This window comes from Chitinimonas prasina, from assembly GCF_030160395.1.
GTDB classification, from domain to species: domain Bacteria; phylum Pseudomonadota; class Gammaproteobacteria; order Burkholderiales; family Chitinimonadaceae; genus Chitinimonas; species Chitinimonas prasina.
Genome location: NZ_BSOG01000002.1, coordinates 502,623 through 617,965 on the forward strand (window position 1 = coordinate 502,623; position 115,343 = coordinate 617,965).

General features: G+C 59.7%; 93 protein-coding genes (1 of these 93 only partly in view). 24 read left to right on the forward strand and 69 right to left on the reverse strand.

What is annotated here, in order from left to right:
• Positions 1 to 91: the beginning of an iron-sulfur cluster carrier protein ApbC gene (gene apbC, locus QQK16_RS09385; protein WP_284196194.1), read on the reverse strand. It extends 998 nt beyond the left edge of the window; only the first 91 of its 1,089 coding nucleotides appear in the window; its start codon is at positions 89 to 91; its stop codon lies beyond the left edge, outside the window.
• An 85-nt stretch (positions 92 to 176) separates the two neighbouring features.
• Positions 177 to 1,022 (reverse strand): 2OG-Fe(II) oxygenase family protein, encoded by an 846-nt coding sequence (locus tag QQK16_RS09390; protein ID WP_284196195.1) that lies wholly within the window; start codon positions 1,020 to 1,022, stop codon positions 177 to 179.
• A gap of 101 nt (positions 1,023 to 1,123) precedes the next feature.
• Between QQK16_RS09390 and metG the strand changes: the two genes are divergently transcribed.
• From metG to dnaE, 5 genes are all read left to right on the forward strand, one after another.
• Positions 1,124 to 3,157, forward strand: coding sequence for a methionine--tRNA ligase (gene metG / locus QQK16_RS09395; protein ID WP_308447024.1), 2,034 nt, complete (start codon positions 1,124 to 1,126; stop codon positions 3,155 to 3,157).
• 104 nt (positions 3,158 to 3,261) lie between these two features.
• A complete protein-coding gene (locus QQK16_RS09400; RefSeq protein ID WP_284196197.1) occupies positions 3,262 to 3,828 on the forward strand; it encodes a GNAT family N-acetyltransferase in 567 nt (188 codons plus the stop codon).
• Positions 3,825 to 4,511 (forward strand): HAD family hydrolase, encoded by a 687-nt coding sequence (locus QQK16_RS09405; protein WP_284196198.1) that lies wholly within the window; start codon positions 3,825 to 3,827, stop codon positions 4,509 to 4,511. The genes QQK16_RS09400 and QQK16_RS09405 overlap by 4 nt, the downstream gene beginning before the upstream one ends.
• Positions 4,508 to 4,783: an acylphosphatase gene (locus QQK16_RS09410; protein WP_284196199.1), complete on the forward strand. Its 276-nt coding sequence runs from the start codon at positions 4,508 to 4,510 to the stop codon at positions 4,781 to 4,783. Before QQK16_RS09405 ends, QQK16_RS09410 begins: the two co-directional genes overlap by 4 nt.
• A gap of 74 nt (positions 4,784 to 4,857) precedes the next feature.
• Complete coding sequence (dnaE, locus tag QQK16_RS09415) at positions 4,858 to 8,286, forward strand: DNA polymerase III subunit alpha (protein ID WP_284196200.1); 3,429 nt, start codon at positions 4,858 to 4,860, stop codon at positions 8,284 to 8,286.
• 80 nt (positions 8,287 to 8,366) lie between these two features.
• Here dnaE and flgL read toward each other — a convergent pair whose 3' ends face one another.
• From flgL to cysD, 13 genes are all read right to left on the reverse strand, one after another.
• Entirely contained in the window at positions 8,367 to 10,028 is a 1,662-nt protein-coding gene (gene flgL / locus QQK16_RS09420; protein ID WP_284196201.1) for a flagellar hook-associated protein FlgL, read from the reverse strand.
• A 29-nt stretch (positions 10,029 to 10,057) separates the two neighbouring features.
• Positions 10,058 to 12,709 carry a flagellar hook-associated protein FlgK gene (gene flgK, locus QQK16_RS09425; RefSeq protein WP_284196202.1) on the reverse strand — a complete coding sequence of 884 codons (2,652 nt, stop codon included), beginning with the start codon at positions 12,707 to 12,709 and terminating at the stop codon, positions 10,058 to 10,060.
• 48 nt (positions 12,710 to 12,757) lie between these two features.
• The gene (gene flgJ, locus QQK16_RS09430; protein WP_284196203.1) at positions 12,758 to 13,663 is read right to left on the reverse strand and encodes a flagellar assembly peptidoglycan hydrolase FlgJ; all 906 of its coding nucleotides are present in this window, start codon (positions 13,661 to 13,663) and stop codon (positions 12,758 to 12,760) included.
• A 204-nt stretch (positions 13,664 to 13,867) separates the two neighbouring features.
• On the reverse strand, positions 13,868 to 14,980 hold the full coding sequence (locus tag QQK16_RS09435; RefSeq protein WP_284196204.1) for a flagellar basal body P-ring protein FlgI: 1,113 nt from the start codon (positions 14,978 to 14,980) through the stop codon (positions 13,868 to 13,870).
• Positions 14,981 to 14,984: 4 nt separating this feature from the next.
• The gene (locus tag QQK16_RS09440; RefSeq protein WP_284196205.1) at positions 14,985 to 15,656 is read right to left on the reverse strand and encodes a flagellar basal body L-ring protein FlgH; all 672 of its coding nucleotides are present in this window, start codon (positions 15,654 to 15,656) and stop codon (positions 14,985 to 14,987) included.
• 51 nt (positions 15,657 to 15,707) lie between these two features.
• Positions 15,708 to 16,490: a flagellar basal-body rod protein FlgG gene (gene flgG, locus QQK16_RS09445; protein WP_284196206.1), complete on the reverse strand. Its 783-nt coding sequence runs from the start codon at positions 16,488 to 16,490 to the stop codon at positions 15,708 to 15,710.
• Positions 16,491 to 16,552: 62 nt separating this feature from the next.
• Positions 16,553 to 17,290, reverse strand: a complete 738-nt coding sequence (gene flgF / locus QQK16_RS09450; protein WP_284196207.1) for a flagellar basal-body rod protein FlgF — start codon at positions 17,288 to 17,290, stop codon at positions 16,553 to 16,555.
• Between the two features lie 97 nt (positions 17,291 to 17,387).
• Positions 17,388 to 19,406: a flagellar hook protein FlgE gene (locus tag QQK16_RS09455; RefSeq protein ID WP_284196208.1), complete on the reverse strand. Its 2,019-nt coding sequence runs from the start codon at positions 19,404 to 19,406 to the stop codon at positions 17,388 to 17,390.
• A gap of 68 nt (positions 19,407 to 19,474) precedes the next feature.
• Positions 19,475 to 20,149, reverse strand: a complete 675-nt coding sequence (locus tag QQK16_RS09460) for a flagellar hook assembly protein FlgD (RefSeq protein ID WP_284196209.1) — start codon at positions 20,147 to 20,149, stop codon at positions 19,475 to 19,477.
• Positions 20,150 to 20,164: 15 nt separating this feature from the next.
• Positions 20,165 to 20,578, reverse strand: a complete 414-nt coding sequence (gene flgC / locus QQK16_RS09465) for a flagellar basal body rod protein FlgC (protein ID WP_284196210.1) — start codon at positions 20,576 to 20,578, stop codon at positions 20,165 to 20,167.
• A 66-nt stretch (positions 20,579 to 20,644) separates the two neighbouring features.
• Entirely contained in the window at positions 20,645 to 21,058 is a 414-nt protein-coding gene (flgB, locus tag QQK16_RS09470; RefSeq protein WP_284196211.1) for a flagellar basal body rod protein FlgB, read from the reverse strand.
• Positions 21,059 to 21,312: 254 nt separating this feature from the next.
• Positions 21,313 to 22,752, reverse strand: coding sequence for a sulfate adenylyltransferase subunit CysN (gene cysN / locus QQK16_RS09475; protein WP_284196212.1), 1,440 nt, complete (start codon positions 22,750 to 22,752; stop codon positions 21,313 to 21,315).
• The gene (cysD, locus tag QQK16_RS09480) at positions 22,752 to 23,675 is read right to left on the reverse strand and encodes a sulfate adenylyltransferase subunit CysD (RefSeq protein WP_284196213.1); all 924 of its coding nucleotides are present in this window, start codon (positions 23,673 to 23,675) and stop codon (positions 22,752 to 22,754) included. The genes cysN and cysD overlap by 1 nt, the downstream gene beginning before the upstream one ends.
• 163 nt (positions 23,676 to 23,838) lie before the next feature.
• Here cysD and QQK16_RS09485 point away from each other — a divergent pair, with 163 nt between their 5' ends.
• The gene (locus QQK16_RS09485) at positions 23,839 to 24,684 is read left to right on the forward strand and encodes a 23S rRNA (adenine(2030)-N(6))-methyltransferase RlmJ (RefSeq protein ID WP_284196214.1); all 846 of its coding nucleotides are present in this window, start codon (positions 23,839 to 23,841) and stop codon (positions 24,682 to 24,684) included.
• A gap of 93 nt (positions 24,685 to 24,777) precedes the next feature.
• Here the strand turns inward: QQK16_RS09485 and QQK16_RS09490 are convergent, their stop codons facing one another.
• The 9 genes from QQK16_RS09490 to QQK16_RS09530 form a co-directional block, all read right to left on the reverse strand.
• Positions 24,778 to 26,370, reverse strand: coding sequence for a flagellin N-terminal helical domain-containing protein (locus QQK16_RS09490; RefSeq protein ID WP_308447004.1), 1,593 nt, complete (start codon positions 26,368 to 26,370; stop codon positions 24,778 to 24,780).
• A gap of 766 nt (positions 26,371 to 27,136) precedes the next feature.
• The gene (locus QQK16_RS09495; RefSeq protein WP_284196215.1) at positions 27,137 to 27,469 is read right to left on the reverse strand and encodes an EscU/YscU/HrcU family type III secretion system export apparatus switch protein; all 333 of its coding nucleotides are present in this window, start codon (positions 27,467 to 27,469) and stop codon (positions 27,137 to 27,139) included.
• On the reverse strand, positions 27,459 to 28,625 hold the full coding sequence (fliK, locus tag QQK16_RS09500) for a flagellar hook-length control protein FliK (RefSeq protein ID WP_284196216.1): 1,167 nt from the start codon (positions 28,623 to 28,625) through the stop codon (positions 27,459 to 27,461). The genes QQK16_RS09495 and fliK overlap by 11 nt, the downstream gene beginning before the upstream one ends.
• Before the next feature lie 54 nt (positions 28,626 to 28,679).
• Positions 28,680 to 29,054 carry a DUF2802 domain-containing protein gene (locus QQK16_RS09505; RefSeq protein WP_284196217.1) on the reverse strand — a complete coding sequence of 125 codons (375 nt, stop codon included), beginning with the start codon at positions 29,052 to 29,054 and terminating at the stop codon, positions 28,680 to 28,682.
• Positions 29,055 to 29,091: 37 nt separating this feature from the next.
• On the reverse strand, positions 29,092 to 29,424 hold the full coding sequence (fliT, locus tag QQK16_RS09510) for a flagellar protein FliT (protein ID WP_284196218.1): 333 nt from the start codon (positions 29,422 to 29,424) through the stop codon (positions 29,092 to 29,094).
• Positions 29,417 to 29,893, reverse strand: coding sequence for a flagellar export chaperone FliS (gene fliS, locus QQK16_RS09515; protein WP_284196219.1), 477 nt, complete (start codon positions 29,891 to 29,893; stop codon positions 29,417 to 29,419). Before fliS ends, fliT begins: the two co-directional genes overlap by 8 nt.
• Before the next feature lie 29 nt (positions 29,894 to 29,922).
• A complete protein-coding gene (gene fliD / locus QQK16_RS09520) occupies positions 29,923 to 32,325 on the reverse strand; it encodes a flagellar filament capping protein FliD (protein WP_284196220.1) in 2,403 nt (800 codons plus the stop codon).
• 88 nt (positions 32,326 to 32,413) lie between these two features.
• Positions 32,414 to 32,797 carry a flagellar protein FlaG gene (locus QQK16_RS09525; RefSeq protein WP_284196221.1) on the reverse strand — a complete coding sequence of 128 codons (384 nt, stop codon included), beginning with the start codon at positions 32,795 to 32,797 and terminating at the stop codon, positions 32,414 to 32,416.
• 80 nt (positions 32,798 to 32,877) lie between these two features.
• Positions 32,878 to 34,443: a flagellin N-terminal helical domain-containing protein gene (locus tag QQK16_RS09530; RefSeq protein ID WP_284196222.1), complete on the reverse strand. Its 1,566-nt coding sequence runs from the start codon at positions 34,441 to 34,443 to the stop codon at positions 32,878 to 32,880.
• Between the two features lie 401 nt (positions 34,444 to 34,844).
• On the opposite strand from QQK16_RS09530, the gene QQK16_RS09535 reads away from it, so the two are divergent.
• Positions 34,845 to 36,836 carry an NADPH oxidase family protein gene (locus QQK16_RS09535; protein WP_284196223.1) on the forward strand — a complete coding sequence of 664 codons (1,992 nt, stop codon included), beginning with the start codon at positions 34,845 to 34,847 and terminating at the stop codon, positions 36,834 to 36,836.
• 118 nt (positions 36,837 to 36,954) lie between these two features.
• On the opposite strand, the gene ppsA is transcribed toward QQK16_RS09535, so the two are convergent.
• Positions 36,955 to 39,351, reverse strand: coding sequence for a phosphoenolpyruvate synthase (ppsA, locus tag QQK16_RS09540; RefSeq protein WP_284196224.1), 2,397 nt, complete (start codon positions 39,349 to 39,351; stop codon positions 36,955 to 36,957).
• Between the two features lie 328 nt (positions 39,352 to 39,679).
• Between ppsA and ppsR the strand changes: the two genes are divergently transcribed.
• Positions 39,680 to 40,504, forward strand: a complete 825-nt coding sequence (gene ppsR / locus QQK16_RS09545) for a posphoenolpyruvate synthetase regulatory kinase/phosphorylase PpsR (protein ID WP_284196225.1) — start codon at positions 39,680 to 39,682, stop codon at positions 40,502 to 40,504.
• On the opposite strand, the gene QQK16_RS09550 is transcribed toward ppsR, so the two are convergent.
• Positions 40,505 to 42,187 carry an ABC1 kinase family protein gene (locus QQK16_RS09550; protein WP_284196226.1) on the reverse strand — a complete coding sequence of 561 codons (1,683 nt, stop codon included), beginning with the start codon at positions 42,185 to 42,187 and terminating at the stop codon, positions 40,505 to 40,507.
• Positions 42,188 to 42,595: 408 nt separating this feature from the next.
• On the opposite strand from QQK16_RS09550, the gene QQK16_RS09555 reads away from it, so the two are divergent.
• The 3 genes from QQK16_RS09555 to QQK16_RS09565 all read left to right on the forward strand — a co-directional run bounded on the left by QQK16_RS09555 (position 42,596) and on the right by QQK16_RS09565 (position 46,419).
• Positions 42,596 to 43,234, forward strand: coding sequence for a C40 family peptidase (locus QQK16_RS09555; protein ID WP_284196227.1), 639 nt, complete (start codon positions 42,596 to 42,598; stop codon positions 43,232 to 43,234).
• A gap of 186 nt (positions 43,235 to 43,420) precedes the next feature.
• Complete coding sequence (locus QQK16_RS09560; protein ID WP_284196228.1) at positions 43,421 to 45,298, forward strand: LodA/GoxA family CTQ-dependent oxidase; 1,878 nt, start codon at positions 43,421 to 43,423, stop codon at positions 45,296 to 45,298.
• 2 nt (positions 45,299 to 45,300) lie between these two features.
• On the forward strand, positions 45,301 to 46,419 hold the full coding sequence (locus QQK16_RS09565) for a tryptophan 7-halogenase (RefSeq protein ID WP_284196229.1): 1,119 nt from the start codon (positions 45,301 to 45,303) through the stop codon (positions 46,417 to 46,419).
• A gap of 133 nt (positions 46,420 to 46,552) precedes the next feature.
• Here the strand turns inward: QQK16_RS09565 and QQK16_RS09570 are convergent, their stop codons facing one another.
• The 3 genes from QQK16_RS09570 to QQK16_RS09580 all read right to left on the reverse strand — a co-directional run bounded on the left by QQK16_RS09570 (position 46,553) and on the right by QQK16_RS09580 (position 50,812).
• Positions 46,553 to 46,972 (reverse strand): hypothetical protein, encoded by a 420-nt coding sequence (locus QQK16_RS09570; protein WP_284196230.1) that lies wholly within the window; start codon positions 46,970 to 46,972, stop codon positions 46,553 to 46,555.
• A gap of 292 nt (positions 46,973 to 47,264) precedes the next feature.
• Entirely contained in the window at positions 47,265 to 49,835 is a 2,571-nt protein-coding gene (mutS, locus tag QQK16_RS09575; RefSeq protein WP_284196231.1) for a DNA mismatch repair protein MutS, read from the reverse strand.
• Positions 49,836 to 50,038: 203 nt separating this feature from the next.
• On the reverse strand, positions 50,039 to 50,812 hold the full coding sequence (locus tag QQK16_RS09580; RefSeq protein ID WP_284196232.1) for an inositol monophosphatase family protein: 774 nt from the start codon (positions 50,810 to 50,812) through the stop codon (positions 50,039 to 50,041).
• Between the two features lie 170 nt (positions 50,813 to 50,982).
• Between QQK16_RS09580 and QQK16_RS09585 the strand changes: the two genes are divergently transcribed.
• Entirely contained in the window at positions 50,983 to 51,723 is a 741-nt protein-coding gene (locus QQK16_RS09585) for an RNA methyltransferase (protein ID WP_284196233.1), read from the forward strand.
• Between the two features lie 39 nt (positions 51,724 to 51,762).
• Here the strand turns inward: QQK16_RS09585 and astE are convergent, their stop codons facing one another.
• From astE to QQK16_RS09655, 14 genes are all read right to left on the reverse strand, one after another.
• Entirely contained in the window at positions 51,763 to 52,740 is a 978-nt protein-coding gene (gene astE, locus QQK16_RS09590) for a succinylglutamate desuccinylase (RefSeq protein ID WP_284196234.1), read from the reverse strand.
• A 10-nt stretch (positions 52,741 to 52,750) separates the two neighbouring features.
• The gene (gene astB, locus QQK16_RS09595; RefSeq protein ID WP_284196235.1) at positions 52,751 to 54,097 is read right to left on the reverse strand and encodes an N-succinylarginine dihydrolase; all 1,347 of its coding nucleotides are present in this window, start codon (positions 54,095 to 54,097) and stop codon (positions 52,751 to 52,753) included.
• Positions 54,098 to 54,117: 20 nt separating this feature from the next.
• The gene (locus QQK16_RS09600; RefSeq protein WP_284196236.1) at positions 54,118 to 54,714 is read right to left on the reverse strand and encodes a GNAT family N-acetyltransferase; all 597 of its coding nucleotides are present in this window, start codon (positions 54,712 to 54,714) and stop codon (positions 54,118 to 54,120) included.
• Positions 54,715 to 54,729: 15 nt separating this feature from the next.
• Positions 54,730 to 56,193 (reverse strand): succinylglutamate-semialdehyde dehydrogenase, encoded by a 1,464-nt coding sequence (gene astD / locus QQK16_RS09605; RefSeq protein WP_284196237.1) that lies wholly within the window; start codon positions 56,191 to 56,193, stop codon positions 54,730 to 54,732.
• Positions 56,174 to 56,707, reverse strand: a complete 534-nt coding sequence (locus QQK16_RS09610; RefSeq protein WP_284196238.1) for a GNAT family N-acetyltransferase — start codon at positions 56,705 to 56,707, stop codon at positions 56,174 to 56,176. The genes astD and QQK16_RS09610 overlap by 20 nt, the downstream gene beginning before the upstream one ends.
• Positions 56,708 to 56,724: 17 nt before the next feature.
• Positions 56,725 to 57,744 carry an arginine N-succinyltransferase gene (astA, locus tag QQK16_RS09615; RefSeq protein WP_284196239.1) on the reverse strand — a complete coding sequence of 340 codons (1,020 nt, stop codon included), beginning with the start codon at positions 57,742 to 57,744 and terminating at the stop codon, positions 56,725 to 56,727.
• An 11-nt stretch (positions 57,745 to 57,755) separates the two neighbouring features.
• Positions 57,756 to 58,763: an arginine N-succinyltransferase gene (locus tag QQK16_RS09620; protein WP_284196240.1), complete on the reverse strand. Its 1,008-nt coding sequence runs from the start codon at positions 58,761 to 58,763 to the stop codon at positions 57,756 to 57,758.
• 195 nt (positions 58,764 to 58,958) lie between these two features.
• Entirely contained in the window at positions 58,959 to 60,170 is a 1,212-nt protein-coding gene (locus tag QQK16_RS09625) for an aspartate aminotransferase family protein (protein ID WP_284196241.1), read from the reverse strand.
• Between the two features lie 103 nt (positions 60,171 to 60,273).
• Positions 60,274 to 61,281, reverse strand: a complete 1,008-nt coding sequence (locus tag QQK16_RS09630; RefSeq protein ID WP_284196242.1) for a GlxA family transcriptional regulator — start codon at positions 61,279 to 61,281, stop codon at positions 60,274 to 60,276.
• A gap of 6 nt (positions 61,282 to 61,287) precedes the next feature.
• Complete coding sequence (locus QQK16_RS09635) at positions 61,288 to 62,055, reverse strand: ABC transporter ATP-binding protein (protein ID WP_284196243.1); 768 nt, start codon at positions 62,053 to 62,055, stop codon at positions 61,288 to 61,290.
• A gap of 64 nt (positions 62,056 to 62,119) precedes the next feature.
• Positions 62,120 to 63,238 (reverse strand): succinylglutamate desuccinylase/aspartoacylase family protein, encoded by a 1,119-nt coding sequence (locus QQK16_RS09640; protein WP_284196244.1) that lies wholly within the window; start codon positions 63,236 to 63,238, stop codon positions 62,120 to 62,122.
• A 3-nt stretch (positions 63,239 to 63,241) separates the two neighbouring features.
• The gene (locus QQK16_RS09645; protein ID WP_284196245.1) at positions 63,242 to 63,955 is read right to left on the reverse strand and encodes an ABC transporter permease; all 714 of its coding nucleotides are present in this window, start codon (positions 63,953 to 63,955) and stop codon (positions 63,242 to 63,244) included.
• The gene (locus QQK16_RS09650) at positions 63,955 to 64,656 is read right to left on the reverse strand and encodes an ABC transporter permease (RefSeq protein ID WP_284196246.1); all 702 of its coding nucleotides are present in this window, start codon (positions 64,654 to 64,656) and stop codon (positions 63,955 to 63,957) included. The genes QQK16_RS09645 and QQK16_RS09650 overlap by 1 nt, the downstream gene beginning before the upstream one ends.
• A 229-nt stretch (positions 64,657 to 64,885) precedes the next feature.
• Entirely contained in the window at positions 64,886 to 65,659 is a 774-nt protein-coding gene (locus QQK16_RS09655) for an ABC transporter substrate-binding protein (RefSeq protein WP_284196247.1), read from the reverse strand.
• Between the two features lie 378 nt (positions 65,660 to 66,037).
• Between QQK16_RS09655 and QQK16_RS09660 the strand changes: the two genes are divergently transcribed.
• Positions 66,038 to 70,801 carry an NAD-glutamate dehydrogenase gene (locus tag QQK16_RS09660; protein ID WP_284196248.1) on the forward strand — a complete coding sequence of 1,588 codons (4,764 nt, stop codon included), beginning with the start codon at positions 66,038 to 66,040 and terminating at the stop codon, positions 70,799 to 70,801.
• 54 nt (positions 70,802 to 70,855) lie between these two features.
• Here the strand turns inward: QQK16_RS09660 and QQK16_RS09665 are convergent, their stop codons facing one another.
• The 3 genes from QQK16_RS09665 to QQK16_RS09675 all read right to left on the reverse strand — a co-directional run bounded on the left by QQK16_RS09665 (position 70,856) and on the right by QQK16_RS09675 (position 74,470).
• The gene (locus tag QQK16_RS09665) at positions 70,856 to 72,028 is read right to left on the reverse strand and encodes an O-succinylhomoserine sulfhydrylase (RefSeq protein ID WP_284196249.1); all 1,173 of its coding nucleotides are present in this window, start codon (positions 72,026 to 72,028) and stop codon (positions 70,856 to 70,858) included.
• A 103-nt stretch (positions 72,029 to 72,131) separates the two neighbouring features.
• Positions 72,132 to 72,734 (reverse strand): LysE family translocator, encoded by a 603-nt coding sequence (locus QQK16_RS09670; protein ID WP_284196250.1) that lies wholly within the window; start codon positions 72,732 to 72,734, stop codon positions 72,132 to 72,134.
• A 107-nt stretch (positions 72,735 to 72,841) separates the two neighbouring features.
• Complete coding sequence (locus QQK16_RS09675) at positions 72,842 to 74,470, reverse strand: DUF342 domain-containing protein (protein WP_284196251.1); 1,629 nt, start codon at positions 74,468 to 74,470, stop codon at positions 72,842 to 72,844.
• 212 nt (positions 74,471 to 74,682) lie between these two features.
• Here QQK16_RS09675 and QQK16_RS09680 point away from each other — a divergent pair, with 212 nt between their 5' ends.
• Positions 74,683 to 76,605 (forward strand): ATP-binding cassette domain-containing protein, encoded by a 1,923-nt coding sequence (locus QQK16_RS09680; RefSeq protein WP_284196252.1) that lies wholly within the window; start codon positions 74,683 to 74,685, stop codon positions 76,603 to 76,605.
• Positions 76,606 to 76,645: 40 nt separating this feature from the next.
• Here QQK16_RS09680 and QQK16_RS09685 read toward each other — a convergent pair whose 3' ends face one another.
• Positions 76,646 to 77,395, reverse strand: coding sequence for a substrate-binding periplasmic protein (locus QQK16_RS09685; RefSeq protein ID WP_284196253.1), 750 nt, complete (start codon positions 77,393 to 77,395; stop codon positions 76,646 to 76,648).
• Between the two features lie 180 nt (positions 77,396 to 77,575).
• On the opposite strand from QQK16_RS09685, the gene QQK16_RS09690 reads away from it, so the two are divergent.
• The 5 genes from QQK16_RS09690 to QQK16_RS09710 all read left to right on the forward strand — a co-directional run bounded on the left by QQK16_RS09690 (position 77,576) and on the right by QQK16_RS09710 (position 82,712).
• Entirely contained in the window at positions 77,576 to 78,808 is a 1,233-nt protein-coding gene (locus QQK16_RS09690; RefSeq protein ID WP_284196254.1) for a SpoIIE family protein phosphatase, read from the forward strand.
• A 27-nt stretch (positions 78,809 to 78,835) separates the two neighbouring features.
• Positions 78,836 to 79,225 (forward strand): DUF1987 domain-containing protein, encoded by a 390-nt coding sequence (locus QQK16_RS09695; protein WP_284196255.1) that lies wholly within the window; start codon positions 78,836 to 78,838, stop codon positions 79,223 to 79,225.
• A gap of 57 nt (positions 79,226 to 79,282) precedes the next feature.
• Complete coding sequence (locus QQK16_RS09700; RefSeq protein ID WP_284196256.1) at positions 79,283 to 79,840, forward strand: SiaB family protein kinase; 558 nt, start codon at positions 79,283 to 79,285, stop codon at positions 79,838 to 79,840.
• Positions 79,841 to 79,863: 23 nt separating this feature from the next.
• On the forward strand, positions 79,864 to 80,997 hold the full coding sequence (locus tag QQK16_RS09705) for an HD-GYP domain-containing protein (protein WP_284196257.1): 1,134 nt from the start codon (positions 79,864 to 79,866) through the stop codon (positions 80,995 to 80,997).
• Between the two features lie 122 nt (positions 80,998 to 81,119).
• Positions 81,120 to 82,712 (forward strand): peptide chain release factor 3, encoded by a 1,593-nt coding sequence (locus tag QQK16_RS09710; protein WP_284196258.1) that lies wholly within the window; start codon positions 81,120 to 81,122, stop codon positions 82,710 to 82,712.
• Positions 82,713 to 82,806: 94 nt separating this feature from the next.
• Here the strand turns inward: QQK16_RS09710 and QQK16_RS09715 are convergent, their stop codons facing one another.
• On the reverse strand, positions 82,807 to 83,964 hold the full coding sequence (locus tag QQK16_RS09715; RefSeq protein ID WP_284196259.1) for an MFS transporter: 1,158 nt from the start codon (positions 83,962 to 83,964) through the stop codon (positions 82,807 to 82,809).
• 138 nt (positions 83,965 to 84,102) lie between these two features.
• Positions 84,103 to 86,007, reverse strand: a complete 1,905-nt coding sequence (locus QQK16_RS09720) for an ATP-binding cassette domain-containing protein (protein ID WP_284196260.1) — start codon at positions 86,005 to 86,007, stop codon at positions 84,103 to 84,105.
• 85 nt (positions 86,008 to 86,092) lie between these two features.
• Between QQK16_RS09720 and QQK16_RS09725 the strand changes: the two genes are divergently transcribed.
• The gene (locus QQK16_RS09725) at positions 86,093 to 86,770 is read left to right on the forward strand and encodes a hypothetical protein (RefSeq protein ID WP_284196261.1); all 678 of its coding nucleotides are present in this window, start codon (positions 86,093 to 86,095) and stop codon (positions 86,768 to 86,770) included.
• A gap of 18 nt (positions 86,771 to 86,788) precedes the next feature.
• A complete protein-coding gene (locus tag QQK16_RS09730; RefSeq protein ID WP_284196262.1) occupies positions 86,789 to 87,514 on the forward strand; it encodes a hypothetical protein in 726 nt (241 codons plus the stop codon).
• 71 nt (positions 87,515 to 87,585) lie between these two features.
• Here the strand turns inward: QQK16_RS09730 and QQK16_RS09735 are convergent, their stop codons facing one another.
• From QQK16_RS09735 to QQK16_RS09750, 4 genes are read right to left on the reverse strand one after another with little or no spacing between them, the layout of a single operon-like run.
• Positions 87,586 to 88,083: a disulfide bond formation protein B gene (locus QQK16_RS09735; RefSeq protein ID WP_284196263.1), complete on the reverse strand. Its 498-nt coding sequence runs from the start codon at positions 88,081 to 88,083 to the stop codon at positions 87,586 to 87,588.
• A 21-nt stretch (positions 88,084 to 88,104) separates the two neighbouring features.
• Positions 88,105 to 88,626 (reverse strand): FlgO family outer membrane protein, encoded by a 522-nt coding sequence (locus tag QQK16_RS09740; protein ID WP_284196264.1) that lies wholly within the window; start codon positions 88,624 to 88,626, stop codon positions 88,105 to 88,107.
• A 2-nt stretch (positions 88,627 to 88,628) separates the two neighbouring features.
• A complete protein-coding gene (locus tag QQK16_RS09745) occupies positions 88,629 to 89,237 on the reverse strand; it encodes a hypothetical protein (protein WP_284196265.1) in 609 nt (202 codons plus the stop codon).
• 22 nt (positions 89,238 to 89,259) lie between these two features.
• Entirely contained in the window at positions 89,260 to 90,435 is a 1,176-nt protein-coding gene (locus QQK16_RS09750) for a patatin-like phospholipase family protein (RefSeq protein ID WP_284196266.1), read from the reverse strand.
• Positions 90,436 to 90,631: 196 nt separating this feature from the next.
• Here QQK16_RS09750 and guaB point away from each other — a divergent pair, with 196 nt between their 5' ends.
• Together guaB and QQK16_RS09760 are read left to right on the forward strand one after the other, a co-directional pair.
• On the forward strand, positions 90,632 to 92,095 hold the full coding sequence (gene guaB, locus QQK16_RS09755; RefSeq protein WP_284196267.1) for an IMP dehydrogenase: 1,464 nt from the start codon (positions 90,632 to 90,634) through the stop codon (positions 92,093 to 92,095).
• Positions 92,096 to 92,220: 125 nt separating this feature from the next.
• Positions 92,221 to 94,200, forward strand: coding sequence for an O-linked N-acetylglucosamine transferase, SPINDLY family protein (locus QQK16_RS09760; protein ID WP_284196268.1), 1,980 nt, complete (start codon positions 92,221 to 92,223; stop codon positions 94,198 to 94,200).
• A 23-nt stretch (positions 94,201 to 94,223) separates the two neighbouring features.
• Here QQK16_RS09760 and QQK16_RS09765 read toward each other — a convergent pair whose 3' ends face one another.
• Both QQK16_RS09765 and QQK16_RS09770 read right to left on the reverse strand, forming a co-directional pair.
• On the reverse strand, positions 94,224 to 94,517 hold the full coding sequence (locus tag QQK16_RS09765) for a hypothetical protein (RefSeq protein WP_284196269.1): 294 nt from the start codon (positions 94,515 to 94,517) through the stop codon (positions 94,224 to 94,226).
• A 128-nt stretch (positions 94,518 to 94,645) separates the two neighbouring features.
• Positions 94,646 to 95,113, reverse strand: a complete 468-nt coding sequence (locus QQK16_RS09770; RefSeq protein WP_284196270.1) for a thioredoxin family protein — start codon at positions 95,111 to 95,113, stop codon at positions 94,646 to 94,648.
• A 251-nt stretch (positions 95,114 to 95,364) separates the two neighbouring features.
• On the opposite strand from QQK16_RS09770, the gene QQK16_RS09775 reads away from it, so the two are divergent.
• Positions 95,365 to 97,536 carry a putative bifunctional diguanylate cyclase/phosphodiesterase gene (locus QQK16_RS09775; protein ID WP_284196271.1) on the forward strand — a complete coding sequence of 724 codons (2,172 nt, stop codon included), beginning with the start codon at positions 95,365 to 95,367 and terminating at the stop codon, positions 97,534 to 97,536.
• A gap of 4 nt (positions 97,537 to 97,540) precedes the next feature.
• Here QQK16_RS09775 and QQK16_RS09780 read toward each other — a convergent pair whose 3' ends face one another.
• The 14 genes from QQK16_RS09780 to QQK16_RS09845 form a co-directional block, all read right to left on the reverse strand.
• Positions 97,541 to 98,728 carry an HD-GYP domain-containing protein gene (locus QQK16_RS09780; protein ID WP_284196272.1) on the reverse strand — a complete coding sequence of 396 codons (1,188 nt, stop codon included), beginning with the start codon at positions 98,726 to 98,728 and terminating at the stop codon, positions 97,541 to 97,543.
• 544 nt (positions 98,729 to 99,272) lie between these two features.
• Complete coding sequence (locus tag QQK16_RS09785; protein ID WP_284196273.1) at positions 99,273 to 101,246, reverse strand: metallophosphoesterase; 1,974 nt, start codon at positions 101,244 to 101,246, stop codon at positions 99,273 to 99,275.
• Between the two features lie 141 nt (positions 101,247 to 101,387).
• Complete coding sequence (gene sucD, locus QQK16_RS09790) at positions 101,388 to 102,275, reverse strand: succinate--CoA ligase subunit alpha (RefSeq protein WP_284196274.1); 888 nt, start codon at positions 102,273 to 102,275, stop codon at positions 101,388 to 101,390.
• 27 nt (positions 102,276 to 102,302) lie between these two features.
• Entirely contained in the window at positions 102,303 to 103,475 is a 1,173-nt protein-coding gene (gene sucC / locus QQK16_RS09795; RefSeq protein ID WP_284196275.1) for an ADP-forming succinate--CoA ligase subunit beta, read from the reverse strand.
• Between the two features lie 96 nt (positions 103,476 to 103,571).
• Positions 103,572 to 105,008, reverse strand: coding sequence for a dihydrolipoyl dehydrogenase (gene lpdA / locus QQK16_RS09800; RefSeq protein ID WP_284196276.1), 1,437 nt, complete (start codon positions 105,006 to 105,008; stop codon positions 103,572 to 103,574).
• Positions 105,009 to 105,133: 125 nt separating this feature from the next.
• On the reverse strand, positions 105,134 to 106,360 hold the full coding sequence (odhB, locus tag QQK16_RS09805; RefSeq protein WP_284196277.1) for a 2-oxoglutarate dehydrogenase complex dihydrolipoyllysine-residue succinyltransferase: 1,227 nt from the start codon (positions 106,358 to 106,360) through the stop codon (positions 105,134 to 105,136).
• An 87-nt stretch (positions 106,361 to 106,447) separates the two neighbouring features.
• A complete protein-coding gene (locus tag QQK16_RS09810) occupies positions 106,448 to 109,270 on the reverse strand; it encodes a 2-oxoglutarate dehydrogenase E1 component (protein ID WP_284196278.1) in 2,823 nt (940 codons plus the stop codon).
• Between the two features lie 123 nt (positions 109,271 to 109,393).
• The gene (gltA, locus tag QQK16_RS09815; RefSeq protein ID WP_284196279.1) at positions 109,394 to 110,686 is read right to left on the reverse strand and encodes a citrate synthase; all 1,293 of its coding nucleotides are present in this window, start codon (positions 110,684 to 110,686) and stop codon (positions 109,394 to 109,396) included.
• An 83-nt stretch (positions 110,687 to 110,769) separates the two neighbouring features.
• Positions 110,770 to 111,033 (reverse strand): FAD assembly factor SdhE, encoded by a 264-nt coding sequence (locus QQK16_RS09820; protein WP_284196280.1) that lies wholly within the window; start codon positions 111,031 to 111,033, stop codon positions 110,770 to 110,772.
• Complete coding sequence (locus QQK16_RS09825) at positions 111,034 to 111,729, reverse strand: succinate dehydrogenase iron-sulfur subunit (protein WP_308447025.1); 696 nt, start codon at positions 111,727 to 111,729, stop codon at positions 111,034 to 111,036.
• A 26-nt stretch (positions 111,730 to 111,755) separates the two neighbouring features.
• Positions 111,756 to 113,525, reverse strand: coding sequence for a succinate dehydrogenase flavoprotein subunit (gene sdhA, locus QQK16_RS09830; RefSeq protein WP_284196282.1), 1,770 nt, complete (start codon positions 113,523 to 113,525; stop codon positions 111,756 to 111,758).
• Positions 113,525 to 113,872 (reverse strand): succinate dehydrogenase, hydrophobic membrane anchor protein, encoded by a 348-nt coding sequence (sdhD, locus tag QQK16_RS09835; protein ID WP_284196283.1) that lies wholly within the window; start codon positions 113,870 to 113,872, stop codon positions 113,525 to 113,527. Before sdhD ends, sdhA begins: the two co-directional genes overlap by 1 nt.
• The gene (gene sdhC / locus QQK16_RS09840) at positions 113,866 to 114,240 is read right to left on the reverse strand and encodes a succinate dehydrogenase, cytochrome b556 subunit (protein ID WP_284196284.1); all 375 of its coding nucleotides are present in this window, start codon (positions 114,238 to 114,240) and stop codon (positions 113,866 to 113,868) included. The genes sdhD and sdhC overlap by 7 nt, the downstream gene beginning before the upstream one ends.
• A gap of 208 nt (positions 114,241 to 114,448) precedes the next feature.
• A complete protein-coding gene (locus QQK16_RS09845; protein WP_284196285.1) occupies positions 114,449 to 115,177 on the reverse strand; it encodes a GntR family transcriptional regulator in 729 nt (242 codons plus the stop codon).
• Positions 115,178 to 115,343 lie beyond the last annotated feature (166 nt).

Genomic DNA, 115,343 nt, shown 5'->3' on the forward strand with positions numbered 1-115,343 from the left:
CGCGCACCGCCTTCATGGCGACATAGTCGCGGCCCGTGTCGCTATCGACGCAGGTTTTCAGCTTGTCGAGCAGGTCGGTTTCGGTCGTCATTGCTTGCCTTCTTCCATTCAAATATCGGGACCGGGCATCCATGCCCGCGTCCCCTCAAACTTCGCGCTACGTATCCAGCCAGCCCTTATGCGCGCTTGATACCCAGCTCACGCAACCGCTCATCCAGATAGGTGCGGGCGGTATGACGCTCAGACAAGACCACTTCGTCGCGCGGGTGCAAGAACAATGGCAGCGAAATACGCGATTCGGCCGCATCCGCGCCCGTCGGGTTCACCACCCGATGCGGAGTGGAAGGCAACCAGCCCTGCGTCGCCTCTTGCAGCATATCGCCCACGTTCACTACCAGTGCGCCCGTCTCATACGGCACGGCATGCCAGTTGCCCTGGCGATCGCGCACTTCCAGGCCCGGTCCGGTGGCGGATGGCAGCAGCGTGATCAGGTTGATGTCTTCATGCTCTGCCGCACGCAACGCACCAGCCGGCTCGTCGCCGCTGAGCGGTGGATAGCGCAGCACCCGCAGCAAGGTATTGGGGCTGCGATCTATCATGGTCGACAAGGGCTCACTCAGCTTGCCAGACACCTCGGTCGGCAAGGCTGCCTCTATCCACCCCAGCAGTTCGGCAGCCAGGGCGTTGGCAGTGCCGTGATAGGACAAGGCATCGGTGCGCAGCTCTGGCGGTATGCGGCCCCATGTGTAGACGTGGTAGAACTCTTTCAGGTCGCGCTGGCTGCGGCCCTTGGCCGTCTCAGAGACATCGGGCGGAAACCATCCGTCCTGCGTGTCACGGCTGAAGCGCCAGGGTTCTTTTTCACCCGATTCGAAGAATTGCAGCCAGTCACGATAGATGCCGCTGATCAGCCAAGGCGGCAGCGGATGACGCACCAGCACGGCAAAACCGGTCTCGCGCAGGGATTGTACAAAGCGGCCCGGAGCATCATGGGCACAATAATCAACGGTTTGAACATTCATGGAGCAGGTTTAACGCTTTTATGTGATGTAGCAGGCCGGGTATTTTAAGCCGTTCAGCTATAATCGCCAGCTTCCGTGTACGTTTTGATAGACAGGATTGAATCGTGTCCGCCCGCAAGATACTCGTCACCAATGCTTTGCCCTACGCCAATGGCGCCATCCACCTCGGCCACCTGGTCGGCTATATTCAGGCCGACATCTGGGTGCGGTTCCAGAAGATGCGAGGCAATACAGTGCATTACGTCTGCGGCGACGACACCCACGGCACGCCCATCATGATCAATGCGGAGAAGCAGGGCATGACGCCCGAAGACTTCATCGCCAAGATGTATGACGAGCACGTGGCCGACTTTGCCGGTTTCCATATTGGCTTCGACGAGTTCTACACCACCAATTCGCCGGAGAACAAGGAACTGGCTGGCAGCATCTACCGCCGACTCAAAACCGACGGCAAGATCGCGGTCAAGACCATCAGCCAGTTGTACGATCCGCAAAAGCAGATGTTTCTGCCGGACCGCTTCGTCAAAGGCGAGTGTCCCAAGTGCAGCGCACGCGACCAGTACGGTGACAACTGCGAGGTCTGCGGCGCCACCTATGCCCCTACCGAACTGAAGAACCCCTACTCGGCCGTCTCTGGCGCCACACCTGAGCTGCGTGAGTCCGAGCATTATTTCTTCAAGCTGTCCGATTGCCGCGATTTCCTGGCTGACTGGACACGCCAACCGGGCCGCTTGCAAAAGGAGGCCGCCAACAAGATGGGCGAATGGTTCGAGGCTGGCCTGCAGGACTGGGACATCAGCCGTGACGCGCCCTACTTCGGCTTCGAGATTCCCGATGCGCCAGGCAAGTACTTCTATGTCTGGCTGGATGCGCCTATTGGCTACATGGCTGCCACCAAGCACCTGTTCGATCGCATCGGCGAGGATTTTGGCGCCTACTGGGGCAAGGATTCGAGCGCCGAGCTGTACCACTTCATCGGCAAGGACATACTCTACTTCCACGCCCTGTTCTGGCCCGCCATCCTCGAATACTCGGGTCATCGCACGCCCACTGCCATCAATGTCAACGGCTTCCTGACGGTGGACGGACAAAAGATGTCCAAGTCGCGCGGCACCTTCATTACCGCCAAGAGCTACCTGGATGTTGGCCTCAACCCCGAATGGCTGCGCTACTACTACGCCGCCAAGCTGGGCAGTGGCATCGAGGATGCCGATCTGTCGCTGAGCGACTTCGTTGCCCGCGTCAACAGCGACCTCGTTGGCAAATACATCAATATCGCCAGCCGTGCAGCCGGTTTCATCAGCAAGCGCTTTGGCGGCAAGCTGGCCAGCAGCCTGCCAGACAGCCCGCTGGTTAGCCGCCTGCAGGCTGCCGCCACCGACTTGGCAGAGGGGCTGGAGGCGCGCGAATACAGCCGTGTGCTGCGCGAAGTCATGGCGCTGACTGACGAGGTCAACCAGTACGTCGATCAGGTCAAGCCGTGGGAGCTGGCCAAGCAGGAAGGCAAGGATGCCGAACTGCATGCTGCCTGTTCGCTACTGATCAACCTGTTCCGCCTGCTGACCATCTACCTCAAGCCTGTCCTGCCCAAGCTGGCGGCTGACGTTGAGGCCTTCCTCAATGTGGCCCCCTTGCAATGGCATGATGCCCAGACCCTGTTGCTGGGCCACGAGATCAAGCCTTACAGCCACCTGATGACCCGTATCGATCCCAAGCAGGTCGAGGCCCTGGTAGAAGCAAACAAGCAAAGCCTGGCACCTGCCACCGAAGCGGCCGCACCCGCCAAATCCGCCATAGAGCCGATTGCCCCCACCATCAACATCGACGACTTTGGCAAGATAGACTTGCGCATCGCCAAGATCATCGACTGCAAGCATGTTGAAGGTGCCGAGAAGCTGTTGCAGCTGACCCTGGATCTGGGCGACCACACCCGCAATGTGTTCTCCGGTATCAAGTCGGCCTATAAGCCTGAAGACTTGGTGGGCCGCCTGACGGTGATGGTGGCCAACCTGGCGCCGCGCAAGATGAAGTTTGGCCTGTCTGAAGGCATGGTACTGGCTGCCAGCGGTGAAAACCCCGGCATTTACCTGCTGAGCCCGGATAGTGGTGCACAGCCGGGCATGCGAGTCAGCTAGTACAGCCAAACCGCAGCCTGCCACCGCCCACCAAGGCGATGGCAGGCTGGCTGTGAAGCCTCAACAGCAACACCATGGAGCCGGCCTGTCGGGCAGGCAAGCCTATGCAATTCCCTCTTCTTGGCAGCACGCGCCTGTTGTTGCGGGAAATCACCGTCCGCGACGCCGATGCCCTCTTCGCCATCCAGAGTGACCCCGAGGTCATGCGCTGGTTTGGTGCCGACCCCATGCAGGATCGCCAGCAGGCGCTGCAGCTGATCGAGATGTTCGCCAACTGGCGCACTCAGCCCAATCCCGGCACCCGCTGGGGCATAGTCCACCGTCAAAGCGGTGTGTTCATGGGTACGGCGGGCTTGTTCCGCTGGAACCGTGGTTGGCGCAATTGTGTGTTGGGCTATGAACTTGGCCGCCCCTACTGGGGTCATGGCTATATGCAGGAAGCGCTGCAAACCTTGCTCGACTACGGTGTGGACCAGATGGCACTCAATCGCATCCAGGCCGAGATACACCCAGACAACCATGCCTCGGTCAGGCTGGTGCGGGGACTGGGCTTTCAATACGAAGGCCGGCATCGGCAGCAAGGCTATTGGGGCGGCAAGTTCCACGACCTTGATAGCTACTCTCTGCTGGCCCATGAGTGGCCGGCTGTCAAACAGGCATCGCAACCATGATGAAATTGGACTTCACTCCAGCCGCCGTGCTGTTCGATATGGACGGCCTGATGATAGACAGCGAAAAGGCGGTCATGGCTTGTTGGCTGGAAGCGGCCGATATCCATGGTGTCACGCTGGAGGAGGATCTGCTGCATGCCATGGTGGGTCTACATGAAAAGCTCTGCATAGCCCTCTTGCGCGAGCGCCGGCCTGATCTGGATATCCGCACCCTGGGCGAGACCACCGATCGCCTCTACCACGACAAGGTCGAACAAGGCCTGCCGCTCAAGCCTGGCATCATCGAACTACTGCAATGGCTGACGGATCTGGGCGTCCCCCGCGCCGTGGCCACCTCCACCCGGCGTGAGCGGGCCGACCAGAAGCTGCACCGCAGCGGCTTGATCCGGTTTTTCCCGATCGTCGTCACTGGCAGCGATATCGAGCACCCCAAGCCTGCGCCCGATATCTACCTCAAGGCAGCCAACCTGCTGGGCGTTGCGCCGCAGCATTGCTTGGTGCTGGAAGACTCCGAACCCGGCGTGCGTGCCGCCCTCGCGGCAGGCATGACCCCCATACAGGTACCCGACCTCAAGCCCCCCAGCCCTGAGGTCATCGCACTGGGACACCGCATCGTCGGCTCCCTGACCGATGCCCACACGTTGCTACGTGCGCGCTATACCCCTTGCGAGCAAGGCGCATGATCGCCCGGTTGCTGCGCGTCCATGGCCGGGTACAAGGCGTGGGCTATCGCTATGCCATGGAAGACCAGGCCCAACTACTGGGCCTGGCAGGCTGGGTGCGCAATCGCCTGGACGGCACGGTGGAAGCCCATGCGCAAGGCCCGGCCGATGCCGTGCAGGCCTTGGTAGATTGGGCACATCGTGGCCCAGCCCATGCCCAGGTCAGCAAGGTAGAGGTCACCGACACCTCCCCCACTCACGAAACCCGCTTTCTGCGCCTGCCCACGGCCTGATGCCACTTGCGTCAACCGCTATTTTTTCCGGCCCAGACCATCACTGACCTCCCCCCGGCAGGTAAAATTGGGGGATGACGTCTCCTGCATTTATTCATCTCCGCCTGCATTCCGAGTATTCCGTCACCGATGGCATTGTCCGTATTGATGACGCGGTAAAGCGGGCCAAGCAACACAATATGCCAGCCCTGGGCATCAGCGATCTGATGAACCTGTTCGGCATGATCAAGCACTACAAGACAACCCGTGGCAGTGGCCTCAAGCCCATAGCCGGCGTGGATGTATTCATCGAGAACGAGGAAGATCGCGACAAGCCCTTCCGCGCCCTGCTGATCGCCAAGAACCGTGATGGCTATGGCCGCCTGTGCGAGCTGATTACCGAGGCCTATCGCCACAACCAGTACCGGGGCCGCGCCGAACTCAAGCGTGCCTGGCTAGAGGGTGGCGACAATAGCCAGTTGATCGCATTGTCAGGCGCCCACCTAGGTGATGTCGGCCAGGCCCTGCTGAACGGCAACCTCGATAGCGCCAAGGCGTTGGTGGCCTGGTGGGCCAGGCATTTCCCCGATAGCTACTACCTGGAACTGCAGCGCACAGGCGACCCCAAGTGGGAAACCGCCGTACAGGGCGCCCTGCTGCTGGCAAGCGAGCTGGATCTGCCGGTGGTGGCCACCCATCCCATACAGTTTCTGGACAAGGACGACTTCAAGGCACACGAAGCCCGTACCTGTATTGCCGAAGGCTACGTCCTGGCCGACAAGCGTCGGCCCAAACTCTATACCGAAGAGCAGTACTTCAAGACCCCGGACGAAATGGCCGCCCTGTTTGCCGATGTGCCGGAAGCCTTGGCCAACACGGTAGAAATAGGTCGACGCTGTAACCTTACCGTTGTGCTGGGCAAGAACTACCTGCCGCTGTTCCCGGTGCCCGAGGGTATGACTCTCGATGACTTCCTGGTGCAAGAGGCCAAACAGGGGCTGGAGGCGCGGCTGTTGCATCTGTATCCCGACGAGGCGGAGCGCCTTGCCCGCCGCCCGGAATACGATGCCCGCCTCAAGTTCGAGTGCGACACCATCATCAAGATGGGCTTCCCTGGCTACTTCCTGATCGTGGCCGACTTTATCAACTGGGGTAAGCAGAATGGCTGTCCCGTGGGGCCAGGCCGGGGTTCGGGCGCCGGCTCGCTGGTGGCCTATGTACTCAACATCACCGATCTCGATCCACTCAAGTACGCCCTGCTGTTCGAACGTTTCCTGAATCCGGAGCGGGTATCCATGCCCGACTTCGATGTGGACTTCTGCCAGGAAAATCGCTGGCGCGTGATCGAATACACTCGCCGCAAGTACGGGGTGGAGGCCGTCAGCCAGATTGCCACCTTCGGCACCATGTCGTCCAAGGCCGTGGTACGCGACGTTGGCCGGGTACTGGATCTGCCCTTTGGCCTGTGCGACCGCCTGTCCAAGCTTATTCCGCTGGAAGCCAACAAGCCCGTCTCGCTCTCCAAGGCCATGGAGATGGAACCGCAGATCAAGGAATTGATCGATGCCGAAGACGCTGGCGAGCTGCTGGAACTGGCCGAAAAGCTGGAAGACCTGACACGCGGTATCGGGATGCACGCCGGCGGTGTGCTGATTGCCCCTGGCAAGCTGACCGACTTCTGCCCACTCTATATAGCCAGCGGCGAGGATGCCTCGCCCGTGTCGCAATACGACAAGGACGATGTGGAACAGGTCGGCCTGGTGAAGTTCGACTTTCTGGGTCTGCGTAACCTGACCATCATCGAACTGGCGCAACGCTACATCAAGCAGTTGACCGGCGAGGACGTGGACGTTGCCAAGTTGCCATTGGATGACGCGCCCGCCTACAAGATCTTTGCCAGCGGCAATACCACGGCCGTGTTCCAGTTTGAATCCAGCGGCATGAAGAAAATGCTGGTGGACGCCCGCCCCAAGCAGTTTGAAGAAATTATCGCCTTCGTCGCCTTGTACCGCCCAGGCCCGATGGACCTGATTCCGGACTTTACCCGCCGTATGCACGGCGAACGCTTTGAATATCTGCACCCCCTGCTGGAACCTGTGCTGGCCCCCACCTACGGCATCATGGTGTACCAGGAGCAGGTGATGCAGGCGGCCCAGGTCTGTGGCGGTTACTCATTGGGCGGCGCCGACTTGCTGCGCCGTGCCATGGGTAAGAAGAAGGTCGAGGAGATGGTGGCGCAGCGCGCCATGTTCGTCGAGGGCGCTGGCAAGAACAACATAGACGAGGCCAAGGCCAACGAAATCTTCGACTACATGGAGAAGTTCGCCGGCTATGGTTTCAACAAGTCGCACGCTGCCGCCTATGCCTTGGTGGCCTATCACACGGCCTGGCTCAAGGCCCACCACTGTGCAGCCTATATGGCTGCCACCATGTCCACCGAACTGGACAACACCGACCAGTTGCAGTTCTTCTATGACGACTGCCTGGCCAACAAGCTGATATTCCTGCCACCCGATGTCAATCACAGTGTTTACCGCTTCCTGCCCGTCTCTCGTAGCGAGATTCGCTACGCCTTGGGCGCCATCAAGGGTACGGGCGAAGCTGCAGTGGAATACATTGTGGCCGAGCGCGAAAAAAACGGCCCGTTCAAGGACCTGTTCGATTTCTGTCACCGTACCGACAAGCGTATCGTCAATCGCCGTGTCATTGAATCCCTGATACGGGGTGGCGCGTTCGACAGCCTCAGCGATCACCGCGCAAGCCTGCTGGCCACCGTGGGCCTGGCATTGGAAGCTGCCGAGCAGGCCGCGGCCAACGCCAATCAAGGCGGCCTGTTCGATGCGTTCGAGCCCGAGCCGGAACACCTGATGCAACTGGTGGAGGTGCCGCGCTGGGATGAGACGGTCAAGCTGACCGAAGAGAAGACTGCCATCGGCTTCTATCTCTCCGGGCATCCGTTTACGGCCCAGGCCAGGTTCGTGCGTCCCTTCGCCAAGAACGAGCTGGCGAGGCTGGTGCCCAGCAAAAGCCCGCAATGGATTACCGGCGTCGTGCTGGAAGTGCGCACCAAGATAGGCCAGCGAGGCAAGATGGCCTTTATCACGCTGGACGACGCCACCATGAAGCGTGATGTCATGGTCTATTCCGAGGTATTCGACGATGCCCGTCACAAGCTCAGTGTGGACAGCCTGCTGGTAATCGAGGCCAAGGTCAGTGAAGACAGCTACGGTGGTGGCAGCGGCGTTCGTATCATTGCCGAACGCATACTCGATCTGGCCGAAGCACGTAGCCGTTTTGCCCAAGCCTTGAGGCTGGGCGTCAATGGCAATGCCGACCCGGCACGCCTGCGCAGACTGGTGGAGCCTTTTGCCGGTGGTGACTGCCCCATCCGTATCGACTACCGCAACAATGCCGCCGCCTGCGCCTTGCAGTTGGGCGAGGAATGGCGGGTAACGCTGCGAGACGAGCTGCTGGCTGAACTGCGTGGCTGGCTGGGGGATGAATCCGTGAAAGTACAGTTCTAGACCAAAGACCACGACAGCACGATGTACAAAAGCAAAAGCCGCAGCACGATGCTGCGGCTTTTGCCTGTCTTGGCCATCAGTTAGCTGATGTACTGGAACAGCGACAGATTCTGTATCGATGAGAACGATTTGCGTGCTGCATCCAGATAGGTCTGGGTCTGGGTAAAGTCACTGATAGCCTGGGCGTAGTCCAGGTCGGTCAGCTTGGAGATAGTGGTCTTGTACTGCACATTGAGGTCTTCGTTGGTGCTCTGCACCGACTCGCCCTCTTTCTGCCTTGAGCCTATGCCCGCCTGTATGGTCAGGATACGGGTAAGGGCGTTATCCAGATTGGACAAGGTCGTATTGAGCTTGTTCTGGAAAGTGGCGCCGCCCAGATTGGTCTCCTCGTAGCGCTCCAGCGCGGCCGAGAAATCGCCTATGGTGCTGAACAGGTCATAGTCGCGGCTGGCTTCCAGGCTGAAGCTGTCACCATCCTTGGGTACGCCATCCACCGACATCTTGCCGCCAAAATCCCATCCAGGGTACAGCGCACCAGTTTCACCGGTCTGCTGGGAAAAAATGATGTCCGAACCTGCCGCGTACTTGCGCGGAAAGCTATTGGGGTTGCCGGCGCTGTCGGTGCGGGTTGCCGTCGGATTGGCGGCACTGGCGGTGCTGGTGGTGTAATTCCAGCCGTCAATCAAGGAGGTGTTGTAGTTGGCCGAGGCCGTATCGTTGTCGATGATGTCGTAGCTGGTCAGCATCTTGGCCGGATTGTTCGGGTCCGGCACCGAGTGGAACTGCACCCGGTAGTTCTGGTTGTTGAGCGGATTGGCCCACTTTACCGGGTCGGTCACCACGCCGGGGCTGACAACCCCAGTGCCGCCGTTGGCCTGCAGCTTGGCATCGAAGGTTGCCGTACCGTTCACGGCGGTAGGCTGGTTGCCTTGCGCCGTAATCACCATGCCCAGGGCAGACACACCGCCCACCAGCGCAGCATGCGACGCTACCGTGGTAGCGCCATCCGCCCGGGTGATAGTGTAGTTGCCACTGACACTGTCCCAGTCCACCCGGTAGTCTGATGCCACGAAGCCCCCCGCCGGATCACGCGAAAACTGGATGGAACCGCCATCGCCCACCCTGATCGTACGCGGCAATTCAGGCTGGGTCTGCGCAGTCGTAAAGGTGCCGTTGCCATTTTTGATCTTGACGAAGATATCCGATCCGGAATCCGATACCGGTATCTGCCGCGATGGCGACACCTGAACTGCGCGCTGGCCCTGGTCGCCGTCATAGCGCACATTGCCGTAGCCTTGCTCATTGAATGGCTTGGTATCGCCCTTGAAGCCGGCAAACAGGTACAGCCCGTTGCCATCCGTCGTATTCGCCAGCCCCAGCAACTCCTGGTACTTGCCACGGATGTCGGCCTCCACCATACGCTTCTCGGCATTGGTCAGCGTGGTAGCACCCGACTGCACCGCCAGTTGCTGGATATCCTGTATGACGCCGATAGCATGCTGCAGATTGGCCTCGGTCAGTGCCATGGTGTCATTGGCGTACTTCACATTGGTGACGTACTGCTCGTTCTGCCGTGTCGCCTGGGTCAGATCCAGCGAACGGGCCGAGGACACCGGGTCATCCGAAGGCGTCAATATCTTGCGGCCAGTCGATAGTTGATTCTGCAGCTTGAACAGATCAACCTGGCGATTGTTCATATTGAACACGCCCAGGTTGTAGATGGAACTGGTGGCGACACGCATGCTATTTACTCCTGCAGATCAATCGCTGCTTAACGGCCTATGTTCAGGACTTCCTCGAATGCCTTCTGGGCAATCTGGATTACCCGGCTCGATGCCAGATAGGCCTGCTGGTAGATAAGCAGATTTGATGCCTCCTCATCGAGATTGACCCCTGACGCTTCTGCCAGCTTGGTTTGCGACTGCATCAACAGCTGGGATTGAGCCGCCTCGTTGATATTGACCTGGTTGGCGCGCACGCCCACATCGGCTACCAGCTTGCTGTATGCACCCTGGTAGCTGGCCGTGCCTCCGCTAAGGATATTGGTAGTCTGCAGCTTGCCCAGCGCCAGCATATTGCGGGAATCGGCCTTGCCGCCGGTGTTGGGTTCGACCAGGAAGGTATCCCGGGCTGCGGGCACGCCGGTGATCTGCACGGTCCAGCCGTTGTAGGAGATATTGCCGTTCGAGGTATAGGCCTGTGAGCTGAACTGCACGGTCATACCGCCATCCACCACATTGCCGGTAGCCGGGTCCAGGCTGTTGCCACCCGACACGATATTGCCGCTGCGATCGACAATATTGCCGGTATTAGGCTGGAAGCGGTTGCCGGTTGCCGGGTCGATCACCTCGCCAGTGCTTGGGTTCACCAGGTTGAAGCGGGTCGCCGTTTCGAACCGTATCGCCACCGGCGTCTTCATATCGGTGTTGATGGGCATGGTGGTGACCACGCCAGCCGATATATTGGCCGTCCCGGTGTTCTTGCGCGGGTCTATCACGAAGCGGTCACCGGCGACAGGTGGGCCGCCACCGTCGGTAATCTGCACGGTCCAACCGTTGTAGCTGATGTTGTTACCGGAGGTGTAAGTCTGGTTGGCTGCCAGCACGGTACCCGTGTTGGCATCGCGGATATCAAAGGTGCCCGCAGCCGTAAACAGTATCTCGATCTTCTTGGCCGCCACCCCACCCTGTGCCGCCACTGAAGCCGATACGCTGTTGATCAGCGCGCCACCGGTGTTGGCGGCATTGGCCGACGAGGCGATGCTGAAGGTATCTGATGAGGTACGGATGGGGGCCGCTGCCGCCACCTTGGCCGTATCCTTGATCATCACCGTCATCTCATCGGCAAAGCCACGGGTAGGCAGTACCGTAAAGCGATCCCCCGCCACCATATTGCCGGCATTGATGCGGAAGGACAGGCCATCAATCTCGATAGGCGGGTTGGCCCAGGCCGAAGCATTGATATTGAACTGGGCGCCATCCTCCCTGCGCACTACCCGGTAATCTGGGCCGTCAAAGATGAATTCGTAATCGCTGGTGGTCAGCTTGCTGATATCGGATATCGAGACCTGCAGATCGGCATTGCCTTGGTTCCGTCCATTGGCGATCACTTCGGAGGCGGCGGGCCTGAAGCTGATGCCTACATTCTCGCCAGCCAGCAGATCAGGGCCGGTAGGTGGGTTCACATTGGGGTTGATCTCCAGCTTGAAGCGGACACCAAAGGCGGTGAAGCCAGTGGCGCTGGTCAGCTCGCCCGATGCCAGGCTGACAGTGGCGGTTTGCCCATCAGTCAGCCGGGTGATGGTGTAGTTGGTGCCGGTATTGTCCAGCGCGATATTGTAATCACTCTCGACGAAGGGACGTACCGATGTCAGCTCAGCCGTCAGGCTCACCTGGTTGCCACCTACGCGTGGCTGGGCGCTAATGCGTTCGGTGGGGAACTGGAAGAAATTGCCGCCATATTGGCCGTTCAGATCCTGCCCCTTGCGGTGCTGCTCGTTGAAGGTCTGCGCCAGCGCTAGCGCCACCCGGCCAAGGGAATTCTGCGAGACATCCAGCACTTCCTTGCGGAATTCCAGCACGCCGCCCAAGGAGCCGCCGGTAATCATCTCGGAAGGAATGACAGCAGTCACGCCAAACTGCTGGTAGGCCACATCCAGGCGGGATGGATCATCCACCGCCTGCACGGCGCCCAAGGTGAACGAGCGGTTGCCCACCACCAGGTTCTGGCCATTGCCGATAAAGATGTTGTAGCTGCCATCGGTCTGCTTGATGACCGTGGATTTGACGTACTGGTTCAGCTGGGTGACCAGATGATCACGCTTGTCCAGCAAGTCATTGGGCAGGTTGTTACCCACCGTGGTGGACAGGATGATCTGGTCGTTCAGGTGGGCAATCTGGCCGGTGATGGAGTTGATATTGCCTACCGTGGCCTGAATCTCGGTATTCACATCGCTGCGCAGCGTCTGCATGCGCGAATCCACCGTCTGCAGCTTGGTGATCATGGATTCAGCCAAGCCCAATAAGGATTGCCGTGCGGTCACATCCTGCGGGTTATTGGCCACCGTCTGCACACCGGTGAAGAAGTCCTGCAACGAGGGCGAAAAACCGGCAGAAGGGTCGGCCAGCAGATTGTCTAGATCAGCCAGGTGGGATTTGAGGTTGGTCAGGTACCCGGCCTGCGCCTGTGCTGTCTGCACCTGACGGCCAACAAACTCGTTGTAGATACGCGTAATGGTATCGACCTGTGCGCCACGGCCCAGGAAGCCACCGCCGGTGGGCGTGGGCTCTACCGCGCTCTGGCTGATCACCTGCCTGTTGTAGCCGGGTGTGCTGGCATTGGCGATATTGTGGCTGGTGGTGGTCAGCCCAATTTGAGCCGCCTTCAGACCCGATACTGCGATGCCGTAAATACCGTTACCCATGATTTCCTACCTCTGCCGCCCATGTGTCGGCACGTCTATCGTTATTGCTCAGGCAGCCTTATAGGCCTTCAGCGCCGGGTGCTCAGCCACGCGGGCCAGCTTGTCGGCATAAGCCGGGTCGGTGGCATAGCCACCTGCTTGCAGTTCCTTGCCGAAGACCTTGGCATCTGCACCGGCCTGCGCCGCATCGCCATAGCGCGAAGACAGCAGGCGTGCGTAATCGGCAAAGGCTTCGGCATAGCTGTCGTAGACACGGAAACGTTCCACCCGCTTCTGCGCTACGCCATCTACGTATTCGGTGGTGGTAATGTCCGTGGTCTTGCCTGCCCAACCCCGGCCAGCCTTGATGCCGAACAGGTTGTGGCTGTTGTTGCCATGGGCATCGACTATGGGTTTCTTGCCCCAGCCGCTTTCCAATGCGGCATGTGCCAGCATCAAATGGGGCGACAAACCCAGCGATTGCGCAGCGGCAAGGGCAGACTGGCCGATGTCGCCTATGAACTCGCCGGCATCGCCAGCCACTGCCGCAACCGGAGCGGCAAGCTTTGCCGCCACGTTAGCCGCCGCATTGCCCCCCCAACTACCGCGCGCGGGGCTGCGCTGCATGATCTGCAAGCTTTCGGGGTTGTTCATCCGCTCTATCTGGGCGGCGATCAAATCTGCCAGCCCCAGGCCACGACCAGCACCGCTGGTCATGTTCTGCGATAGCTGCTGGTCATACATGGACTGGAACATGCCCACCGTGCTGCTTTCCAGCTCATCAAACTTGGGTGTCGCGTCACGCATGGATTTCATCACCATGTCGAGAAACATCTTCTCGAACTGACCCGCCACCTCGCGTGCAGCCCCTTTGGGGTCCTTGGCTAGCCGGGCGCGCAGATCACCCACAGCCTGCGCATCTATCGCGAGCTTGGCGTTGAGGCTGGCATCAGTGGGGTTGGCAGTGAGTTGCATGGCGCTTGTCGGTTTCGAGTAGGCTCGAACCAGACAAAGCAAAGATGATGCCTGACTATATTACCTATACAATTCAATAGCTTGAACTGAAAATAATGGGCAATTCCAATCATCAGACCAGGTGGGCGGCAAGAACTGCCACCTGCAGCAAATGGCAACAAAAAAGGGCGCCAAGGCGCCCTCCTCTACTACGCGGTTTGGGGGTCAGATCACTTCCAGATCCGCCTTCAGCGCACCAGCAGATTTCATGGCCTGCAGTATGGCCAGCAGATCCTGCGGCGTGGCACCTATCTGGTTAAGCGCGCGCACCACTTCGTTGAGCGAAGCACTACGCGGCACTGCCGTCACGCCGCCTTTTTCCGCCTTCACTTCCACATCGGCATTCTGTACCGGCTGGGTATCGCCGCCGGATAGCGGCTTGGGTTGGCTGACTTCATTCTTGGCCGAGATGGTCACCGTCAGGTTACCGTGCGATATCGCACACGGCTCCAGCGTTACTGCCTTGTTCATGACCACCGACCCAGTACGGGCATTGATGATTACGCGGGCCACCGCATCTGCCGGAATCACGTTCAGGTTCTCGAGCTTGGCCATGAAGCTGACACGTGCGTCGGGGTCCTGTGGTGCGCGAACTTGTATGGTGCGGGCATCCAGCGCACGGGCGGTAGACGCCCCCATACCGGTATTGATGACCTGCGCAACCTTGCTGGCGGTGCTGAAATCCGCATCATGCAGCGCCAGCGTGATGTAGTCGCCCTCGCCTACGCCACCAGGCACTTCGCGCTCCACCGTAGCACCATTGGGTATGCGCCCTACCGCCAGTTGGTTGACCTGGGTGCTGGAGCCCCCGGCCGATGCGCCCGCACCCGCCACGATCACATTGCCCTGAGCAATGGCGTAAACCTGGCCATCCGCCCCCTTGAGCGGGCTCATCAGCAGCATGCCACCGCGCAAGCTCTTGGCATTGCCTATCGATGACACGGTGACATCAATGGCCTGACCTGAACGTGAATAGGGCGGCAAGGTACCGGTTACGGTCACTGCCGCCACATTCTTGAGCTGGAGACTGGTCCCTGGGGGCAATTGCACCCCCAGCTGGGTGAGCATATTGATGACGCTCTGCACGGTAAACGGTGTCTGTGTGGTCTGGTCACCGCTACCATCGAGGCCCACCACGATGCCGTAGCCTATCAACTGGTTGGGCCTGACCCCGCCTATGCTGGCCAGCTCCTTGATTTTCTGGGCGTAAACCGTACTGCAGCCAAGGGCCAGGAGTAGACAGGCTATCAGGCGGACTGCGGTACGGTTTAGAAGCATCGGGTCAGAATGGCAGGAAGCTGAAGAAGAATCGCTGCAGCCAGCCGGCACGGTCGGCGGATGCAATCGTACCGCTGCCCATTTCTTCTATGCGGGCCTCGGCAATCTTGTTTGAGGATACCATATTGCCCGCTTTCACATCGGCCGGGTTGACGATGCCCGATACTCGCAAATAACTGATTTCGCCACGGATATTGACCTGCTTCTCGCCGGCTATCACCAAGTTGCCATTGGCCAGCACATCCACCACCTGTGCTGTGATCTGCCCACGGAAGCTGTTGCTGGAACTGGCTGTGCCCTTGCCATCATGCTTGTTGGTTGACTGCGTATCGAGCGCCAGTCCGCCCAATATGCCTCGGAAGAAGTTCGAGCTGGCATTGACATCCACCTCGGTACTGTTCTCGCTGGTCCGCTCGGCCTTATTGGCAGAATTGCTGCTGGCGTTGATCTGTTCTTCAATCAGCACCGTCAGGTTGTCACCCATATGCCGGGCCAGCCTGTCCTCAAACAGCGAGCGGGCCGTTGCCGCCTGGTAGATGCTGCCCCGCCCTGCCGCAACCTGCGGCTGCGCCATGGGCCGTACACTGGTCGGTTGGGTGACGATGGTCGGTGGGATGCTGCTGGCGCAAGCGCTGAGCAACAACACGGCAATCAGGCTGAAGGTGTTACGTATCATGGCCAGGCTCCTGTCAGTATTTTGCTTATGCCATTGGTTCACGTACGTGGTTTACAGCTGTGTCAGCTTCTGCAACATCTGATCCGAAGTCTGGATGGAGCGCGAATTGATCTCAAAGGCCCGCTGCGCCTGGATCATATTGATCAGCTCTTCGGTGATGTTGACGTTGGAGGTTTCAACATACTGCTGGTTGAGCACACCCAGGCCTGTCTGTCCCGGCGTACCGGCCTGCGGCGCACCAGATGCCGCGGTCTCCAGATAGAGGTTCTCGCCCACGCTCTGTAAACCGGCCGGGTTGATGAAGGTCGCCAGTTGTATCGTGCCTATCTGGGTAGCCTGGGTCTGCCCAGCCTGCAAGGCGGTCACTATGCCGTCACGGCTGACACCAAACTGCAAAGCACCTTCCGGTACGGTGATGTTGCCTTGCAAGGGGTAGCCTTCAGCCGTAACGATTACCCCCTGATTATTCAACTGAAAGGCACCATCCCGGGTATAGCCTATGGTGCCGTCCGGCATCTCGATCTGGAAGAAGCCGCGGCCATTGATGGCAATATCGTAGGGATTGTCGGTCAGCTGCAGATTGCCCTGGGTGTGGATGCGCTCTGTAGCAACCGGCTTGACCCCGGTACCCAGCTGCAGTCCCGTGGGCAGTTGTGTCTGCTGGCTGGTCGCGCCGCCTGGCTGGCGCAGCGTCTGGTACAGCAGATCTTCAAAAATCGGCCGGCTACGCTTGAAGCCGTTGGTATTGACGTTGGCCAGGTTATTGGAGATGACGTCGATGTTCATCTGCATCGCGTCCATGCCTGTCTTGGCAACCCACAGAGAGCGCATCATGGCGGCTATCCTTTCGTCTTTCCTGTCGTTTTTTTCGTATCTTGCTGGTACTGGCTGGCGGCTTAGCTTACGGCCATGATCTGTGCGGCAGCCTTGGCGTTCTGATCAGCTGTTTGCAACATTCGTACCTGAAGATCGTAGTTGCGCTGGTAATCAATCATTTTCACCAGTTGATCCACCGCATTGACGTTGCTGGCCTCCAGCGCGCCATTGGTCATCTGTACGCTGGCGTCGACCTGGGCTGGCTGACCATCGCGCAGCCTGAACAACCCATCGCTGCCACGTTCCAGCTGCAGCTCGTCTGGCCTCACCAGCTTGATGCGGCCTATCTCATTGCTCTGCGCAGGGTCATTGGCCGGTGCAGCAGTGATCGTGCCGTCCTTGCCAAAGGTCACGATGCTGTTTTCGGGAATGATGATGGGGCCGCCATCGCCCTGCACGGGATAGCCCTCGCGGGTCTTGAGCAGGCCCGTCGCGTCGATTTCCAGGCTACCGTTGCGGGTATAGGCCTCGCCATTGCCAGTCTGGACTGCGAACAAACCCTCGGTCGTGATGGCGATATCCAGCTCACGTCCGGTGGTCTGCAGGGAGCCAGGGCTGAAATCCGAACCTATTGTCTGTTCCAGCGTATAGCTGCGGGTCTGGTATCCGGTGCCGCCGACGGCTTGCACGGCGCGAGACGCCGCCAACTCCTGCTTGAAGCCAGGCGTGGTGGCGTTGGCCAGGTTGTTGGCGACGGTGGCCTGCTGCAGACTGGCGTGCTTCGCCCCTGTCATGGCCGTGTAGATAAGCCGATCCATGCAACTCTCCCAGAGCGGCAAAGCTCGCCGGTTGCCCGGTAAACCTTGCCGGTCGTTTAACGATCCGCGCGGAGAGCGCTAGGTCGGCTCTGAGGCGTTAACGCAGGTTGACCATGGTCTGGAGCAACTGGTCCTGCGTCTTGATCGTTTGCGCATTGGCCTGGTAGGACCGTTGCGCGGTAATCATGTCCACGAGTTCCTTGGTCAGGTCGATATTGGAATCCTCGACCGCGCCCGACTGCAAGGCGCCAAAGTCACTCGTACCCGGCGTACCAATCCGCGCCTGGTTGGACGCGTAGCTTTCTGCCCAACGGTTATCGCCCAAAGGCTGCAAACCCTGCGGGTTGGCAAAGTTGAACAGCGTTATCTGGCCTATCGTGCGGTTCTGGCCGTTGGAGTAACGGCCCAGTATCAGACCATCCTTGCCTATCGACAGACCCGTGATATTGCCGTCTGCATAACCATCCTGGCTCAGTTCATTCACACCGAACTGGTTGCCGAACTGTGTTGTTCCCGTCAGGAAGGTGGTAAACGCCAAGGGCGTCTGCGCACCGCTCGGTGACGGTATAGGAGAGGTATATGCAAAGCTCGTGCCACCATTCATCTTGCCGGCGGAATCAAAGGTCACATAGCCCGGTTGCAGTACTGGTGTTGCCCCATCAAAGCTCGTCTGCACCTCCCAGGCATTCACCCCTACCTTGGTCATATAGAAGGTCAAGGTATGCCTTACCCCTTGCGAGTCATACACATCCGCCGAGGTCGAGTGGGTAAAGGTATTGGGGTCCGTCGGGTTCACCGCCGGTGAGCTGCGGGTCTCCACCGAACCGGCTGTGAACACCCCCGCACGCTGGGTCACACCCTGCAAGCTGAGATTGAAGTTCATCGGGCCGCCGGGCTCGCCAAAGGGCCCAGGCGGGTAGGTATAGGTTGCCGGGATGATGGGAGCGGAAATGATCTGGCCGTTGGTATTGAACACCACGGCCGGAATAGGGGTGACGCCGTCAGGCAAGGTGGAGACCGGCCCGGCACCATCGATATCATAGGTCGCCGTCCAGGTATTGGTGGCCGCCTTGGTCAGGGTAATGGCCAACGTATGGGTGACACCATTGGGGTCGCGGAATGTCGTGTTGTAGACATGGGGCGTGGTGACCGGGTCATTGGCGTCCAGATTGGAGTTGTAGACCGACACCGTGGTGCTCGATCCCACATCGCTGACACTGATGGTGCCGTTGACAGGCGCAGCTGTCTCCTGGATGCCGGAAAAATTCAGATTGAAGTTGAACGGTGTCGAGCCATATGCCGGAGCAGGCGAACCTATGGGGTAGGACACCGACTGGGTAGCGCCCGATTGCAGCTGCCCCCCGGGAGTGAAGACCAGTGGTGTAGACGTGCTGGTGAACGAGCCAGCCCCATCCAGCTGGGTCTGCACACTCCAGGTGGCTGGACCCACATTGATCAGCCGCACATTCAGCAAATGGAACTGCCCCATGGGATCCGCCACCCGGGTCTGGTAGTCGATCTGGGTTCCTACGCCAGCCCCCTGCTGCAACTGGGCTCCAGTTACGGATACCGTCTGGGTGCCGCGTGATATCAGGTCTTCCCGTGCGTCCAGGTTCATCCCCACCGTCAGGCCGGCATTGGCCAGGGTAGAGCCGCCTGTGGCGCGGGCACCAATATTCGAGGTGCGTACCTGTATGGCCTCGGGTGAGCTGCCGGTCAGCAACTGGTTATTCTCGTTGGCGATGTAACCAGCCAGCTTCTGGCCGTTGTTGACGATGTAGCCGTCACGATCCAGCTGGAACTGACCATTGCGGCTGTAGCTATAGCTACCGGAAGGGTCTATCAGGCGGAAGAAGCCATTGCCCTGTATGGCGATATCCAGGGGGTTGTTGGTGCTGCTGATATTGCCCTGGGCAAATTGCTGGGCCACATTCGACGTGCGGCCACCAATGCCCACCTGCACACTGGTACTAGCCAGGGTGTTGGCATAGATATCGGCAAACTCGGCGCGCGATCCCTTATAGCCGACGGTGTTGGCATTGGCCACATTGTTGCCGACCACGTCGAGGAATTTGGAGGCGGAATTCAGACCGCTCAAACCTTGCTGGAAGCCCATGGTGTTACTCCTGGATATCGCTTGCGGATTACGCTGTTTGATTCTTTACCGGCTGCAGCCGGCGGGCATTACATGATGCTGGTGACATCGCCAAACGGCAGTACACGGCCATCGGTCAGCCGCAGATTGACCGTGCCGCCAGTCATTGCCACGCTGTCGACCTTGACGTAGGTGTAACTTGGAATCTGCTTGTTGCCGCCATTGGCTTGCGCCACCGAGGCAGAAATGTAGTACTTGCCGGCAGGCAGGCTATTACCATTGGCTCCCTTGCCATCCCACTCCACCGCCTGGCGGCCACCGGGCTGCTTACCCAGCTGTATCTCATCCACCTTGTTGTTGCTGGCATCGTAGATGGCAACGGTTACCACACCGCCCTCGGCAGGCACATCGATCTCATTAGTGACGGGCTTGCTGCCGTCGAACTGCATCGTGTCGCCTTCCACCATCACCGTCTTGCCAATCAGCGCCGCTGCCTGGTAACTCTGGGCGGCATTGAAGGTCGCCATCATGCTGGTGATGCTGGCGTTCATGTTCTCTATCCCACTAACAGTGCTCATTTGCGCCATCTGGCTGGTGCTTTCCGCACTATCCATGGGGTTCATCGGATCCTGGTTCTGCAACTGGGTAATCAGCAGCTTAAGGAAGCGATCCTGGGTTTCCTGCGATTTGCTTTTATTGTCGCGAGCCTTGTTGATGCTCTCGAACAGGTCTGCACTATTGGTCACGCCAGTGGTGGTGGTCATGGCGGCGGTCCCCTATCAGGCCTGGCCCAGTTGCAGCGTCCGCTGCAGCAAGGTCTTGGCGGTATTCATCATGTCGGCATTGGTCTGGTAGGAGCGCGAGGCGGAGATCATATTGGTCATCTCCTCCACCACGTTCACATTGGGCATGGCGATATAGCCATTGCCATCTGCCAGCGGATTCTTGGGGTCGTACACCAATCTGGGCGGCGCCTGATCTTCCGACACGGCCGCAACCGTCACCCCCACTGCCTGGGGCTGCCCGGCATTGAGCTGGGTGGCAGCAAACACCACTTGCTTGGCACGGTAGGGTTGCCCCGTGGAGCTGGTGGCGCTCTCTGCATTGGCCAAGTTGCTGGCAGTCGCATTCAGTCGTATTGACTGTGCGGTCATGGCCGACCCAGCAATATCAAACACGCGGAATAAAGACATGTTGTACTACTCCTGTTTTCCTGCCTGGCCAATTAGCGGCGCTAGACTAGATTCTGCTCGCTGCGCTTACTGCGACTGCAATGCAGACTTGTAGCCTTCGATGCGGCGCTGCAGAAAAGTCAGCCCAGCCTGATAGCGGATGGCATTGTCGGTGAAATTGCTCATTTCCACGTTCATGTCCACCGTGTTGCCATCGATCGACGGCTGTATATCGTTGCGGTACATCAGTTCAGCCTCCAGCGTGCTGCTGGTCTTACCCGCCAGATGCCGGCTATCGGTCCTTGCCAGCCCCACGCCCTGCCCAGCGCCACGCTGAGCCGATACCGCATTGCCCAGTGCCTGGGCAAAATCAAAATCACGGGCTTTGTAGCCCGGGGTATCGGCATTGGCGATATTGCTGGCGATCACTTCCTGCCGCGTTGCCCTGAGCTTGAGCGCGGCTTCGTTGAAAGCAAGGTGGTTACTCAGCCTGGATATCATGGCGGCCTCACGAAGTGAATTGCTGTTTTATGGTCCTGTCGGATAACAGCAAAGCACGCAGCATGCCAAGCCATGATTCACCATAAAATCAATCCCTTCCCTATCGTACCTGGGTACGGCAAGCGGCCAGGCGGCAAGCCTTGCCGCCTGCCGCCAAGGGTTAGCGGCAAATGCCGCCCGGGCTGCCAAATGCAAACAGGCCAGCGCAAAGGCTGGCCTGTTCTGACTGAAAAGCGTAGGAGGATAGGTACTGCCTATTTACCTAGCAGACCGCTAATGTCCTTGGCTTCCCAGTTTGGGAAATACTTGCGCACTAGGCCATTGAGCTCCACCTCGAAGGCCCTCAATCGCTCCAGTTCGTTCAGGTCGGCCTGCCCGCTCTCTGCCACCGCCGCGGCCACCACCATGCCGGCACCGGCCGTCGCATTGCTCAGGCGGTCTATCACGATCAGGCTGCCCGTGCCACGGCACTCGCGGTAGGCATCGAACGCCACTGGCGCATTGAGGGTAATCCGGCACAGGCCGATTTCGTTCAGGCCCAGTTGGTGGGTCTCCATCTCTGCCAACGTATTGACATCCACCCTATGCAGAACGCGCTCAACTCGGCCAAACACCTGCTTGCCCGACAGCTTGAAGGCATACTCCTTGCCCGGCACCAACGCTTGCTCGCTCATCCAGACGATATGACTGTCCAGCGTGGTGGAGACATTGGGGCGTGTTTCGCTGGCCTTGACGATCATGTCGCCGCGGGAGATATCGATCTCATCCTCCAGGGTCAGGGTGATCGCCTGGCCACTGAATGCACGCGGCTGCTCGCCCTCGTAGGTCACTATGGCTTTGACCCGGCTTTGCTTGCCCGACGGCAGTGCCACAACGGCATCGCCCGGATGGATTTCGCCCGCAGCGACGGTACCGCAGAAGCCCCGAAAATCCAGGTTGGGACGATTGACGTACTGTACCGGCAAGCGGAAGGCATCAAGATGCACATCCTTATCTATTTCCACCGTCTCCAGCAGCTTCATCAGCGTCGGCCCGGTATACCAGGGTGCCTGGGTCGATTCGCTCACCACATTGTCGCCACGCAAGGCTGAAATCGGCACGAAGCGGATATCCGGTATACCCAGTTGCTCGGCAAAGGCCAGGTATTCCGACTGTATGCGTTCGTAAACGGACTGGTCAAAATCCACCAGATCCATTTTGTTCACCGCCACGATCACATGCCGTATACCCAGCAGGCTCACGATAAAGCTGTGCCGGCGTGTCTGCGTCTGCACACCGCGACGGGCATCGATCAGGATGATGGCCAGATTGCTGGTCGAGGCCCCCGTCGCCATATTACGGGTGTACTGCTCATGACCCGGACAGTCGGCAATGATGAACTTGCGCTTGTCCGTGCTGAAGTAGCGATACGCCACATCAATGGTAATGCCCTGTTCGCGTTCGGCCTGCAGGCCATCCACCAGCAAGGCAAGATCAATCTCTTCATCAGTGGTGTTGTACTTCTTGGAATCTCGCTGGATAGCCGCCAGTTGATCCTCGAAGATCAGCTTGGAGTCGTGCAGTAGGCGTCCAATCAGGGTGGACTTGCCGTCGTCCACATTCCCACAGGTGATGAAGCGCAACAGGTCCTTGTTCTCGTGCTGCTTGAGATAGGCCAGGATGTCGCTGGCAATGAGGTCAGATTGGTGCGACATCAGAAATACCCTTCCATTTTCTTCTTTTCCATTGAGCCGGCCGAATCATGGTCTATCACCCTGCCCTGCCGCTCGCTGGTCGTGGTCAACAGCATTTCCTGGATGATCTCCGGCAGCGTAGCCGCAGTGGATTCCACTGCCCCGGTCAACGGGTAGCAACCCAGTGTACGAAAACGTACCGACCGTGTCGTGATGCTGGCCTTCTGTTCAGGCGTCAGGTACTCGAGGATGCGGTCGTCGTCCAACATCACCAGCGTGCCGTTGTAGTTCACCACCGGCCGCTCAGCAGAGAAGTAGAGTGGCACGATCTCGATGCTTTCGAGATAGATGTACTGCCAGATATCCAGCTCGGTCCAGTTCGACAGCGGGAACACCCGTATGCTCTCGCCCTTGTCTATCTTGGAGTTGTAGATATTCCAGAGCTCTGGCCGCTGGTTCTTGGGGTCCCAACGATGGTGCTTGTCCCGGAATGAATAGACCCGCTCCTTGGCGCGGCTCTTTTCCTCATCGCGCCGGGCGCCGCCGAAAGCAGCGTCGAAACCATGCTTATTCAGCGCCTGCTTCAGACCCTCGGTCTTCATCACATCGGTATGCTTGGCCGAACCAGCGGTAAACGGATTGATGCCTGCCTTAACCCCGTCCTCATTCACGTGCACCAACAGATCCCAGCCTTCCTTGGCCTGCTTATCGCGTAGCGCGTACATGTCCCTGAACTTCCAGGTGGTATCCACATGCATAAGCGGAAAAGGTGGCTTGCCAGGGGCAAAGGCTTTTTTTGCAAGATGCAGCATCACGGCTGAATCCTTGCCGATGGAATAGAGCATCACCGGGTTGTCGAATTCGGCGGCAACCTCGCGGATGATATGGATGGACTCGGCCTCAAGCTGCTTGAGGTGGGTCAGGCGAAGTTCGGGAAGCGTCATACGGTATTCTGCAATCTCGATATGTGGAGGCCCGTCAATCCGGCCATCGAAGCAGCTGTTTTACCAGAAGCCAGGCTGGTACAGAAAAACCGAATAGTCATATCGTTATCCAGAGCTGGTAGGGAAGGGTAAAATCCGGCATTGACCACTTTGCGGCGCCGCCATGCTCAGTTACCGCCACGCCTTTCATGCCGGCAATCATGCCGACGTGCTCAAGCACTACCTGCTTACCCGCCTGCTGACCTATTTCAACCAGAAGGACAAACCCTACTGGTATATTGATACCCACGCTGGCGCCGGTTGCTACCAGCTGGATACAGGTTTTGCCGCCCGTAATGCAGAATTCGCCGCCGGCATCGCCCGGCTGTGGAACCGGCAAGACCTGCCGGAAGGGCTTGCTGCCTATGTTGACCTGATCAAGTCCTTCAATCCCGACGGGCAATTGCGCTACTACCCAGGCTCGCCACTGGTCGCAAAGCGTTGCCTGCGGCCAGAGGACAAACTCCGGCTGTTTGAACTGCATCCCACCGACTTCCCCCTGCTGGAAGAAAACATGGCCGGCAGCGGGCGCCAGGCCTTGCTGCAAAAAGGCGATGGATTTGCTGGGCTCAAGGCCCTGCTCCCCCCGCCTACTCGCCGGGCACTGACTTTGATCGACCCCCCCTACGAAATGAAGGATGACTACGGCCGGGTGGTGGAGGCCATGGAAGAGGCACTCAAGCGCTTTGCCACGGGTGTCTACGCCATCTGGTACCCGATGCTGCAGCGTAGCGACTCGCAGCTACTCCCCGAAAAGCTCAAACAACTACCGGTCAAGAGTTGGCTGCATGCCAGCCTGACGGTACATCGCCCGCGTGCCGACGGCTTCGGCATGCATGGCAGCGGCTTGTTTATCCTCAACCCGCCCTGGCTGCTGCATGATGAATTGCAGGCCACCTTGCCCATACTGGCCAAAGCCCTGGCGCAAGACATCGGGGCAAGCTTCCAGCTGGAACAACTGGCAGGCTGAGTTCAAGCCCCGCAGCGTGAGCCGGATAGCAAGCAAAAAAAGCCAGCGGGGTTAGCCGCTGGCTCGAAGATCTGCTGCTTGGTGTCCGGGGGCTTAACCTTGCAGCAGTGACAGGACTTGATTGGGTAGCGAATTGGCCTGGGCCAGCATCGCAGTACCCGCTTGTTGCAGAATCTGGGCTCGGGTCAGGTTGGCCGTTTCCGATGCAAAGTCCGCATCGCGTATCCGGGACCGGGAGGCCGACAGGTTTTCCGAGGTGATTTGCAGGTTGGAAATCGTGGATTCGAACCGGCTTTGTAGTGCGCCAAACTTCGAACGTTGGTCGTTGATGGCTGAGAGTGCACCATCCACCGTACGCAGCGCCTGGGTTGCCGTCTCCACCGTAGACACATCCAGCGTAGCTACCGTCTCCAGATCCGATGCAACTGTTGGCGTCAGCGTGGCGTCGGCCGCCGTGCCACCCAGTACCCCTTCGCGGAAGTGGATTGTGGTACCCGGTGTCAGCGCGAAACTGGACGAAGAGTTCAGCGTCAGTTGACCGCCAAAGGTGAACTTGCCTTGAGGGGGCGTACCCAGCGTGGCCTGCGACAGCACGTTGGCTGCTGCTGCGCCTGTCTGCGATACAAAGGTGCCGCCGCTTGATACATAACCGCCGCTGACGTTTGCACCGGCAGGCATCACTGAGGCGCCGATGGAGATATTGCCGCCATCCGGGTTGCGCAGTATCAGCGCCTGACCATCATCCGAGATACGCGCCGTTACACCTGTGGACGACGACTTGTCGTTGAACGCCGTCACCGCCTGCTGCAGATTGAGTGACCCATTTCCGTTGCGGGTAATGGCAAACGAGATATTGGCGAGGTTGGTCGTGGAGTTGTTACTCAGCAAATCCAGCGTATAGGTACCGGAGCCCTGGGTCGCACCGCCACTAAAGCGGAACGCTACTTCGGTCTGCGCTGCCGCTGTCACACCCGTTTGCGAGGTCACGGCGTTGATCTTGTCCGCCAGGCTGCGAGCAGAATCACCAGTCACGCCGGAGATGGTCACAGTGCCAGCGAAACCCCGTACTTCGAAGGTGCCGCTAGGGGTGATCAAGGCACCCGGTACATGACCACCCGTCAGGGTACCCGCCGAGACAGCCGTGCCCGAGATATGCGAGCTATTGCCAATCTGGTAAGTACCATACTGATCAGTGCGGAAATTGCGGGTGGTCGCCGTAATCGTCTGATTGGCATTGGCGCCCACCTGGAAGATAGAGGAGGTGGTCGAGCCATCGAACAGTTTGAGACCGTTGAATTCGGTCGCGCTGGCAAAGCGATCCAGCTCCGCCACCAGCTCGTTGACTTCGGAATTCAGCGCAGCGCGATCGGACGCCGAATTGGTGGCATTGGCCGACTGCACGGCCAGCTCACGTATCCGCTGCAGGATGTTACCCATCTGCTGCATGGCGCCTTCGGCGGTCTGCACCAGCGACACGCCATCATTGGCATTGCGTCGTGCCTGGTCGCTACCGCGAATCTGCGAGGTCATGCGCTCGGAAATCGCTAGGCCAGCCGCATCATCCTTGGCGGAGTTGATACGCAAACCTGAAGACAGCCGCTGCAACGAGGTGTTGAGGCTGTTTAACGAAGTATCCAGATTCCGCTGCGCGTTTAGCGAGGGAATGTTGGTATTGATAACTTGCATGATTGCTCTCCTTAGCCTTCTGTCCTGGGTAGCAGGACGTAGTCGCTAGACCACCGATTGGAAACGTCGCTTTTTTTGATCGCTTTCATTTCCCCACGATTGCTACCCATGCCCCCGGGCAACAAACCGACTGTCAAGACGCAACAGCTGAATAACTCAAAACAAGACAAGCTCATTCACCCGTGCGCGGGGAGTACATACGCTAATCAGCATGCATACCCCACCCCGCTTTCACGTCCCGCCCAATCCCCATCGCTGCCGACATTGCGGCAAGAATGGCGAACTACCTGTTGATTCGGTCTCGGTCTGCTCATCGCGGACACCAATGACGGTTTGGACGTAGTAGTAACAGCAAAGGGTGTGCCAGCTTTGTTGGCAACCTTGCAAAAGCCCGAATCGAAAGGCCTTCACTCACAGCAATGCAAGATGGGGGCCAGTACGACCTGCTCCAGCAAACCCAGCAAGCACGCCACTTGTAGCGATGCCTCTGCTCGGCCGTAGCCGCGCAGCACGCTTTTTCTGCGGCCCCGCCATATAGCGGCAGACCCTCTGCTTAGCCAGCAGGGCTGAGGGTGCCAGGAGGCCACGCATGCCCACCACATCGCCCCCCAGGGCCTTGAGCAGCTGGAAAAGCAAACATGCTTGCCGCTCAGATGGTGCAAGCCAGTCGCTTCAAAGCAAAACCGGCAAGTGCCTGGAAGCACTTGCCGGTTTCATATGTCCTGGCGGCAAGAATTTGCCGCTTTGATTTCAAGGGTTTGCCGCGCTACAGCCCGCCAGGCGGCAAGAGAGCCTCAGCTGATTCTGGCGCCAATCCGGTCTGCACCTGCTGCTCCAGCATATGGATGAAAGCCAGCAACTCCGCCACCGCACGATATAGTTCTGCAGGAATGTGCTGATCGAGGTCCACCTGCATCAGCAGCGTTACCAGCTCAGGCGACTCATGGATATAAACACCGGCTTCCCTGGCTTTTTCGATGATGGTTTCTGCCAGCAGGCCACGGCCCTTGGCGACCACCCTAGGCGCTTGGCTGCCCTCCCGATAGGCCAAGGCAACCGCTTCCTGCTGAGGCGCACGGCGGAACCGACTAACTTCCATCGTCAGTCTCCAACGCCACCTGATTCGCAGTCAGTTCAAGCCCCGCTGCATCAAGCTGGGCCTGCAACTGCGACTGCGCTCCCCTGATGCGTTCTGCCGTCGCCACCTCTGCCACCCTGAAGCCCACCTCGACCCGGGTCTTGTCCGACAGGCTGATGAGGATATCCACATGGCCCAGATGCGGCAGCACCATTTCCAGCCGGGTATGCCAGATCTTGCCCTGGGCGCCCTCCTCCTGGCTGCGGTTGCCGCCGTCTTCTTCCACTTCCCAGCGCAGCGGCTGGCCCGGCCATGCCTGCCCCATCCAGACCACCTGGCGCTGATCCAGCGCCTGCAACTGTTGCTGCACCAATTGGCGTGCTGCTGCAGGCATATTGTCGAGCTCGCCATTGCCGGACTCTGCAGCCTCCTGCGCCAACAGCTCAGCCCCTGTTCTATTGAGCTCCTGCTCTTGCTCGGGTAGCGCCAGAGTATTGGCACGGCCTTCCAGTACGGGCCTGGCCAAGCGCTCGGCCTCTGCCTTAGCCTCGGGCCTGGAAGCGCCTGCTTCAAGCCATTTGGCTGGCGGCTCCTGCTGCAACTGGCTTAATGGTCTTTTTCCACCGGCCCACTCTGCCACATGCGACTCATAGAACAAGCCACTGGCCGACAGCACCTGCTTGAGGGTCTCGGCCAGCTTCACTGTTTCTGGCTTGGCTTCCGTAAACAAGGGATTGGCGCGGGCAAGCGCCTGGGCATCCTGGGTGGCATCGTCCTGATTGCCTGTACCGGTAATCAGATTGCCGATAAACCGGGCGGTCGGGCTCAGTTCCACATCGACCGACTGGTTGTTAGCAACAGGCTGCGGCAGCGGCGCCGACTCGGCATTACCACGCTGCAGTAGAAAACTCAGGCGAGGCGAGTTGCTCACCACCCGCATATCCAACTCTTCGCCCGCTTCCGTATTGCGCGGCAGATTCAAATCCAGCAACTGGTCCTTCACCAGCACTGCAAATCGGCCAGTAGGCAGTTGGCTGGTTACCAACGCACGCACCTGCTCACCCACGGTGAATAGCTGCTGTATCTCCTGTATGGCATCGACCACCTGCACCAGAGATTGCTCTGGCGCGCGGATATAGGCTTGCAGCTGGCTGGCGACAGCATTGGCGGGAATCATGTTGGCTCCCGATGCGGATTGGGGTGCCTGGAGAAAGCCGGCATCACGATGTCATCAAGGTCGCTGAGAGGCGCGATACAAGGCAACAATCAACTCTGCCTCCCCGCGCGATATGCCGCAACTGGCGGCTACGGCGGCAGAATCCAGCCCTTTCTGGGCCAGCTTCAGCGCCTGACCATAGGCCGATTCGCTTTCCGGTGGCGCGGTCACCGGCTCATCTTCCTCCAGCCTGGCACGCAATCCGGCCACCTCACGCTTGAGCGCCACCATTTCGTCACGAAGCCATTCCTGCTCGGCTTCCAGTGCATGGGTCAAATGAGGTTTATGCTGCTCACGGCGCAGCCGCAACAACACGACGGCCAAACCCGCCGCCAACAGCAGCAGGCCCGCGATCAGCAGCGATTGCCAGCTAAGAAAGATGCCATTCATGAGCCTGCTCCGTCAGAACGGCCACAACATAAACTCACTAACCGCCGTAAGCCCTCAGCAAGCGGTTGGATTTTTGTTTGGCGCCATCTATGTCCTGCAATATCCGACCTAGCTCGTCCCGCCACGCATCGATACGGCTGTAGGCTTCCTCGTGTGCTTCACGCACGGCACTCAAGCGAGCGGCAAGTTCTGCCGCCACCGTTGCCGGCAGCTGCGCAGCCGGTGGATTCACCTGGGCAAAAGCTTCCGTTGCCGCTGTTTGCACCTGTATGGCATCCACAACCTCATCCCACTGCTCGGCACGGGCTAGCGCCAGCAGTTGCTGGGTGGTTGCCGCCAGCGCTTCCAGGCGCGACAGTAGCTCAGACACGACCATAACTCAGTGGCACCCGTTGCTCCGGTTTGCCCTCACTCACCTGCGGCGCAGCTGCCGCCAGCGTCGCCACACGGTTTTGTTCGATTTCTTCCCAGGCTGATTTCAACTGGTTCAACAAACCGTGTACTTCATCCAGCGCAGCCACATCGTTACGCAGATTTGCTTCCAGCAAGCGGGCAGACATGTACTCGTACAAACCGTCCAGGTTTTCTGCCAGCTCGCCACCAGCCGTCTTGTCCAGGCTGACACGCAGTCCTTCTTCAATGATAGCGATGGCTTTGGAGATTGCTGACCCTTTGGCAGCAATCATTTCGCCGCCAATGAATGCCTTGGCTTGCAATATGGCCTTGATCGCACCGTCGTACAGCATGCAGATCAACTTGTGTGGGCTGGCGGTATCAATTTCATACTCCAGGCCACCCTTGCCATAGGCATCAAGCGCGTTACGTATCGGGGTTGCCATCTATTGTTTCCTCAGTGCCAATGCCGATTCTACCTGCGATTGTTCGCAGTCAAGGCCGCGAGCTGCTGATTGAGATAGCTGCTGGTGTTCTGCAGGCTTGCAATCTGTACATCCAGCGCAGTGAACTGGGCACGATAACGCGCCTCGGTGGTGACCATGCGCCGCTCAAACCGCTCCTTCTGGTCGTCCACACCCTTGATCGCCTTACTGATGCTATCGCTACGGCCTGCCAAGGTGCCAGTCTTCGATTGTATGGAGGTCAACAACTGATCCAGCTGGTAGGCAAAGCCACGGTTATAGGTAGCCATGCCCCGACTTGCGCCATTGGGCGATGCCAAACCGCCGCCAACCTCCAACGCCAGGCCTGTCGCCTCACCCTGCCCGGTCAACACCTGGCCCGCCCCCTGCGCCTGCACCCCGCCTATGCTACCCGCCACATCCAGGCCAGTTGTCACCCCGGCACGTACCGACAAGCCCAAGGTTTCGCGCACCGAGGGATTGGCCGAGGTAATCTCGATCGCCGAGTTGGTACCGGTATTAGCCGAGAAGAACTCCAAGCGGTTATTGGCACTATTGTAAACCACCTTGGCACCGGCCAAGGCTGGCTCGGCATCCAGCTTGGACTGGATATGCAAAGCGAGGTCATTGCCATTGGCGTATGCCGCTGCATCAAGGGTGATGGCCGTTGCTGCACCGCCGTTGACCTTTAGCGTCAGGCTGTCATTGACGCCTGCGGTAATGGTCGACGACATCAAGGTACCGCCAAACAGGGTTGCCTGCTTGCCGGTAGTCATGCCCAGCATCGTTTGGGCATCGGCGCTGGCGGTACCAATCTCGACCTTCGACTCCTTGCCAAAACGGGTGGACGAGAATTCGAAGCGCTCAGTGACGCTATTCCACACCACCGAAGCGGTAATACCAGATGCCTTGATGCCGGTATCGCCATTGATCTTGGTCTGCATTTCAGCGGCCAAAGCACTCATGGAGCCATAGTTCTTGGCCTCCAGCGTGATATTGCCGCTGCTTTTGCCATTGATGGAAATAGTGAAGCTGCTGCTGAGCCCCGTCAGGTCGAAGTTGGTGTTGCTGACGGTGTTAGCCCGCACTATGCCCTGGGTTGCCAGATCGGTAATGATGACCGGGTAGTTGCCAGCCTGCGTGGCTGCCTTGCTGCTGATGTACTTCACCTGCTGGTCGGTAGTGGAACCATAAGCGCCAAACAGGGAGGCCACGGCGTCGGGGTTGCTGGCCAGTGCCTTGCCGAACTTGTCGGTATCAAAGGTCATGACGCCAGCTTTATCGAAACTGATACCCACGTCCGTGAGCCGGCGCAAGTCGCCCGATCCTGCCATTACACCATTCAATATGCCTTTCAGCTGGGTTTGTACCGACCGTATGGCCTGATCACCCTGCAAAACAGCCGCTTCCTTGCTTTTGTCATTGTAGGCAGTCAGCTCCTTGAGCTGCGCCATTAGTTCGTTGTAACCCTTAACGAACTCGCCTACCTTGTCTACTACCCCGGACGTATCGCGGCTGACGCTCAGCGAAGTCGTCTTGCCCTCGGTAGCCTTTTGCAACGTCAGGGTCACGCCAGACAGCACATCACTCACCACATTGCTAGCCTTGGTGATCTTGATGCCATCCAGGTAAAAAACCGCACTCTGGGCTTGCTGGGTCTGCGTCATGTTCTGGCCAGAACCCACAGCCAGGGTGGCGTCATAGGCCAGTTGCGACAGGCCGGCGGCATCGGTCGCATTGCCGTCATCATCGGTCACGCTGATCTTCATTGACGCATCGGCGCCACTTTCGGTGGCCGACAGAACCAACCTGAAGCCGCCGCCATCGTTAATGATGGAGGCGGTCACCCCTGCTTTTTTTGCATTGATGGCGTCGCGTATGCCGGAGAGTGTATTGCTGCCAGGGCCGATATCGACCTGGATGGCTGCCTGCTTGGCATTCAGCGTGAACTTGGTATCGGTAGGCTCGTAAGTGCCATCCGGATTCAGATTTGAGGGGTCAGCCGGGTCAATCTGCTCCAGCGTGCCGAACTGTATGGTCAGCTTGCCGCTACCCACCACCGAATCGATGCTCGAATAGCTGCCTGACTTGACCTTATGGCTCTGGGCGATCTGGTCGACCTTGAGCGAATAGGAGGAAGCCGTGGCGATGCTCGATACCGTCACGGTCCCTATTGTGGTGTCAGCCAGCGTTGCACTCATCTTGCGGAACTGGCTGGTTGAAGTAAGCCCGGCCACCGTCCCCTGAAAGGTGGATAGCGCACTCTTGACCGAACCCAGGGCCGTCAGCTTGGCCTCGAACTCTGCCTTCTTGAGCGCCATCTGCTTTTCAGGCATACGCTCGGCGGTCATCAGTTGGGTGATCAGACCGTTGATATCAAGACCAGATCCTACGCCCGACGTGGTGATGGCCATGGCAAACTCCTTACACGACTGATTGCTGAACCTGGCTTCAAGCAATATTCACGCCTGACCCAGCAATACCCTGAGGGTGAAATCACCCTCAGGCTTTTTCCTTGATCAGCAAGCCCTGCAGCTTGTCGATGGCTTTGGCGATCGCCAGGACTTCCTCGGTAGGAATCTGACGGACCACCTCTTCCGACTCCTTGTCGATCAACTTGACCACGGTCAGCTTGGTCGAATCATCGATGGAGAACTGCAAGGAGTTATTGAACACAGCAGAGGTCTTGTTCAGGTTCTCTACCGCATTCTTAACGTCTTCCGGGTCTATGCTGGCGCGCACAGCCTGGACTGCATCTGCGCTGACGCGTACCGCCTCTACCGCTTGCCCCGCAGAGGCAGCGTACTGGTTGCGGGCCACAGGGGCATCGGTGGTGCTGGCGCCACCCACCAAGGTGGTGGCAGAACTCAGTGTCTGGATTTGCATGATGAATCGCTCCTTGGGCAAACGCCCCGCTAGGCATAAAGCCTGGCGGGGCACTCACAGGCTAAGCACTAAAGCTTAGTTTAGCCGTTCAAGAGGCTCAACACCTGCTGCGGCAGCGCGTTGGCCTGTGCCAGCATCGCAGTACCAGCCTGTTGCAGAATCTGCGCCTTGGTCAGGTTGGCAGTTTCCGAGGCGAAGTCTGCATCGCGAATCCGGCTACGGGCGGCGGAGAGGTTCTCCGACGACGTTTGCAGGTTCGAGATGGTCGCTTCGAAGCGGGACTGCAGTGCACCGAACTTGGCACGCTGAGCCGTGATCGCAGCAATCGCACCGTCTACCGTACGCAGGGCCTGGGTGGCACCTTCAACGGTGGAGATGTTGATCTCCGACACTTCCTCCAGCTCCGAGGCTAGTACCGTACTGGCTTGCAAGCCCTGCGTATCGTCGTCGTCGAGGGCGCCGAGGTTCAGTTCCAGCGTAGCATCCGATTCGACCGAGAAGGACGAAGTGGAGTTCAAGGTAAGTTGACCACCGTAGGTACGGGCGTCCTCTGCCGTATCGATCACCTCACCATCGGCCACGAAGGTGCCGCCGCTGGAGATGTAACCACCGCTGATGACCTGTGCCGCAGACAGCGAAGTCAGCTTCACGGTGATGTTGCCACCAGTTGCATTTTCCAGCACCAATTCTTCACGGCTATCCGACAGCTTGGCAGTAATACCGGTCAGCGAGGACTTGTCGTTGAAGGCAGTGACAGCTTCTTGCAGGTTCAGCGTGCCGTTCTCGTTCTTGGAGATGGTGAAGCTGACCGAAGCGACCTGTTCCTTCGCCTGGTTACCCAGCACTTCCAGGGAGTAAGCACCCGAACCAGCGGTATCGCCACTGAACTTGAAGCTGGCTGTCGTCCTGGCAGTAGCAGTCACGCCCGTACTGTCGGTCACCGCGTTGATCTTGGTGGCCAGCGAGGCAGCGGTATCACCCGTCACACCCGAGATGGTGGCCGCACCAGCGAAGCCGCGCAATTCGAAAGTACCAGCAGTCAACACCACACCACCGGAGATATGGCCAGTACCGGAAAGATCGTAAGCCGCCACCTTATCCGAGCCCGAAGCACGGATGCTATTACCGACCTGGTAGGTACCGTATTGGTCGGTACGCAAGTTACGGGTGGTCGCCGTGATGTTCTGGTTGGCGTTAGCGCCGACCTGGAAGATGGAGGACGAGAAGGAACCGTCGAACATCTTTAGACCGTTGAACTCGGTCGTGGTGGCGAAGCGGTCCAATTCGGCAACCAGCTCGTTCACTTCGGAATTCAGTGCCTGACGGTCGGACGAGCTGTTGGTAGCGTTTGCCGACTGCACTGCCAGTTCACGGATACGCTGCAGGATATCGCCCATCTGCTGCAGGGCGCCTTCACCGGTCTGTGCCAGCGACACACCGTCGTTGGCATTGCGGCGTGCCTGATCCATACCGCGGATCTGCGAGCTGAAGCGCTCGGAAATCGCGAGACCGGCAGCATCATCCTTGGCGCTGTTGATGCGCAAACCTGAAGACAGGCGCTGCAAGGAGGTGTTGAGCGTATTCGCCGTATTGCCCAGATTGCGCTGCGCATTCAGCGAGGGAATGTTGGTGTTGATCGTTTGCATGGTCGTCTATCTCCATGGGAGGTTGCGTTTTCTTCAGGCCCGCGGAACCCTCGCAGCGCTGAATCCTGACTCACTTATCGGCCTGCGCTGAGAAAACTTTAGCGAAAGTCGATTTAGCTCATTGCTGCTGGGCTGAAGCGGAACATCCCTTGCCGCCCGGCCACTGCCTGCACTTGCGAACTGGATATCGTCAGCCCAGCACGATACTTGAGGCGTAAATGCAGAAAATCTAATTTACCTCTCACTTCCCAATCAAAGCCAGACGGTTACAAAGCCCTTGCCGGCAGCGGCATGCAGCCGTGTTTAAGCCCGACAAGAACTTGCTTGTCGGTACGCTTAACGCTCTATGCGCATTGCATATGTAAGAATAAGTCATTGAGTTTTATTGGTATTTACCTGGCATGAGCAGCATCAGCATCCCCGTACTAGAGGCACTGAACGACGACCCGGACAACCAGGCGGCCTATGGCCCACGCACCTATCGGCTGGCACAGGCAGCACTGCGGCGGCGCAGGCATATCAACTACCAGCAGTTCAAAGAGATCAGCGGTATACGTTCCAGCTATATAGGCCGTGTGTTGTTCGAAGGCCTGGCCGGCGCAGGTGCCACCGTGCTGCCGCCAGAGCGCCTGGCGCATTTCATTACCTTGCTTGATAGCGAGTTGCTGGACGACAAGGAGGCCGCAGCGTTCCTGGCCTTGAGAGGCAGCACAGCAGAGTTGACCCAGCGCCAGTTCAGCAAGCTGCTGTTCAGCACGCTAAGCATGCTGGAACCCGAACGGCGGAAACTGGTGTGCCGACGACTGACCTATAGCTTCTACCAACCCGATACCGGCACCGTGGCCCAAGCTACACTGGATGCAAAGGATTTCAGCCAGCGCTTCCGTGCCCTACATACCCTGCCTAGACAATTGAACAGCAAGCAGGTGAACTGGCTGGGCAAGCTGCGCCGCCGCACCGAAGCCGGCACAGTGCAGCAATGGCTGGGTGCCCCGCAGCAGCGCCAGCTGTTGTTCTGGTCGGCCAGCTATTTGCTGCTATGCCTGATGGTCTTTTACTTGCAGGCACAAAGCTACCGCGCCGCCGGTGCTGACATTGCCATACAGCTGGCGCGCGGGGCAGCAGGGTGTGTCAATCTAGGCACAGCACTGATCTGCCTGCCCATGCTACGCAGCCTGACCACCACCCTGCACCGGCGCCTACCGCATATCCTGATGCCCTATGGCGCCCTGCGCAGCCTGCACAAGCTGGTAGGTGTTTCGCTGGTTGTCTTCAGTTTGATCCATATTGCAGGGCAACTGGCCCATCAGGCAGCGCTGGGCAATTCCATGTCCGCCTTTCTTTGGCAGACCGCGCTGGGCATCACGGGCGTCATCCTGCTGGTGGTCATCGCCATCATGGCCGGCCTGGGTAGGCAGCGCTTCTATCGCAAGCCAGGCCGTTACGCCTGGTTCAAATTCAGCCACAAGCTGTATTGGGTCTGGTTCGGCCTTATGCTGTGGCATAGCCCGCAGTTCTGGCTTTGGTTTCTGCTGCCCGGCCTGCTATTCGTCATCAATCTTCTATTCCAGGCAAGGCGCAAGTCTAAGCTCTCGTGCGTAGTCGCCATGGAAGCAGCCGCCGAACAGATCACCATCCTGGAACTGCAACGCCCTAGCGGCTTTCAGTTTCGTGCCGGCGATTATGTCTATCTGCGCCTGCCCGAGATCGACCGCCAGCAGTGGCATCCCTTTACCCTGTCCTCTGCTCCAGGCCAGGACAAGCTGACCCTGCACATCCGCAATGCCGGCTTGTGGACTGGACAGCTACATGCTCTGGCACGCCAGACGGGTGGCGCCAACCTGCCCATGCCTGCAGAGCTGGATGGCCCCTATTCCGCCCCCAGCGCCATCGTCATGCGTCACGATGTCACCATACTGGTAGCAGGCGGCATAGGCATCACACCGTTTGCATCACTGCTGCGCCATATCACCCTGCAGTCGCAAGCAGGCTTGCGGCCGGTGAAGCAGCATGTCTATGTCTACTGGATATGCCGTACGCCCGACGCCATAGCCTGGATCAGGCCATTGCTGGATGAATTGGCAGACAGCCCCGCTGCCAGCTGGGTCAGCATCAAGCTGTTCTGCAGCGCCGTACAGCGGGACCTGGGCGATCTGGCCTTGCAGCTGGCCAGCGAGCACTATCACCTGCGGCATGGGCGCGACGCACTGACGGATTGCCGATATCCGCTCCACTGGGGCCGTCCTGATTGGGATCAAGAGCTGGATGGCATACTGCTGGCCCATCCCAGCCACCCACCAAGGATGTTCTTTTGCGGTCCCACGCCCTTTGCCACCGAACTCAAGGCAAAGTGCCTGCCACGGCGCATTCCGTTCTCGCAGGAGATATTCTGAGCAGTTAGCAGCTAAGTGCCGCTGCGCTGGGTCTGTCCCATGTGCTCATAAAAGAACAAGGCGCCATAGGCGCCTTGTTCTACTTGCTGAGTGCTGATTGCATACCGCTGGCGCGATTTCAGGCAGCAGCCCCGCTACCCAGCTCCTTGGCCAGGTACAACCAGGTTTCCACCACGGTATCGGGGTTGAGCGATACCGTTTCGATACCCTGCTCCACCAGCCACTTGGCGAAATCGGGGTGATCGGATGGGCCCTGACCACAGATACCAATGTACTTGCCCTTGGCACGGCAGGCCTTGATGGCCATCGACAGCATGGCCTTCACTGCATCGTTACGCTCGTCGAACAGGCTGGCAATGGGGCCGCCAGAATCTCGATCCAGCGCCAGGGTCAGCTGCGTCATATCGTTGGAACCGATAGAGAAGCCATCGAAGTATTCCAGGAACTGATCCGCCAGGATGGCATTGGAAGGAATCTCGCACATCATGATCAGGCGCAGGCCATCGCGACCGCGTTCCAGGCCGTTTTCCTTCAGCAACTCCACCACCTTGCTGGCTTCATCCAGGGTACGGACAAAGGGAATCATCACCTCGACATTGGTCAGACCCATTTCATTGCGCACCTTCTTCAAGGCACGGGTCTCCAGTTCGAAGCAGTCGCGGAAGGATTCGCTGATGTAGCGCGACGCCCCGCGGAAGCCAATCATGGGGTTTTCTTCGTGAGGCTCGTAGTTCTGCCCACCGATCAGGTTCGAATACTCGTTCGACTTGAAGTCGGACATGCGAACAATGACCTTCTTCGGGTAGAAGGCGGCCGCCAGGGTAGCAATACCCTCAACCAGCTTCTCCACGTAGAAATCCACTGCGCTGGCGTAACCGCCAATGCGCTCATCCACCTGCTGCTTCAGATCCCATGGCAGATTGGGGTAAGCCAGCAGCGCCTTGGGATGGATGCCTATCATTCGGTTGATGATGAATTCCAGGCGTGCCAGACCAACACCTTCATTGGGCAGGTGGCTGAAATCGAATGCCAGCTCTGGGTTGCCAACGTTCATCATCAGCTTGACCGGGCTATTGGGCATGGAGTCCAGCTTGAGGTCGATGATCTCGATGGCCAGCTGACCATCATAGATATTGCCGGTATCACCCTCAGCACAAGAAACCGTCACATACTGGCCATCGCTCAAGGAGCGGGTCGCATCGCCGCAGCCCACCACGGCTGGGATGCCAAGTTCACGAGCAATGATGGCAGCGTGGCAGGTACGGCCGCCACGATTGGTCACGATAGCCGAAGCACGCTTCATTACCGGCTCCCAGTCGGGGTCGGTCATATCGGTCACCAGCACATCGCCCGGCTTGACCGAGTCCATCTCGCTGGCGTCCTTGATCAGGCGTACCACGCCCTGGCCTATCTTCTGGCCGATGGCACGACCGGAGGCCAATACGGCAGACTTGCTGTTCAACCGATAACGGCGCAGCGTATCCACACGAGCTTCCTGCGACTTCACCGTTTCAGGACGGGCCTGCAGGATGTACAGCTTGCCATCCACACCATCGCGTCCCCATTCGATATCCATCGGACGCTGGTAGTGCTTTTCGATGATCAGCGCGTAGCGCGACAGCTCCTCGACTTCGGCATCAGTGATGGAGAAATGATTGCGGTCGACATCGGATACATCCACCGTGCGTACCGACTTACCGGCAGCCGCCTCGGTGGTGAATTCCATCTTGATCTGCTTGGAGCCACGGTTGCGGCGCAATATGGCCGGCTTGCCAGCAGCCACATTGGGCTTGTAGACGTAGAACTCGTCAGGATTGACCGCCCCCTGCACCACCGTCTCGCCCAGGCCATAGCTGGATGTAACAAACACCACATCGTCAAAGCCCGACTCGGTGTCGATGGTGAACATCACACCGGCAGCCCCCTTGTCCGAGCGCACCATGCGCTGGATACCGGCAGACAAGGCTACATCGGCATGTGCAAAGCCCTTGTGGACGCGGTAGGAAATGGCGCGATCGTTATACAGGGAGGCAAACACCTCCTTGATGGCGTGCAGCACATTGTCGATACCGACGATATTGAGGAAGGTCTCCTGCTGACCGGCAAACGAGGCGTCAGGCAGATCTTCAGCCGTTGCACTGGAGCGCACTGCCACCGAAATGGTCGCTCCGGAATCGGCCTCCATCTTGGCAAAGGCGGTACGGATATCGGCATCCAGTGCTGGCGGGAAGGGTTGATCCACCACCCACTGGCGTATCTGCTTGCCCACACGCAGCAGCTCGGAAACATTGTCCACATCCAGCGCCGTCAGGGCTGCATCGATGCGGGCAGAGAGGCCGTCATAAGCCAGGAAAATTCGGTAGGCCTCAGCCGTAGTGGCAAAACCGCCGGGGACGCGCACGCCCGAAGCGGCCAACTGGCTGATCATTTCGCCAAGCGAGGCGTTCTTGCCGCCCACGCGCTCGACGTCGGTCATGCGCAGTTCGTCAAACCAGATGACGTTGTTCTCTGCCATTTGCTTGTTTCCTTGCAGGGGATTTGGGGAATCTGAGGCGGTAATTCTAACTTGTTTAGCGGCATCGGCGCAGCCACACAAGCGATGTCGCAGCGACCTTATTTTGCGCAATGCAACACAACACGGTCAGGCTTGTATCACAAAAATGTAGTCGCACACCCGGCATTACAGGCTATACACCGAAAAAAGGCCGTTTTCCCTGATGTTGCAGCCTCGCAACCCCTCGCAGCCCTGGCCTGCGCTGTGGCAACATGGCTGCATCAGCCAGCTTCTGCACACCAGTGTAGCCTGCCATCCTTACGTGATACCGAAACCGGATACCCAAGCCATGTCAGCCCACCGCACCGTCTTCTTCGTCTCCGACCGCACCGGCATCACCGCCGAAATGCTGGGCCACAGCCTGATTACCCAGTTCGAGGGGATAGAATTCAAGCGCGTCACCCTGCCCTTTGTCGATACCCACGAAAAAGCCGAACTGGTAGCGGAGCGCATACGCCAGACCGGCATCAATGACGGCGCCAGGCCGCTGGTGTTCTCCACCTTTGTGAAGAACGATATCCGCGACATCATCCATATCCCGGAAGCCCATGTGGTGGACTTCTTCGAGGCCTTTATCGAGCCGCTGGAAGCGGAGCTGGGCAAGGAATCCTCGCACACCGTGGGCAAGAGCCACAGCATAGAGAACTTCCACGAATACAATGCCCGCATCGAGGCCGTGAACTATGCGCTGGCGCACGACGATGGTATCAAACCGTCTGACCTGGATAGCGCCGACATCGTACTGGTGGGTGTTTCACGCTCAGGCAAGACGCCAACCTGTCTCTATCTGGCGCTGCAATATGGCATCAAGGCCGCCAACTATCCGCTGACCCCGGACGACTTCGGCCAGCCTGGTCTGCCCAAGGCCCTGCTGCCCAGCAAGCACAAGCTGTTCGGCCTGACCATCGTGCCGGAACGCCTGTCGCAGATACGCGCCGAGCGCAAGCCGGACAGCCGCTATGCGTCCATCGACAACTGCCGTTACGAGGTTGCCGAAGCAGAAGCCATCTATCGTGCCGCCGGCATTCCTCATCTCAACACCACCAGCAAGTCGATCGAGGAACTGGCTTCCACCATCGTGCACAAATTCAACTTGGCGCGACGGGTGTACTGATCAATTACGCTTGCCTGCGCGCCAGATCGACCAGATCAGCCAGATACTGTTCAGGAAGGCAATCAGGAAGCCAATGAAGCCAAATGCCGGCAGACCGAAGATACGTGGCCCTGCCGGTACGGTCATGACGATGCTTGATCCTATGATCAGGCAACCGGTGACGATGCCCAATGTCAGCCGATTGGCGGCACGGTCTATCTGCGCGCCAAACTGATCCAACCGCTTGAGATCAAGATCTATCTTGAGTTTGCCGCGCCGGGCAGCCTTGACGAGTCGTGAGAGATCACGCGGTATGCCGCCCGCCAGCGTCAGCATTTCCCACAGGTTGCGCCGCCCTTTCTTGACCAGCGCCCTGGGAGAATAGCGATTGAGCAGCACCTGGCGGACAAAGGGCGTCAGGTGGGGCACCATCTGGAATTCCGGGTCCAGTTGTCGTCCCAGGCCCTCCAGCGTGATCAGCGCTTTGAACAGCAAGGTCAGATCAGCCGGCAGGGTAATGGCGTGCTCACGCATGATGGCGATCACGTCATTGAGCAGCTGGCCGAAGCGGATGTCCTTCAGCGCCAGGTTCTCGTAGTTGAACATGAACTCGGCCAGATCCGCCGCCAGCTTCTCCTCATCCACCGCGATATCGGCGGTCCAGTCGAGTAGCACATTCAGTATCCCACGCTCGTCCCTGGCGGCCAGCGCAGCCAGCAGGTCGACAATTTCATCACGCCGGGGTGCGGGCAGGCGGCCTATCATGCCGAAGTCGATGAAGGCGATACGATTGTCCGGGAGATAGATCACATTGCCAGGATGAGGATCGGCGTGGAAGTAGCCGTCGATCAAAACCATCTTGAGCACGGCGTCCGCCCCGCGCTGCGCCAGCAGCTTGCGATCCAGCCCCGCAGCCTCCAGCAGGCTCAGCTCGTTGCCCGGTACGCCGCCGACATAGGCTTGTACGTTGACGATCTCGTTGGTGTAGTCCCAGAAAATCTCAGGGATAACGATATGCTTGTCGCTGGCGAAATTTTCGGCGAAGCGACGGTGGTGGTGGGCTTCCTGCGCCAGATCCAGCTCTCGCCGCAGCGACTTGGCGAACTGCTCCACAATGCGTACGGGCTGATACTGCCTGGCATCGGGGAATTCAAACTCCACCAGGCTGGCCAGGTGATGGAGCACGCGCAGATCGGCCTCTATCTTGGCCACGATATGCGGACGGCGCACCTTCAGGATGACTTCGCGGCCATCCGGCAGCCTGGCGCGGTGAACCTGGGCGATGGAAGCCGAGCCTATGGGCGTCTCGTCCAGTTCGACAAACATCTCGCGTGGCGGCACACCCCATACCCGTTCCAGCTCCGCCTCCAGTTCGGCAAACGGGGTGGCCGGGACATTCGACTGCAGTTGCTCGAACTCGGCGATCCAGTCAGGCGGAAACACATCCACCCGTGTCGCCATGACCTGCCCCAACTTGATGAAGGTCGGCCCCAGCTCCTCCAATGCACGGCGTGCGCGCACAGGCGCATCCTGCTCGTTACGCATCTCTTCTTCGGGCAGATCAAGCGATTCGCCGGCCCGCTCGAATGTACGTTGTACATTGAGACGGCGAACCAAATCGCCAAAACCGTGTCTGGCCAACACGCCGATGATTTCACGTATGCGCGGCAGGTCGCGCATCAGGCTGATAGTTTCGCGTAGCATGGCTGGATTGTTAGAGCCTGTTCAATGTCTTTTCGTCGTGTCGCTGATCTGGAAAATGGCCAGGCACAAGGCGTGGTGCGCAGGCAATAACAAGTTATTGCCAAGCGCCACAACGCAGTGAACGGCCGTTTTCCAGATCAGCCCTGCGGGTTCGCAGCCTTGCCGGCGAATGGCCGATTTGCAAGCCGCTGACGGTACCCGTACCGCTGCGCGGCTTGCGCCTTGCCCTTTATCCGGCAAGGTTGCAAACGACACGGCGAAAAGACATTGAACAGGCTCTAAGGCCTGTCCGCAACTATTTCGCGCTCGCCTTGTACAGGTTGCAGAATTCCCTAGGGCTGGACGCCCGCCGCTGGAATTCGGCATCATGGCGCGCTTTACCGATAACCCTTTACCAAGAGTGCCGGCATGACGTTCAAGTTCCGACACCTGCTGCTATTGCCGCTGGCCTGCCTGGCGCTAGCCTCGCCCAGGGAATACACAGCCGACAAACCCGAAGATGAAGTCCAGACTGCGAGCGAAGCCGAAGATGGCAACCGCTTTGCCCAGGACATCATGTTGCAAGCCTTGGGGTTGATTGGCGTGACCTACCGCTGGGGCGGTAATACGCCCGAAAGCGGGCTCGATTGCAGTGGTTTCATCAAGTATGTATTCCAGCAGGCAATGAATATTGCCTTACCTCACAACGCCTTTGCCATCAGCCGCCTGGGCAATGATGTGGAAAAGGAAGAACTCAAGCCAGGCGACCTGGTGTTCTTCAATACCCTGGGCCGCAAGTTCTCCCATGTCGGCATCTATCTGGGTGATGATCGCTTTATCCACTCGCCATCCTCCGGCAGCAAGGTGCAGGTGGTGAGACTGACCGACGCCTACTGGGCCAAGCGCTATAACGGCGCGCGGCGCGTAACCCAGGAAAGCGTGGCCGAGCGTAGCCCGCAGTTGCAAAAGCTGATGAGCGAAGGCAGCGAAGTCAAACCCAGCAAGAAGAAGTCCAAAAAACCGGTCAAGAAAGGCAAGAAGAAAAGCAGCAAGAAGAAACGTCGATAGACATGCTGGCGCTTCTTGCCCGGCTGCCGGCTAACTGCATCAGTCAGCTGCAGCCGTCCTCCCCCGTTTGAATGATGTTGCCCCGTCTGGCCTGCACTAAGCTGGCTAGGCGTGTACCCTAGCTTGAGCCTGTTCAACAAACAGGTGCTGAGGGACATATACAACAAGCAAACAGGAGGAGGAAGCATGCAAACCGGTTCCCCATCGGGCGACAACCATATCGTCAAGGCCGCCATCTATCCCGCCATCGGCATTGCCCGGATCGGCAATAGCCAAGAAGCCTATTACATCGGCCCAGAGGTGTCCGAGCCGGCACCGCAGGCGCCCGGCTTCTACCGTGATGCCAGCGGCGCTATCAAGCGCGAGGCGGCCCGGTTCCGTGTTTATGGCTTTAATGCGGCTGGCGAAGTGGTGGCTGAACTGAATGCAGACAATGCCGAAGTACAGTGGGCCGCCACCCTGGCCAATACCAAGGCAGCCTGGTATCAGTTCCAGATAGCGCTGGATATTCCCGAGGCCGCTACTGCGCCCCCCTCCTTTTTGCGTAATATGGCCGTGGCAGACCGTGCCACGCTGAGCATTACCCCCGGCCAGCGCAAGATCGTTGGACGCGACCAGCATGGCGCCGCTTACGCCTTCGACAGCGGCAAGTTCATGGGCACACCGGTTTACCTCGGCGAGTTGAGGACTGACCCGCAAGGCCGCTTGCTGGTACTGGGCGGGCACGGCAAGTCGGCCTCCTGGAATGGGGCACGTGCCATCACCTTCGCCAACAACGAGGGCTGGCACGATGATGTGGCGGACGGCCCGGTCACCGCCAGTGTGAGTTACCAGGGACGCGACATCCCCGTTGACCCAGCCTGGGTGGTGGTGGCGCCACCCAACTATGCCCCACAGCAGAAGTCGGTTCGGACCATGTGGGACCTGATGCGCGACCTGTTCGTCGCCAAAGGCAGCCTCAAGGCACCGGTACAGCCTTCGTTCCAGCAGGATATCCGCCCCATCTTCGAGCGCCTGTCGCGCCTGCAGTGGGTCAACGCCGGCTTTGCCGCTGCTTTTGGCTGGGGTGGCAGCACACCGTTCAGCGATCAGGGCTGGATGCGCAAGCTGGCCGATCCCAGCGCCAATCTGAAGGAATGGCGCCTGACCCTGTTCAACGAGTTCCGCCAGTTCAAGCGTGATGCCTGGGCACCCACACCCTGGCCCTGGCTGTATGGCGATGCCATGAGCGTTCCTCCGGCCGAAACACCCCGCCAAAATGCTGCCCTCAGCGATTTGCAACTCACGCATCTGCGCCTTTGGGCCGCTGGCGAGTTCATTGCCGACTACGATCCGAGCGCCGTGCCACCACAGCGCATCGAGGACGTCCCATTGGCCCAGCAGCCGGACATGCTGATTCAGGCTGCCATGGAATTCTGCCTGGCTGACGCCTTTCACCCTGGCTGCGAAATGACCTGGCCCATGCGCCAGAGCAGCATGTATATGTCGCCCTTCCGGCTGGCGCACCGGCCACCTGGCTGGATAGAGCCCGATTACGGCGCAGTGCTGACTCCTGACAATATCTCCGGGCCCTGTGGCGCACAGATAGCAGGTGGCGTGAGCCGCTGGATGGCTGTCCCGTGGCAGACCGACACTGCCAGCTGCCGCTCCGGCTACCAGAAGAGCTATGACCCTTACCTGCCCACCTTCTGGCCGGCCAGGGTACCCAATCAGGTCATGAGCCAGCAGGCCTACCATATCGTGATGGATGAAAGCCAGCCGCTGGATGAGCGGATGAGTGCCTTCGCCCGCCGCGCGGCCTGGATACGGCCCTTGGGCAATATCAGCTACGAGGACCAGATCAATAACATGATCGCCGATATCGCCCAGATGGGCATCGTCGAGGTACGTGAAGGACCACGCGATGGCGCGGGCTTTCCACACACCCTGGAAGTGGAGCAACTACCACCGCACATCGTTGCCGAGAGGCTACTGATGTCTGCCCCACCGGCAGAGACATTCGAGGACGTGGACCTGAGCGAGGTGGAGAAGGTACAGCGTATGGCCAGCCGACATCGCAATTGAGCATGCAGCAGTTCGAGGTACTGATACAAGGAGCAGGCCCGGCCGGTGCCTGCGCCGCGCTCAATCTGGCGCCCCATCACAGGGTATTGCTGCTGGACCGTCAGGTGCAGCCGCTGCGCCGTATCGGCGAGTCGTTGCCCCCAGCCGCCCGGCGGCTATTGGGCGATATGGGTCTGTGGGAGGATTTCCTCCTGCAGGGCCATACCCCCTGCCATGGCAATCGATCTGTCTGGGGAGGGACGGCCGCCGAGCAGGATTTTCTACGCGACCTGGACGGGCACGGTTGGCACCTGGACCGAGCACGGTTTGAGCGTTGGTTAAGACAGCATGCAATACGGCGTGGTGCAGTGCTGCTAGCGCCAGCGCATACCGACACTGCCATACGTGTGGCCGATGGCTGGCAACTGACTTTGCAAGGCCCCCATGGCCCCTGCCATGCACATGCCCGCATCGTGATCGACGCAGGCGGTCGTGCGGCTACCCTGGCCCGCAAGCTGGGCGCCATCCGCCAACAGCAAGATAGGCTGGTCTGCGGCTGGGTACATGGCCACGATGAACATGCACCTGCCGATGGCCTATCACGCATAGAAGCTTGCGAGGATGGATGGTGGTACAGCGCCGCCCTCCCTCATCGCCAGCGGGTACTGGCTTTTCATACCGATGCCGACCTACCCGCTGCCCGCCAGATGCGAACGCCCGGCTGGCTGGCGGCTGCTGCGGCAAGGCTGCCCGAGTTGGGTGCCTTGCTATGCAGCAGCGGCTTTGTGGCGGACACCACGCCAGCGCTCACGGCTGCTCACTCTGCGCTCACTATGCCAGCGGCGGGCCGGGGCTGGTTTGCAGTGGGTGACGCGGCGCTCAGCTTCGATCCATTGTCGTCGCAAGGCTTGTTCAACGCACTCTATACCGGCCTGGCCGCAGCTGAGGCCTGCGACCGCAGCCTGGCTGGCGATATCACCGCCTGCCAAGGCTATGCGACTGAAGTAGCACGCATCATGCAGGCTTATCAGCAGCACCTGGCCTACTGGTATGGCGCAGAACAGCGCTGGACAGGCTCGCCTTTCTGGCAGCGCCGGCATCGCCTGGCTGCGTTGCAATATGAGGTAACTGCACCTGCCTGAGCCGCAATTGGATAATGCGAAAAGCCGATTCCTTCTCGCGAAGGATCGGCTTTTACAGGGTGCCTACGGCATACGGTGTCACTGCCCACCTTAAACAGGCTCTTACAGCCGTACCCGTCCGTATTGCCGACGACTACTCGGTGTAGAAAGCCAGCGGGCCGGTGCTGGTAATGCCGATATTGAAATGCTGGCCCTGGGTTGTACCCTCGCCTGCCAGCTCGGTATTGCGGACTATCTCATGCAGTAGCTCAAGCTCCTTGAACTCCTCCACTATCTCGCCATCGCCATTGAGCAACACCTCAATACGCTCTCGATCGGGATGAGAGCCCACCACCTGGATACGGCTTCCTTCAGGCCACCATTGCAGATGCACCGGGGGAGGAACCGGAACCGACTGCTTGTCGAACATTTCGGCAATCAGCTTGCCGTAAGCGGCCAGATTGGCGGCTGCCTTGCTGCGTATGGCTTCCAGCTGGACGCCAGCCTGATCAGTCGCAATGCCAAAGATGCGGGCCAGACCTTCATCCAGCCGGTTGTCCTTCAACGCTACCATTCGATTGCTTCTCCCAAATATAAAATTATCAATGTCAGCAGAGCCCCGCTATCGGCCGTCGTGCCGCCAGCAAGGCCCAGCGAATAGGGTGTGGCGTTGCCGTTAGCTACGCCATGGAGTGGCTTGGGCCGCTAACAACACCCTTTCTGTGTTGTTGCGCTAGCTTGCCGTAACCACATACTGCCTGCTGCGCACGCCTAGCTGGAACCGCTTCACCAAGCCCGGCTAGCAGTACTAAACCTGAGTTCCACAGAGTTATAGACGTCGTGCAAGACGCTAATGATTGATTTTTTCAATCCGCCCGTGCTTGCCGTATCAATTCATACAGCATGTCATGGGCAGCCCTTGGACTAAGCTCATCCGGGTCGATAGCGGCAAGTTGAGTGACCAGCGGGTGTGGTTCTGGTTCCGCCTCCAGTGCCACTGGCATGGAAAACAGGTCACCCTGGCCACCATGGCTGACGCGCTGGTTTTCCAGCTCGGTCAGATAGCGCTTCGCTTGCCTGATGGTCTCGCGCGGAACACCCGCCAGCTGGGCGACTTGCAAGCCGTAGCTCTGGCTCGCTGGCCCTTCTTCCACACTGTGCAGGAAAACAATCTTGTCCTTATGCTCCACCGCGTCCAGGTGCACATTCGCCACCTGCTGGTAATCAAGCGCCAAGCGGGTCAGCTCGAAATAGTGGGTGGCAAACAGCGTGTAGCTGCGATTCTTTTCTATCAACGCACGGGCAATAGCCCAGGCCAGCGCAAGACCATCGAAAGTCGATGTTCCTCGACCCACTTCATCCATCAGCACCAGCGCATGGTCACCGGCATTGTTCAGGATGTTCGCCGTCTCAGTCATCTCCACCATAAAGGTGGAACGCCCGCCGGCCAGGTCATCGCTTGCGCCTATGCGGGTAAAGATGCGATCCAGCCTGCCTATGGTGGCTGATTTGGCAGGCACGAAGCTACCGATGTGGGCCATCAGCACAATCAGGGCAGCCTGCCGCATATAGGTCGACTTACCGCCCATATTGGGGCCAGTAATCAGCAGCAGCTTGCGGCTGGCATCAAAGCGCAAATCGTTGGCGATGAAGGCATCACCCGTGGTGTCGCGCAACTGCTGCTCCACCACCGGATGACGGCCAGCTTCGATTTGCAGTACGGTTTCTTCGCGGAACGATGGCGCCACCCAATCAAATAGCATGGCCCGCTCTGCCAGCGAAGCCAGCACATCCAGACCTGCCACGGCCTGCGCCAGGAGCTGCAGTGATGGCACAAAAGGCGCCATGGCATCCAGCAAGCCTTCGTACAGCGCTTTCTCCAGTGCCAGGGAACGCTCCTGCGCCGACAGTGCCTTGTCCTCGAAAGTTTTCAGTTCCGGCGTGATGTAGCGTTCGGCGTTCTTCAGGGTCTGGCGGCGGCGATAGTCGTCCGGAATCTTGTCGCCATGGGCATTGGTGACCTCTATGTAGAAGCCATGTACCCGGTTGTACTCCACCTTGAGGTTGGGAATACCGGTACGTTCCCGCTCGCGCGTCTCCAGCGCCAGCAGGAAATCGCCATGATTGGTCTGCAGGGCACGCAATTCGTCCAGTTCAGCATGAAAACCCGCGCGTATCACGCCACCATCGCGTATCACGACAGAGGGTTCATCCATCACCGCGCGACGCAGCAGGTCGACCGCCTCTGAAGGCGCGCGCAACTGCCGGCCCAGTTCTTCCAGCAAGGGGTCGGCCGGTAACAGCGGCATTAGCGCGGGCAAGGCCAGCAAGCTATCACGCAGGCTGGAAAAATCGCGCGGCCGGGCCGAGCGCAACGCCACCCGGGCCGATATCCGTTCGATATCGTGTATGCCCGCAAGGCGCTCGCGCAGGTCAGTCAGCAGGTGCGATTGACTCAAGGCGCCTACCGCATCGCGGCGCCGGGCAACCTTGGCCTGATTGCGCAAGGGGTGGTGCAGCCAATGCCGCAGCAGGCGGCTACCCATGGAGGTGGCGCACACATCCAGCAAGGAGTACAGGGTAGGCGCGGGCTCGCCGCGGATGGTCTCAGTCAGCTCCAGATTGCGCCGGGTCGCCGCATCCAGCGCCAGATACTGGCCTAACTGATCCAGCACCAGCCCGGTTACATGGGGCAAGGCACCGCACTGGGTCTGGCGGGCATATTCCAGCAACGCCCCCGCGCTCCCCACAGCCACGCCGGGCTCGTCTATGCCATAGCCGCTCAAATCCTGGGTCTGGAATTGCCGCGCCAGATTGCGCGCGGCGGTCTCGACATCAAACTGCCAGTTGGCGATGCGTTTTACCGCGTAACCCGCTGCTGCCGGAAACTCCAGGTGCAGGTCATCTGGCAGCAGCACCTCTGCCGGCTTGAGCCGCTCCAGTTCACTGGGCAAGGCATCGACGGCCGATTCCATCAGGCGGAACTCGCCCGAAGCCAACGATAACCAAGCCAGGCCCAGGCGCCCCTTGATGGCATTCACCGCCAGCAACAGGTTGTCGCGCTTGTCGTCCAGCAAGGCCGCATCCGTCAGGGTGCCCGGCGTGACGATACGTACCACCCTGCGTTCTACCGGCCCCTTGCTGGTAGCCGGGTCACCGAACTGCTCGCAAATCGCGACCGACTCACCCAGCTTCACCAGCCTGGCCAGGTATTGCTCCGCCGCATGGTAGGGTATGCCCGCCATCTTGATGGGTATCCCGGCCGTCTGCCCCCGCGACGTCAGCGTGATGTCCAGCAGGCGTGCGGCCTTGACCGCGTCGTCAAAGAACAGCTCGTAGAAATCGCCCATGCGGTAGAACATCAGCTTGTCCGGGTGCTGAGCCTTCAGCGCCAGGTACTGTTGCATCATGGGAGTGTGGGCAGGCGTATTCGACATGGACAGAGCAATTCAGAATGGCAAAGCCCGGCCAAGATTGGCCGGGCTTGCGATTATAGAGGCGAGACGACGGTTTGGTGCTAACTCTGGCCCTATCCTGGCAGTTTCGCTGGCCGCTGGCGGATAAAGACAAGGTTGCCTTTATCGATGGATCATAAAAAACGCCACCGTGATGCGGTGGCGTTTTTCGGCAAGCGTCGTGATCAGGCTTGCAGTGTCTGGAGCAACTGGGCGAACACCTTGGGGGTGCCGGCCACCACATTGCCACTTTCCATGAATCCTGCCTCTCCGCTCAGATCGGTGATCAAGCCACCGGCTTCCAGCACCAGCAGGCTACCTGCAGCGATATCCCAGGGCGACAAGCCCAGCTCCCAGAAGGCATCGTAGCGGCCGCAGGCGATATAGGCCAGGTCCAGCGCTGCAGCGCCAGGACGGCGCACGCCGGCCGACTTCTGCACCACGTCGCGGAACTGCTGCATGTAAGCATCGAGCTTGGAGAAATCCGAGTAAGGGAAGCCGGTGCAAATCAGTGAATCGGCCATTTCGCGGGTCTTGGATACCCGGATACGGCGATCATTCAGGAAAGCCCCAGCGCCACGGGTGGCCGTAAACAGGTCGTTACGGTTGGGATCGTAAATCACGGCCTGGCTGATCTGGCCACGATGCTCCAGCGCGATGGAGATGCAGTATTGCGGCACGCCGTGCAGGAAGTTGGTGGTGCCATCCAGCGGATCGATGATCCAGGTGTACTCGTTCTCGCCATGTGCGCCGCTCTCTTCCGCTAGAATGGCGTGCTTGGGATACGCTTCCAGCAAGGTCTCGACGATGGCCTTCTCGGCGGCACGATCCACCTCGGTCACGAAGCTGTTGTGCTCTTTGCGCTCTACGCGCAGCACGTCGAGGTTGTTGGAAGCGCGCTGTACTACGGAAGCGGCGCGGCGTGCGGCCTTGATGGCCGTGTTGAGCATCGGGTGCATGGCAATTCCTTGGGCAACGGTAATAGACTTCCCACCGAGGAACAATAGACCACGCGGCCAACAGGCGTTGGCAACAGGCACACGATGCGGCAGGAAGCAAAGATCAAATATAAACGGCGCCGATCAGAATCGACGCCGCTTTCATTCGTAATTCTACGCGAAGTCAGACAATGAATAAACCGGAAATCTCTCACCTGGATCGCGTACGCGTCGTGCTCTCGCACACCAGCTTGCCCCGCAATATCGGCAGCGTCGCCCGCGCCATGAAAACCATGGGCCTGAGCCGCCTTTACCTGGTCAATCCCAAACGCTTCCCCGATGACGAAGCGGTCACACTGGCCTCGCGGGCCGACGACATTCTTGACCGTGCCGTCGTCTGCAGCAGCCTGGAGGAGGCCCTGGCCGGCTGCACCCAGACCGTGGCGACTTGCCCACGGGTGCATGAATTGAGTGTCCCCCGGCATACGCCACGGCAAATTGCGTCAGTCGTACTGGAACGCGCCGCCATGGGCGAAGAAGTCGCCTTGGTGTTCGGCACCGAGATGTCGGGCCTCAGCAACGATGAAGTGCGCATGTGCAACCGCCTGGTCACCATTCCCACCAACCCGGATTATTCCTCGCTCAACCTGGCACAGGCAGTACAGATACTGGCGTACGAGCTACGCTGTGCAGTAGACGACGATATCAGCCATCTGGAAGAAAAACCTGAGCTGGCCAGCCACGATGATATCGAGCGCTTTTACACCCATCTGGAACAGACCCTGGTGGCGATATCCTTCCTCAACCCGGACAATCCCAAGCGCCTGATGCCTCGGCTGCGCCGCATGTTTGGCCGGATACAGCTGGAGAAGCTGGAGGTAGACATCTGGCGCGGCATCTTGAACGCTGCAACCAAGCACAAGGGCGAGTAAGCGCCACAACCCAAGCCTTTTCGGCTAGGCTGGCGGCACCTAAGGTAAGGCCGCCGGCACGACCAACAGGCCAGCGCGCAAGCCGTTCTTGACCTTGCGATTAGGGAATACGATCCGTGCGCCCTGCTCTTCCACCACAAAGCGATAGTCGCCATCCTCGGCCAACACATAACCCGGTGCCAACTCGGTGAAGTTCTCCACGGCATCCTCAAGGTGCAGCGCAAAGGCATCGCTGTGCTTGACGACTTCGCGCGCCACCTTGAACAAGGCCGGTTGGCCATCAGCGCCGAAGTGATCCAGCCGCTGGCCTTGAATCAGGCGCCTCAGCTCGGCTTCCAACCTATCCAGGTTGACGCAGGCGTTTTGCCCGAAGGGCCTAGCCTTGCCCAGTTCCAGAGTAAAGCCGTGGGCGCCGCAGTGGCGACGGGTGTAGTAGCTGAAGGTCGGCGAGGCGGCCGATTGCAGCAATACGGCTTCAATGCCGCAGGCACCCAGGCGGGCAATCTCGGTGGCATCAAAGGCCTGTTCGTGCGGATACGGATAGATGGCGAACTTCTCTATCCTGGAGCCACGGATGGCCGTATGCAGATCGTAATGCAGCTTCCAGCGATCTGCTGATCCCGCAAAGAAATCGCGGCAAACCCCTTCAAGCTCGCGCGCCCTGCAAGCAGCCGGCCCCTGCCCGGTCACACTGGAAGGCTTGCCAAACAGTCGGTTCAGGTCGTCGTCGAGATAGCGCTCATTGCGCCGCATGGCCTCAGGGTTGCCAAAGGCAAACAACAGCCGTGCCTGTGCCCGCAATTGGCCATCCAGCAAGGCTTGCAGCAATTTGGCCATCAATTCGACGGGCGCTGTCTCGTTCCCGTGTATGCCACTGGAGATCAATACATCAAACGCCGGGGCGGCGGGCTCTATCGCCAGCAGGCCCTCGCCCAGCAGACTCAGCCTGGTGCCCTGGGCCAGGCTGGCCGGCAATTGCGGTAAGCGGCCAGCAAGCAAATCGGCAAGGTAGTCCATCAGCCGGCCTCTAGCCCAGTTGGAAGGGATAGACCGAACCCAGTTGCAGTATCTGGGTCAGCTCATCCAACGCAGTGCGGCATTCCAGCAGCAATTGCGGGTCCGCTAGGTCCTCGGCCCCCAGGCGATCGCGATAGTGTTTGTCCACCCAGTGATTGAGCGTGGTAAACAATGTGTCGTTCATCAGGACGGCTGGGTTGACCGCAGCCAGCTCCCTGTCGCTCATGGCTACGCGCAAGCGCAGACAGGCCGGGCCGCCGCCATTCTGCATGGACTGCTTGAGATCGAACACCCGCACTTCGTCTATCGGGCCGCCGCTTTGGGTCAGTTTGCTGAGGTAATGCCAGACCCGCTCGATATTGCGCGATTCCTCTGGTACCACAATGATAAGCTTGCCATCGGCCTTGCTCAGCAACTGGCTGTTGAAGAGGTAGGATTTGACAGCCTCCTCCACAGAGACTTCCGACTCCGGTACTTCTATGCCTATGAACTGACCGCCCACTGCGGCCAACTTACGGCTCAACTCGTCCAGCACGGCAGCTTGATCCAGAAATGACTTCTCATGGTGGAACAGCACATTGCCATTGCCCACCGAGATGACGTCATTGTGGAACACACCCTTGTCTATGGTCTCGGGATCCTGCTGGGCATACACCACCTGTTCCGGCTTGAGGCCATGCAGACGGGCAATGGCCTGGCTGGCCTCCAGTGTCTGGCGCGCGGGAAAGCGCGCCGGCTTGGGATAGCGGCTGTCGAATGCAGCCTGACCAAAGACAAAGAACTCCACGCCGGGCTTATCGTACTCGGCACAAAAACGGGTGTGGTTGGCCGCGCCCTCGTCGCCAAAATGCATTTGTGCTGGCAAGGCTGAGTGATGGGCAAAATGCCGCTCATCGCGGAACATGGCCTGCAGGATGCGCCCCGTCGTCGGGTGCTCAATGGCCCGGTGAAACTTGTTGTTCAGATTGGCCGGGGTGAAATGCACCCGTCCATCGGCCGTATCGGCGCTGGGCGATACCGTCGCTGCATTGGCTGTCCACATGGTGGACGCCGACGAGCAGGCTGCCAGAATGGCTGGCGCCTCCTTGGCGGCACGGGCTATCACCTCCGCATCGCTGCCGCCAAAACCCAGCAAACGCAGCGTAGCTACGCTGGGCCGCTCGTGCGGCGCCAGCACGCCTTGCTTGAAACCGGCGTCATGCAGGGCTTTCATCTTGGCCAGGCCCTGCTTGGCCGCCACCTTGGGATTGGCAGTAACGTTCTGGTTGCCGGTGGAGGCCACGTTGCCGTAAGAGAGGCCGGCGTAGTTGTGGGTAGGGCCGACCAGGCCATCAAAGTTCGCTTCAAATGCGCTCATTGCTCTGTCCTTGTGTTCATTCAGGCTGCAACAACCATGTCGGTCTGTGCCGTCGCCCAACCACCAGGGTGGCGTTGCATCCATTCCTCGCGCAGCACGCCGTATGCCATGCCATCGTAATACTGCCCATCCACCACGCGGGCACGCCGGAATCGTGCCTCTTCCACAAACCCCGCCTTGGTCGCCAGCCGCATCATGCCCTCATTACCCGACCAGGTTCGCAAGTCCAGCCTTGCCAGCACCGGCATGGCTTCAAACAGATAGCTGCACCAACCTTGCAAGGCAATTTGGCCCAGGCCTTGGCCCCAGTGCGTCGGGTCGTACAGAACCAAGCCCACGCTCAGCCAGTGCGTCTCTTCGCTTTGCCAATAACGGCTTACCTCACCGATAAACTGGTCATCGGCATCGGCTATCACCATGCGCTCCCTCACCCGTGGCCATTCACTCATGGCTATCCGCTGCACCAGCCTGGCCTCACTGGCAGCCAACGCAGCCGCATCCGGTAGCGGGTAGTACGGCCCATCCAGCCGTTTCCAGGCATGTCCTGGCTGCATCCAGCCGCGCCAGAGCGGTACATCCTGCTGGTGCCAGTCGCGCAGGCTCAAGCCCCTAGTCATGGCAATTCGCATGGTTTACATACTCAAGCCAACAGGCAGACTGGCAGGGAGCGCCAGCTCTGGCGTTTCCAACCCCGCCACCGGATAGCTGCAATAGTCGGCCGCATAGTAGGCACTGGCCCGGTGATTGCCGCTTGCACCCACCCCACCGAACGGCGCTGCGCTGGAAGCCCCTGTCAGCTGCTTGTTCCAGTTAACGATGCCGGCACGGCTCTCTTGCCAGAACTGCTCGTACAAGGCCTTGTTGTCGGACAGCAGTCCAGCTGCCAAGCCATAGCGGGTAGCGTTGGCCAGGGCAATAGCCTCTTCAAAGTGCTGGTAGCGCTGTACCTTGAGCAAGGGGCCGAAATGCTCTTCATCGCTCAGGTCGCTCACCTCGGACACATCGATGATGCCGGCAGACAGCAAGGCCGTGCCGGCTTCAAGCCGGCGCATAGGCAGCAAGGCCTTGGCGCCGCGTGCAAACAGGGCCTCCTGCGCCTGTAGCAGATGATCGGCCGCCGCCAGCGAGATCACCGCCCCCATAAAGGGCGCCTCGGCATCATCCCAGCGGCCGACCTTGAGCCTGGCCGCCACATCCACCAATCGTGCCAGGAAGGCATCGCCCTCGGCAGTGCGTGGCACGATCAAGCGGCGGGCGCAGGTACAGCGCTGCCCGGCTGAGATAAAGGCCGACTGTATGGTCTGGAAGACGGCGGCATCGATATTGCCGACCTGCGCCACAATCAGCGGGTTATTGCCGCCCATCTCCAATGCCAGGATCTTGTCGGGTTGACCGGCAAACTGCTTGTGCAGGTAGTGGCCAGTATTGCTGGAGCCGGTGAAGAACAGGCCATCGATGCCCGCGTGGCCAGCCAGTGCCACGCCGGTATCCTTGGCGCCCTGCAGCAATTGCAGCACCCCAGCCGGCAAGCCAGCCTTTTCCCACAAGGCGACTGTCTGCTGCGCCACCATGGGGGCCAGCTCCGATGGTTTGAACAGCACAGCATTGCCCGCCAGCAAGGCCGGCACAATATGGCCATTGGGCAGGTGACCAGGGAAGTTATACGGACCGAACACGGCCACCACCCCGTGCGGCCTATGCCGCAGCACCGCCTGGGCATCGCCCATGGTGCTTTCCTTCTCGCCTGTACGTTCGTGGTAGCTCTTCACCGAAATATCGACCTTGCCTATCATGGTCTGCACTTCGGTCAACGCCTCCCAGCGCGGCTTACCGGTTTCGAGACCAATGGCGTCCGCCAGCGCCGCCTTGTTTTCATTCAGCAGCTCGGCAAACCGCCGCACAATCGCTTCACGCTGGGCAAAACCCAGCTGGCGCCAGCGGGGAAAGGCAGCGCGTGCCGATTTGACGGCAACGTCCACCTGCTCGGCCGTAGCGGCCTGACCCTGCCACACGGTTGCTTGGCTGACAGGGTTCTTCGATGTCAGTGCCTGCCCCTCGCCGCCCACCCAATGGCCATCAATGAATTGCTGCGTCATGGTGCTTATCCTGTTCTCTATCTTTGGTCATGGCCTCAAGCCATTTCGTCATCCGGCGCTCCATACCTATCCTGCCCTGGTAGCGCGGGCCATCATCCACCCATCCGGCCCGCTCATAAGCGGCAATCCCAGCCGGGTTATGCTCGTCGACACTCAGTACCAACCTGGCCGTCTCGGGCCAGACAGCGAGCACGCATGCCGACAAGGCAAGCAGTGCTTGTCGGCCCAGCCCCTTCCCCTGCGCACAGATGTCCATTCTCAAGCCAGTAATTGCCACCGCATCAGCGGGTACCCAAGGTGCTGCCATGGCGCCGCGCCGTACTAGGCAGAAGCCAACTACCCTGCCCTCAGACAGGAAGGCCACACCGCGCAGCAGCTCAGGGTCGGTCTCCTGGCATAGGGCTATCGCCTTCTCCACAGCGCCGCAAAACTCGACCTGCGCCTCGCTGATACGCAGTTCGGCCACGGCTTGGCGCTGCGCTTGGCTCAGGTACTCCCACCGGCAAAGCGACATCGTATTCATCCGTCGGCTCACAGCTTGGCGGACAAGGGCACAGCGCGTACGCTCGCCCCAGGCTCTATACCCAGGCGCGCGATTACCTCGCGGGTCAACGGCAGGCCCGCTGGCGTGGGCTCGGTCTGCGCCAGACACACCCGGAAGTCGCCCAGTTGCCGGTTGGATATCAACCAGTTGCGGCCACGGGTCTCGTCTTCCGGCTTGGCCGTCAGTATCTGGCTATCGCGCACGGCGCGGATATCGCCCAGGGCGGACTCGATAGTCGGGCCGGCATCAAAGATGTCCACATAACCGTTATAGCGGAAGCCCTCGCCTTCCAGCATGGCCAGGGCTGGCCGGGTATTGTCGTGCACCATGCCGATGACGGCACGTGCCTCCTCGCTCAGAAAAGCGGTATAGACCGGGTGCTGCGGCATCAGCTCGGCGATAAAGGATTTCTGGCCTATGCCGGTCAGGTAATCCGCTTCCGAGAAATCCATCTTGAAGAAATGCCGCCCCAGGCTCTCCCAGAACGGTGAACGCCCGCCCTCATCCGATACCCCCCGCATCTCCGCAATCACGCGCGGATTGAACCGCTCGGGGAACTCGGCCATAAACAGAAAACGGCTCTTCGACAGCAGGCTGCCGTTGTTGTCGCGTCGGTATTCCGACTGCAGAAACAAGGAACACAGCTCAGCCGCACCCGTCAGGTCATTGGTTAGAAACAGGGTATCGAGCTTGCGATACACGCCGATCTCGCGCGAGCTATGCACCGACAGGCCGACACGATAGTTGTACCAAGGCTCGTTGCCTCCCACCGCGCCTTCAATACCGCAGATCCCCGCCACATGGCCTTGCGCCGTATCGTCTTCCAGCACGAACACGAAGCTGGACTCCGCCGGATCCGGCTCGCCAGCGATGGCCTGCAATGAGCTGTCTATGCGACGGGTAAGTCGCTCTTCATTGACCGGCAGTGTCGTCACCCCAACCCCGGTGCTGCGGGCCAGCTGCATCAGTGCCGCGAGGTCTTCGCGGCGTATGGAACGTACCAGCATAGTCTGAATCCTCACAGCGGCGCGATGCGCACCGTCTCTCCATCTTGCAGTGCCAGGGCCGTCATCACGGCCAAAGGCAGCTTGATTTCGTCACCCGCCAGTTCAGCCTCGGCAACCGTGGCGCGGAAATCCTCCAGGCGGGTGGTGGCCACAAGGAAGGGCGTACTGCCACCGGCACCGGCCCTGGCCTGCGCCAGTCGACTCTGCACCACCGTGCGTATGCTGGACGTGCGGGCATGCAGCGTCGGGCCACCGTCAAAAATATCGATATAGTTCTCGGTCTCGAAGCCTTCGCGCAGCAGTACATCAAAAGGCACTTCCGAGTCCGTGCTGACCTGCCCCATGGCAGTCTGTGCCTCGTCACTGAGCAAAGGCACATAGATGGGATGCTGCGGCATCAGCTCGGCAATGAATTTGCGTCCCTTCACGCCACAGTAGAACTCGGCATCCTGGTAGCCGATACCAAAGAACACCTGGCCTACCGAATCCCAGAATGGGCTGGTGCCATCGGGCCGGTTCACCCCCAGCATCTCCGAGACCACGCCCTCGGCAAACCGCGCCGGCCATTGCGCCAGGAACAGCAAGCGACCCCGTGAGAGCAGATCGCTCCAGCGGCTGAAGTCCAGCTCATCGCGGCAGTAAAAGCCCGTCAGTAGCGTATTGCCTGTCAGGTCATGGCATAGCGACAGTGCGTGTATCTTGTTGTGGATACCGAGGCCGGGCGAAGCGTGGATCAGGGTCTCGTTCCGATAGCTGTAGAACGGCTCGCTGAAACCAGCCGATGCCACCAGGCCGGAGACCCCGACCAAGGCCTTGCTGTCGGTATCTTCCAGTACGAAGAGATAGCTCTCTTCACCATGGAAACCCACGTCAGCCGCCATGGAATCAATGGATGCCTGGATACGACGATAGAGTGCATCACGATTGGCGGGCAGCGATGTCACCCCTACCGGGCTTTCCTGGGCAAGCAGCTCAACACCGGGCAAATCGGCCAATCGGCTGGAACGAAGCACTAGCACCCTACGGTCTCCTCATCTGGAACTGCCAACAAACCCCGTATCGCGGCTCTGGCCTGGTGTGCGCAACAGTGCTGCACCATGGCTAGAGTGACAACGCTGGAACGGTTTAGTCAGCCGCCCCTGGTCGAAAGCGGCTCCCCACAAGCACCACCTGAGCCTTGCGAGTGCGGGCCGCTCCTTGTCGTTATGATGCGCTTAGCGCCCTGCAACCTCGTTTACCGCCTGCTCAAAACGGTCAAGGCCCTCGTCGATATCGGCGTCGGCGATCACCAGGCTGGGGGCAAAGCGCACCACATCCGGCCCAGCCTGCAGCACCATCACACCGGCCTTGGCGGCTGCCGTCATGAAATCCTTGGCGCGGCCCTTGTAGGGTTCTGCCAGAACCGCGCCAATCAGCAAGCCCATGCCACGCACCTGCTGGAAGGCCCCGGTCTTGTCGCCCATGGCCGTCAGGCGGCTGACAAAGCGCTCATGCTTGGCGCGGATACCGGCCAGCACTTCCGGGGTGTTGACCACATCAATCACCGCCTCTGCCACAGCACAGGCCAGCGGATTGCCACCGTAAGTGGAACCATGGGTGCCCACGGCAAAATGCTGGGCTACCGCCTCGGTGGTGAGCATCGCACCGATAGGGAAACCGCCACCGAGGGATTTGGCCGAAGTCAGGATATCGGGCGTGACACCGTACTCCATATAGGCATAGAGCGAGCCGCTCCGGCCCACACCAGTCTGCACTTCGTCGAAGACCAGCAGCGCCTTGTGCTGATCGCACAGCTCGCGCACGCCCTTGAGATAGTCGGCGGTCGCCGGCAGGACCCCGCCCTCGCCCTGTACGGGCTCGATCACCACCGCAGCGGTCTTGTCAGAGATGGCGGCCTTGAGGGCTGCCAGATCGTTGTAGGGTATGTGGGTCACGCCCTGGGGACGCGGGCCAAAGCCATCTGAGTACTTGGGTTGGCCACCCACGGTTACGGTAAAGAAGGTCCGACCATGGAAGGAATTGGTGGTCGAAATGATCTCGTGCTTGTCGGCACCAGCCGTATCGATCGCCCACTTGCGCGCCAGCTTGAACGCGGCCTCGTTGGCTTCAGCTCCGGAATTGCAGAAGAACACCCGGTCGGCAAAGGTCGCGTTCACCAGCTTGCGGGCCAGACGCAATGCCGGCTCGTTGGTCAGGGTATTGGAGACATGCCAGAGCTTTTGGGCCTGCTCAGTCAGCGCCTTCACCAATGCCGGGTGAGCATGGCCCAGTGCATTCACGGCGATGCCGCCAGCAAAGTCCACATACTCACGCCCCTGCTGATCCCACAGGCGAGCCCCTTCGCCGCGCACGGGTATGTAATCGGCAGGTGCGTAGTTAGGCACCATGAACTGGTCGAAATCGGCACGGCTAACGGTTTGGCTCACGGGAGCATCCTTTCAGGCTTTTGCGGATATGGGAGTCATTCTAGGGAAGTCGCAGCGGCGTGGATTCCGGTATTGCGACATCTTCGTAATGGGTTCAGGCCCATTATGGGCTGCTGGGTGTATCTTGCGACTCACTCTTTACCGTACCGCGCTGCCTATCCTCGCGCGGGGTGGTATCAAAATGATTACGGTAGGCGCTGGAAAAATGCGGGCCGCTGGAAAAACCGCAACTCAGCCCTATCTGGATGATGGATTTGGCGGTTTGCCGCAGCATCTGGCGGGCGCGATTGAGCCGCAGTTCCAGGTAGTACTGCGATGGCACGCTGTCGAGGTGCTGCTTGAACAGCCGCTCCAGCTGCCGCCGCGAAACACAGACATGCTGGGCGATCTCATCCGTCGTCAGGGGCTCTTCCAGGTTGGCCTCCATCAGCATGACGGCCTGCACCAGCTTGGGCTGATTGCTGCCCACCCGGTTTTTCAACGGTATGCGCTGCCTATCATCACGGCCGCGAATACGCTCCAGCAGCAGGTTCTCTGCCACCGATGCCATCAGATCAGCACCGTGTTGCCGTGCGGCAAGGTGCAGAAACAGATCGACCACTGCCACGCCACCACCACAGGTGGCGCGATCACGGTCCACCTCGAACAAGGCTGTCGAGGCCACAACCTGCGGGTAGCGCTCAGAAAACACCTCCAGCAGCGACCAATGCAAGGTCGCCCTGCAGCCATTGAGCAAGCCCGCCGCTGCCAGCCAGAAAGCGCCTGCATGCCATGCCCCCAGCAGGCAGCGCTGCCGCCCAAGCTGGGCCAGACCGCTGACCACGGGGTCGGTCATGCTCAATGGCTTGGGCAGGTCGGATGCCGCCACGAACAGCACGGCAAGCGCCTGTGCCGGATCAAACACGGCGTCCACCACCTGCAGGCGGCCGTGTCGTGACATCACTGGATTGCCATCCTGCGACAACAGCCTGACCTGGTACAGCACACTACCGGTGAGGCGGTTGATCTCGCCACTGCAATCGAGCAGCAGGCCCAGCTCGCTGGCCGAGAAGCCGGGCAGCAGCAGCACACTCAATGTCTGCGTGGCGGGCTTTTCGGCATAGTCAAACATGAGGGGCTACTTGAGGCTGCCCGACAGGAACTGCTTGAGGCGCTCGCTGGTCGGGTTGACCAGCACCTCCTTGGGATTTCCCTGTTCTTCGATGCGCCCCTGGTGCAGGAAGATCACATGGTTGGAAACCTCACGGGCAAAGGCCATTTCATGTGTCACCACCACCATGGTGCGGCCTTCCTCTGCAAGCGACTTCATCACACGCAACACTTCACCCACCAGCTCGGGGTCGAGCGCCGAGGTGGGTTCATCAAACAGCATGACCTCAGGCTCGACGGCCAGCGCACGGGCTATGGCCACGCGCTGCTGCTGTCCGCCCGACATATGGGCTGGGTATTTGTCTTCAACATTCTTCAGGCCGACCTTGTCCAGGTATTTGCGTGCCCGCTCCACCGCCTCGGTTCGGCTGACCCCCAGCACATTGACAGGGGCCTCGATGATGTTCTGCAGCACCGTCATGTGGGCCCACAGATTGAAGTGCTGGAACACCATGGCCAGCTTGGCGCGCATCATCTGCAGTTGGCGTTCGTCGGCAGCCTTGAACATGCCATCCTTGGCCGTCACCAGCTTCATCTCCTCGCCTGCCACCGTGATCCGGCCGGCATGCGGCCGTTCCAGCATATTGATGCAACGCAGGAAGGTACTCTTGCCCGATCCGCTGGAGCCGATGATGCTGATCACGTCCCCGCCATGGGCTGTCAGCGACACGCCTTTCAGCACTTCGTGGCTGCCATAGCTTTTGTGCAGGTCTTCAACTTGAAGCTTGATACTCACGGTTGTCTCCGTCGCAGATGATCTGGGCTGGCGCGCTAGCTGCGCCGACCCTGGGTATGGGGGTTCAGGCGCTCAGCAGGTAGCCACTGCGGAAGGCCACCTTGCCGGCAACCTTGCACAGGTCCATGCCGGTGGTGGCATAGCGCACAATGCTGCGGGCGTAGAGGACACCGCTCACGGAGGCAGTCACCGAGGTCACCGTGTCGGTCAGCGGGTCAATGACGTCCACCACCACCTCTCCCGCCTCGATGTAGTCGCCAGTCTGGCGGTGGAAGGCCACTACACCCGCATGGGGCGCGTGCAAGGTCTCCGACCCCGCCAAGGGCGTTGCCTCACACAATGCAGTCGGCATGGCAGGCGGATCGCCAGCCACCACGCCACGATGCTGCAGGAAGGCGATCAGATTGTCCGCATCCTGACCCGCCACCGGGTGGTAAACATCGGTATTGCCACGCAGTTCCACCGTGGCCGAAAAACAGGCCTGTGGAATGGGGTAGCGGCCCGCATGGCGTTCCGCCAGTTGCCACCAGTGTCCACTGAGCGCCTCGTCAAATGAAGCGCCACCCGAGCCCTTGGCCAATAGCACGGCCTGCGCACCCAGATAACGACACAAGGGTTCGGCCTGCTCCAGGCAAGGCGTTTCGGTATACACATGCAACACGGCTTCGAAATCACAGTGCAGGTCCAGCACGACATCGGCGTCATAGGCCAGGCTGACCAGAATGTGGCGCAACGACTGCAACTCCGTTGCCGGCTTGATGCGGCCAAGAGCGTCGCCCATGGCGGCGCGTATGGCCCGCTTGTTGGCCTCGGCATCCGGACCCAGTCTGGCGACTATGCCTTCACCCAGCAAAGCCAGGAAATCCGGATAGTGGCGGTTGAAATTCTCGCTGCTGGCAAACTCGAACCGCCCCAATTGCCCATGCATGAGGGTCTGGTCCAGCCCGATCGGGTTGGCCACCGGCACCACCACCACTTCACCGCGCAGCTGCCCCTGTGATTCCAGCACCGCCAGGCGCTGCTTCAGGTGGTGAAGTACCAGCATGCCGGGCAATTCGTCGGCATGCAGGCTAGCCTGCAAGTACACCTTCTGCCCGGTGCCAGGCGTGCCGTAATGAAAGCTCAGCAGCTCACGGCGCGTGCCCACGCTGGGTGAAAGCAAGGCATGACGTCTGATTTCCATGGCTCAGGCCTTTCGCGGTTGCAGATAAGCCAGCCAACGGCGCTCTGCCAGCTTGAAGCACCAGACCAGGGTAAAAGTCAGCACCAGGTAGATAGCACCCGCCGTGATAAAGGCCTCAAACGGCAGATAGAAATCCGAATACACGCTGCGGGCAGCGCCCGTGATATCCATCAATGCCGGCACCGTACTGGCCAGCGAGGTGCCGTGCAGCATCATGATGACCTCATTGGAATACGCCGGCAGAGTACGGCGCAGCGCCGATGGCAGTACGATGCGCCACATCAGCTGCCGTCGGCTCATGCCCATGGCGCGGGCCGCCTCTATCTCGCCGTGGTTGGTGTCGCGGATGGCGCCCGCCAGCATCTCGGTGGTGTAGGCGCAGGTATTGAGGGTAAATGCCAGCACGCAGCAGAACAGCGCATCCTTGAACGGTATGAGCAGTGGCACCGTATCCCAATTGGACTGGACGAACTCCAGCTGCGCCACGCCGTAGTAGATCAGGTAGACCTGGATCAGCATGGGCGTGCCACGCATAACATAGGTGTACAGCCACACAGGGGTGGACAGCCACTTGTTGCGGGAGACCCGCATGATGGCCATGGGAATGGACAGCACGGCACCGATGGTGACCGAGATAAACAGCAGCTTGAGGCTGACCAGAATGCCTTGGCCGAACAGCTTGAGCGTAGCCGGCTCGAAAATGACTTCGAATTGCATCAGAACTCTCCCCGGCGTACGCCCATGGAGTAACGCTTATCCAGTTGCTTCAGTACGATCAGCGACACGGTTGTGATCGCCAGGTAGATGGCACCGGTGAACAGGAAGAACAGCATGGGCGCCAGTGGCGTCACATCACGGGCGGCCGAAGCGGCCTGCTTGGCCAGCATGGTCATGTCCGGCAGGCCGAGGATGGATACCAGCGCGGTGGCCTTGATCAACACCAGCCAGTTGTTGGTGAAGCTGGGCAGGGCCAGCCTGATCATCTGCGGCACGGTGATATGAAAAAACACCCGCGACTTGCTCATGCCGAAGGCGTAGCCTGCCTCCATCTGCCCCTTGGGTATGGCCATGATGGCGCCCCGAAAGGTCTCGGTCATGTAGGCGCCATAAATGAAGCCTATGGTAAGTACACCAGCGAGGAAGGGGTTGATCTCGATGTATTCCTCGTAACCTACCAGCTCCAGGCCCTTGTTCAGCAGTATCTGGCCGCCGTAGAAGATCAGCAGCATCAGCACCAGGTCGGGAATGCCGCGTATCACTGTGGAATAAATGCCTGCCAGCCAGTTCAGTGGCTTGCTCTGCGCCAACTTGGCCGTTGCGCCAAGCAGGCCCAATACCACGGCCACGGCCAGCGAGCCCAGTGCCACTTCCATCGTGAGCACCGAACCCTTGAGAATATTGACTATGTACTCTTCCATCGATTGATCTCTGTACCGCTTGCGGGAATGCGGCTTTGGGGGTGGGGCGTAACCAAGGGTATGCCTGTCGCGATGCTACGGCGAGCAAAACAACGTCAGGACAAACCCGTATGCGGGCGTGCCGCAAGAATCAAGGATAGGACGAGAGACGAAAACGGCGCAATCCCAACCTGGGAGCGGTAAAGCCCCCTTCTGATTGCGCCGTCCTTGCGATCAAACGCGTATGGGCTTAGCCGCCCCAGACTTCAAAGTTGAAGTACTTGTCGTTGATCTTCTTCCAGGTGCCGTTTGCACGGATATTCTTGATGCCCTTGTTCAAGGCATCGCGCAGATCGGTATCGCTCTTACGGATAGCGATGCCGGCGCCTTCACCGAAATACTTCTTGTCGTTCAGGATAGGACCAACAAAGCCCCAGCCTTTGCCATCAGCGGTCTTGAGGAAGCCTTCATACACTTCCACGCTGTCGGCCACGGTGCCATCCAGGCGACCGGACTTGATATCCAGGTAGACCTGATCCTGAGCCTCGTAGGGAACGATCACAGCACCGGAGGCTTCCAGTTCACCCTTGGCGTACTTCTCCTGGGTCGAACCCTTCAGCACGCCGATCTTCTTGCCCTTGAGTTCGGCCGGCACGTTCTTGATTGTGCCCAGCTTCACAACGATGCGCGAAGGCGTGTTGTAGTACTTGCCGGTGAAGTCCACGGCCTTCTTGCGGTCTTCAGTGATGGACATCGAGGAAATGATGGCGTCGTACTTCTTGGCGTTCAGGCCAGGAATCATGCCGTCCCAGGCTTGCTCAACGAACACGCACTTGGCCTTCATTTCGGCGCACAGTGCATTGGCAATATCCACATCGAAACCGGTGGGCTTGCCATCGGGCGTCTTGTAGGTGAAAGGCTTGTACGTAGCGTCGATTGCGACGCGAACTTCCTTCCATTCCTTGGCCGAAGCGGCCACGGACAGCGCCAGTGCGATCGCACCAAACAGCGCGGTTTTCTTCATTGCCTTACTCCTCGTTCTTGGATGAGTGTGGAAACCGGCGAAGCCAACATTGCGGCCTCGGAGAAACCGGAACCGGCGCTGATTGTAATCCGCCATTTGGACCTACACCATTGCTGGAATGCGACATCTTCGTACAGCAGTGCAAATACCCCTAAACAGGTGCAACAAAACGGTGCAAAAGGTAGTCTTAGCGCCCCAGTATTGCCCTGCGACGGGGCGCGGCTATAACAAAGTGTCGCATCCCCTAATACTGGTAATCGTCGCGTCGGCGCTACAATGTCGTCGCGCTTGCCAAGAATCCCTTGCAAGGGAGCGGCAATCAAACAAGCGATTGCTCAAAAAGCGCATCGCTCGCAGTCCAACAGGAGACAACCCAAGATGCAAACCTTCCACGCCAGCCTCTTAGCAGACATCCAGCGCCATGCCGATGCGCGAGAGGCCGGACCGGTCAACCTCACCTCGCTGATCCAGAACTACTACGCCGATACTGATGCCCATGATCTTGCCCGCCGCGATGCGCAGGACTGGTACGGTGCCGTGCTCGCCCACCTGAAACTGGCGGCCACGCGCAAGGCGGGCGAGGCGCAGGTACGCGTCTACAACCCCAGCTTTGACGACCACCGCTGGCAGACCAGCCACACCGTGATCGAACTGGTGAATGACGACAAGCCTTTCTTGGTCGATACAGTCAGCCTGGCGCTGAATCGCCTGGGCTACGGCATACACCTGATCATCCACCCTGTGCTCAAGGTCACGCGCAACAAGGCCGGCAAGCTGGACGAACTGGGCGCAGGCCAAGCTGAATCGTGGATACATCTGGAGATCGACCGTATCAGCGACAAGTCCAAGCTGGACGAGATCAAGGCTGAGCTGCTGAAGGTGTTGAGCCAGCTCAAGGACTGTGTGGAAGATTTTGACTGCATGGCCAAACGGCTCGCCGAAGTACACAGCGAGCTGACCAAGTGCAAGCCGGCAGTAGAAAAGGCCGAATGGCAAGAAGCCTTGTCCTACCTGGAATGGCTGCAGGATGACCATTTCGTCTTCCTGGGCTATCGCGATTACAACCTGACCGACAGCAAGGAAGGCGTGCAGCTGACTATCGTCAAGGGCTCTGGCCTGGGCCTGTTGCGCGGCGAGACCCGTGGCGCCCACTCGGCCAGTTTTGCCGCCCTGCCCGCCGATATCCGTGCGCTGGCACGTGACAAGACCCCGCTGCTGCTGACCAAGACCAACTCCCGCTCCACCGTGCATCGTGGCGCCTACCTCGACTGCGTCGGCCTCAAGCGCTATGACAGCAAGGGCAATGTCACCGGCGAGCGCCGCTTCCTGGGCCTGTACACGGCCAAGGCCTACAACACGCCACCGCACCAGATCCCGGTTCTGCGCCGCAAGATCGATGCCGTGATGGCCGCCAGCCAGGTTGCCGCCAGCAGCCACAAGGGCAAGACCTTGCTCAACGTACTGGAAACCTATCCGCGCGACGAATTGCTGGAGATCAGTGAATCGGCCCTGAGCGAAATCTCGCTGGGCATTGTCAGCCTGCAGGAGCGCAACCAGGTGCGCGCCTTCATACGCGAAGACCTTTATCGCCGCTATGTCTCGGCTCTGGTCTACCTGCCGCGGGACAACTACAACACCGATGTGCGGGTAAAGATGCAGCAACTGCTGCTGAACGCCTTCAACGGCACCTCGGCAGAATTCAACGTCATGCTGTCGGACTCGGTACTGGCCCGCATCCAGTTCATCGTCCGCACGCCAACGGGCTCCAGCCTGCCCGATTACGACCCGCGCGAGATCGAAGCCAATATCGCCCAGGCCACCCGCCGCTGGACCGACGACCTGCAGCTCAACCTCGCCAGCCATGCCGGCGAAGAGCGAGGCATGGCCTTGCATGCCAAGTACGCCCGCGCCTTTGCCGCGGCCTACTACGCCGACTACGACGCCCGTACCGCCGTCAGCGATATCGACAAGATTGAGCAGGCACTGGCAGGCAAGAGCCTGACCATGAAGCTGATGGATGCCAGCCTGGCCGATCCCACCCTGCATCGCTTCAAGATTTTCCGCGAAGACCCAATTGCGCTCAGCGACAGCCTGCCCGTACTGGAAAACATGGGCGTACGCGTGATAGAGGAACAGCCCTACACGCTGAAGTTCGCCGACGGCGGCCGCGCCTGGGTAACCGACATCGCCATCAAGCTGCCGATTTCCGGCCTGCTGGACGAAGACGAGACCCGCAATGCCTTCCAGCAGGGCTTTGCTGCCATCTTCGAAGGCCATGCCGAGAATGATCGCTTCAACAAGCTGATCCTGCTGGCTGGCCTTGGCTGGCGCGAAGTCGTGCTGCTGCGCGCCTACGCCAAGTACCTCAAGCAGATCGGCCTCAATTACAGCCTGGATCACATTGCAGAGCGCCTGGGGCATTTCCGTGAGATCGCCCGCGACCTGGCCACGCTGTTCCTGTCCTTGCACGATCCCAAGCAAAAGCAGGTCAAGCAGGTTGCTGCGCTCAGCGCCAAGATCAAGGAGGCCTTGGCCCAGGTGCCCAGCATCGACGACGAGCGCATTCTGTCTGGCTTCTTCCACACCATTTCCGCCACCTTGCGTACCAACTTCTTCCAGCCGGGCCCGGCGGGCGAGGTCAAGGACTACATCAGCTTCAAGTTCGAAAGCGCCAAGATCCCCAACATGCCGCAGCCTGTGCCGCTGTATGAGATCTTTGTTTATTCGCCACGCGTGGAAGGCATCCACCTGCGCTTCGGCAAGGTGGCCCGTGGCGGCCTGCGCTGGTCCGACCGCAAGGAAGATTTCCGCACCGAAGTGCTGGGCCTGGTCAAGGCACAGCAGGTCAAGAACACGGTTATCGTCCCGGTAGGCTCCAAGGGCGGCTTTGTGCTCAAGCAGGCACCGACCGAACGCGAGGCCTATCAGGCCGAGGGCGTCGCCTGCTACAAGACCTTTATCCGTGGTCTGCTGGATCTGACCGACAACCTGGTCGATGGCAAGGTCGTCCCACCCAAGGCCGTGCATCGCCTGGATGCTGATGATCCCTACCTGGTGGTCGCGGCAGACAAAGGCACGGCCACCTTCTCCGATATCGCCAATGGCGTATCGCAGGAATACGGCTTCTGGCTGGACGATGCCTTTGCCTCCGGCGGCTCGGTTGGCTACGACCACAAGAAGATGGGTATCACTGCCAAGGGCGCCTGGGAATCGGTCAAGCGCCATTTCCGTGAAATGGGCCACGACACCCAGAAGCAACCCTTCACCGTAGTCGGCATCGGTGACCTGATGGGCGACGTGTTCGGCAACGGTATGCTGCTGTCCGATCAGATCAAGCTGGTCGCCGCCTTCAACCACCTGCATATCTTCCTGGACCCCAATCCCGATACCGCCAAGAGCTTCAAGGAGCGTTCGCGCATGTTCGCCCTGCCCCGCTCCAGTTGGGAGGACTACGACAAGAAGACGCTGTCCAAGGGCGGTGGCATCTACTCGCGTAGCGCCAAGTCCATCCCGCTGTCGCCGGAAATCCGCAAGGTGCTCGACATCACCGACGAAGCACTGGCGCCTAACGACCTGATCCGCGCCATCCTCAAGGCACCGGTGGACCTGCTGTATAACGGCGGCATAGGTACCTACTTCAAGTCCAGCAGCCAGAGCCACGCCGAGGCCAGCGACCGCAGCAACGATGCACTACGCATAGACGGCCGTGAAATCCGTGCCCGTGTGATAGGTGAAGGCGGTAACCTCGGCTTTACCCAACTGGGGCGCGTGGAATATGCACTCAGCGGCGGCCATATCTGTACCGATGCCATCGACAATTCGGCCGGCGTGGATTGCTCTGACCACGAAGTCAATATCAAGATCTTGCTGGGCCGCCTGGTACAGGCAGGCGACATGACGCTGAAGCAGCGCAATGCCCTGCTGGCCGAGATGACGGACAATGTGGGTGAACTGGTACTGCGCGACAACTACCTGCAGACCGCTGCCATCAGCCTGGAACTGAAGCAGGCCAAGTCGCTGCTGAGCGTGCATGGCCGCTTCATGCAGTCGCTGGAGCGCGCAGGCCGGCTCAGCCGCCGTATCGAGTATCTCCCCAACGATGCACTGCTGGCCGAGCGCCAGGCTGCCGGCCAGGGCATGACCAGCCCGGAATTGGCCGTATTGCTGGCCTATGCCAAGCTGGGCCTGTTCGACCAGCTGCTGGCTTCGCCCCTGCCCGCCATGAAGGAATGGGACGAGCTGCTGTCGGGCTACTTCCCCACCAAGATGGCAGACAAGTTCAAGAAGCAGTTGCCCAGCCATCCGCTGCGCAGCGAGATCGTGGCCACCGTACTCACCAACGAGTGCGTCAACCGCATGGGTATCAGCTTTGTATTCCGGGTGGCCGAGGAAACCAATGCCACGCCCGCCGAAATCGTGCACGCCTGGAGCGTGGCCAGCCGCCTGATGCAGGCCGACAAGCTGTGGGCCGAGCTGGAGGCATTGGACAATACGGTGCCGACCACCACCCAATACGATCTGATGCTGGAAGTGCGCAAGCAGCTGGAACGCGTAGCTCGCTGGGTACTGCGTGTGCAACTGACCGAAGCCGATGCCGACAAGCGCTTGGTTCAGCTCACCGACGAAATCCCCACCCTGCTGCCCAAGCTGGACAAGTGGGTGGCCGACAAGGCCAATTTCGCCAGTGCCCGCGAACGGCTCAAGGCAGCTGGCGTCAAGGCTGAGCTGGCCGGCCGCGTGGTGTATTTGGATGCTGTCCTGGCCCTGCTGGACATCGCCCGCCTGGCCCGCGAAAGCAAGGCCAGCGTGGAGGATGTCGCCCAGGCCTATTTCAAGCTGGAAGGCGCACTGCAGATAGACTGGCTGCGCGAGGTGGTAGATGGCTTGCCACGCGACAACCGCTGGCAAACCCTGGCCCGCATGGCGCTGCGCGATGAGCTTTACCGCGAACACGCCGGCCTGACTGCACGGGTACTGGCAGGCACGGGCACGGTACAGAAGCGGGTGGATGCCTGGCTCAAGGCACGCGAAGTGGCGCTGGAGCACGTAGGCCGCATGTTCGAGGAATTGCGTGTCGCCACGCCGGACCTAGCCATGCTGTCCGCCGCCATGCGCGAGATACGCAATCGCCTGGCTGCCTAAACAGCGAAACAAGCAGGTCAATCAAGCCCCCCGGTAGTACCGGGGGGCTTTTTTTTACCAGCCGCGAGCCAGATCGCGCTTGATATCGTCGATATGCTCCAGCCCTACCGAGATACGTATCAGGCCTTGGGTAATGCCTGCCGCCGCCTTGACCTCGGGCGAGATACGGCCATGGGTCGTGGTATAGGGATGAGTGATGGTGGTCTTCACGTCGCCCAGGTTGGCCGTGCGGCTGAGCAGTTGCACGCTATCCACCAGGCGCCACGCGGCCTCCTGCCCACCCTTGACCTCGAACGAGACAATGCCACCGCCGCCAGACTGCTGCCGCTTGGCCAGCTCATGCTGCGGGTGCGAAGGCAAACCGGGGTAGTACACACGTTCGATGGCCGGTTGCGTCTCCAGCCACTGCGCCAGGGCCAGCGCGTTCTCGCAGTGGGCACGCATGCGCAGGCCCAGCGTTTCCAATCCCTTGACCAGCACCCAGGCATTGAAGGCACTCAAGGTGGGGCCGGCAGTGCGCAAGAACAGGTAGATAGGCTCGATCAAGGCCTTGCTCCCCACCACCGCACCGCCCAGCACCCGCCCCTGGCCATCAAGGTATTTGGTGGCGGAATGGATCACCAGATCGGCCCCCAAGGCAATGGGACGCTGCAAGGCCGGCGAGCAGAAGCAGTTATCTACCACCATGATGGCACCGTGCCGATGGGCAACAGCCGAAATGGCAGCAATGTCGGCAATCTCGGTCAGTGGGTTGGATGGGGTTTCCAGGAAGAAAAGCCTGGTCTCCGGCCGCACGGCGGCATCCCAGGCGGCAGGGTCGGTAGGCGGCACAAAGCTGCTGGTCACACCAAACTTGGCCAGCCAGTTGGAAAACAACTGAATGGTGGCGCCAAACATACCGCTGGACGCCAGGATATGATCTCCCGCCTTGAGGTGCCCCATGCATAGCGCCAGAATGGCCGACATACCGCTGGCCGTCGCCACCGCAGCCTCTGCCCCTTCCAATGCGGCCAGCCTGTCCTGGAAAAGCGTCACTGTCGGATTGGTAAAGCGCGAATAGATGAAACCCGGCTCGGCCCCGGTAAAGCGGGCTGCAGCCTGGGCGGCATTGTCGGCCACAAAGCTGGAAGTCAAATAGAGCGCCTCGGCATGTTCACCAAACTGGCTGCGCTCTTGCCCCGCGCGTATGGCCAGGGTTTCCAGCTGATAGTCGAAATCATCGGTCATGGTGCTTGGGCTCCTGATGTGATGGTTTTTTATCGCGCCATGGCTGTGCAAACAACAGGCACGGTTGATTAAAAGAGGTGACGACTGTCCGCCCTCGGTAGCACTAACCCACGGCCAGCTTGACGCCAAACAGGATGAAAACAGCGCCCAAAAGGCGGTTCACCCACAGGGCATAGTGCGGGGCCTCGTCCAGATGGCGCAGAATAAAACCGGCACCGACGATCAACATGGCCTGATAGATGCAGTTGAGGCCGATAAAGACAGCGCCCAGCACGGCAAAGGCCCAGATACTGGCGCCCGGCGGCACGAACTGGGGGAAAAACGCCATGAAGAAAACGACCGCCTTGGGGTTGAGCAAAGTCACCAGCAGGCTGCGACGAAATGGACTGCCCTGCCCCGGGCCACTGACGGCCAAGCCCTGCTCCTTGGACAGCAGGCTCTTGATACCCAGCCAAACCAAATAGGCACCGCCACCATACTTGAGCACGTTGAATGCCATGGGATTGGAGGCCAGCAGGGTAGCCGCCCCAATGGCAGCCGCCGCCAGCAGGATGGCATCACCGGTGCTGGTGCCTGCTAACGCGGCAAAGCCTGCCCGGCGCGAGGCGGTGGCTGATCCCAGTATGGCCAGGGTGCCAGGGCCAGGTGAGAGTATCAGCAGGGTGGAAGCCACCAGAAAAGCGGGGAAGTCGGTAATACCGAGCATAAAGACAGGCGTCCGTCGAACATGGCCGCACAGTGTAGCGCAGCCATCCGGCTTGGCCTCATGGCGCTTGCTTACTTCCTAATAGCCAATCCTGCCGTGGCAGTAGCTCATGCCAGTTTGATCTGGTCGTCCACCAGCCGCACCCGACCGCCATTCTTGTCTTCTACTATCTGTAGCAGTTTCTGCCCTATCTGCAGGTTCACCCCGCCATGTATGCGGCGTGGCGCATCGATGTAGGCGCCATCGGCCAGTTCCATCTGCTCGGCCAGTTGGGCCAGGCGCGCATCCATGGCCTTGATCTCGCCTTCGAAAATCTCCTTGGTATGCTCCGCCTTCTCACGCATCCCACCCACTGCTTTGGCTGGATTCTGCTCAAAGAAGGTCAGCAACTGCTTTAGCTTGGCGAGTTCTTCTATCTTGCGCTTGCGCTGTACTTCCACGCCGTTGCGTTCCGCATTCAGATAAGGGTTAAAACCTACCTGTACTACCGTTGGGACCCCCGAGGGCGACCCTATGACAGGTGACCGTACCAGCAGGTGGGCGCGTGCCCGCCCTCCTATCAGGCTGCCCTGATTGCTGCCTGGCTTGCCCACCATGATGCTTTCGCCCGCCGTTAGCTCACTCTGCCGTATACCGCCGTCAGCCTGTATGGCCTTGCCCGCCTCGATCACTGCATGCTCGATGAACTTGGCCTGTACCGTGCCATTACAATGGATACGGGCGGTTTCCGCTGGGCCATCTGCCCCCCCACTGGTGGATTCCGACTTACCGATGATTCCACCCTTGACCACGACATTGCCACCCGCGACGACCTCCGCCGCCTCTATGGTGCCACTCACGACCACATCACCCGCCACCCGCACGGTCATCCCCGCCTTGATATCCCCTTTGACCTGCAAGGTACCGTCGAAGGCAATGTTGCCAGTACTCAGATCCACATCCTGCACATCGACCAGTGGATTCACCGAAATCCCAGTCTCACCCAGCGAGGGCGCGCCCGCAATGGTAGCCAGCAACAGGTCGGGGTCATTCTCGTCGGGCATGGCTCCAGCCAACCCCTTGGCAAAAGCCGGGTCTGGTACGGGCTTGGCAGGTACCGGACGATCAAACACATCCACGCCATTCCTGCCTTGCACCGCAGGAGTACGGCGCATAAGTGGCGTTCCGGGGTCAACTACAACCAGGTTTCCCAGGTCACGATAATCGATCACATCCCCCTCTTCCGTCTCCAGCCTCTGGGTTTTGAGGCTGTCGAGCAGGCTTTCGAAGCGCGCAGGAATGCCTGACTCTGGCTCCTCTCCTTCGGCAATGACCAGATCCCTGCAATGGCCGGCAGCCATTGCCTCGGCCAGATCAGCCTCTTTGATGCCATGGGTGATATGACGCGCCCTGATAGCCTCGCGCACCTGCTCCGCCGTTACTGCCTTGCCACCACGTGGTGGCGTCACGGTCAGCCAGGCGCATAGCCGACTTGGCGAGATCATGATTTCGAAGGTTCCATCCTGTTGCGCGCCAAGGATAGCGTCCTGGGGTTCGGTCGCCTTGCCACAAGAGGACACGAAAGCAGCGATAGACTTTTCATCCAGCGCGCAGTCCGCCCAGCCGGACGCCTCCAGTGCTGCCAAGATTGATGGCTTGGTCGGCGGAGCGACGCCCTCGCCAGGCACGAAGTGCGCGCACAAGTTATGGCTTGCTGCGTCCAGGTTGATCGTCAACCCTGTTCCCGTTTCGCTCATATCCCTGCCTCTCGTATGTCGCCTGCCTACCCCTGCTAAGCCTACAGGACGAACTTATATTAATTACATCATAGACCGCTTATGTATCTGCTGCTTCAACCTCTTATCGACACAAATTCAAGTGACTTCAACTCCCTTTGACAAGATAGACACCTAGTCTGTCGGGACTGATCGGTATAATGGCGGGTTACGCGCCTTCATAGATAAGTCTCATGCCTGTCCTGATAGTAGAGAATGCCTGCCTTGCCTTTGGCCATGTGGCCTTGTTGGATCATGCCGATTTCGTACTGGAACCCGGTGAACGCGTCGGGCTGATCGGCCGCAACGGCGCAGGCAAGTCGTCTCTGCTCAAGGCAGTGGCAGGTACGGCCAAGCTCGATGACGGCTACATTCGCATCGCCAATGAATCCCGCGTGGCCTATGTGCCGCAGGAACCGCCTTTCGACCCCGACACCACGGTTTTCGAGGCCGTCGCAGCGGGCCTGGGCGAGGTCAAGCAGTTACTGACCGATTACCACGCTGCTGCCATAGCCGCGGAGCACGACCCCGCCGCGCTGGATCGCATGATGGCGCTGCAGCACGATCTGGAGGCACGCGATGGCTGGCGGCTGGATAGCCTGGTTTCCAGTACCCTGAGCAACCTGGGACTGCCTGCCGAAAAAAAGGTTGGCGAACTATCTGGTGGCTGGAAGAAGCGCGTGGCGCTGGCCCGCGCCCTGGTCTCCGAGCCGGAGCTGCTGCTGCTGGACGAACCCACCAACCACCTGGACCTGTCCGCCATCGAATGGCTGGAAGGCCTGATACGCAATTTTGCCGGCGCTGTGCTGCTGATCACCCACGATCGGCGTTTTCTGGACAATGTCGCCACCCGCATCATTGAACTGGACCGCGGCCATATCAATAGCTTCCCCGGTAATTTCAGCACCTACCAGGCCCGCAAGGCTGACATGCTGGCCCAGGAGGCCACCGAGAATCGCAAGTTCGACAAGTTCCTGGCCCAGGAAGAAGTCTGGATACGCAAAGGCGTGGAGGCACGCCGCACCCGCAATGAAGGCCGGGTGCGCAGGCTGGAACAGCTGCGGCGCGACCGTGCGGCACGGCGCGACCGGGTAGGCAATGTGCAGTTTGCCCTTGATGCCGGTGAGCGTTCGGGCAAGCTGGTGGCCGAGCTGGAGCACGTCAGCAAGGGCTACGACGGGCGCACGCTGGTTCGTGACTTCACCACCCGCATATTGCGTGGCGACAAGATAGGCCTGATCGGCCCCAATGGCGCCGGCAAGACCACCCTGCTCAAGCTCATACTGGGCGAGCTGGCACCAGACAGCGGCGAGGTTCGCCAGGGCACCAAGCAGGAAATCGCCTACTTCGATCAGTTCCGTACCGCTCTGCCTGAAGACACACCCATCTGCGATGTTATCAGCCCAGGTAGCGACTTCGTCCAGATCGGCAACGAGAAGAAACACGTCATCAGCTATCTGGAAGACTTTCTTTTTGCCCCCGAACGTGCACGCAGCCCGGTAAAGTCATTGAGCGGCGGCGAACGTGCCCGCCTGCTGCTGGCCCGACTGTTCACCCAGCCTGCCAATATCCTGGTACTGGACGAACCCACCAACGATCTGGACATCGACACACTGGAGCTGCTGGAGGAGCTGCTGGCCAATTACAGCGGCACCGTGTTCCTGGTCAGCCACGATCGGACCTTCCTCGACAACGTGGTCACGCAGGTAATTGCTTTTGAGGGCGACGGCAAACTGATAGAAAACCCCGGCGGGTTTGACGACTGGATGGCGACCAAGGCTCGCATGCAGGCTGCTGCCAAGAACCCACCAGCCAAGCCCGAGGAAAAACCGGTCGCCGAGAAACCGGGAGCCGCTGCAGCACCGGCCCGCGCTGCACGCGCCGCCAAGATGAGTTACAACGAAACCCGCGAACTGGAACGCTTGCCAGCAGAGATTGAAGCGCTGGAAACCGAGCAGGCTAAGCTGCAGGAGCAGTTGCTGGACCCCAATATCTACCGTAATGCCCCCACCGATGCCGCCGCCTGGCAGGCACGTATCGACGAGATCGACATGCTGGTCCTCAGCAAGATGGAGCGCTGGGAAGCCCTGGAAAAGAAGCAGTTGGGCGATAGCTGAACGACGGCCAGGCGGGAGGCACAAGCTGCATTGCCGCCTGCTATTGCGTTATGCCGTGCCGCTTAAGTATGCGTTCATACTCACCGGTACGGCGTATCTCGGCCAGGCCCCGGTTGAACGCAAGCAGGCGTTGCTCATAGCCCGGCTTGCTACGTGACAAAGCCACATAGAGTGGCATGGTAGCGATGGGCGGCTCGCGCCACTCCAGCCTGCCGTCCGCCTCGGGTATACGGTTGCGTATCAGGTGTTCCGCCAGCGCCTTGTCCACCAAGGCCAGGTCCACCCTCCCGCCCAGCAGTTTCTTCAAGTTGGTTTCATCGTCCACCGCCTCGTCCACCGTCAGGTTGGCAGCCTCGAACTCGGGCGGATTGGCATATCCCCTCACCACGCCTATCTTGCGCCCCCTCAGCGTGGATAGGTGCTGAGTATCAGCAGGCTCGCCCACCCTTCCCATGAAGCCAATGCGGTTAAGCCAGAGTGGGTCGGTGAAGGCGAGGAACTTATTGCGCTCGCTCTGAAACCAAACTGCCAGGATGGCATCGTGCTTGCCAGCCTTGATCTCGGCCAGCGCTCGGGCCCAAGGTTTGAACACCACTTCGGTTTCATACCCTCCCGCATTAAAAGCAGCTTGTGCCAAGGCTGTAAAAACCCCTTGCTCAGGCAGGTCAGCTGCACAATAGGGGGGATAGTCGGTCGTAATCAGTTGCAGCCGCGTCCCCGCCCAAGTTGGCGCAAGCCATAGCCCGCTCAGCAGTAACAGTAGTGGCAACAGGCCAGATAACTTAAGCATGGCTATAGGTTAGTGCAGCCAGCCATCTCCGTCAGCCACCTTTTGACCCTGCCTGCATCCGGGCTTGGCGTTTAGGCTTAGCCTGGGCTATACGGAATAGACAGCGCCGGCACTGGCGGCACTGGTTTTTGCCAGCAAGATGCAGCAATTGTCGCAATCGCACTAGACCCTTGGGCTAGCATGGATCTTCTCAGCGTCGATCATTTCAGGCGACAGACCGTACATCGGCTCCCCTCTGCAGGCGGCATCTCCAGCGAGGTTGATCCTGTGGCACCCGACACCACCAATGTCACCGTGCTGAGCCGCTTTGCCCGTGATCGTGATCTGGTCAGCCTACCTGTCGTTGAAAGCGGCGTGCCCATAGGCCTGATCAATCGCAATGCCTTCATGTCCGAGATGTCCTCGCCGCAGAACCAGGAGCGCTACGGACCACAGGGCTGCACCGCCTTCATGGACAGAGATCCGCTAATCGTTGACGAGAAACTCAACCTGGAAGCGCTCTCCTTCCGGGTGGTGGAACACGGTGAGCAGACCCTGGCAGCCGGTTTCATCGTCACGCGTGATGGCCTCTATGCCGGCGTGGGCTCCTGTTTACGGCTGATGCGCATGATTGCCAATCTGCAAGCCGAAAAAAACCGCCAGATACGCCACTCCATCGAATACGCCGGGGTGATACAGCAAGCCATGATGCGCGCAGCACGCGAGGCACTGGCGCATACCCTGCAGGACAGCGAACTAGTCTGGGAGCCGCGTGACGTGGTGGGCGGCGATTTCTATCATTTTGCCCGGTTCCAGGATGGCTGGTTCGGTGCGGTAGCCGACTGCACCGGCCACGGTGTGCCGGGTGCCTTCATGACACTGATTACCTCGTCGCTGCTGGTGCAGGCCATAGAACAAAGCAATCCACGCGATCCTGCTGCCGTGCTGTCCGAACTCAACCGTGCCATCAAGCTCCTGCTGGGGCAGACCGGCCCCAGGGCCGGGTTTGGGCAATCAGACGATGGACTCGACGGTGCCTTCTTCTGGTTCGACGAAGCCAAGCGGACCTTGACCTATGCCGCAGCCAAGACACCGTTGTTCGTACTGGATCAAAGCAGCGAGGATTTTGTACAGCTGGATGGAGATCGCATGGGCGTAGGCTATGTCGATACGCCCATGGACTTTTGCTGGACCAATCAGGTGATTGCGGCGCCACACGGTACTCTGATGTTCGTCACCACCGATGGCCTGGTAGACCAGATAGGCGGCCCCAAGCAGACCGCCTTCGGCAAACGCCGCATCCGGGAATCCATCATCGCCCAGCGCAATGAACGCGCCGACGTAATCAGCATGTCGGTGCTCAATGCCTATAGCCTTTGGCAGGCAGACCAGCCCCGCCGCGATGACCTGACTTTTTTGTGTTTCAGACCCTGAGCCCCTCCCGTACCCGAGGATGAAAAGATGGAAAACCTGTTTATAGCCGCCACCCCAAGCACACCCGAGGTGGACTTCCGTTTCGATCAGCACACGCTGAGCCTGAAGGGTGAGTCCTATCCCGAGAACGCAACCTCCTTCTATGGCGGCGTGCTGGAACGAGTACGGCAGTACCTGGCCGGCTGTAAGGGCACCAACATTCGCATCAACGTCTCCCTGGCCTACTTCAACAGTTCCAGTACCAAGCTGTTGTTTTCCATGTTCGATGCCTTTAATCAAGCAGCTTTGGCAGGAAACGAAATCAGCCTCAACTGGTTTCATGATGAGGACGACGAGACACTTTTCGAGTTCGGCCAGGAGATCCACGAGGATTACCCTGCCCTCAGGTTTACCGATGTCCCGGTGAATACCGATTAGCCATATCTCTTTCTGCTGCCTGGCCACCCAGGCAGCCATTACTGGGAGCACAGCCCCATGCTCGACGATGTATTTGAGGAATATGGCGAGTTGTTTACCGCCGGCAATGTCTGCTTCTTCTACAGTGGCTACCTGTCACAGCCACTGCTGACGGCCATGGTGGAGGGCTTCAAGGTCAAGCTGGACAGGGATGGCGTCAGCAACCCTATCCGTCGCCGGCTACTGTCCTCCCTGGTCGAGATGACGCAGAACATCATCCACTACGCCCAGGACACCCTCACCCCCAGCGAACAGGACGATCACCAGCTGCGCTGGGGCAGCATCTCCGTCACGCTCACACAGGGCCACTACCTGCTCGAGTGCGCCAACCGGGTTGATGCCGCCCAGGCCCACACCCTGCGCGAGCGTATAGAACCCCTGCGCCTGATGACCCATGCCGAGATCAAGGAAGCCTATGCCCAAGCCATCCGGCAGGACACGCCAGACGGCAGCAAAGGGGCGGGCTTGGGCCTGTTGACCATCGCACGGGACGCCCAGGCAGCCCTGACCTACCGTCTGATAGAGGATGCGGCCCGACCCGGCACCGTGATTTTCCTGCTCAAAGCCACGATCTAGAACCGGCGATTACGGGGTAGATCATGAGCCAATCACGGGTTCGACACTCGGATATCGAGGTAGGCAAGGCCCTGCCTTGGGACGTCTACGATGAGAAAGGCACCTTGCTGCTGCGCAAGGGCTATCTCATCAATAACGAAGGACAGGTAGACCGGCTAGTTGCGGTCGGCGTATTTGCCGACAGCAACGCCCTGCGGCAATCACGTATCGCACAGGTTGAAGCCGAGGACAGCGAGCCAGAAGCCAGCCCCGCACAGGAGTGGCTGGATCTGCGCAAGAAAATGGAGCTGCTGTACGAGAATGTGGAGCTGACCATACAAAGCGGTCAGTTCATCTCCCGCATTACCGAGATTGCCCGTTGTGTCGACAACCTGTGCGGTGCCAAGCCCGAACTCGCACAGGCCATCATCAGCCTGCGCCAGGATGGCCGCTACAGCAGCCGTCACCTGCTGGACAGCGCCACCATCGCACGGCTGGCCGCGCGCGATCTCAAGCTGACCCCTGCCCGTGAGTTCGGTCTGATCTGCGCTGCCCTGACCATGAATCTGGGCACCACCTGCTTCCAGGATGAAATAAAGGCCCAGAGCACACCGCTGACCGACGAGCAAAAAGAACGTCTGCATAAGCACCCGGAGGAAGCCACCACCCGGCTCAAGAGCATGGGCGTGAATGATCCCATCTGGTTGCGGGCCGTACTGGAGCATCATGAGCACTTTGACGGCACCGGCTACCCCAATGGCACGGCGGGTCATGAACTGAGCCCGGAAGGACAGATATTGCGGCTGGCGGATATCTATTGCGCACGTATCACCTTTCGCGAGTATCGCTCTGCTGTCCCGCTGACGGTTGCCTTGCGCGGCATCCTGCTGGAGCGCGGCAAGACGGTGGACCAAACGCTGGCCGCCCAGTTCATACGTGCGGTCGGCATCTTCCCACCCGGCCTGCAGCTCCGCCTGGCCAATGGCGAGAAAGGCGTGGTGGTGCGGCCCGGCAGCTCACCCAACCACCCCTTGGTGGTCAGCCTGATTGGCAACGATGGCCTGCCGCTCTCACCCCCGCTGCAGCGCGACACCCAAAACCCGCTTTATGGCGTGGGCGAAACCATAGATCCGGCCACCTTCAATGCCTATGTAGACATAGACAGCATCTGGGGCTGACACCTGCTGCAACAAGCACCCAATTGCTGGGGGCATGGACAGGCCACCCATAGCGCATCGACTTTCATGCCTTACTGGCCTACAATCGCGCCCTTTTCTCAAAGAATTCAAGGCGCTTGACCATGTCGCCCATCGCTCAGGAAGTCGCCCGTCGACGCACCTTCGGCATCATCTCCCACCCCGATGCCGGTAAGACCACGCTTACCGAGAAGCTGCTGTACTTCTCGGGCGCCATTCAGATGGCGGGTACCGTCAAGGGCAAGAAGACCGGCAAGTTCGCCACCTCCGACTGGATGGAAATCGAAAAGCAGCGCGGTATTTCGGTCGCATCCAGCGTGATGCAGTTCGACTACCGCGAGCATGTGATCAACCTGCTCGATACGCCTGGCCACCAGGACTTCTCGGAAGATACCTACCGCGTGCTGACCGCCGTGGATAGCGCGCTGATGGTGATCGACGCCGCCAAGGGCGTAGAGGAGCAGACCATCAAGCTGCTCAATGTCTGCCGCCTGCGTGATACGCCCATCGTCACCTTCATGAACAAGTACGACCGCGAAGTGCGCGATTCACTGGAGCTGCTGGACGAAGTGGAGAGCGTGCTGAAGATACAGTGCGCACCCATCACCTGGCCCATAGGCATGGGCAAGACCTTCCGTGGCGTGTACCACATCCTCAAGGATGAAATCCTGCTGTTTTCGCCCGGCGAGGATAGGAATATCGAAGATGTCGAGGTCATCAAGGGCATAGACAACGCCCGCCTGGATGAGCTGTTCCCGCTGGAAATCGAACATACCCGGATGGAGTTGGAGCTGGTACGTGGCGCTTCTCATCCGTTTGATCTGGAGGCCTTCTTGGCAGGCGCCCAAACACCGGTATTCTTTGGTTCAGCCATCAACAACTTTGGCGTACGTGAGATTCTGAACGCCCTGATCGACTGGGCCCCTGCTCCCCAGCACCGGGATGCGACGGTGCGTGACGTCAAGCCGGACGAAGAAAAATTCTCCGGCTTTGTGTTCAAGATCCAGGCCAATATGGACCCCAAGCACCGCGACCGTATCGCCTTCCTGCGAGTCTGCTCGGGCAAGTTCGAGCGCGGTATGAAGATGAAGCATTTGCGCCTGGAGCGCGATGTGGCCGCCAACTCGGTGGTGACCTTCATGGCCTCCTCCCGAGAGCAGGTGGAAGAAGCCTATGCTGGAGACATCATCGGTGTGCCTAACCACGGCAATATCCAGATAGGCGACAGCTTCAGCGAGGGTGAAAAACTGGCATTCACCGGCATCCCCTACTTTGCGCCCGAGCTGTTCCGTAGCGTGCGCATCAAGAACCCACTCAAGCTCAAGCAGCTACAAAAAGGCCTGCAGCAGTTGGGTGAAGAAGGCGCCGTACAGGTTTTCAAGCCCCTGTCGGGTGCCGACATGATCTTGGGCGCCGTGGGTGTGCTGCAGTTCGAGGTGGTAAAAAGCCGGCTCGAGAATGAATACGGCGTAGACGCCGTATTCGAGAACTGCGCCATCAATACCGCACGCTGGGTCAGCTGTGACGACCAGCGCATGCTGGCCGACTTCGAAAAGGGCCTGATCCTGAACCTGGCCCGCGATGCCGCCGACAACCTGACCTACCTGGCACCCAACCGTGTAAACCTGCAGCTGGCGCAGGAGCGCTGGCCCAAAGTGGCCTTCCATGCCACCCGGGAGCATGCTGCCAAGTTGTAAGCTTGGTTTCGCTTGCCACAAGACAAAGCCCGTCGCGATAGCGGCGGGCTTTGTCATTTTAAATCATCAACTTGAAGAATCGGACGGGTACGGCCTAACGCAGCAAGCGTGCACTCATGGCTGCCACGCACACCCCCAGGCTGGCCAGCACCAGAAAGCCCAGGCCCGCCTGCAAGCCCATGCCGTGAACGACATAACCCATGATAGGAGGCCCCATCAGAGAGCCGCTATAGCCCAGCGTGGCCACCCCAGCCAGAGCAGTCGCACCCTCCCGGCCGGCCGCGCTGAACAGGCAGGGAAACACTGCCGCCACACCCAGCCCCGTCAGGGCGAACCCCACCGTGGCCACCAGTATGGTGGGCGCGAAAATGGCGATCAACAACCCCAGCACCGCCAGTAAGCTGCTGCCCGCCACCAGCACACGTGCACCGAAGCGCTCCTTCAGGCGGTCACCCACGATGCGTGCCACCAGCATGGCACCGGCGAACGCAGCGTAGCCCAATGGTGCCACTGCCTCGCTGGCATGCAGATGGTCGTGCAGGTACAGCGCAATCCAACTGGTGAGCGAACCCTCGGAGACTGCGCCGAGAAAGGCAATCATGCCCAGCCAGATCAGTGCACCGTGGGGTAGCGCAAAATGCTTGCGGCCAGCCTCCGGGTCAGGTCGGTCGCACGGCAGCACGCGGTAGGCCTGCCATAGTGGCAGCCCCAGCAGCAGCGCAGCCAAGGCAAAGTGCATTGCGGGCGACAAGCCCAGCTTGGCTGCACCACTCCCCAGCAACGCCCCGCCAAATGTGCCCACGCAGAACCAGGCATGCAACATGGACATGATGGAACGACCCGCAGCCCGCTCGGCCTCCGCGCCCAGGGCATTGATGGCAACGTCAAAGCAGCTGCTACCCACCCCGATCAAGGTTACCCCCAGCATCAGCAGCGGCCAGCTTGGCAGCAAACCCAGGCAAGGCAGTATCGTCAACAAGCCCACACCTGAGAACAGTGCCGCCTTGCGGGCGCCGTAATGGCCTATCAGCCAGGCAGCCAGGGGGAACGACAGCACTGCACCGAGACCACCGCCCAGCAGGACGGTACCCAGCGTGGCGGCATCCAGTTGCAGGGCATCACGTACCGCCGGGATGCGTGACGCCCAACTGGCGTACACCATACCCAAGAGCAGGAACAGTACCGGGATGGCCGCCTGCTGCCAGCGGCCAGTGCTTTCGGGGGGGGAAGTAAGCGCTAAATCGGATGACATACAGACACCAGGAACAACACGAAAGGCACAGTAGAAAGCACTGGCGCTACTCTACTGGATACAGGTGCGAAACTTGCACGAAAATTACAAATATAAAACCACCGCCCCAGCAGATTGCATGGGGCGGTATAGGCAAACTCAGCTCGCGTCGTCCGCCAGCACTTCCAGCTCTTCCTGCAACTCCAACCAGCGCACTTCCAGCTCACCCAGGGTCAGTTCAAGCTCGGCCTGGCGCCTTACCTTGTCCTTCAACTGCTCCTTGGCCTCTGCCGCGTAAATGGCTTCGCCTGCCAACTCGGCCACCAAGGCCTCCTTCTCTTCGGTCAAGGCAGCCATCTGCTTCTCCAACAGGCCCAGCTCCTTCTCCAGCGGCTTCTTCAGCTGCGACATGCGCCTACGATCACCCGCTTCCTGCCGCTTCTGCTGCTTGCGATCCGACTCCACCACCACACCGGCATTGGCCGCCACCGCAGGCTTGCTTTCGGTTTCCTTGCGATAGCGCTTGTAGTCATCCAGATCGCCGTCAAAGTGGCTGACCCGCCCACCCTCGACCAGCAGGAAACGATCAGTCGTGGCCCGTAGCAGATGGCGGTCATGCGATACCACGATCATGGCACCAACATAGTCCTGCAAGGCCATGGTCAGCGCGTGGCGCATCTCCAGATCCAGGTGGTTGGTCGGCTCATCCAGCAGCAGCAAGTTCGGGCGTTGCCAGACTATCATTGCCAACGCCAGACGGGCTTTTTCGCCGCCCGAGAAAGGCGCCACAGGGCTACGGGCCATATCGCCACGGAAATCAAAGCCGCCCAGGAAATTGAGCAGCTCCTGCTCACGCACCTGCGGACTCAACTTCTGCAAATGCCAGAGCGGGCTTTCATCCAGCCGCAGATGCTCCAGCTGATGCTGGGCAAAGTAGCCTATCTCCAAACCCTTGCCTTCCACCCGGTGGCCGGCAACCAGGGATAGCTCGCCCGCCAGCAACTTGACGAGGGTAGACTTGCCGGCACCATTGCGGCCCAGCAAGCCGATACGCGCGCCTGCTTCCACGGCAAGATCCAGCCCATCGAGCAGCCGGTTGCCGCCATAGCCCACCGCGCCATCCTCAATGCTCAACAACTGGTTGGGGCTGCTCACCGGCTCGCGGAAACTGAAATCGAATGGCGAATCAACATGTGCGGCCGAGATGATTTCCATCCGCTCCAGCGCCTTGATACGCGACTGTGCCTGCCTGGCCTTGGTGGCCTGGGCGCGGAAGCGATCCACATACTTCTGCAGGTGGGCCATCTCACGCTGCTGCTTTTCGAAAGCCTGTTGCTGCTGGGCCAGCTTTTCGGCCTTCTGGTTCTCGAAATCTGCGTAATTACCGGTGTAGATCGTGATCTGGCTATTGGCCAGATGCGCAATGGCATTGACCGTAGCATCCAGAAAATCCCGGTCGTGCGAGATCAGCAGCAAGGTGCCAGGGTAGCTGGCCAGCCAGTTTTCCATCCAGATCACCGCATCGAGATCCAGATGGTTGGTGGGCTCATCGAGCAGCAGCAGATCGGACCGGCACATCAAGGCCTGCGCCAGGTTGAGCCGCATACGCCAACCGCCCGAGAAACTGGCTACCGGGCGTTGCAGATCAGCCGCGCTGAAACCCAGGCCAAACAGCATTTTGCTGGCACGCGCCTCAGCCGAGTAGCCATCCACGGCTTCGAGTTGGCCCAGCCATTCGGCCAATTGATTGCCATCCTGGTCGGGGTTGGCCAATTGGGCCTGGATATGCCGCAACTCGGCATCACCATCAAGCACATAATCCAGCGCGCTGGACGTCAAGGCGGGTGTTTCCTGGCGCACGGATGCCACCACCAGGTTGCTGGGGTAATCTATATCGCCTGCATCAGGGTGCAATTCGCCGCGCAACAGCCCGAAGAAGCTGGACTTGCCGGCGCCATTGGGGCCAACTATGCCGACACGTTGGCCACGGTGAAGGATGAGATCGACTCGATCAAGCAGCACCTTGGTGCCGCGTCTTAAGGTAAGGGAGGATAAACGGATCATGCCGCAATTTTACCAGACGCCGAGGGGCATTCTGCTTTGCCTGAAATCGACTAGAATGAACTGACGGTCCTACAGCTTCCCGCTCATGCCACCCTTTGATGCACAACACGCCGATACTGCGTTGACCGCCTACCTCAATTTGTTGAAAAACAAGGGGGCTGCAACAAGCATCATCACGCGCAGGAAGCACTTCCTGCGCCATTTGCTGAGCGCGTTGGAGTCGCAGGCTGATACCCACCTGACCGACGATGACGCTGGCTACCGTTCGGGCGTCGACAGCACCGTTGCCAAGTTTCCCGATGACCAACAAGTGGAAATCATCACCACATCGCGTGAATTCTACCCATTCTGGATAGGTGACCTGAAGACGATTGCCCGCTTGAATGCGGCCGATGCCTTGTCGCTGGAGCACTCGCCGGTGGATTTACGTGGGAGCCTGGTGGAAATGTTCGAGCGCCTCGATGCCGATGCCTGGTCACAGAATGAGCAGCCCTGCCTCAAGGAATACCTGGTGCGGCTGGCTGAACAGGGCACCCACGATGCCGGGGTCGATATCCGGGAGCGCCTGCTGACCTTGCTGCTCTATGTCATACGCCATGCCGAACCCACGCCGACTGCTTATCGAGCCGGCGTGGATGCCATGCTGACCCTTTTTTCCAAGGAAGATACCCGCCGCCTGTTCATAGAGATGGCACGGGAATTCTTCTATTTCTGGAATGGCTTCAACCACGGCGAGCCCAAACCGCTAGCCCACGCTGCCTAACCCAACCCACAGCCGACCATGAGCCGTCCCCAGCCTGATCAAGCACTGGAACAATACCTGGAAGAACTGAAACGGCGAGGTATAGCGAACAAGCAGATGACGCTGTCGCGCCATTTCTTGCGCCACTTGCTCTCCACCTTGCGAGACTTGCCGCAGGACGGAGCGGGCTATCGCAAAGCCGCTGAGCTGACCTTGCGCAACTTCCCCGAAGATAGCCAGTTTGTCGAATTGATACGGGAGTTTTTTCCGCACTGGAACGGCGAGGCAGTCGCCGCACCGCCACCTGGACGCCCCGCAGCCCCCCCGGCAGCCACGCCCATGCCTGGTGGCAGCAGCCTGGGCGGCGACAATACGGCCTTGCAGGACGCACTCAGCCGCATGCATGCCGACCCCTGGTCGCAAGCCACCCTGATACAGCTGGAACGGCAGGCACACCAGATCAAGAGCATGAACAAATACGTGGAAGAGCTGCGCAAGGCCGGCATGGAAGAGAGCAACATCAACGCCCGCCTCCGGCTGATCAAGCTGCTGCTGTTCACCATCCGCGACGTCGCGCAGAACACTGACAGCTATCGGACTGGCGTAGACCAGGTATTGACTCTGTTCCCCCACCAGGAACGCTGGCATGTGTTTGTCAGCCTGGCACGGGAATTCTTCTACTTCCTGGCCAACGATCCGGAAGCCGCCAGCAAACTACAGAAGCAAATCGGCACTGCAGACTTGCTGAACCTGGTCGCCAACTAATAATGGATTAACAAAACAGGGTGCCATAGCACCCTGTTTTGTTGTACGCGACCAGCAAAGCAAGCTCTATGTCAGCGCTGACGCCGGAATGCCAGTGCAAACGCCGTTGCAGTCAAGCCGACAAAACCTACGGCCGACCATCCGGGCAGTGACAGGCCCAGCAGACTCCAGTCTATAGCAGCGCATTCGCTGCCACCGGCCATCACCTGGATGATGACTTCCATGACATTCATGGTTTCAAACATCTGCATCAAGCCGGCACCGCAGCTGCCTAGATCGGCAGGCGGAAAATACTGCAGCAGGGTATGCCGTATGGCCACGACCAAGCCGATCAGACCGAAAATGCCGGCAACCATGCCGTAGTAGCGATAGCGCCGCTGCCCTGGGCCATGCAACGCAGCCAGCAGGGCCACAATGCCCACGCCCACCACGAAGACGCGCTGGAACATGCACAGGGGGCAAGGATTCAGGTACTTGTAGTACTGCAAGTAGAGGGCAAAGGCCATCATGCCGGCGCAAGCCAGCGCCAGGGCCAAGAAGCCCATGCGTCGAGTAAATAACCAGTTCATATCAGGGTAGCGAAGTTTGTATCAGGATGGCTCGGACAACAGCAGGGCCTGGGTGGTTTCATTGAGATCGATGGCCACGCTGTGTGCCGACAGCACGCGGTTGTCCTGCGGGCGGACGATCTTGAGGTTGAGGAAAATCTTGTCGGGAGAAGTGGCATAGGTGCCCACCACCACGGCTTGTACATTATGGGCGAGGCTGATGTCCTTGACCTCCCGCGACAGCAGCAGCTCACCCTTGCCCTCACGCACAAACACGCTGCCCCGCAGCTTCAGTTCAACCACAGGGTAACCCATTTGTGTAAAACGTGTTGCCACCTGCTCAGACAATACGCGGCCCAGCGTCGCCGCCTCTGTCAGGTGATCCAGATGCACAAAGGTGGCAACGATCAGCGGCGCATCCTTGGGCAGCGTCGGCTGAGTCAGTTGCACCAACTGATCTGCTGCATCGTAGCTGGTCCGTATCAAGGGGTTGCGGCTACCTGCCTGGTACTGGGCACAACCGCCCAGCAACAACGCCAGCATAAGTGGATACAGTCTGCGCATGCTCACCCTCCCGTCACCGACATGGTCTTGGTGGGCGTGGGGGGAGCTGGAGGCTGTGGGGGTGGCGGCAGCATCGATTCGTCATAGAGGCGGACATCTGACTGGTTCACCATATAGACATCGGTCTCCCGGAACAGGAAGCGGTTACCGTCACTGATGGCCGTCGTCACCACGATCTGCAGGCCGCTGCTCATACGCACGGACTGCACTTCCGCATCCAGCCAGACTTCCCCCTTCTCCTTGCGCTGTGCCACGCTCAAGCCCATCTGGGTCAGATCGCTCTGCAGGAACTGCCGCAGGGCGCGGGCAAACGGCGTAGGCAGCGCAGGTTCATTTACATAGACAGTTCGGCTGCCTAGCTCCTTTATCTGTGAAGCACGCTGCGACATGCGCAAGGCAGCCTCACGGGCTAGCTCTCCCCAGTCTGCAGGTGCACGCAGCAGTTTGACATTGGCAACCGGATCCACCGGCTTGGCCGTCTTGCCCGGCTGGGCGACTTCTTCGGAGCCAAAGGTTGGCGCACGTGTAGGCATGGATTCGCGCAGACGCTGCATCAATGAGCAGCCAGCCAGCAGCAGGACCAGACTCAACAGCAAAGGGCGGCGTAACACGGCAACTCTCCTCGGCACGGCATCAATCCTCTGTGGGCGGCAACGCCGCTGGATCATAGCCGAGAAAGCGGATGATGTCGCCGCGCCGCCGCATGGCGTCGGTGTAGCCCAGCTCGATCAGATCACGGGCGTAACGACGATGGAACAGCAGATAGGATGCCAATACCGATCCCTGCCGCTTGAGCGCCCCTAACCCACCCAGGACAAAGCGCATGGTCCAGGGAAACCGCGCTGTATGGCGTGATGCAATGGTTTCCAGCGGCTTGGAGGGTGAAATGATCAGCATCTCCACCTCTCTCAGTTGTACGTCACGACGGCCCTTCACCTCCTCCGGCACAAAGCTGAGCGTACGGTTGACCCGGGCGATACGCTCCAGGTCCACCTCCATGCCATCGATAAAGATGCTATTCATCAAGTGCCCGGCCACTTGCGCCAGCGTAGGGTAATCCGGTGCGTACAGCCGCTCCAACGGTTCTTCCCGGGCAGGCGATACGCCGATCACCAATATCTTTTCTGCTCCCAGGTGCAGCGCAGGGCTGATCGGTGCCACCTGGCGTACCGATCCGTCGCCAAACCACTCCCGATTGATCTGCACGGCGGGAAAAACAAAGGGGATCGCAGCCGATGCCAGCAGATGGCGCAGTTCGATGCGGGCACGCGTTCCCACCCTTTGCACCCGATTCCAACCTTTGATGTCTTCAGCTGCCTGGAAAAAAGACACAGACTGGCCCGAGTTGTAGCCCGATGCCGTGATACTGAGCGCCCGTAGATGGCCGCCATCAATGGCGGACTGGATACCGTTGAAGTCAATCAGCTTGTCCAGCAGATCATTCAGCGGTGCGTTATCCAGGAACGATCTGGGATTGAACTTGCCAAAACCACCGGTGAACAGCGGTCCAACCCAGTGGAAGAAGTTACCTATCATGGTCCGCAGATCGGTGCGGTAGACATGCTCCACGCTGAGATTCTTCCAGACGAACTCCAGCTTGCAGACCGCCTTGCGAAAATTATGGCTACCTGATGCAAGGGACGCTGCATTGATGCCGCCAGCCGAGGTGCCGGAGATGATCTGGAAAGGATTGGGCGCATTGTGCGGCAGCATCTTGGCGACGGCGCGCAATACCCCGACCTGGTAGGCGGCACGGGCACCGCCGCCGGACATGATGAGTCCAATCAATGGAGAGCGGGTATCAGACATGGTCTCCTCGTTCTTATAGGCGCGGGTCTAACCCGGCTATTTGAAGCATAGAGCAAGACAACCGCATCGGTATGCGTTGCCGCAACAAAGCGTAAACAAACCGTTGCAGCAAAGCTGCATATACCAAACACCCTCTCGCTATCGGAAGTTTGATTGAACTAGGGTATAATCGATTTTTGCCGCCAAGGACTTAGCCATGCGTGTCATTCAAAAAGCGCTGACCTTCGACGACGTCCTGCTCGTCCCCGCTCATTCCAACGTCCTGCCGCGCGATGTCGATCTCTCGACGCAGTTCACGCGCGATATCCGCCTCAATCTTCCGCTCGTCTCGGCCGCCATGGATACGGTTACCGAAGCCCGCCTTGCCATTGCCATGGCACAGGAAGGCGGCATCGGCATCGTGCACAAGAACATGAATCCGCAGGCACAGGCGCAGGAAGTCAGCAAGGTAAAGCGCTACGAAAGCGGCGTGGTCAAAGACCCGGTTACCATCACCCCCGATATGCTGGTGCGCGATGTACTGGCCCTGACCCGGCAGCACCGCATTTCCGGCCTGCCAGTCGTGGAAGCCAATGGCCAGGTAGTCGGCATTGTTACCAACCGCGACCTGCGCTTTGAAACACGCCTGGATGCCAAGGTATCCAGCATCATGACCCCCAAGGATCGTCTGGTGACCGTGCGCGAAGGCGCCAGCATAGACGAAGCTCGCGAGCTGATGCATACCCACCGCCTGGAGCGCGTGCTGGTAGTGAACGACAGCTTCCAGCTGCGTGGCCTGGTGACGGTCAAGGACATCATCAAGACCAAGGAACACCCCAATGCCTCCAAGGACAACCTGGGCCGCCTGCGCGTCGGTGCTGCGGTAGGTGTGGGTGGCGACACAGACGAGCGGATTACCCTGCTGGTCGAAGCGGGTGTCGACGTGCTGGTGGTCGATACCGCCCACGGTCACAGCCAAGGCGTGCTGGACCGTGTGAGCTGGGTCAAGCGACACTTTCCACAGGTCCAGGTCATCGGCGGCAACATCGCCACCGCTGCAGCGGCACTGGCACTGGTCAAGGCTGGCGCCGACGGGGTCAAGGTCGGTATCGGCCCAGGCTCCATCTGCACTACCCGTATTGTGGCCGGTGTTGGCGTACCGCAGATCAGTGCCGTGGCCAACGTGGCCGAAGCCCTCAAGGGCACCGGCATCCCGCTGATTGCCGATGGTGGCATCCGCTTCTCCGGCGATATCTCCAAGGCTATTGCTGCAGGCGCCAACCTGGTCATGCTGGGTGGCTTGTTTGCCGGTACCGAAGAAGCCCCCGGTGAAGTCGAGCTGTTCCAGGGCCGCTCCTACAAGAGCTACCGCGGCATGGGTTCGCTCGGCGCCATGCAGCAAGGTTCCAGTGATCGCTACTTCCAGGATAACGTCAACAATGCCGACAAGCTGGTACCCGAAGGCATCGAAGGCCGCGTCCCCTACAAGGGCCCGCTGACCGCCGTGATCCACCAACTGGTCGGCGGCCTGCGCTCCTCCATGGGTTACCTGGGCTGCGCCACCATCAATGATGTGCACGAGAAGGCCGAATTCGTCGAGATCACCTCGGCAGGCATTCGCGAATCGCATGTCCATGATGTGCAGATCACCAAGGAAGCACCGAACTACCACGTGGATTGATCGTTCGATCAGCCAGCAAAGCCCCCGCAGCGTCGGGGGCTTTTTGTTGCTTACTGCCCTGCCGCCAGCGCCACTGCGGGCTACAGTAGATGAAATCATGTCCTGTAGGCCCTAGAATCCCCTGCATGACCCAACTGACACCACAAGCCCTGCTTGCCATTGCCCACCAACGCCGTCAGGCCGGCGATCTACTGGCTGCCGAGAACTTCAGCAATATGGTGTTGGAAAAGCATCCTGATTGCCGCGAAGCCTGGCTGTTCAAGGCACAATTGGCAGAACTGGGGGGCAAAGCTGAAGAGTTGGCTGCTGCGCTGGCAAAGGTGGAACGGCATAGCCTAGGGGCCTCTGCCGCCTACCTGACGGATATGGGCAACCTCTACCGTAGCCAGCGTCAGCACGCCGAGGCTGGCAAGGCCTATCGGCGTGCTGTTGAAACACAACCCGACTATGCCCAGGGCTGGAACAACCTGGGCGTCAATGCCCATGAGCGCGGTGACGATGCAACGGCCGAGGCAGCCTATCTGCAGGCCATGGCACTGGCACCCGACCTGGCCCTGGCACATAACAATTACGCCGCATTGCGCCACTTGGCGGGTGATCTGAATGCGGCCAGCCAACACTATAGGCTGGCCATAGAGCTGGACCCTGGCTACGCCGTCGCCTGGAAAAACTACGGCAGCATTCTGCAGGAGCAAGGGCGCTATGCCGAAGCGATGCGTGCCTACGACCAGGCTGCGCGGCACCGCCTGCATTACGCCGATGCCATCTCGGGCAGCCTGTATATGCGGCTGAACCTGCTGGAATGGGATGGATTGTCACAGCAATTGGGCAGCCTGAGTAGCGCCTTGCAGCACGACAAGACCGCACGCATCTCGCCGTTCGTGCATATGGCAGTGGATAGCAACCCGGCCATGCAGCAGCAGATATCCCAGCGATGGGCCGGCCACTATACGCCGCAGCCCTTGCCTGGCCGGGCTGTCACACCGGGCAAACGCATCAGGCTGGGCTATGTGGGAGCCGATTTCTTTGCCCATGCCACCAGTTGGCTCACTGCCGGCCTGTTTGCCGGACACGACCGTACACGCTTCGAGGTCTGGGGCTACGACTATGGCCTGGATGACAACTCCGACGTGCGTGGCCAGATCAGCAACAGCTTTGACCATTTCGCCCAGGTACACGCGCTGGATGCCGAACAGCTGGCGCAGCGCCTGCGAGACGATGAGATTGATATCCTGATCGACCTGAAAGGCTGGACCCGCAACAGTCGCAGCCAGGTCATGGCTTGGCGACCCGCACCGGTGCAGGTGCACTACCTGGCCTACCCCGGTACGCTGGGCGCGAATTGGTGCGACTACCTTATCGCCGACAAACAGGTGATCCCACCCGGCGCCGAGCAGTACTACAACGAGGCGGTGGTCCGGCTACCCCACTGCTATCAGATCAATGCAAGGCTAGCCAACGCCAGCCCCACCCCTAGCCGGCAATCGGTAGGCCTGCCTGAAGCCGGCTTTGTTTTCTGCTGCTTCAACCAGCACTACAAACTCTTGCCGGCGATGTTCGACTTGTGGATGCAGTTGCTACAGCAAGTACCCGGCAGCGTGTTATGGCTATTGGCCACCTCGCCCCACAATTGCGAAAGACTGCGACAAGAAGCCCACAAGCGCGGCGTTGCCACTGACCGATTGGTGTTTGCGCCGCCCCTTGCCCAAGGCGAACACCTGGCACGCCTGGCTTTGGCAGACCTAGCCTTGGATACCCTGCCCTGCAATGCTCACACTACGGCCAGCGATGCCCTGTGGGCAGGGGTGCCCTTGCTGACCTGCGTGGCTGACAGCTTTGCCAGCCGGGTTGCTGCCAGTTGCCTGCATGCCATTGGCCTACCTGAACTAGTCACTACCTCCTTGCCCACCTACCAGGCGCTGGCCCGCCAACTCGCGACCGAGCCGGCACAATTGGCAGCATTGCGAGCCAGACTGGCGGACAACCGGTCAAACTGGCCCCTGTTCGACAGCCAGGCCAGCATTGCAGCGCTGGAGCGCGCTTATGAGGCCATGTGGGCACGCCAACTGGCTGGCTTGCCGCCAGCCGGGTTCGATTTACCTTAGCGCCAGTACCGGACCAGCCGCGCCTAGCGCCTGCGCCGATCCTGGCTAAAGCGCGGTCTGTCGTAGAACTCGGGTGGCCGTCGGCGCACCCAGGCGAGAAAGCTGGCTATCGTCGCATGCGCCTGGAGCCTTTCCACAGTATGGAAATGCTCGGCAAGCTCGCGCTCGGTAAACACCGCGTGCAGTGTCTGATGGCAAATCTTGTGCAGGCGCACAGTCTCCCTGCCACCCAGGCTGCGCGGTATCAGATGATGCTCGTCTACCGTCGTGCCTTCCGGCAGCAAGCGGCCACACAGGGCGCAGTGGGTGGCAGGCACCCCCCTAGCCTGCAAGGTCTGACATTGTCTCGGGTGCTTTGCCATTGCCAAGCCCGCCAGTCTTTGCCACTGCGGCGTGTTGTGCTGGGTGCATGAGCCCCCCGCCTGCCTGCGGCTGACACCTAGGCCTAGCTACCCTGCTTGCCAGCCTGCTCCACCACATTGCGGAAAAAGCCATACACACCCTCGTCGTTCATGCTGCGCGCACTGGCCAGTTCGCCCGCGCGGGTGGCATACAGCACGCGCTGATCCGGTGCCAGCACAACCACGGCAGGTATCCCCTTCTTGATCGGGTTGCCATAAACCGTATCGATATCCAGATTCTTGTCGAAACGACCCACATCAACCTTGACCACCTTGAATTCCTTGGCGATCAGGGCCGCATTCTTTTCGGTCTTCAAGGCCGTATCCAAAGCGACACAATCCTTGCACCAGTTGGCGCCGAACACCAGCAGCACAGGCTTCTGCGCCTTGCGTGCCTCGATCAGCGCCTGCTTCACGTCGGCACGGGCATCTGCGGTTTCGTTATAAGGTTGCTCTCCCGCGTATACGTTCAGACTGAATAAAAGACCAAGGAGCAGACTGAGTTTCTTCATGACGTAACCAGGCAAAAATGGAAGACCGAAACAGATTACCGCGTCAGCGATTGTCCTGCTACCCAACCTGCACCGTACGTTGGTCGCCCCGTACTGGCAGGTGACTCGCCTATCTCATATAACCAAGAAACGGGGCGTAAGTACAAGGAAACTGCCATGCGGTTGCTGGCTATCACAGTGTTGTACAAGGCAACCATGTTGGCGTACACGCAAAGCCTGTGTGCTGATGTCATTCGCCACATTCAGCGGCTATGACAACCCTACCGTCAGCGCCGCTCGACCAGGACGCCATCATTCCCGAGCACTTGGCCAACCCACTAACAACCGAGCATGGTGCGGATCGCCCGCCTGGCGAGGGCGGAAGCCAGCATCTTTATGAAGCATTACGGCTAGCCTCTGAGGCGCAGCACCAGTTGGAACTGGCATTATGGGCCAGTGGGGAATCCATTTGGGAATGGGAGGCTGCGTCTGACACCGTTACCATCCGGACCTTCATCGTCGCGAACCATCCACCCGACATCGTCGTTCTCAATAGCCAGGATTGCTTTGCCCGCGTGGAAGCAGACGACCTGGAACAGGCGCGCCTCGCCTGGAACATGCATGTGCTCGGCAATGCAGATGCCGTCGATATTTCCGTCAGGGCCAGCATGGAGGGGAATATCCGCTGGCTACGCATACGCGGGCAAGCCGTGTCGCGCAGCGATGAGGGACGGGCGTTGCGGATGGTTGGTACGGTCAAGGATATTACGCGCTACCGCGAGGCCGAAGAGTCGCTGCGCTTGATGGCCTCGGCCTTTGCCAGCTCGCGCGATGCCATGCTGGTGCTGACCGAGCAATGGCAGATCATCGAGACCAATAGTGCCTTTACTGACCTGATCAAGCTGAAGCTCCATCAGTTGGCGGGCGAATCACTGAGTCGCTTTGTTGACCTGCCCGATAACATGCTCAGACGGCTGCAGCGCTTGGGACACGCCCAGGCAGAAAGCTTGCTGCAACTGACACATGAACAACAGCTGCCGGTGGAGATCAGCATCAGCAGCTTTGCCTCAAGTAACGGCAGCGCGCCCTACCTGATTGCCACCTTGCGTGACATACGTGAGCGCAAGCAGGCAGTCAAAGCGCTGGAGCGCATGGCCAGACAGGATGCGCTGACCCAGCTACCCAATCGCAATGCCTTTCAGGAGGAACTGGAACAGCGCCTGCCTCACGCCAGCGAGTACAACCCCCTCGCCGTATTGTTCATAGACCTGGATGGATTCAAGCGCATCAACGACTCGCTGGGACATGAGGCGGGTGATGAGCTGCTGCAAATTGTGGCTGGCCGGCTGCTCACCATGCTGTCACCCGCCGACACGCTGGCGCGCTGGGGTGGTGATGAGTTTGTCGCCATGCTGGGTGATACGGCATCCATGCGGCAATTGGAAGAACTGACCGCACGCCTGCTTGAGGCCATGCGCATGCCGATATCTGTCAGAGGGCACCAGGTGAGTGTGAGCGCCAGCATAGGCATAGCCTTGGCACCGCAGGATGGCTACGACTCGGGCACGCTAATGCGCCATGCTGATTCGGCCATGTATGCCGCCAAGCAAAGCGGGCGGGACCGGGTAGACCGCTATCGGCCCGAGCTGGATAGCGATGCCCTGAGCCGTATCAAACTCACCAGCCTGTTGCGGCAGGCTGCCGAGCGCAGCCAGCTTACCTTTGTAGCCCAGCCCAAGGTGAAAGCCGATGGCCGCGTAGTGGGTTGCGAATTGCTGGTGCGCTGGACAACCAAGGAGTTCGGTGCCGTTTCACCTGTCAGCTTCATTCCCATTGCCGAGGAAACTGGCATCATTCTCACCATAGGCCACCAGGCCATACGGGAAGCCGCCCTGCTGGCCAGGCAGTTGCAGCAGACTGGCCAGCAGATCTCGGTCGCCATCAATCTCTCACCCCTGCAGATACGGGATCCGCAACTGGAGCAAGTGCTGCTGTCGGCCTGCCGGGAAGCAGATATCTCGCCGATGTGCATACAGATAGAGCTGACAGAATCTGCCTTTCTCGACAGCAAGCAGGTAACCGGCCTGTTGCTGCATACCCTCAAGGCGCATGGCTTTGTGCTGGCGCTGGACGACTTTGGCACAGGCTACTCCTCGCTCAGCTACTTGCGCGACCTGCCTTTCGATGTGATCAAGATAGACCGGGCCTTCCTGCACGACATCGATCGTGACGAGCGCTCGGCCAAGCTATTGGCTGGCATCGTGGATCTGTGCCGCGCATTGGATATGGAGACCGTGGCCGAGGGACTTGAGAGTCGTAGCCAGCTGGCAGTATTGAGCCAGCTGGGCATAGGTGAGTACCAGGGTTTTTACTTCCATAAGCCCATGGCGCAGAGCGATTTCATTGCTCTGGTAAAGGATGCCAGCCCGCAGCATCCGGCCTAGTGCATCAGGCCGCCAGCCCAGGACAGCCTTGTTCCACGGCCGCATTGGCGCTCAATGCCGCGGCTACGCGCACGGCGTGCTTGGCGCGACTATGGGCTTCCGGCCCATGGGCCGCCGCCGTGGCGCCCCAGATCGCCTCCATATTGATATAGGCCGAGAACGACTTGGGGTCGATGGCGGCAGCAATGGCATAGGCATCCTGGCTGGTATCTCGGCGCAGTATCAGGCTGGTGGGTGTGCCCTGGGGGCTGATGAAGGTCGCCACCGCCGGTTGCTGCGCATTGCTGCCCTGCTGCAAAACTACACCGACTTCACCACTGACCAGGCGTACCAGCATACCCGGAGGGTATATGCCCAGGGTCTTGATAAAGACGGCAGCAACGGTGGGATCGAATGCCTTGCCGCGCTCCAGCAAGATACCCCGCAGCGCCACATTGGAGGCGACTGCAGGGCGATAAGCACAGGGCACAATGCGGGCACAGAAGACATCTGCGAGGCACAGTAGCTGGGCCTCGACGATGCAACGTGATCTGCCTGGATAACCAGAACCATCAAAATGCTCATGGTGCTGTTCGACGGCAGTCAACCAGACCGGGTCCGTCACGCCGGCACGCAGCAGCAGTTCTCGTGCTTCCAGCGGGTGCCTGTCTAGCCGGGCGCGCTGGGTGGGCGTCAGCGGTTCTGCCTGCTGTTTGAGTTCATCCTGGTAGTCCGCCATGGCCAGATTCATGGTCAGCGCAGCCGCTACCACCGAACCTTCCCTGTCCTTGGTCATTTTCATGGCGCGGGCAACCAGGCGCACTACCGTCGCCACATTGATCATGTGGCGGGTCGCATAGCGTCCCTCCTGGCGCAACAGCACCATGGCCATGGCCACGTTCTGATCATGGCTGCAGGCGGCATCGATATGCTGAGTGATCTCTTCAATCCCCCGAAGGAACACGCCTTGCCGTATCACCTGCTCGACATTGCCCACCAGGTAATCCAGCTTCTTGCGCGCCACAGCCAGAGTTGCCGTCACCGAGGGTGGCTTGATCGGTTCGGCCGGTACTTCGGCCCGCGTACGGGCTAGTGCTTCCGCATCGGCATAAAGCCCAACCCGCACCAGCCTGTCCAGCTGACCATCACTGCTGATGACGTGGCCCTTGCTTAGCAGCAAGCGCCCATTGCTATCGCAAACATCCCATTTCAAGGCCTGTCCGATCTGTATATCGGAGGGCCGAACTCGCGCATTCCCCACGCCGTATCCTTTGCAAGCGGCTTGTTCTGCATTGCGCTGAATTCCTCCTTGCCGGAACCCTCCAACAGCCTCAACCTCCAGGCCAAGCAAGACGCGGATGACAAATATCGGCGCCCACACTCAGGGCGTATAAGGCGATATTTTCACGGGCAGCGCTGCGTGATCGGGAAAGCAAGGTTATCGGGAGCGCCACCGTCGCATCACGACAGGATGGATATCCAGTACCCCAGGGGCGTATGCGTCCTCCAGTCATCCGCCGACACTAGCAAAGCCCATCTATGCGGGTTTTCCCTAGCAAAGGCGGCAAGCTACAGAAATATCTTATTTGCTGATATGGAAAGACTGCCTAATTTTATGGCAGCCGACGAACGGCAGATATGGCCAACACCACTTAATCAAAATGGTATGGCATAAACAAACCAATCCAACACCAGCAAGCAGGAAAATAGCATGCAAGCACCACAAATCTCACTTTGATTCAGACACTTGCCCAACTCTAGCGACGCAGCGTGAACTGGTCACACACGCGCCACTCCGGTGCCTTCTGCCCCGCCGCCTCTACCCAGATGGGTCGCTTTGCCGCAGCATCCGGGTTAGCTTGCCAGCGTTGCGGTACTTGGTCCGTGCCCAACATATAGCCATGCAGATTGCCTTGGGCATCGATACAGAAACGCAGGAAACCCTTGTAACCCTGCCAGGCCAGGGGTGAAAAGGCATTGTTGCCCAGATAGCCACAGCGTGCCATCAGGGCAAAGTAGCAGCCAAAGGTCAGCCCGCCTATGGCAGCGCCCAGCACGATCAGCATGGCGCCCTTGAGCAAGCCCGCCAGGACAGGCAGCAAATAGTGGCACAAGGCGGCACCCATACTGGCCACATCTGCCCAGGGATAGCGCGGCGCAGCCACGCTGCTGGCCAGAAGGTGGAATTGCCCATAGCGGCTCAGCAGCCAGTACAGGCTGGCCGCCCAGAACATATGCAACAGGGCGTGGGGCACACCGGTCAACACCCCCACCCTGGGCCCGTCCTCTCTGGCAATGGCGCAGCAAAGCACCAGCAGCAAGGCATGCACGGCAAAGGCCAGCGGGCTGAAGAACAGCGCCTTCACCCACAATGCCAGAAACGATCCATAGTCCAGCCTGGCAAACGCCGCAGGTGGCAGGAAACCGTCGGCATGGAAGGAATGGGAGAAAACAAAGGCGTTGCAATAGACCGCAGCCCAATACAGCACGCCCAGCAGCAAGGGAAACAACATATTGCCCTGCACGATGTTCTGCCACAGCGCAGCCGGGCTCTCCAGCAATTCTGACCAGTGCAGGCCACCGGCAGACTGAAACAAGGCCCGCCAGTTGCGCCAGGACAGGCAACGACTCTGGGCTGGATCGGGGTAGCTGCACTGTGCCTGATAGCCGCGCAGTTCCGCTGTATCGGGCGTGTCTACCGTCCCCACCCTGACGCGCTGACGCAGGTCGTCGGTCATGGCCTGCTCGTCCACCTCCAGGCACATGCGCTTGGCCTGCGAGGTCTTGCGTGCGTGCGTGGGGTGCAGAAAGGCGCCGCCGCTACCACAGGTAATCAGCGCATCATCAAAGTCCAGGCCACCCTCGCCTCGCGCGGCGGTTTCCCTGACATAGTGATGCAGATCTCCTGCCAGGCGCATACGTACGCGTGCCCCCTGTGCCAGCAGCAGCGCCTCCAGCCGCTGGTAGCGCTTGGCATAGCCCGGTCGGGCGGCATCGCCCAGTGGGCGGGTCCAATACGGTTCCGGGTACAGCAGTATCACGTTCTGCCCTGGCTGTACCTGGGTACGCACCAGGTCCCGCAGCACCTCGTACTGCTCGCGATCCAGATCGCCCAGCAAGGCGAAATCCAGGCCAAATAACCACCAGCCGTGAGGTAGCCGTGCCACAAAGTAGCTGCGCGACTGTGGCGTATGGGCGTTGAGGAAGCCATCGTCATGATCGTCCACGAAATGCCGCTGAAAGCTGGAGATATTGTCGAACCAGTCATGGTTCTGCGGGATCGCCAGCACAGTCCGTCGCGCCTCGTCCTGCGCAGGCCTCGCCGCCTCCCACATCTCATTGAAGCGGTACTGGTACTCCTCAGTGCCAGCGCCGGGGTAGGCCATATCGCCCCCCAAAACCAGCAGCCTGCCAGCCGGCAAGCGCAATGCATCAGCGCCTGGCAGCGGCATCTCAGGAGCCAGCACCGCCTTGGCCACCGTGTAGGTAGCATTGCCGCCATCGCCGGTATCGGAGACGAAATCCCACCAGAATGCATCGTCCTCAGCCAGACTTGTGGCGTCAAAGGCAGCGAAGTCGCCACTGTATAGCTCGCGCCGATCCAGATTGCGGTTCTGGTCGGCCGTGGACACCATTTCGCGGGCTGAGCGTAACAACACGGCTGGGTTATACCAGGCCACTGGCCAGCGGCGATGTGGCGGTGCGCCAAGGCCATAGTTGTAGTCACCCATGTGTCTTCCCCCATTGTTCTAAGTCTGCTGTTTGTTAGCGCACGGCAGGCCGCAACGCAAACTCAACGATACAAGAAAGCACTACACCAAAAACAAAACGCCACCCTAAGGTGGCGTCTGTCTACCGTGGCTTGATCAGGCTTACTTGATCATACCCTTGCTCTTCAGCAGCTCGAACATGGTCTTGCCGATCTCGGCCGGGCTACGGGTGTAGGCAATACCGGCCTTCTCGAAGGCAGCGAACTTCTCTTCTGCCGTACCCTTGCCGCCGGAGATGATGGCGCCAGCATGGCCCATGCGCTTGCCCTTGGGGGCAGTCACACCGGCAATGTAGCCCACGACTGGCTTGGTCACATAGGCCTTGGCAAACTCAGCGGCCTCCTCTTCAGCCGAACCACCGATTTCACCGATCATGATGATGGCGTCGGTGTCCGGATCGTCTTGGAACAGCTTCAGTGCATCGATATGGCTGGTGCCGGGGATGGGGTCGCCACCAATGCCGATACAGGTGGACTGGCCCAGGCCCAGGGCGGTGGTTTGTGCCACGGCTTCGTAGGTCAGGGTGCCGGAGCGCGACACGATACCGATACGGCCAGGGTTGTGGATGTGCCAAGGCATGATGCCGATCTTGCACTCACCCGGGGTGATGACACCGGGGCAATTCGGGCCGATCAGACGAATACCGGCTTCATCCACGGCACGCTTGACGTACAGCATGTCTATCGTCGGCACGCCTTCGGTGATGCAAACCACCAGCTTTACACCAGCGTCGATGGCTTCCAAGATGGAATCCTTGGCAAACGGTGCCGGCACGTAGATCACCGAGGCATCTGCCTGGGTCTCACGGGCGGCATCGCGCATGGTGTTGAACACCGGCAGGCCCAGGTGGCTGCTGCCGCCCTTGCCCGGGGTCACACCGCCAACAACCTTGGTGCCTACCTTCAGCGCCTGCTCGGCGTGGAAGGTACCGTTCTTGCCGGTAAAGCCCTGCACCAGCACTTTTGTATCTTTGTTAACCAAAACGCTCATGGTTTTTTCCTTTGTTCGTGCGGGTGATTAGGCAACGGCCTTGACGGCAGCCACGATCTTCTCGGCAGCATCATTCAGGCCTTGGGCCGAAGTCAGCTTGAGGCCGGATTCATCCAGAATCTTGGCGCCCAGCTCCGCATTGTTGCCTTCGAGGCGAACCACGACCGGCACGGTCACGTTCACTTCCTTCACGGCAGCGATAATGGCCTCGGCAATCATGTCGCAACGGACGATGCCACCGAAGATGTTGATCAGCACGCCCTTGACCGACTCATCGGCCAGGATCAGCTTGAAGGCTTCGATCACGCGCTCCTTGGTGGCGCCGCCGCCCACGTCCAGGAAGTTGGCTGGCTGACCGCCCTTGAGCTTGATGATGTCCATGGTCGCCATGGCCAGGCCAGCGCCGTTGACCATACAGCCGATATTGCCTTCCAGCGCCACATAGTTCAGATCGAACTCGGAAGCCTTCAGTTCACGGTCATTCTCTTGCGACTTGTCACGCAGTGCCACGATGGATGGCAGGCGGAAGGCGGCATTGCTGTCGATGCCGATCTTGGCATCCACACAGCACAGCTCGCCATTGCCACGGATGGCCAGCGGATTGATTTCGAACAGGGCGAAATCGTTTTCAACGAATGCCTTGTAGGCACCCATCATCAAGCCAGTGAACTGCTTGATCTGGGTATCGTCGAGACCCAGGGCAAAACCGGTTTCGCGAGCCTGGTAAGGCTGCAGGCCAACCAGCGGGTCAACCACGGTCTTGATGATCTTCTCGGGGGTGTTGTGGGCGACTTCTTCGATCTCCACGCCACCTTCGGTCGAGGCCATGAACACGATGCTACGGGTGGAGCGGTCCACCACGGCGCCCAGGTACAGCTCGCGCTGTACGGGGTACATGTCTTCACACACCAGCAGGCTGTTGACAGGCTGGCCCTTGGCGTCCGTCTGGTAGGTCACCAGGCGCTTACCCAGCAGCGACTTGGCCACATCGGCAGCTTCGTCGGCGCTCTTGACCACCTTCACGCCACCGGCCTTGCCGCGGCCGCCAGCGTGTACCTGGGCCTTCACAACAGCAAACTTGCCAGCCATGGAACGGAAGGCGTTGGCGGTTTCTTCCGGCGTGGTGGCCAGGATGCCCTTTTGTACCGGCAGGCCGTATTTGGCCAGCAGGTCTTTCGCTTGGTATTCGTGGAGGTTCATTGCAACTTCCTTTGTCTAAGGTGTGAGGAGTGAGGCGTGAGGAGAAAAGCGCAGCGTGCAACAACTCACGCCTTGCTCCCCACCCCTCACACGTAATCAGCTATGCAGCGTCCGGCCATCGCAGCCCAGAGCAGCCTCATGCAAGGCCTCGGACAGCGACGGATGGGCGTGGACGATACGGGCGATATCTTCCGAACTGGCCGAGAATTCCATGGCCACCACGGCTTCCGAAATCAACTCGGAAGCGTAAGGGCCAACGATGTGCACGCCCAGGATACGATCAGTCTTCTTGTCGGCCAGCATCTTCACGAAGCCCTTGGCCTCGCCCAGCGCCAGCGCACGGCCGTTGGCCGAGAACAGGAACTGGCCCTTCTTGTATTCCACGCCTTCAGCCTTGAGCTGCTGCTCGGTCTTGCCTACCCAGGCAATTTCGGGGCTGGTGTAGATCACCCAGGGCACGGTGCCAAAATCGACGTGCGGATGTTGGCCGGCAATGCGCTCGGCCACGGCCACGCCTTCTTCCGACGCCTTGTGCGCCAGCATGGGGCCGCGTACTACATCGCCAATAGCCCAGACATTGGGCAGGCTGGTCTGGCAGTCGTCGTTCACTTCAACCTGGCCACGCTCGTTAAGCTTGAGGCCAACGGTATCGGCATTCAGGCCTGCAGTGTTGGGCACCCGACCGATGGAAACGATCAGCTTGTCGTACACTGCCTTGTGCTCAGCACCGGCCGCGTCGGTGTAGTTCACCGTCACGTCCTTCTTGCTGACCTTGATCTCGCCGATCTTGACACCGGTATTGATGACCAGGCCAGTTTCCTTGGTCAGGAACTTCAGCGCCTCGCGTGCTACCTGCTCGTCAGCCGCGCCCAGGAAGGTGGGCATGGCTTCCAGCACGGTCACATCAGCGCCCAGGCGCTTCCATACCGAACCCATTTCCAGGCCGATCACGCCGGCGCCAATCACGCCAAGACGCTTAGGCACGGCCGGGATAGCCAGCGCGCCTTCATTATCGAGCACCAGCTTGTTGTCTATGGTCACGCCGGGCAGCTGGCGCACGCTGGAGCCTGTTGCCACGATCACATGGGTCGCCTCGATCGCCTCCAGCTTGCCGTCGGCCAGCTTGGCTTCCAGCATGTACTTGTCGCCGTTCCTACCCTTGAAGCTGCCGGTACCATGGAAAGAGGTGACCTTGTTCTTGCGGAACAGGAAGGCAATACCGCCGGTGTTCTTGGCGATGATTTCTTCCTTGCGCTTGAGCATCTGGGTCACGTCCATCTTGACCGCGCCAGTGCTGATGCCGTGATCGGCAAAGCTGTGGACAGCGTGATGGTAGTTCTCGGACGATTGCAGCAGAGCCTTGGAAGGGATGCAACCTACGTTCAGGCAGGTGCCGCCCAGGCTGGGCTTGCCATCAGCGCTGCTGGTGGCATCGATACATGCAGTCTTGAAGCCCAGTTGGGCGGCACGAATGGCGGCCACATAGCCGCCAGGGCCACCACCGATAACGACAACGTCGAATTGTTGGGACATGGTTCAGAACCTATGTGAGGTGTTGGGCACCGGGCATGGGATATGCACCATGCCCGGCGCTGTGTTGCATTACCGCGAGGGGCAAGACAGGACGGTGTCCCGCGCTTGCGCCCCGCCCTGGCGCATCAGATATCCAGCAGCAGGCGGGCTGGGTCTTCGATGGCTTCCTTGATCGCCACCAGGCTCAACACGGCTTCGCGGCCGTCGATGATGCGGTGATCGTAGGACTGGGCCAGATACATCATGGGGCGAACCACCACGACGCCCTCTTCCACCACGGCACGCTCCTTGGTGGCATGCATGCCCAGGATGGCCGATTGTGGTGGGTTGATGATGGGGGTGGACATCATGGAACCAAAGGTGCCGCCATTGGAGATGGTGTACGTACCGCCGCTCAGCTCTTCCATAGTCAGCTTGCCTTCCTGCGCCCGCTTGCCAAAGTCGGCGATCTGCTTCTCGATCTGGGCCAGGCTCAGCTGATCGGCATTGCGTATCACCGGCACCACCAGACCACGCGGGCTACCCACGGCCACACCGATGTCGTAATAGCCGTGGTAGACGATATCGCTACCATCGACCGAGGCGTTCACGATGGGGTACTTCTTCAGCGCATGCACGGCAGCCTTCACGAAGAAACCCATGAAGCCCAGCTTGATGCCGTGCTCCTTCTCGAAACGGTCCTTGTAGCGGTTGCGCAGGTCCATCACCGGCTTCATGTTCACTTCATTGAAGGTGGTGAGGATGGCAGCAGTCGATTGCGATTCGACCAGGCGCTCGGCCACGCGCTGGCGCAGGCGGCTCATCGGTACACGCTGCTCGGAGCGGTCGCCTGCCGGTACGGCAACGGCTGGGGCGGCGGCCTTGGCAGCCGGCTTGGCGGCAGCTGCTACCACATCTTCCTTCAGCACGCGGCCATCACGGCCCGAACCGGCGATCTTGCTGGCATCGATACCGGCATCGGCAGCTGCCTTCTTGGCAGCCGGCATCACGGCGGTACCAAAGCCGATGGCGTTTTCGGGCACACCCGCTGCAGCAGCGGCTGCAGCAACGCGGCTGGCTTCGGGTGCGGCTGGCGCCGCTGCCGTGGCTGCAGGCGCAGCAGCACCGGCCTTGGCTTCGGTATCGATGGTGGCGATCAGTTCCTGGCTCACCACGGTGGCGCCATCGCCCTTCACCAGGCTGACGATCACACCGGCTTGCGGTGCCGGCAGTTCCAGCACGACCTTATCGGTCTCGAGGTCTATCAGGTTTTCGTCGCGCTCGACGTAATCGCCGACCTTCTTCTTCCAGGAAACCAGGGTGGCTTCGGAGACGGACTCGGGCAGTTGGGGGACTTTGACTTCGATCAGCATGTTTTTCGGCTCCGTTGGGAATAGCCTGGCTTGGGATGTTGATAATTCAATGGGCGGCCACCCTGGTGGCCGCCCGTACAGATCGGTTTACTTGCTTACCGTCATGGCTTCGTCCAGGAAGGCCTTGAGCTGCGCAGTGTGCTTGCTCATATAGCCCACCGCTGGCGAGGCAGACGACGGACGGCCAGCGTACAGCAAGGCTTGCTTGGCCGACATACAGGCTTCCAGCCGATGCCTGATCTGGTGCCATGCGCCCTGGTTCTTCGGCTCTTCCTGCACCCACATGATTTCCTTGGCAGCACTGTACTTACCCAGCTCGGCCTTGAGTTCATCCGTGGGGAAGGGATAGAGCTGCTCGACGCGAACGATGGCAACATCCTTCTGTTCGCGCTCCTTGCGGGCATTGGCGAGGTCGTAATAAACCTGGCCGGAACACACCACCACGCGCTTCACCTTTTTGGCGTCCGGGCTGTCCGGATCGGCAATCACCGGGCGGAAGCTGCCATTGGTATAGGCCTCCAGCGGGCTCATCGAGTCCTTGTAGCGCAACAGACGCTTGGACATGAAGATGATCAGCGGCTTGCGGTACGGGCGCAGCTGCTGACGACGCAGCACATGGAACATCTGGCTGGCTTCCGAAGGCATGACGATCTGCACATTGTGCTCGGCACACATCTGCAGGTAGCGCTCCAGGCGAGCCGAGCTATGCTCCGGGCCCTGGCCATCGTAACCGTGCGGCAGCATCATGGTCAGGCCGCAATACCGGCCCCACTTGGTCTCGCCCGAGGTGATGAACTGGTCAATCACCACCTGCGCGCCGTTGGCGAAGTCGCCGAACTGCGCTTCCCAGATCACCAATTCATCCGGTGCCGAGGAGCTGTAGCCATATTCAAAAGCCAGCACGGCCTCTTCGTTCAGAATGGAGTCGATCACCAGGAAGTGCCCCTGGTTCTCGCTCAGGTTGCGCAAGGGCACATGGGCGCCGTCATCCCACTTCTCACGGTTCTGATCGTGCAGCACAGCATGGCGATGGCTGAATGTACCCCGGCCCGAATCCTCGCCCGAAATACGTACACCGTAGCCCTTTTCCAGCAGCGAGCCATAGGCCAGGATTTCAGACATGCCCCAGTCCATGTTCTGCTTGCCGGCAGCCATGTCACGACGTGCAGCCAGCACCTTGTCCACGGTCGGGTGCAGCTTGAAGCCCTCGGGGATCTTGGTCGCCTTGTCGGCCAGACGGCCGATCTCGGCAGCGCTGAGGGTGGTATCGGTCGGGTGCGCCCAATGGGTACCCTTGAACGCGCCAAAATCAATGGCAAAGCTGCGCTTGAAATCGGTCAGCGTGGTCTGCTCCACATGCTCACCCTTGTCCAGAGCGGCACGATAGGCTTTGATCAAGCCATCAGCTTCATCTGCACTCAACAGGCCCTCGGTCACCAGGCGGTCGGCGTACATCTTGCGGGTGCCAGGGTGCTTGGCGATCTTCTTGTACATCATGGGCTGGGTCAACATTGGGTCATCGCCCTCGTTGTGGCCCAGCTTGCGGAAGCAAACCAGATCGATCACCACGTCGCGGCGGAACTGCCGGCGGAAATCCAGTGCAGCCTGCACCACGAAGCAGACAGCCTCAGGATCGTCGGAATTGACGTGGAAGATCGGTGCTTCGATCATCTTGGCAATATCGGTACAGTACAGCGAGGAGCGCGTATCACGCGTGTCGCTGGTGGTGAAACCGATCTGGTTGTTGATGACGATATGTACCGTGCCGCCCACACCGTAGCCACGGGTCTGCGACAGGTTGAAGGTACCCTGGTTGGTACCCAGGCCGATAAAGGCCGAATCGCCATGCAGCAGCACCGGCATCACCTGACCGCCGGTGCGGTCGCCACGACGCTGCTGACGGGCACGAGCCGAACCCACCACGACCGGATTGACGATCTCCAGGTGCGAAGGGTTGAAGGCCAGGGAGACGTGCACGGCACCACCTGGTGTGGGGATGTCGGAACTGAAGCCCATGTGGTACTTCACGTCGCCCGAGGGCAGATCGTAGCTGTACTTGCCCTCGAACTCCGAGAACAGGTCGCGTGGCTGCTTGCCCAGGGTGTTGACCAGTACATTCAGGCGGCCACGGTGGGCCATGCCGATCACCATCTCCTGCACGCCATGCTCGCCCGAGGTCTGCACCAGGTGATCCAGCGCAGCGATCATGCTTTCGCCGCCCTCCAGCGAGAAGCGCTTCTGGCCCACGTACTTGGTGTGCAGATAACGTTCCAGCGTTTCGGCAGCGGTGATCTGCTTGAGGATGCGCAGCTTCTTGTCGCGGTTGAAGCTGGGGGTGGAGCGCGTCGACTCAAAACGCTCCTGTATCCAGCGCTTCTCCGTCGAGTTGGTGATGTGCATGTATTCCAGGCCGATGCTGCCGCAATAGGTCTGCTTCAGGCGGGCCAGGATGTTGGCCAGAGTATCGCGCTCGGGGCCGATCAGGCTGCCACAGTCAAAGGTCAGCGCCATGTCGGCATCAGACAAGCCATGTGTGGCCGGATCCAGCTCAACCAAAGGCTGCTGGTCCAGGCGCTTGAGCGGATCGAGCGAGGCATAACGCACGCCTAGGACCCGGTAGGCCGAGATCAGCTTGAGCACGGCCACCTGCTTCTTCATGGCCTCCTGCTGGGCGGCGGCGGAGATACCACCAACGCGTGGCTGCTTGGCCATCTGCACGAATGACTCTTCGATGGCGGCGCGCGGAATGTCGCGATCGGTATTGCCGGGCTGTTGCTGCAGTTTGTCGAAATAGTCCCGCCATTCCTGCTCCACGGCGAGTGGATCGGCGAGGTACTGCTCATACAGGTCCTCGATAAACGGCGCATTGCCGCCGAACAAGTGGGACTGGGCTTGGAATGCTTGCATCATGGTGATGTGGCCTATGGCGTTTTTTGCTTTTCGCTTGGGCGAGACGATTTCGACAAACTGGGTAATTCGGTAGAGCTGCAAATACGCGCCCGATTCCAGGGAACCGGGCGCGTATTGCGGTACTTAGCCGCGCTTCTCGATATCGATGTAATCGCGACGCGGTGCACCGGTATAGAGCTGACGCGGACGACCGATCTTCATGGTCGGATCAGCGATCATCTCGCTCCAGTGCGAGATCCAGCCCACGGTACGTGCCAGGGCAAAGATCGGCGTAAACATGGAAACCGGAATGCCAATGGCGCTCAGCACGATGCCCGAGTAGAAGTCCACGTTCGGGTACAGCTTGCGCTCAATGAAGTATGGGTCTTCCAGGGCGATCTTTTCCAGCGCCATGGCCAGCTTGAACTTGGGGTCATCGTGCAGGCCCAGTTCGTTCAGCACTTCATGGCAGGTCTCGCGCATGATGGCTGCACGCGGATCCATGTTCTTGTACACGCGATGGCCAAAGCCCATCAGCTTGTAGCGCTTGTCCTTCACGCCTTGCATGAAGTCGGCAACCTTGGAGACATCACCGATTTCATCCAGCATCTTCAGCACGGCCTCGTTGGCGCCGCCGTGCGACGGGCCCCACAGGCAGGCGATACCGGCAGCGATACAGGCAAACGGGTTGGCACCCGACGAGCCCGACAGACGCACCGTCGAGGTGGAAGCGTTCTGCTCGTGATCGGCATGCAGGGTAAAGATGCGATCCAGCGCGCGAGCGGTGATCGGGTTAACCGTGTACTCGGCAACCGGGGTCGAGAACATCATGTACAGGAAGTTCTCGGCGTAGCTCAGGCCCGCCTTGGGGTAGCTCAGCGGCAGCCCCTTGTTGTAGCGATAAGCCTGGGCGGCAATGGTCGGCACCTTGGCGATCAGGCGGAAGGCCGCCACTTCGCGGTGGCGCGGATCATTGATGTCCAGCGAGTCATGGTAGAAGGCCGACAAGGCGCCGACCACACCGACCATCACGGCCATGGGGTGGGCATCGCGACGGAAACCACGGAAGAAATTGTGGATCTGGTCATGCAGCATATTGTGGCGCATGACGGTGTAGTCAAACTGCTCCTTCTGTTGCTTGGTCGGCAGTTCGCCGTTCAGCAACAGATAGCAGACTTCCAGGTAGTCGCTCTTTTCTGCCAGCTGTTCAATGGGGTAGCCGCGGTAGTAGAGCTGGCCCAGGTCACCATCGATGAAGGTGATCTTGGATTCGCAGCTGGAAGTCGACAGGAAGCCGGGGTCATGGGTAAACATGCCGGTCTTGCCGAAGGCGCGGATATCGACCACATCGGGGCCCAGAGTGCCCTTGAGCACGGGCAGTTCGACGCTGTTTTGGCCGTCGTTGTAAGAGAGCGTTACTTTGGAGGCTTCAGCCATGGAAAATGCTCCTGATTGAATGTCGGGTGAAGCAGAGAAGGCCGCTTATTACGCCCTTCCCGGCCCTCGAACTAAGCGCATTATTATTGTTTCTTGGCGACTTGCCAGTGCCGCAACCGCGTCAGGATAGGAACGAGGCGGTCATCGGTGGTGTCGGTTTTGCCATCCACCAGTTCTAGCAGATCAATGTCCGGCAGCATCAACAAGTCTTGGTAGACGTCCAGCTCCGCTGGGGTCAGCTGATCAAAATCGTGTTCGAGAAAGAGTTCGAACACGAGATCAAGTTCCAGCAGACCCCGGCGGGAACGCCAGCGGAGTCGGTTCTTGTCCGCTTGGGTATAGGTCACTTAGGCTATCCGTTTCACCATCAGCTCTTTGATCTTGCCTATGGCCTTGGTGGGGTTGAGGTGCTTGGGGCACACATCCACGCAGTTCATGATGGAGTGGCAACGGAACAGCCGGTACGGGTCTTCCAGATTATCCAACCGCTCATTGGTGGCGGTATCGCGGGTATCGGCAATAAAGCGATAGGCAGCCAGCAGGCCAGCCGGGCCGACGAACTTGTCCGGATTCCACCAGAACGATGGGCAGGAGGTCGAGCAGCAGGCACACAGGATGCACTCGTACAGACCATCCAGCTCCTCACGATCCTTGGGGCTCTGCAGCCTCTCATGCGAAGGCGGCGGCGTGTCGTTGATCACGTAGGGCTTGATGGAATTGTATTGCTTGAAGAACTGGGTCATATCCACGATCAGATCGCGGATGACCGGCAGGCCAGGCAAGGGACGGATTTCAACCGGCTGCTTGAGGCCAGCCACATCGGTCACGCAGGCCAGGCCGTTCTTGCCATTGATGTTCATGGCATCCGAACCACATACGCCCTCGCGGCAGGAGCGACGGAACGACAGCGTGTCGTCCACCACCTTCAGGCGTACCAGCGCATCCAGCAGCTTCTTGTCGGTAGGCTCCAGCTCGACTTCGCAATCCTGCATATAAGGCTTGGCGTCGACGTCCGGGTTGTAACGGTAGATCTTGAATTGCATCTTCATGTTGGTTCTCCGGCGCGCGCTTAGAAGGTACGTTCTTTGGGCGGAATGTAGTCGACAGTCAGCGGCTTGGTATGCACCGGCTTGTAATCGAGGTGACGGTCATGGCTGAAGAACAGCGAGTGCTTCATCCAGTTGTCGTCATCACGCTTCTGGAAGTCATCGTGCGAGTGAGCGCCACGGGATTCCTTGCGGGCATCGGCGGCGATCATGGTCGCCACGGCGGCCTCGATCAGATTGTCCAATTCCAGCGCTTCGATACGGGCGGTGTTCCAGACCTTGGACTTGTCCTTGATCTGGGTGCGCTTGGCACGCTCGGCCACCTCGGCGATTTCCTTCACGCCCAAGGCCATGTTCTCGCTATTGCGGAACACACCGGCACGCAGCTGGATGGTCTTCTGCATCGCGCTACGCACGTCGTTCACCTCTTCGCCACCGGTCTGGTTTTCCAGGCGGGCAATGCGCGAAAGGCTGTAGTCGGCGGCGTTCTCCGGCAGCGGCTTGTGCACCGGACGCTCGCGCTTGATGAAGTCGATCATGCTGTCGCCGGCCGATTTGCCGAACACAACCAGATCCAGCAGCGAATTGGTACCCAGGCGGTTGGCGCCGTGTACCGATGCACAGGCACACTCGCCCGCAGCATAGAAGCCATTGACACGCACTTCTGGGTTGTCGCCCTTGGGCACCATCACCTCGCCGAGGTAATTGGTGGGGATACCACCCATCTGGTAGTGAGTGGTCGGAATGACCGGGATCGGTTCCTTGATGGGATCGACACCAGCGAACTTGATGGCGATTTCGCGGATGGACGGCAGGCGGTGATTGATCACCTCCGGGCCCAGGTGATCCAGCTTGAGCAGCACGTGATCCTTGTTCTTGCCGGCACCACGTCCTTCCAGCACTTCCAGCGCCATGCAGCGCGACACGAAGTCGCGCGGCGCCAGATCCTTCAGCGTTGGCGCATAGCGCTCCATGAAGCGCTCGCCATTGCCGTTGAGCAGAATACCGCCCTCGCCGCGCACACCCTCCGTGATCAGCACGCCCGCACCGGCCACGCCAGTCGGGTGGAACTGCCAGAACTCCATGTCTTCCAGCGGGATGCCGGCACGGGCACACATGCCCAGGCCATCGCCGGTATTGATGAAGGCATTGGTGGAGGCCGCATAGATACGCCCTGCCCCGCCAGTGGCAAACAGCACCGCCTTGGCATGCAGCACATAGACTTCACCGGTTTCCATCTCCAGCGCGGTCACGCCCACCACGTCGCCATCGGCATCGCGAATCAGGTCCAGCGCCATCCATTCGACGAAGAACTGGGTATTAGCGCGCACATTGCGCTGGTACAGGGTATGCAGCAGCGCGTGGCCGGTACGGTCGGCAGCTGCACAGGCACGCTGCACCGGCTTCTCGCCGAAGTTGGCAGTATGGCCGCCGAAGGGGCGCTGATAGATGCGGCCCGATTCCACCCGGTCAAACGGCATGCCAAAGTGTTCCAGCTCGATCACGGCCTCAGGTGCAGTCTTGCACATGAATTCGATGGCATCTTGGTCACCCAGCCAATCGGAACCCTTGACCGTGTCGTACATATGCCATTCCCACTTGTCTTCCTGGACGTTGCCCAGCGAAGCGGAAATGCCCCCTTGCGCCGCCACGGTATGCGAGCGGGTAGGGAAAACCTTGGATAGCACGGCCGTCTTGAGGCCGGCTTCGGAAAGCTGCAATGCTGCGCGCATGCCGGCACCGCCAGCACCCACGATCACTGCATCGAATTGACGTTTAGCGACGTTCGCCATTAGACACCCCACACCACTTTAACTGCATAAACAAAGCTACCGATCAGATACAGGATGGTCAGCACATGCAGGGTCAGCCTCAGACCCAGAGGCTGGACATAGTCCATCCAGATATCACGCACGCCAACCCAGGCGTGCAGCAGCAAGGCGAGGATGGTGACGGTGCTCAGCACCTGCACCCAGGTGCAGGCGAACAACGCTTTCCAGCTATCGTAGCTGGCACCCGCGGCCAGGATCAGAAAGGCCAGCAGGCCCACTGTGTAAACCAGCATCACCACGGCGGTAACGCGTTGCAACAACCAGTCGCGCAAACCATAGTGCGCGCCGACGACATGGCGATTTACCACAGGACACCTCCGATGATGGCGGTAAGCGCCAGGCTGACAACCAGCACAGCCTTGGCAGTATTACGCGCAGTCTCGAGCTCCAGGCCCTTGTGCACGTCCAGGAAGAGAAAACGGATGCCGGCGCAGGCATGATGCAGATAGGCCCACAGCAGACCTATCAAGGCAAGCTTGACCACCGGGTAGGCGATGAAGGACTTGAAGGCATCGAACTGCGTCTCGCTGGAGAGCGAGCCATGCAGTAGCCAGAGCACCACCGGGATGGCGAGGAACAGGACCACACCGCTGATACGATGCAGGATCGAGATGATGCCCGGGATAGGCAGCCTGATCTTCGGGAGATCAAGATGCTTGGGCCGTTTTTTCTCCATGACGCGATTCCTTATTTTGTTTGAGTCACAGTGCAAGCCGCTGCACCGTTGCCCCGCGGCAGTACCCGCGGGTGGCGGTGTCGGCACCGGCAAAACCGGCCAGTGCAGCAACGCCTTTGGCAAAGCCTTTCGATTGTAGCAAACGGATTTGCCATTACCGTCCAGCTTGGCCTTTATAAAACCGTCCCGACTACATTACCGTGTCATATCAGACACGATAGACGTAATGATCTGTGCGGCAACGCAACACCGACCATTCCACCGGCGTGCTACTCAAACCGCCTGCGGTCCTTGCCACTTCCAGGATGGGGCTATCAACCTCAACCCCCAGCAACCTGGCCTCCTCGCGCCCTGCCAGCCCCGCCCTGAACTGCGGCGGATTGGATACCACGCGCAATCCGAATTCACGCCACCAGACGGTTCGCAAATTGCAATTGGCCTGCTTGATACGGCGAGCGTCCAAGCCCTCGAAGCGCTCTGCCGGCACAAAACTTTCGATCACCGCATAGGGCTCACCCGACACCCTGACCAGTCGCTTGACTGCGATCAGGATGGCACCGCGCCGCAATCCCAATGCGGCCGCAGGCTCATCGCCAGCATTGCTGCGGGCGCAGGCAAGCAGCTCCACCGAGGTTTCGAGCGCCCGGTCCGAACCCGGCAACTCCGCCCGCCCCCAGTCGTCCTGCGCCTGAGCAATAAAGGTTCCCAGCCCCTGGCGGCGCACCAGCACGCCCTCACCCACCAAGCTATCGAGCCCCTTGCGTACCGTTCCCTGGCTGACGCCAAAGCGGTCAGCCAATTCAAACTCACTGGGCAAGGCCGACCCGGCATCCCACTCGCCCTGCTCTATGCCTGCAAGGATGCGCCCGCGCACTTGCGTGTACAGAGGCTGGCGACCTGGGAGTTCGGCCGGGTGACGGCCGGATGCTGCAGACATAGACGACTCGCGGGAAGCGGGATTTCGCGCTTTATACGCCACCGCCGCGCCGCTGTCCATCCCGGTCTTATATAAGACACAAGATTGCAATGCAACAAAGTCACTCTTCAACCGTATTCCGGGTGATTTCAGCAGCTTGAGATGCTAGACTCGTCCTGATTGCTGT

Excerpts from the sequence above, each read along its gene's own strand:
- QQK16_RS09455 (WP_284196208.1), bottom strand. The coding sequence starts at position 19,406 with ATGGGCTTCCAGCAAGGTTTGAGCGGTCTGAATTCCGCCTCCAAATTC.
- QQK16_RS09725 (WP_284196261.1), top strand. The coding sequence starts at position 86,093 with ATGCCACCCTTTGATGCACAACACGCCGATACTGCGTTGACCGCCTAC.
- QQK16_RS09400 (WP_284196197.1), top strand. The coding sequence starts at position 3,262 with ATGCAATTCCCTCTTCTTGGCAGCACGCGCCTGTTGTTGCGGGAAATC.
- QQK16_RS09505 (WP_284196217.1), bottom strand. The coding sequence starts at position 29,054 with ATGAATGGCATCTTTCTTAGCTGGCAATCGCTGCTGATCGCGGGCCTG.
- astE (WP_284196234.1), bottom strand. The coding sequence starts at position 52,740 with ATGGACTACCTTGCCGATTTGCTTGCTGGCCGCTTACCGCAATTGCCG.
- sucD (WP_284196274.1), bottom strand. The coding sequence starts at position 102,275 with ATGAGCGTTTTGGTTAACAAAGATACAAAAGTGCTGGTGCAGGGCTTT.
- QQK16_RS09810 (WP_284196278.1), bottom strand. The coding sequence starts at position 109,270 with ATGATGCAAGCATTCCAAGCCCAGTCCCACTTGTTCGGCGGCAATGCG.
- QQK16_RS09700 (WP_284196256.1), top strand. The coding sequence starts at position 79,283 with ATGCTCGACGATGTATTTGAGGAATATGGCGAGTTGTTTACCGCCGGC.
- mutS (WP_284196231.1), bottom strand. The coding sequence starts at position 49,835 with ATGTCGAATACGCCTGCCCACACTCCCATGATGCAACAGTACCTGGCG.
- fliD (WP_284196220.1), bottom strand. The coding sequence starts at position 32,325 with ATGGCCATCACCACGTCGGGCGTAGGATCTGGTCTTGATATCAACGGT.
- sdhA (WP_284196282.1), bottom strand. The coding sequence starts at position 113,525 with ATGGCGAACGTCGCTAAACGTCAATTCGATGCAGTGATCGTGGGTGCT.
- ppsR (WP_284196225.1), top strand. The coding sequence starts at position 39,680 with ATGTCAGCCCACCGCACCGTCTTCTTCGTCTCCGACCGCACCGGCATC.
- QQK16_RS09705 (WP_284196257.1), top strand. The coding sequence starts at position 79,864 with ATGAGCCAATCACGGGTTCGACACTCGGATATCGAGGTAGGCAAGGCC.
- lpdA (WP_284196276.1), bottom strand. The coding sequence starts at position 105,008 with ATGTCCCAACAATTCGACGTTGTCGTTATCGGTGGTGGCCCTGGCGGC.
- QQK16_RS09670 (WP_284196250.1), bottom strand. The coding sequence starts at position 72,734 with ATGCTCGGTATTACCGACTTCCCCGCTTTTCTGGTGGCTTCCACCCTG.
- QQK16_RS09650 (WP_284196246.1), bottom strand. The coding sequence starts at position 64,656 with ATGGAAGAGTACATAGTCAATATTCTCAAGGGTTCGGTGCTCACGATG.
- QQK16_RS09655 (WP_284196247.1), bottom strand. The coding sequence starts at position 65,659 with ATGAAGAAAACCGCGCTGTTTGGTGCGATCGCACTGGCGCTGTCCGTG.
- QQK16_RS09675 (WP_284196251.1), bottom strand. The coding sequence starts at position 74,470 with ATGAGCGAAACGGGAACAGGGTTGACGATCAACCTGGACGCAGCAAGC.
- QQK16_RS09585 (WP_284196233.1), top strand. The coding sequence starts at position 50,983 with ATGAATAAACCGGAAATCTCTCACCTGGATCGCGTACGCGTCGTGCTC.
- QQK16_RS09560 (WP_284196228.1), top strand. The coding sequence starts at position 43,421 with ATGCAAACCGGTTCCCCATCGGGCGACAACCATATCGTCAAGGCCGCC.
- sdhC (WP_284196284.1), bottom strand. The coding sequence starts at position 114,240 with ATGGAGAAAAAACGGCCCAAGCATCTTGATCTCCCGAAGATCAGGCTG.
- QQK16_RS09600 (WP_284196236.1), bottom strand. The coding sequence starts at position 54,714 with ATGACTAGGGGCTTGAGCCTGCGCGACTGGCACCAGCAGGATGTACCG.
- QQK16_RS09690 (WP_284196254.1), top strand. The coding sequence starts at position 77,576 with ATGGATCTTCTCAGCGTCGATCATTTCAGGCGACAGACCGTACATCGG.
- QQK16_RS09695 (WP_284196255.1), top strand. The coding sequence starts at position 78,836 with ATGGAAAACCTGTTTATAGCCGCCACCCCAAGCACACCCGAGGTGGAC.
- QQK16_RS09410 (WP_284196199.1), top strand. The coding sequence starts at position 4,508 with ATGATCGCCCGGTTGCTGCGCGTCCATGGCCGGGTACAAGGCGTGGGC.
- QQK16_RS09490 (WP_308447004.1), bottom strand. The coding sequence starts at position 26,370 with ATGCAAGTTATCAATACCAACATTCCCTCGCTAAACGCGCAGCGGAAT.
- ppsA (WP_284196224.1), bottom strand. The coding sequence starts at position 39,351 with ATGGCAGAGAACAACGTCATCTGGTTTGACGAACTGCGCATGACCGAC.
- QQK16_RS09390 (WP_284196195.1), bottom strand. The coding sequence starts at position 1,022 with ATGAATGTTCAAACCGTTGATTATTGTGCCCATGATGCTCCGGGCCGC.
- QQK16_RS09550 (WP_284196226.1), bottom strand. The coding sequence starts at position 42,187 with ATGCTACGCGAAACTATCAGCCTGATGCGCGACCTGCCGCGCATACGT.
- cysD (WP_284196213.1), bottom strand. The coding sequence starts at position 23,675 with ATGACGCTTCCCGAACTTCGCCTGACCCACCTCAAGCAGCTTGAGGCC.
- QQK16_RS09750 (WP_284196266.1), bottom strand. The coding sequence starts at position 90,435 with ATGTCTGATACCCGCTCTCCATTGATTGGACTCATCATGTCCGGCGGC.
- QQK16_RS09530 (WP_284196222.1), bottom strand. The coding sequence starts at position 34,443 with ATGCAAACGATCAACACCAACATTCCCTCGCTGAATGCGCAGCGCAAT.
- sucC (WP_284196275.1), bottom strand. The coding sequence starts at position 103,475 with ATGAACCTCCACGAATACCAAGCGAAAGACCTGCTGGCCAAATACGGC.
- QQK16_RS09740 (WP_284196264.1), bottom strand. The coding sequence starts at position 88,626 with ATGCGCAGACTGTATCCACTTATGCTGGCGTTGTTGCTGGGCGGTTGT.
- QQK16_RS09775 (WP_284196271.1), top strand. The coding sequence starts at position 95,365 with ATGACAACCCTACCGTCAGCGCCGCTCGACCAGGACGCCATCATTCCC.
- flgG (WP_284196206.1), bottom strand. The coding sequence starts at position 16,490 with ATGATGCGCTCTCTGTGGGTTGCCAAGACAGGCATGGACGCGATGCAG.
- odhB (WP_284196277.1), bottom strand. The coding sequence starts at position 106,360 with ATGCTGATCGAAGTCAAAGTCCCCCAACTGCCCGAGTCCGTCTCCGAA.
- QQK16_RS09565 (WP_284196229.1), top strand. The coding sequence starts at position 45,301 with ATGCAGCAGTTCGAGGTACTGATACAAGGAGCAGGCCCGGCCGGTGCC.
- QQK16_RS09570 (WP_284196230.1), bottom strand. The coding sequence starts at position 46,972 with ATGGTAGCGTTGAAGGACAACCGGCTGGATGAAGGTCTGGCCCGCATC.
- QQK16_RS09485 (WP_284196214.1), top strand. The coding sequence starts at position 23,839 with ATGCTCAGTTACCGCCACGCCTTTCATGCCGGCAATCATGCCGACGTG.
- QQK16_RS09495 (WP_284196215.1), bottom strand. The coding sequence starts at position 27,469 with ATGGAAGTTAGTCGGTTCCGCCGTGCGCCTCAGCAGGAAGCGGTTGCC.
- QQK16_RS09640 (WP_284196244.1), bottom strand. The coding sequence starts at position 63,238 with ATGGAAATCAGACGTCATGCCTTGCTTTCACCCAGCGTGGGCACGCGC.
- QQK16_RS09645 (WP_284196245.1), bottom strand. The coding sequence starts at position 63,955 with ATGCAATTCGAAGTCATTTTCGAGCCGGCTACGCTCAAGCTGTTCGGC.
- astA (WP_284196239.1), bottom strand. The coding sequence starts at position 57,744 with ATGCTGGTACGTTCCATACGCCGCGAAGACCTCGCGGCACTGATGCAG.
- QQK16_RS09630 (WP_284196242.1), bottom strand. The coding sequence starts at position 61,281 with ATGTTTGACTATGCCGAAAAGCCCGCCACGCAGACATTGAGTGTGCTG.
- guaB (WP_284196267.1), top strand. The coding sequence starts at position 90,632 with ATGCGTGTCATTCAAAAAGCGCTGACCTTCGACGACGTCCTGCTCGTC.
- QQK16_RS09710 (WP_284196258.1), top strand. The coding sequence starts at position 81,120 with ATGTCGCCCATCGCTCAGGAAGTCGCCCGTCGACGCACCTTCGGCATC.
- QQK16_RS09680 (WP_284196252.1), top strand. The coding sequence starts at position 74,683 with ATGCCTGTCCTGATAGTAGAGAATGCCTGCCTTGCCTTTGGCCATGTG.
- fliK (WP_284196216.1), bottom strand. The coding sequence starts at position 28,625 with ATGATTCCCGCCAATGCTGTCGCCAGCCAGCTGCAAGCCTATATCCGC.
- QQK16_RS09730 (WP_284196262.1), top strand. The coding sequence starts at position 86,789 with ATGAGCCGTCCCCAGCCTGATCAAGCACTGGAACAATACCTGGAAGAA.
- QQK16_RS09660 (WP_284196248.1), top strand. The coding sequence starts at position 66,038 with ATGCAAACCTTCCACGCCAGCCTCTTAGCAGACATCCAGCGCCATGCC.
- fliS (WP_284196219.1), bottom strand. The coding sequence starts at position 29,893 with ATGGCAACCCCGATACGTAACGCGCTTGATGCCTATGGCAAGGGTGGC.
- QQK16_RS09720 (WP_284196260.1), bottom strand. The coding sequence starts at position 86,007 with ATGATCCGTTTATCCTCCCTTACCTTAAGACGCGGCACCAAGGTGCTG.
- QQK16_RS09770 (WP_284196270.1), bottom strand. The coding sequence starts at position 95,113 with ATGAAGAAACTCAGTCTGCTCCTTGGTCTTTTATTCAGTCTGAACGTA.
- flgL (WP_284196201.1), bottom strand. The coding sequence starts at position 10,028 with ATGCGTGTCGCCACCAGTTCCATCTACAACCTGGGCGTGTTCAATATG.
- QQK16_RS09460 (WP_284196209.1), bottom strand. The coding sequence starts at position 20,149 with ATGACCACCACCACTGGCGTGACCAATAGTGCAGACCTGTTCGAGAGC.
- QQK16_RS09535 (WP_284196223.1), top strand. The coding sequence starts at position 34,845 with ATGAGCAGCATCAGCATCCCCGTACTAGAGGCACTGAACGACGACCCG.
- QQK16_RS09525 (WP_284196221.1), bottom strand. The coding sequence starts at position 32,797 with ATGCAAATCCAGACACTGAGTTCTGCCACCACCTTGGTGGGTGGCGCC.
- QQK16_RS09580 (WP_284196232.1), bottom strand. The coding sequence starts at position 50,812 with ATGCACCCGATGCTCAACACGGCCATCAAGGCCGCACGCCGCGCCGCT.
- astD (WP_284196237.1), bottom strand. The coding sequence starts at position 56,193 with ATGACGCAGCAATTCATTGATGGCCATTGGGTGGGCGGCGAGGGGCAG.
- QQK16_RS09845 (WP_284196285.1), bottom strand. The coding sequence starts at position 115,177 with ATGTCTGCAGCATCCGGCCGTCACCCGGCCGAACTCCCAGGTCGCCAG.
- QQK16_RS09825 (WP_308447025.1), bottom strand. The coding sequence starts at position 111,729 with ATGCAATTCAAGATCTACCGTTACAACCCGGACGTCGACGCCAAGCCT.
- QQK16_RS09405 (WP_284196198.1), top strand. The coding sequence starts at position 3,825 with ATGATGAAATTGGACTTCACTCCAGCCGCCGTGCTGTTCGATATGGAC.
- QQK16_RS09715 (WP_284196259.1), bottom strand. The coding sequence starts at position 83,964 with ATGTCATCCGATTTAGCGCTTACTTCCCCCCCCGAAAGCACTGGCCGC.
- flgB (WP_284196211.1), bottom strand. The coding sequence starts at position 21,058 with ATGATATCCAGGCTGAGTAACCACCTTGCTTTCAACGAAGCCGCGCTC.
- gltA (WP_284196279.1), bottom strand. The coding sequence starts at position 110,686 with ATGGCTGAAGCCTCCAAAGTAACGCTCTCTTACAACGACGGCCAAAAC.
- QQK16_RS09555 (WP_284196227.1), top strand. The coding sequence starts at position 42,596 with ATGACGTTCAAGTTCCGACACCTGCTGCTATTGCCGCTGGCCTGCCTG.
- QQK16_RS09435 (WP_284196204.1), bottom strand. The coding sequence starts at position 14,980 with ATGCTTCTAAACCGTACCGCAGTCCGCCTGATAGCCTGTCTACTCCTG.
- flgF (WP_284196207.1), bottom strand. The coding sequence starts at position 17,290 with ATGGATCGGCTTATCTACACGGCCATGACAGGGGCGAAGCACGCCAGT.
- astB (WP_284196235.1), bottom strand. The coding sequence starts at position 54,097 with ATGAGCGCATTTGAAGCGAACTTTGATGGCCTGGTCGGCCCTACCCAC.
- QQK16_RS09760 (WP_284196268.1), top strand. The coding sequence starts at position 92,221 with ATGACCCAACTGACACCACAAGCCCTGCTTGCCATTGCCCACCAACGC.
- dnaE (WP_284196200.1), top strand. The coding sequence starts at position 4,858 with ATGACGTCTCCTGCATTTATTCATCTCCGCCTGCATTCCGAGTATTCC.
- QQK16_RS09785 (WP_284196273.1), bottom strand. The coding sequence starts at position 101,246 with ATGGGTGACTACAACTATGGCCTTGGCGCACCGCCACATCGCCGCTGG.
- flgC (WP_284196210.1), bottom strand. The coding sequence starts at position 20,578 with ATGTCTTTATTCCGCGTGTTTGATATTGCTGGGTCGGCCATGACCGCA.
- QQK16_RS09685 (WP_284196253.1), bottom strand. The coding sequence starts at position 77,395 with ATGCTTAAGTTATCTGGCCTGTTGCCACTACTGTTACTGCTGAGCGGG.
- QQK16_RS09610 (WP_284196238.1), bottom strand. The coding sequence starts at position 56,707 with ATGTCGCTTTGCCGGTGGGAGTACCTGAGCCAAGCGCAGCGCCAAGCC.
- cysN (WP_284196212.1), bottom strand. The coding sequence starts at position 22,752 with ATGTCGCACCAATCTGACCTCATTGCCAGCGACATCCTGGCCTATCTC.
- flgK (WP_284196202.1), bottom strand. The coding sequence starts at position 12,709 with ATGGGTAACGGTATTTACGGCATCGCAGTATCGGGTCTGAAGGCGGCT.
- flgJ (WP_284196203.1), bottom strand. The coding sequence starts at position 13,663 with ATGCAACTCACTGCCAACCCCACTGATGCCAGCCTCAACGCCAAGCTC.
- QQK16_RS09440 (WP_284196205.1), bottom strand. The coding sequence starts at position 15,656 with ATGATACGTAACACCTTCAGCCTGATTGCCGTGTTGTTGCTCAGCGCT.
- QQK16_RS09735 (WP_284196263.1), bottom strand. The coding sequence starts at position 88,083 with ATGAACTGGTTATTTACTCGACGCATGGGCTTCTTGGCCCTGGCGCTG.
- QQK16_RS09665 (WP_284196249.1), bottom strand. The coding sequence starts at position 72,028 with ATGACCGATGATTTCGACTATCAGCTGGAAACCCTGGCCATACGCGCG.